This is a genomic window from Litorilinea aerophila, from assembly GCF_006569185.2.
In the GTDB taxonomy this organism is placed as follows: Bacteria; Chloroflexota; Anaerolineae; order Caldilineales; family Caldilineaceae; genus Litorilinea; species Litorilinea aerophila.
Genome location: NZ_VIGC02000008.1, coordinates 110,381 through 217,833, shown reverse-complemented (window position 1 = coordinate 217,833; position 107,453 = coordinate 110,381). Strand labels below are relative to the sequence as shown.

Genomic DNA, 107,453 nt, shown 5'->3' with positions numbered 1-107,453 from the left:
CTGACGGTGATTCAGGAGCCTCATCGAACCCATCGTCATCTGACCCCTCTGTCTGAGGTGCAACAGCGCATCCTCGCCTTGTTGGACTTCTCGACAGAGATCTACGCCAGGCTCTGCGCCGATTCCGTCAAACCATCCTAAGAATGAGCGAACCATAGGTAATTTGATTCGAAGTCATTCAAAATATATATAAGGAAATTTGCACAGGCCGTCCTATGACGGCCCATGCAAGTAAAGGTTGTAAATCATTGTACGTTACAGGCAAGGGGTAATGCAGTCAATAAAGAAGGTGACCTTCAGGCTAGTACTCGACTACAGTGAATCTTAATGGAATGATGTCCGCTCCATGGGGCCGCGAACTGACTACCGAAAACCAGTGTGGTCGAGTACTAGGGGCTATGGTATGAGATTAATATCACCCTGCAGGCCCGAGTAAAGAATATAGAACCAGAAACGGGGCTTCCCTACCCTTTGATTGCACCCGACATAATGCCACTGACTAACTGCTTCTGAAAGGCGAAGAATACCACCAGAAGGGGAATGGTAGCCAGAGTGCTCCCGGCGAACATTAGGGAGTAGCGGGGTGCAATCACGGTGGTGCCTTTGAAGTTGGCTAGGGCTAAGGGGGCAGTGATCTTATCAGGATCGGTCAGGATCAGCAACGGTCCCAGGAACTGATTGAAACCGTCCACAAAATTCAAAATGCCTAACACCGCCATACCCGGCATGATTAGAGGCAATACAATACGAGCAAAGGTGCCAAAGACCGACGCACCGTCAATAGCAGCAGCCTCTAACATTTCGTCCGGGATGGTTGCCGCGATATACTGGCGCATCCAAAAGATGCCAAACGCGTTAGCCCACTCCGGTAACCAAAAGGGCCAGTAGGTATCAGCCCATTTAAAGGTCTTGACCATCAGTAGGTACCAGGGGATTAACGTGATCTGAGTTGGCAGCATCATAGTGATCAGCATTAAAAAGAATAATTTATCACGCCCTGGGAAACGCCTTTTTGCAAAGGTAAAACCGGCCAATGATGAGAAGAAGAGCACGCCCAGAGTACGAACTACAGCCAGATAGAAGCTGTTAAACAAAGGGCGGCCAAAGCCTATTTCGGCAAAAAGTTGCCGATATGAAGTAAGATCAAACCCATTTTTGGGCCAGAAGTGAGGATCCCGGCTGAAAAGGGCAGCATCATCCATGAAGGAACCTACAAACATACTGTAGAAAGGGAAAATAAAAATCAAAGTCCATAAAACGAGAAAAAGATACAACAGCAAACGCGTCAGAAGACGCATAACCCGCCTGGACCAACGAGCAGCAGGTCGCACGGTTGAAGGTGCAGCCACCATCTTTCCTTTTCCTCCCCTCAACTACGGCCTACGCAGAATACGAATCTGAATGATGGAAATCACAATGACAAGAAAGCCAATTAGAAAACCAAAGGCAGAGGCATCGCCATAACGCTGCCCCCCGATGCCCACCTCGTACAACCGCAACATGAGCGTTTCCGTAGCGCCTCGTGGTCCGCCTTGAGTCAGCATATAAGGCTGGTTAAACATATTCATCAAGCCAATCGTAGCGATGACTGTCAGGAAAAAGATAATTGGGTAAAGCAAGGGCAAGGTAATTCGCCAAAAAATCTGCCACTCATTGGCCCCATCGATTCGCGCAGCTTCGTAGAGCTCGCTATCGATAGACTGGAGGCCTCCCAGAAAGAGGAGCACGTTGTAGCCAATGCCTCCCCAATGGGTTAGCATAATAACCACCCACTTGGCTGCCCAAGGGTTACCCCGCAGCCAAGCTACTGGCGAAAGACCAAGCATTTCCAAAAAACGATTCACCCACCCCATGTGATCGTCGAAGAGTTGGGTGAAGACGATAGCAACTATCACAGAGGAAGTGACATACGGCAAAAAATAGAGGGTTCGAAAAAGACCCCGCCCCTTCAAGTTTTTGATGTTTAAGAGGACGGCCAGCACAATGGCAATAAAAATACCTGTTGGCAGAAGAATGTAGGCAAATTGGAGTGTGTTAACCAATGATTGAAGGATATAGGGATCTTTGAGAATAGCACGATAATTCTCCAATCCCACATAGGTCATGGGCCCAAATCCGCGCCAACGACTAAAAGAAAGCTGAAACGCCCATCCTAGTGGATAGAGACGGAATACTGCAAATGTTATAAAAAATGGAGCAATAAAAAGATAATCTACCCAATGGCGGCGAACTTCTTGCCAAAATGTCCGGTGAGGTTTGGGGGCTGCTCTGGCCTGTGCAGTCGTAATACCCATTTAATCTACTCCGCAGTACAGACACTTTATATTTGCCGGCGGAATCAGGCCCGGATGCAGGCATCCTCAGAAGTTATGCTAAACACGAAATCACATTCCATCTGAGGATGCCTGCTCTTCATTGACCGCTCGTCGCCGTTAGACCCTTGTTACACACATCGCGTCCGTTCAAAGTCCGGCGTTGCTAACTCGACAATGCGAGCCATGCCTTCTTCAATTGAATATTCTCCAGTCAGGATAGGAACCATTTCTCGCTGAACTACAGTGTTGACTGCACCCCATCCGGCGGGACGGTAAAATTCGGTGGAGAGCTCTTTTTCCTGGCTGGCCCAAAATTCGTTGAACGCCCAATCACCGAAAATGGGGGAACGCATGCTCAAAAACTCTTCAGATTCCAGATAGGGACGGTAGGCCGGAATGATGCCCCACTGGCCACAACGGGATGCACCATCCACGCTCCCTAAAGCATACTTCATAAACAGAATAGCTTCTTCCGTGTGCTCTCCACATTTAGGCGACACTAGCTGGGCGCCGCCCCATACACCTGTCCGGTATTTGATACCCTCTCCCCCGGGGAACTTTGCAATACGCCACTGACCAGCAGTTTCTGACTCACCAGACTCGGCCGCCAACTGAGCTTCCCAAAAACCCCGGGCCCAAGCAGCTGCAAAGTCGCCGATCAGCTCACCATCTTTAAGAGCAGCCCAATAAGGCGGGCTCCACCAAGCCACATCCAGACCGCCTCCCGAATCCCATAACTGTTTAACGATCTGCATGGCCCGGATGCCCTTCTCATCGCCCACTGTGATAGTCTGGCCATCCTTGCTCACAGCCGTACCGCCGAGCTGATGCAATGCATACATAAACAACGCACTCCAGCCATCAGCCGGGAACACGAAAGAGTACATCCCTTGTTCCCGCAAGGCGCTGGCCATCTCGACAAAATCTGTCCAGGTCAAGGCGTTGACATCAATATCACCGAAACCAGCCTCCTCCAACTTATCCTGCCGGTAATACCAGCCGCTTACACTGATATCACCAGGCCAGCCCACATAACGGCCGGTCTTGGCAATGAAGGTTTCATTCAGTTTAAGGGGATGGTACTCATCAAAATGGCCTTCCAGCTCCGAGGTCAAATCTACCAGCAGATCGTTGCAGCCCCAATCCTGGGCATCGGTGGCTTCCGCCCAGAAGAGGTCAGGACAGCCACTATCGGCAGCCATGGCAGCCTTGATCTTTTCTACACGGTCGGCCGGATGGGGAGAAACCCATTCAATATCAGGGTAAACTTCCACGAAACCTTCGGCTGCTAGATCAATGGGGTGCTGGTCATGCCCCCAGAAGATAAGCTGCCGTTTCTCGGTCGTCGGTGCGCTCCCTTCGGCCGGCTGCTGACTGGCCGGAGCAGTACAGGCTGCAAGAGTAAGTGCTCCAGCCGTTGTGCCGACCCAGGCAAGAAACTGTCGCCTACTGAGTCGCCCAGCCCAGAGATTGCTGTCCGCGCGTTTGCCAGTCATGATTGATTCCTCCTTGACATTGGCATAATCAAACCAATAACCATGTTTGTAAGAGCGAAAAAACGCACCAGCAGGGAGGTGCCAACAGGACTCAGGACTAATTACAGCACCAGATTTTTTTCATAAAGTTTGGGCGAGAAGAGCAAGTGAAGGGAGAAGTCAACCGGCAAAATGGTCAGACCATTTATGATGCCGATTTTAACATGTCTCATGTAAGGCTGTCAATCTACTATTATCTCTCGGATAGTTCAGAATCATCAGTGCAGAATGTAGGGGTGGAGGCCCAGAGGCGCGTACCCAGGCGGCGCCCGATGGATGAATCCCGACAATCTTGAACTATAGTCTTATCTCTCTGCTGTTCGCCCCTGCCTCCCGGTTGTCAATAATCGGGATCCTATAGTATCCTACTATCCAAACCATATTCTTCCACAAAGGAAAGGGAACCGGAAGCCGCCCCACTTCAGGCGAGCGGTCCTTCGCTCCATCTGCCAACTGAAGAATCCGGCCGTGTCGGGTTGTCCGTATGGCCGTCCCCCCAGGTTCCAGGCTGCCCACGCCGTGCCGGATCTGCCCATTCCGTGTTTGGCCCATCCTTGTCACTTCCAAAGGAGGTATATCCATGGCCGATGAAACCCACGCCAAACTCGATCAGATGAATGAAAGCGTCGAGACAGAACTGCGGGAAGCCCAGATCACCGAAGCCGAAGTGGCCGTCCACTGGAGCGAAGAGGAATATTACAACCCCTCGCTCCAGTTTATCGCCCAGGCAAACTTTACCGATCCCACCATCTACGACCGCTTCAGCGAGGAGCATTTCCCCGAATGCTTCAAGGAGTACGCGGATCTGCTGGACTGGTACCAGTACTGGCACACCACCCTGGACACCAGCAACCCGCCCTTCTGGAAGTGGTTCGTGGGCGGTAAGATCAACGCCTGCTACAACTGCGTCGACCGCCATCTGGCCCAATACCGCAGCAAAGCCGCCTTCATCTTCGTCCCCGAGCCGGAGGACGAGCCCAATATCGCCATGACCTACCAGGAGCTCTACGTCCGGGTCAACGAAGTGGCCGCCGTGCTCCAGAGCCTGGGCCTGAAGACCGGCGACCGGGTGACCATTCACATGCCCATGGTGCTGGAGCTGCCCATCACCATGCTGGCCTGCGCCCGCCTGGGCATCATCCACTCGGTGGTCTTCGCCGGCTTCAGCGGCCAGGCCTGCGCCGATCGCATCGTGGACTCGGGTAGCCGGATCCTGGTCACCATGGATGGCTACTACCGCAGCGGCACCATGCTGGACCACAAGGTGAAGGCCGACGAAGCGGTGGAGGCTTCGGCCCGAGCCGGCCACACCGTGGAAAAGGTGCTGGTCTGGCGACGTTACCCCCGCCAGTACCAGTCCCAGGCACCCATGGTGGAAGGCCGGGATCTCTTCATGGACGATCTGCTCCAGGAACATCGGGGAGCCCGGGTGGAGCCGGTGAAGATGCCGGCCGAGGCGCCCTTGTTCCTCATGTACACCAGCGGGACCACGGGCAAGCCCAAGGGCCACCAGCACGGCACCGGCGGCTACCTGGCCTACACCGCCTGGACATCCAAGATGATCCAGGACATCCACCCCGAGGATGTCTACTGGTGCATGGCCGACATCGGCTGGATCACCGGCCACTCCTACATTGTCTACGGGCCCCTGGCCGTGGCCGCCACCAGTGTCATCTACGAGGGTGTGCCCACCTACCCGGACGCCGGTCGGCCTTTCCGCATTGCCGAAGAGCTGGGCGTCAACATCTTCCACACCTCGCCCACGGCCATCCGCATGTTGCGCAAGGCCGGCCCGGAGACGCCCCTGCGCTACAATCACCAGTTCAAGCACATGACCACCGTGGGCGAACCCATCGAGCCTGAAGTGTGGCGCTGGTACTACCACGTGGTGGGCAAGGAAAAAGCCGTCATTGTGGACACCTGGTGGCAGACAGAGACCGGCGGCTTCCTCTGCACCACCATTCCGGCCATCCACCCCATGAAGCCCGGCAGCGCGGGCCCGGCCCTGCCCGGTATCTACGCCACCATCCTGGACGACGACGGCAACGTGATTCCGCCCGGCGCGGGGAAGGCGGGCAACATGGTCATCCGCAACCCCTGGCCCGGTATCACCCAGGGCATCTGGGGCGACCCGGATCGCTTCGTCCAGACCTACTACGCCCGCTACAACAAGGATCGCAACAGCAAGGACTGGCGGGACTGGCCCTACTTCGCCGGCGACGCAGCCACCCAGGCGGGGGACGGCTACTTCCGCATCCTGGGTCGGGTGGATGACGTGATCAACGTGGCTGGCCATCGCCTGGGCACCAAGGAGCTGGAGAGCGCGGTGCTCACGGTGGAAGAAGTGGCCGAGGCAGCCGTGGTACCCCGGGTGGACGAGCTCAAAGGCCGGGTGCCGGATGTCTACGTCTCCCTCAAGCCCGGCTACACGCCCACCCCGGAGATCCAGCAGAAGATCGTCAAAGCCGTGGAAGAGCTCATCGGCAAGATCGCGCGGCCGAAGAACGTCTACATCATGCCGGATCTGCCCAAGACCCGTTCGGGCAAGCTCATGCGCCGGGTGCTGGCCTCCATCTCCAACGGCCAGGACGTGGGCGACGTCACCACCCTGGCCAACCCGGATGTGGTGGACCTCATCCGCAAGTCCGTCCGGGGGGACGACACCGCCGATTCGTTCTAAAGGTAGGGGCGGGCCTCCGTGCCCGCCCACATCCCCACATCCCCCCATGCCGCCCAACGGACAGGCACGGGGGCCTGTCCCTACATCCCCAACAAATGCAGATTGCGGCGCAAACGGGGGAAGTTGTAGCGTAGCCCCGGGAAGCGTTGCAACCCCTCTTCTTTGACCTCGGTGTTGAAAAACGCGGTGACCGTTTCGTAATCCTCCGGGCTCAGGTCCCAGGCGAAGGCGTCGATGGTGGCCTGGAGCTGGGACAGGGAGCTGACGCCCACGATGGGCGAGGTGACAGCCGGCGAATAGCGGACCCAGGCGATGGCCAGCTGCACCGGCGTGATGCCCCGGGCTTCGGCGAAACGGATGAAGCGCTCCACCCCCTCCCCATACTGGGACAGCCAGGTGATGAGCTGCGCGCTGGTCTGCCCCCGGGAATTCTCCGGCAGGGGCTGGCCCCAACGATATTTGCCCGTGAGCAGGCCCTGGACCAGGGGCCGGTAGGCGGTGATGGCGATGCCCTCGGCCATGGCCTGGGGCAGGATCTCGACCTCTACCCCCCGCTCGATGATGTTGTAGGCCACCTGGTTGCAGACCAGGGGCGCCCATCCGTTGCGGGCAGCGATGGCGTTGGAGTGGGCCAGTAGCCAGGCCGGATAGTTGCAGCAGCCCACGAAGCGAGCCTTGCCCTGGGTCACCACCTGGTTCAGCGCCTCCATGATCTCCAGGGGGCGCATCCCCTCCACCGGCCAGTGGATCAGATAGAGGTCCACGTAGTCGGTCTGGAGGCGGGCCAGGCTCTCGTCGATGCTCTCCAGGATGCTGCGGCGGTCCACGCCCTTGTGAACCTTGGTGGCCAGGAAGAGCTTCTCCCGCCGGCCCTTCATAATCTGGCCCAGGATGCGCTCCGTCTCCCCGTTGCCGTACATGGCCGCGGTGTCGATGAAATTGACGCCCTGGTCCAGGCAGGCGCCCAGGATGCGGTCTGCCTCCGCGACGTCGCAGCGGCTGCCGAACATCATGGTGCCCAGACACATTTCCGAGACATGGACGCCCGTGTTGGCAAATTCAACAGTGTTCATGGTGCTTCTTTCTCGCTCGATCTAGAGGCGGTTGGTGGACGATTGTCTTCGCCATTGTGCCACTTCCGGTGGGGAAATGGCAACTTGCGGCGCCGTGGCGCCTGCAGACAGGGCAAGCCCAACGGGCAGGCACGGGGGCCTGTCCCTACACAAGGGGACGAACCCCGGCCAAACCGTCCCTTGCCCCCATGTCGTATAATAATAATAGACGATACACATCGTCCCTGTCTGGGCTGCTGGCCGCGGGCCGGCCCACACGGCTGCATCTTCCACCCGCCCACCCACCCATCCCAGGTTGCCATCCTCCCGCCACCGTCACCGCCCAGGCCGACCCCGCCAGCCCGCGCCAGAGACATCAGGCGTAACTATTTCCGGGCACCCACGTCTTCAATCAGTGATGAAAGGACGGCCACAGACGGTTTTTGGCTGCCACCGCCAGCCCCTGCACGGTGGGTGCTCCGGTGGCATCCACGGCTATCCATCCTCGGCAATTCTCATGCAGACGGCAGACGGACCGGCAAAGGCGGTGCACATGGCAGCAAGCGATGGAGCGGACAAGATCCTCGTCATCATCCCAGCCTACAACGAACAGGGCGCCATCCGCCAGGTGGTCACGGGCGTTCGTCAGGCAGTGCCCCAGGCGGACATTCTGGTCATTAACGACGGTTCGGTGGACAACACAGCCCAGGAGGCCCTGGCCGCCGGCGCGCTGGTGGTGCAGCACCCCTTCAACCTGGGCATCGGCGGCGCGGTGCAGACGGGGCTCAAGTTTGCCGAGCTCAAGGGCTACGACTACGTGATCCGGCTGGACGGCGACGGCCAGCACAACGCGGCGGAGATCGCCCAGGTGCTGGCAGCCCTGCGCGCCCAGGAGGCGGACCTGATCGTGGGCTCCCGCTTCCTCCGCTCCCGGGTGGACTGGCACATCCCCCTGCTGCGGCGGGTGGGCATCGCCTTCTTCGGCTGGGCCGTCTCCTGCCTGATCCGCCGCCGCACCACCGACACCACCTCCGGCTTTTGCGGCATGAACCGGGCCGCTACCCGGGTGCTGGCCCGCTACCTGCCCCAGGACTACCCGGACGTGGAGAGCCGGGTGATCGTCCACAAGGCGGGGCTGCGCCAGCTGGAGCTGCCGGTGCACATGCGGGCCCGCATGGCCGGCGTCAGCTCCATCAACGCCTGGCGCTCCTTCTACTACGCCTGCAAGGTGACCGTGGCCGTTGTGACGTCCGCGCTGAAAGACATCGCCCGCTACGACTCCGGCCCTTGGGCGGCCAGGGAGGATTCCCATGCGCATACCCATCGAACAGCAGATCATCGCCGTCTCCTTCAGCCTTATTCTGTTGTTGGTGACCATCCAACTGATCCGTAAGCACAAGCTGCGGGAAGAGTATGCCCTGGTCTGGCTGGCGGCCAGCGGAACCATCTTTGTCCTGACCGTCTTCGACCGGCTGGTGGGCGTCCTGGCCGCGCTCTTTGCCGTCAGCTACGCGCCCACCCTGATCCTGGTCTTCGGCGTGCTGTTCTGTCTGGTCATCCTCCTCTCCCAGAGCGTGGCCATCTCCCAACAGGCTGACCGCATCCGGGATCTGGCCCAGAGCCACAGCCTGCTGGAGTGGCGCCTGCGCCAGCTGGAAGCCCAGGGGCGGGCCGACCCGGCCGCTTCGACCCGGCCCCAGCCCAACACGCCACCGGACCCTGCCCAAGGAGAGCCCATGCCCCACCCTGCAGACATCGCAAACACACCACCGCCGGCCCCCGCGCCAGCACCCCTGGCTCCCCACCGCCCCACCCCCGCCCGCCGGGTGGTGGTGATCGGGCTGGACGGCGCCACCTTCGACTTGATCAAGCCCTGGGCCGAGGCGGGAGACCTGCCCACCCTGGCCCGGCTGATGCGGGAGGGCGCCCACGGAACCCTCCACAGCACCATCCCGCCCATGACCGGGCCGGCCTGGACCACCTTTGCCACGGGCGTGAACCCGGGCAAGCATCGGCTCTACGACTGGATCGCCCGGGAGGCGGACAGCTACCGCTTCCTGCCGGTCACCGCGTTGGACTGCACCGCGCCCACCCTCTACACCCTGCTCAGCCAGGCGGGCCGCCGGGTCTGCGCCCTCAACATCCCCATGACCTACCCTCCCACGCCGGTGAATGGGGTCATGGTCTCCGGCATGCCTGCCCCCAGCACCCGGGTGCGCTTCACCTACCCCGAGGGGCTCTATCAGGAGATCCTGGAGGCGGTGGGCGACTACATCCTCTACCCGGACCCCGGGCAGGCCTACTCGGACAGCGGCGTGGACGCGTTTCTGGAGCGTCTCTACCGGACGACCGACCTGCGGGTACGCACCTTCAACTACCTGCGCAGCCGGGAGGCGTGGGACTTTGCCATGGTGGTCTTCAACGGCACCGACACGGCCAGCCATGCCCTCTGGAAGTTCATGGATCCCACCCACCCCCTCCACGACCCGGCCAGAGCCCGGAAGTACGGCAGCGCCATCCACGACTACTACCAGTACCTGGACGCCCACCTGGCCACCCTGGTGGATACCCTGGACGACGACACCACCCTCATCGTCATGTCCGACCACGGTTTCGGCCCCTTCCACAAGTTCATCCACGTCAACAACTGGCTGCTCCAGGAGGGCTTCATGCAGGTGCGCCGGGGCCTGCGCACCCGGGCCAAGTATGCCCTCTTCCGCCAGGGATTGACGCCCATGAACGTCTACGACACCCTGATGCGGCTGGGCCTGGGCGCGCTGAAACGGGAAGTGGTACGGGGCCAGGGCCAGGGCCTGCTCAAGACCCTCTTCCTCTCCTTCGAGGATGTGGACTGGCGCCGCACCCAGGCCTACTCCCTGGGCAACGTGGGGCAGATCTACCTGAACGTGGTGGGCCGGGAGCCCCAGGGCTGTGTCCGGCCCGGGGCAGAATATGAACAGGTGCGCCAGCAGATCATGGAGCGGCTGCTGACCCTGCAGGACCCGGCCACCGGCGAGACGGTGGTGGAGGCCGTTTACCGCCGGGAGGATCTCTACCACGGCGAGCAGCTGAAGCACGCGCCGGACATCGTCTTCCTGCCCCGACGGCTGGAGTACTTCGGCTTCGGCGAGTACGAGTTCGGCAGCCACCGCATCATCGAGCCCATGCGGCGGGGCATCTCCGGCACCCATCGCCTCAACGGCATCTTCCTGGCCTACGGCGCGGCCGTCCGCCCTGGCGTCACGGTGGAAGGCGCGCACCTGGTGGACCTGGCGCCCACCATTCTGCACCTGATGGGCGAACCCATCCCTGACCACATGGACGGCCGGGTACTGGCGGAGGCGCTGCAGGATCCGGCCCAGGCCCGGACCGACGCCCCCCGGCCACAGCAGCCCCACTGGCAGCCCACCGACGGGGGAGAGGGCGACGGCCTCAGCGACGAGGATCGACAGATCCTGGCCGAGCGGCTGCGCAGCCTGGGCTATGTGGGGTAAGCCATGGACGCACCCATGAACTGCCAGGATCCGCCGGGCCAGCCGCCCCCCGTGGTCAACGGGTTTACCGTAGATCTGGAAGAGTGGTTTCAGGGCCTGACCAGCACCAATCGCCAGGTGGAACGCTGGCCCCACCTGGAGAGCCGGGTGGTGGGCGCCACCCGGCAGTTGCTACGCCTGTTGCGCAGCCATGGAGTGCGGGCCACCTTCTTCGTGCTGGGCCACGTGGCAGATCACCACCCCGGGTTGATCGAGGAGATCTGCGCCGACGGCCACGAAATTGGCGTGCACGGCTATTTCCACCGCTTCGTCTACCGGCTGACCCCGGCCCAGTTCCAGGAGGAGCTGGAGCGGGGCATCCAGGCGGTGATGTCCATCACCGGGGAGCAGCCCCTGGGCCACCGGGCGCCCTATTTTTCCATCGACCACCGCACCCCGTGGGCTTTTGCCTGCCTGGAAGCCTGTGGCTTTCGCTATGACAGCAGCATCTTTCCCATCCGCAGCCTGCTCTACGGCTCCCCGGGTGCGCCCCGCTTTCCCTACCGGGTTCCCGGCCACCGCCTGGTGGAGTTCCCGGTCTCCACGGTGCGGGTGGCCGGCATCAACTGGCCCATGGCAGGCGGCTTTTACGTGCGTGCCCTGCCCTACCCGCTAGTCCGCTGGGCCATCGCCCGGCTCAACCGGGCCGGCCAGCCCGCCATCCTGTACCTCCACCCCTGGGAGCTGGACACAGGCCAGGTCTACCGGCAGGTGACCTGGCGGGAGCGCATCACCCACTATCACGGCCGCCGAGGCCTGGCAGGCAAGCTGGAGCGCCTGTTCACCGACTTTCGTTTTACGAACCTGGGCACCCTGTGGCGGGCGCAGCGGGCCCAAACCGCCGGAGGGGACACGGTGATAGCAGGAGCGATTGCCCGCCCCTCCAGCCACGGATTGCACCCATGAACATGGATGTATTCAGCGCCATCTGGGCTCAAGATTCATCTGGGCTCAAGATTCATTTGGGCTCAAGATAAAGTGCAACAATAGTGCGTGTATGTAGAGGGGGAAGCTGTCCCATGGAGATCGTTGAGTTGCGCGACGAAAACCGGGCGCACTGGGATGCCTACGTGCGCGCCTCCCCCCATGGCCTGCCCCAACATCTGGCCGCCTGGCGGGAGGTATTGACCCGCACCTACGGCTACAGGACCTGCTACCTGATGGCGGTGGAAGGCCGACAGGTGGCCGGGGTGCTCCCCCTCTTCGTGGTGCCCAGCCGGCTGACCGGCCACACGGTGACCACCCTGCCGGGAGGCCTCTGCGCGGAGAGTCCAGAGGTCGCCGGGGCGCTGCTGGCCGCGGGGCAGGGCCTGGCCGAGCGCCTGGGTGCCAGGCGGCTGGTCCTCCACGACACCCGCCAGCCCTGGCCCGGCCCGTTTCAGACCAGCTGTGAACACGAGGCGTGGATCGTGGAGCTGGGGGATGGGGAGGAAGCCCTCTGGCGCCGGCTGGATCGCAACATCCGCCGGCAGATCCGCATGGGGCGCAACAACGACCTGCAGGTGGAGGTCGATCGCACGGGCCGGCGGCTGGACGATTTTTACCGGGTGCTGAGCCGGTTCACCCACCAGGTGGGCACACCCGTTTTCGGCCGCTCGTTCCTGGAAAACATCATCCGCTGCTTTCCCGGCAGCTTCAATATCGTCATGGTCTACCACCAGGGGACGCCCATCGGCGGCTATTTTCAGATGGAGATGGGCGACACGGTCTACGGCCTGTGGGGGGCGACCCTCCACGACTACCTGGCCTTGCGGCCCGTCTACCTGGCCTACTGGACCATCCTGAGCGATGCCATCGCCCAGGGCTTCCGGTTTCTGGATATGGGGCGGAGCCCGGCCGACACCAACACCTCCCGCTTCAAGGGGCAGTGGGGTGGGAGCCCGGTGCCGGTCTATCAGCAGGTGGCCCCCCTGGCCTCCGGCGAGGCGGCCGCATCCGCCAACGGACGCCCCGCGGGCGCGGTGGCCATCCAGGTTCGTCAGAGCGGCCTGTTCCAGGCGTTCCAGCAGCTCTGGCCCCGGCTGCCCTTTCCCCTGGCCCAGTTTTTGGGACCCAGGCTCCGCCGCCACGTGCCCTTTGCGTAACGGATATTAGAAGGACGGACCCTTTGTTGATCGGACGCAAAACGCCCCTCGTCAATGAAAAGCCGGAGCCCGTGGCCATGCCCCGGGTGGCCGTTTCCGTCTGGCGTCCATACGCGGTGCCCCTGGCATTGCTGGTCATCTGGGCAGCGGTGGTGGCCGGCGTTCCCCACTTCCTGCCCGTCCAGATGGCCAGCTGGCTGACCTTTCTGGCCCTTTTCATCACACCCGGCTACCTGCTGGCCGAGATGCTCCTGGACCGGCTGGAGCTGGATGGGTTGGAGCGCTGGGCCCTGGCTTTTCCCCTGGGCGTGGCGGTCCTCTCCATCCCTGGCATGTGGGCCTTGCTAAACCATCACACCGTCCGGGATCTGGCCCTGGGCTGGATGGGCGCCAGCACGCTGGTGGTCATCGCCTGGCTCCTCCACAGCCTCTGGCGCCGGCAGCACCTGTCGCCAGCCCAGCCGCCCCGATGGACCCTGGACGAGTGGCTCTGGGTGGGGCTGTTGGCCCTGGCATTCCTGCTCCTCTACCCCACCTTCACCCTATTCAAAATCGATGGCGACGCCTATGCGGTGAGCTCCTTCACGGCCGATGCCCTGGCCGGCATGCCCCTCAACCAGGCCGAGCCCCTCTTCGGCACCGGGCTGGGGCCGGGCGTGCGCATGGTCTTCAACCAGTCGCTGCCCATGACCTACCTGTGGGTCTACTTCTCGGGCATCGATCCCATCACCCTGACGGCCACCGCCTCCCGGGCCATGGTAGCCCTCTGGGCCATCCTGGCCGCCTACATGCTGGGCAAAGCAGCCGGCGTGGAGCTGCCAGCCAGCCACCGGGGACGACGCTTCGGCCTGCTGGTGGCCGGACTCCAGCTCTTGATCTACACGGCCGCCCCCTTCTTCCGGGGCGACAACGTGAGCCTCTTCTTCTTCGAGCGCACCACGGCGGACAAATTCATGGTGCCGGTGACCCTGTTGCCCGTGGCCTTTGCCCTGTCGCTCCACTACCTGCGCCAGGGCCGCCGGGCCGCGTGGCTGGGTGCCGCCCTGGTGGCCTTCGCCGTCTCCGCCATTCACCCCCTCATCGCGGCCATGCTGGCTCTGGCCTTGGGCGCCCTGGGTGCCAGCCACTGGCTGCTGCGCCCCCGATGGGTGACCTTCTGGCGGAGCGCTGCCCTGGCCCTGGTGGTGGCCGTGACCATGGCCCTGCCCCTGGTGCAACTGGTGTTGTCCCGGGGCGAGGAGCCCCTGGCTCCCTCCTACCCCGCCAGCCTGGAAGGTTGGCCCGTGGGCCAGCGGCTGGTGCCGGCCCTGCCCTTCGTCTACCTGCCCACCCTGGACGTGTACGGCCCCCTGCCGGATCTCTCCCAGCTGGATGCGGACGAGGCCAACACGCCCACCGATCCCTTCCTGATCTGGCGCTTCGCCGTCAACATGAACCGCCGGCGCCTGATCCTGTTTGACCTGGACCACTACATCTCGGACCCCAACATCGTGTTGGAGCCGCCCTACCTGCTGGCCCTGCTCCTGCTCCCCCTGCTGCTGCGGCGGGTCCGCTCCCACCTGGGCGCCCAGTTTGCCGTGGGCGTCAGCCTGGCCGTGCTCTTCGTCATGTTCAACCCCCTGGTGACACCCCGCATCGGCCAACTGGTGATGCCCTGGATCCTGTGGCGCTTCGTCTGGCTATTGCCCTACACCCTGGTGCTGGGATGGGCAGCCTACCGCCTGGCCCATGCCCTGGCCCCCACCCTGGCCGGCCTGCTGCCGATCCGGCTCCGGGGGAGCAGTCCGCTGGCCGCGCCTCTGGTGCTCTTCCTGGTCCTGGCCCTGCTCCTGAGCCCGGCCGCGGCAGGCAACCTCCAGGAGCTCCACCATCGGGCGGCCTTTCCCTACTACTACCCCACCCCGGCGGAACTCTTCCGCCGGCTGGATGAGCTGACCACCCTCCACGGCCCGGCTGCCGTCATGGCCGACCCGGACCTGAGCGTGACCATCCCCGCCTATGTGGCGGGCGCCCATATCATCGCCCACCGGGCGCCCACCACCAGCGAGATCTTTCCGGCCAATCGACAGGCAGAAGCCCTCCAGCGCCTCATCGACCAGGACCGCTTCTACCGCCAGCGCTACCTCTCCCCCGAGGGGCTGGAGATCCTGCGCCGCTACCAGGTGGGCTACGTGGTGGCCATCAGCGGCAGCAGCCTGGACCTGCAACTGCGGCTGGCGCCCCAGTGGTTCCAGTGGATCACCGACGATCAGTCCTACAGCCTGTATGCCGTCCGCGCGGTGCCCGATGCCACCTATGCCATCCAGGGCAACCAGGCCCTGGCTGAACGCCAGTGGGCCACCGCAGCACGCCTATACGAAGCCGAGCTGGCAGCCCAGCCGGAAAGCCTCCTGGCCCTCTACGGCCTGGCCGAAGTGGCCCACGCCCGAGGCCAGTTCCGAGACGCCCTGGCCCTGCTCCAGCAGGCGGAATCGTCGCTGGAGCGACAGGCCGCGGCGCCGGGTCTCCGGGCCGTCTTCCACTATCGCCAGGGGCAGATCTACATGGAGCTGGGTCAACCCCAGGAGGCCATGGCCGCCTTCGACCAGGCCCAACGCCTGGCCCCCCGGGTAGCCCGCTTCCACCTGGCCGCAGGTGACGCCTGTCTGCGGGCGGGGGAGATGACCTGCACCGAAGAGCAGTACACCCTGGCTGTGACCCACCAACACCTGCCGGACGACACCTCCCGGCTGGTGGCCCTGGCCGACCTCTGGCGGCAACGGGGAGAAACGGACCGGGCCCTGGCCCTCTATGCCCAGGCAGCCAACCAGCGGCCCAGCCTGGCCAACCAGCTCACCCTGGCCAGCGCCTACCGGGAGGCCGGTCGCTTTGACGAAGCAGACGCCCTGGTGCGCCTCCTGCGCCAGCAACACCCCCTGTCGGTGGACGTGCTGGTGGTGGCGGCGGATGTGAAAGCCGCCCAGGCCGACTACCCCGCAGCCGTGGATCTCTACCGCCGGGCCATCTGGCTGCAGGAGCTCACCGGCCAGGAGTCCGTGGAGACCCGCCTGGCCCTGGCCCAGGTGCTGCTGGATGCCCAGCGCTACGACGAGGCCGGCGCCGAAATTGACACCATCCTGGCTCGCCAGCCCAACAATGCCCTGGCCCATGGCCTCCAGGGCGACCGCCTCACCCTGCTCCACCGGCCGGTGGAGGCCACCCTGGCCTACCAGCGGGCTTTCCGGCTGGATCCCACCCAGGTCCGCATCTACCTGGCCCTCAACGACCAGTTCCGTCGCCAGGGCGGCGCCCAGGAGGATATCCTGGCCCTGCTCCAGACGGCCATCCGCGCCAACCCCAACGAGCCGGCGCTGGCCCTGGCCCTGGGCGACCAGCTCCAGCGCCAGGGGGACATCCAGGCTGCGGTGGACGCCTACCAGGCCGCGCTGGACATGTTCGAAACGGACAGCCTGGCCAACACCTTCGGCTCGGGAGACGACGCCAGCCGCGCCTACGCCTACGTGCGTCTGGCTGCGGTGAGCGAAGACCTGGGCCAGATGGAGCCGGCCATGAACTACTACAAGGCCGCGGAGGCAGCCGCGCCGGACCTGGCCTGGCCGGCGGTGATGCTGGGCGATGCCCTGCGCCGCCGGGGAGACATGGACGGCGCCCGCCTGGCCTACCAGCGGGGCCTGCGCAACGATCCCACCTTCGTCAACGGCTACCTGCAACTGGCCGACCTGCTCTACGCCCAGGGCCAGATGGAGGAAGCCCAGCGCCTCCAGGAGGCGGGCCTGCAGGTTGCCCTGGACCAGACCCTGGAGGCATCCCTGGCAGCCGCGCCGGACCGGCTCCACCTGGGCCTGGGCAAGGTGGCCCCGGATACGGCCGCAAATCCCGCCGGTGGCTTCGATTCCGACGGAGGCCCAGGGAACCCCAGCCTGCTCTCGTTGGCGGACGTCTCCCCCCAGGCCATCACCCGCCTCTTCCAACAGGGCAATCAGCTCCTGGGCAGCGGGGCCGATACCACCCTGCCGGACCTCCTGAGCCGCCTCTACCAGGAGCACAGCCAGGCCGGCCAGGCCATCGCCCTCTACCGACAGCTCATCGAGGAAGGCGAACGGGAGCGCTGGTATCCGGTCACCCTGGCCCAATTCTACAAGGGCCTGGGCGACCTGCTCCTGGCCCAGGGCCAGGCCCTGGACGCGGCCCGAGCCTACCAGCAGGCGGTGGACCTGGACGCCTGGTGGCCCCAGGCGCGGCTGGGCCTGGCCCAGTCCCTCATGGCCATGGGCGACAGCGACCAGGCCCTGGACCAACTTCGCAGCGCTACGGAGATGGCCCCCGGCTATGTGGAGGCCCAGGTGGCTTTGGCCGACCTGCTCAGCCTGCGGGGAGAAGAGCAGACAGCCCTGGCCATCTACCAGGAGACCGCCGCCACGCACCCGGGCAATCCCCGGGCCACCCTGGCCCTGGCTCAGGCCTGGCAGACCCAGGGCCAGCTCCACCGGGCCGAACAGGTCTACCGGGAGACCCTGCGCCTCACGCCCGGGGAAGCCGATGCCTATGTGGGCCTGGCTACCCTGCTGCTGGAACAGGCCCGCTATGACGAGGCAGCCCCCCTGCTCCAGAAGGCCATCCAGATGGATCAGCGCAACATCCGGGCCTATCTCCAGTATGGCGTGTTGGAACAGCGACAGGGCAACCCGGAGCTGGCCATGGCGTGGTTCAGCCGGGCCCGGGACGTACAGGCCAGGGGCGCCCAGTCCGGCAGCCTGGTGTTGGTGGACCTGCTCCAGCGGTACGGCAACTATGAGCCCGCGCTGGCCTACGTCCAGGAGATGCTCCAGGGGCAGCCCGACGACCTGGAGCTGCTGTTGCGGGCAGCCCAACTCCAGCGGGCCCTGGGGCGCTACAGCGACGCCCTGGCCACCCTGCTCACCGCCGCCCGCTACCAGTTGAACGACAGCCGCCTCTCGGCCGAATTGGGCGAGCTCTACTGGCTCCAGGGGCGGCCCCAGGCAGCCCTGGCCGCCTATCGCCACACGCTGGTCCTGCAGCCCGATGAGTACAGTTACTATCTCCGCCTGAGCGAGATGTGGAACGCCCAGGCGGACTTCCAGCAGGCGACCCAGGTGCTGCGCGCGGGCCTGCAGCGGGCCGTCAGCAGCCCACTGGACGCGGCCCCCCTCTACGCGGCGCTGGCCAGCCTCTATCTCCAGCAGGGCAACGCTGCGGCCGCCAAAGAGACCCTGGATACTGCCTTTGCCCGCCTGGGGGAGAATGAAACCGAGCTCATCATCGCCATGGGTGGCTATCTGGCCTCCCGGCCGGCCCAGGCCAGCGACCAGGAAGATGCCGCCGAGAAGTGGTATAATGACGCCCTGGCACGCCAGCCCGGCAATGCAGCCCTGCACCGGGCCCTGGCGGCCCACCTCCTGCGGCAGGACCGCCAGGACGAGGCGCTGCACCACTACCGGCAAGCGGTGGCCCTGGAGCCGACCAACGCCAGCCACCGGTTGGCCCTGGCGGAGCTCTATGCCCAGGGCGGCCAGCCCGAAGAGGCGATCCAGCAGTACAGCGAGGCCATCCGCCTGGAGCCCACCCTGGCCGACGCCTACAGCGGCCTGGCTGCCGTGTACGAAAGCCAAAAGCGCTGGGATGAGGCCGAAGCCGTGCTGAAGCGGGGATTGGCCGCCGTTCCCACCGATGGCCCCCTGTACATCCGCTACGCGGGCCTGCTTTGGACCCGGGGGGATGCGGCCGGTGCCCAGGCGCTGCTGCGGCAGGCGGAGCAGGTTTCCGCCACGGCCACCACCCTGATGGCCCGTTCGGCCCTCTACGCCCGCATGGGGCAGAAGGAGCAGGCCCGGCGGGACCTGGAGGCGGCCCTCCAAAAGGAGCCGGGCAACCTGGACGTCCTGCTGGCCCTGGGCGACCTGTACCGGGATCAGGGAGATGTGAAAGCGGCTCAGGAGGTCTACCAGAAGGCCACCACCTTGAAGCCAGGCGTGGCCGCCGGCCGGTTGCGCCTTTCCCGCCTGCGCCGCTAGTACGGTAATTCTCTGATTCTCTCGTCATCACGCCGGGCTGCCGGGCCCGCCTGAGGAAACCATGTGGAAGATTAAGATCCTGCTGATCCTTTCCCTGCTGCTCTACGGCTGTGTGCCCACTACCCTGGCCCAGTCCCTGGAATCAGGCGCCCCTCTGGAGCGCCTCTGGGTCGATATGAGCATGACGCCCCAGCTCATCGACTGGTTCAACAACCACGCACGTCCAGACGACATCGCCCGGGTGGACCACGTGAGCATGATCGACCTGCTGGAACAGGTCCAGGTGGGCAGGCGGCTGGTGGTCTTCAAAAACGTGGCCGATGCCGAGGTGTTGCTGCCCCATCTGGCCGACCGCATGGACATCATCGGCTACAACCTGGAGCATGGCCCCGCCAACCGGCCGGACGAGCAGGCGGATCCCGTGGGCAGCGTCCGACGCATGCGTGCCCTGGCAGACCAGTACGGCCTGCGCCTGGCCCTGGGCCCCGACCATGCCTTCGCCCTCAGCGACGGGGTGGCCATGGCCCCCTACGTGGACATCTTCGTCCTCCAGATCCAGCGGGCCCAGACCGAGCCCGAGACGGTACGGGCGTTTGTCCTGCCGCTGGTCCGGCAGCTCCGCCAGGCCAATCCCGAGATCGCCATCAGCGTCCAGGTCCGCACTGAGGGGGATATGGACGCCCTGCAGGATCTGCTGGCTTCCCTGGAACCCCAACTGGACGGCCTCTCCATCCTGACCAGCCCCAACACGGTGGACATTGCCCGGCGCCTGCTGGCCGCCATCCGGCCGGACGTCCCTTCCCCATCCCCCACGCCAGAGCCCGAGCCCGAGCGGCCGCTGCCGGTGGACACCCAGACGCCCATGCCCTCGGTCACCCCTCGGCGCCCCACGCCCATCCCCACCCCACCGACCACCGGCATGCCCACCCGCTCCTGGTTTGTGCCCGTGGGCCTGCTGGTGATGGGCGTGCTGCTGGGAGGGCTGATCACCACCGCGGCGCTCTACGCCTACCAGAACGTACGTCGTCGCTGAGGTACATGATGGAACCCAGTGTGCAGGAGCCCCAAGGGGGCATCCCCCCCAGACCTGGCAGAGCCGGAGAGCTTTCTCTGGCCCCCGCCGTCCCCCTGGACGGCACCCAGGCCGCGCCCCGCCAGCGCCTCCAGACCTTCCTGGCCACGGTAGCCCCGGCCCTGGGCTCCCGGAATTTCCGCCTCTTCTGGCTGGGCCAGACAGTGTCGGTGGTGGGGACGTCGGTGCAGGTAGTGGCGGAGGGCTGGCTCATCTACCAGCTCACCCAGTCCACCTTCTGGCTGGGGCTGGTGGGCCTGCTGGCTCTGATCCCGGTGGTGCCCATCTCCTTCCTGGGCGGCCTCCTCATCGACCGGGTGCCCCGGCGCAAGCTGATCCTGGCCGGGCAGGTGGGGCTGCTGGCCCAGGCAGCCACCTTCGGCCTGCTGGCCACCTTCGGACAGATTCAGCTCTGGCACATCATCGCGCTCTATTTCGTCTTTGGCGGCATCCTGGCCATCGATCACCCGGCCCGGCGGGCCTTTCTGGTGGAGCTGGTGGAGGAAAAGGATTGGGCCAACGCAGTGGCCTTGAACGCCACCGTCTTCAACCTCTCCAGCCTGGTGGGCTATGCCCTGGCTGGCTTCCTCATCGCCACCCTGGGCGCAGGTGGCACCATGCTCTTCAACGCCGCCACTTACCTGGCCCCCATCGCCGCCCTGCTGATGATCCGGGTCGCCGACAGGCCGGCTGACCGCCCGGCCCCGGCCGGGGCCGGCAACCGCGGCTCCCTGCTGACGGCCCTGCTGGAGGGCTTCCGCACCCTGTGGCAGCAGCCGGCTGTGCTGGCTGCCATGAGCCTGATGGCCGTGGTGGGCGGCCTGGCCTACCCGGTCTTTGGGCTGATGCCGGCCTTTGCCGAGGAGGTGGTGCAGACCGACGCGGTGGGCCTGGGGCTTCTGCTGGCCGCGGGTGCGCTGGGGTCGGTGGTGGGGACCGCGGCGGTGGCCCGGCTGGGCGTCCACCACCGGGGCCGGACCCTGGTCTGGGCGGGGCTGTTGCTCCCCCTGCTGGTGGCCATGTTCGCCTGGACCCGCACCCTCGTCCTGGCCTGTCTGGTCCTGGTGCTGTTGGGGACGGCGCTCCTGATCCTCCAGAGCCTGGCCATCACCCTGGTACAGGTCAACATTCCAGACCGGGTGCGGGGGCGGGTCATGAGCCTGTACAGCCAGCTCCACGCCGGTTCTGATACCCTGGGCAATGTGGCCATCGGCGGGCTGGCCGTCTACCTGGGGCTACCTCTGGCCCTGGGCTTGGGCGCCATGTTGGCCCTGATCTACGCTGTGGGCCTCCGTCTGGCGCTGCCGGCCCTGGCCCGCCTGGACTAAGGAAACCATGCCCCGCCATCTACCGCCCACGGCCGCTCCCCTGCCCCCCTGGACTGAAGTGGTCCGGGCTGCGGCTGCCGGGCCAGAAACAGAGGCGCAGTTTGCCGATGCGCTGGCCCATTCCCTGGGCGTTCCCCACTGCTTTCTGGCTGCCTCGGGGCGGACAGCCCTCTTCCTGCTGCTGCACACCCTTCGGCGACAGGCAACCTCCCCGGCCCATGGTGATACAGGCCCACGCGATGAAGTGCTTCTGCCTGCCTACACCTGCCCCTCCCTGGTCAAGGTGATCCTGGACGCCGGGCTGAGCCCCCGCCTGGTGGACATTCGCCCGGACGACCTGCAGATGGACCGGTCCGCGCTGTATGCCTCTTTGGGCGAGCGAACCCTGGCGGTGATCTGGGTCCATCCCCTGGGCATTCCCCACCCTGTGGCGCCCGTCCTGGCGGAGATCCACCGGGCCGGCGCCCGCCTGATCGAAGACGCGGCCCAATCCCTGGGGGCCCGGCTGGACGGGCAGCCGGTGGGCACTTGGGGAGATTTCGGCCTGTTCAGCTTCGGGCCGGGCAAACCCCTTTCCCTGGGCGGCGGTGGGCTCCTCTGCACCCGGGATCCCGAGGCGGCCCAGGCCCTGGCGACCACCTGGCAGCGTCTTTCCTTCCCCCGGGGGTGGCGCTCCTGGATGGCCCTGGCCCGCCTTTGGGCTTTTGGCACGGCTTTCCACCCCACCGGCTGGTGGCTGGCGACCCGGCTGGGCGCCCAGCGGGTGGGGGAGCACGAGGCCAGTTGGGGCTATGCCCGGCAGGGACTGAGCCCGGCCCAGGCCCGGGTTGGGCTGGCGCTGCTGCCCCAGTTGGAAGCCATCAACCGGCGTCGACAGGCCCACGCCCGTCAGCTCCTGGCGGGATTGGCAGAACTGGCCAGCGTCCGGGTTCCCTTGCCGGTCCAGCCGGCTCTAGCCGGACCGGCGCCCCTGCCGCGGCCAGCGACGCAGGTGGAGCCCATCTACCTGCGCCTGCCGCTGTTGGCGGAGAGCGAAGCCCGGCGGGAGGCGCTGTACCGGCGACTCCAGGAGAATGGCATCGGCGCGGGCCGGCTCTACGGCAAGACCCTGGCCGAGTACTTCCCCCAGCTGGCAGGCAACGACCATCCCGGCGCCCGGTCGGTGGCGAAGCGTCTGCTCACCCTGCCCACCCACCACCATCTGCGACCCGCCGATCTGACGCGTATGGTCGACCTTATCCGTGACCTGGCGCGAGGGTGAAGCGAACGTAGGGAGAGCTGCGCATCCGTCGCCGTCCCTTCACCCGCCTGGATGTGGCGGCAACAGGCGGGGCGAGCCCCGCTCCTACGGGACATCCTCGCCGTCCCTTGCGTCGAAAACCCCGAAAAACGAAAAAGGCGAAAAATTCATGCTTGACAAGAAGCCCAAAACATGATATTCTGTTTTAGAACATTTGTGCTAATCGGGTGCACGCGCCCACTGTCATCACCTCTTGCATCGCCTGGCGCGGCTTCGGAACGGCACAGGTAAACACAGACTGCACGGCCCTCCTCTCTGGAATCTCGCTGCGCCCTCTGTGTCTCTGCGGTGATATCTTCTTTTTTGCGCTACAGGCATTCAGTGGAAAATCCATGCAGAAGGAGTGACAGAATGACCCCACCGGCGCAGGAGACAGCCCAGAAGATCGTTCCCCATCTCTGGTTTGACCAGGAAGCCCTGGAAGCGGTCCACTTTTACACCTCCCTCTTTCCCCAATCGGCCGTCACCCATGTGGTGACCCTGCGGGACACCCCCTCTGGCGACTGCGATGCGGTCTCGTTTCAGCTGTGGGGGCAGCGCTTTGAGGCCATCAACGCCGGGCCCCTGTTTCGGTTTAACCCGTCCATCTCCTTCATGGTGAATTTCGACCCTCTGTTCTTTGGACCTTCGTCGGCTCAGACCGCAAGCCATGGGGAAAGTCCGAAAGAGGCGGCAAAAGCCCGGCTCCTGGCGACGTGGGAGGAGCTGTCCGCGGGCGGCACGGTGCTCATTCCCCTGGACCGCTATCCCTTCAGCGAGTGCTATGGCTGGGTCCAGGACCGCTACGGCCTGTCGTGGCAGCTGATCCTGACCGACCCCGAAGGCAGCCCGCGCCCTCCTATCGTGCCCTTCCTGCTGTTCACCGGCGCCAACTACGGTCAGGCAGAAGAGGCCATGGACTTCTACCGCTCGATCTTTCCGGATTCCCGGCAGGGCAGCCTGGTCCGCTATGGCCCGGGGCAGGAGCCCAACCGGGAGGGCACGGTCATGTTCGCGGACTTCATGCTGGCAGGCAGCTGGTTCGCCGCCATGGACAGCGCCGAGGACCATGGGTTCACCTTCAACGAGGCCATCTCGTTCATGGTCTATTGCCAGGATCAGGCCGAGATCGACCACTATTGGGAGCGCCTGTCCGCCGTGCCGGAGGTCGAGCAGTGTGGATGGCTCAAGGACCGCTACGGCCTTTCCTGGCAGATCGTGCCCACGGCGATGGACAGGATGATGCAGGACCCGGATCCGGAGAAGCTGGCCCGGGTCACCCAGGCGTTTTTGGCCATGAAGAAGCTGGATATCGCGGCCCTGGAGAAAGCATACCGGGGAGCGTAGACGGGCTCATCGGGGCCAGGGGACGCCAGGCGGCAGCCCCCAAAACCCTCCCCCCATTCGTAGAAAGGACTATCCGATGGAACCCCAGATTGTCGAAAAAGAAGCCTTCACCGTGGTGGGCATGCAGATCCGCGCCCGGCCCATGGACCCCGCGATCCCCCAGCTTTGGGATCGCTTCGTGCTCCGCATGGACGAAATTCCAGGGGTGACCGAGCCCGGCGTCACCTATGGGCTGATGGATGCCATGGACCAGGAGACCGGCACCTTCCGCTACATGGCCGGCTGTGCCGCAGCGCCGGAAGGGGCGTTGCCTGCCGAAATGTCCCGCTGGGAGGTACCGGCCAGCACCTACGCAGTTTTCCAGGCCACCCTGCCCACCCTGGGGGATGTCTTCGCCGCTATCTACCAGCAATGGCTGCCGGCCTCGGGCTATCAGCCAGGCGGCGACTTCTGCTTTGAATGCTACGACGAAACCTTTCATCCGGACGATCCCGCAGCCACCCTCTCCATCTATATCCCTGTCACGTCCAGGGAATCTTCGTAACGCATCCGTGCCTGGCCGCCTCCACCGCAACCTGTGATCCCTGTCCACGGCGGCATTATTTATTCCATGACCCAAGGAGGTCAACCATGGCCATACAGACCCACAAACGTGCCCCCGGTACGCCCACGTGGATGCACCTGATGACGCCGGATCTGGAGGCGGCGAAACAGTTTTACCGGCAACTCTTCGGCTGGACCTATCTGGACACCGGCCCGGACTTCGGCCACTACCACTTCGCCCGGGCCCGGGACCACGACGCTGCCGGCCTGGCGGGCATGCAGCCCGACGACCAGATGCCGTCGGCGTGGACCATCTACCTGGCCAGCGACGATGTGGCAGCCGATGCAGCCCGGGTGGCTGACCTGGGCGGCCAGGTGATGGTGCCACCCATGGAGGTGGGCGACACCGGAAGCATGGCCATCTGCGTGGATCCCACCGGCGCGGTCTTCGGCCTCTGGCAGGCTGGCCGGCACATCGGCGCATCCATCGTGAACGAGCCCGGCGCCATGACCTGGTTCGAGGTCAACACACCCAACGCCGAGGCAGCCCGGGACTTCTACAGCCAGCTCTTCGGGCTGACGGCCCACAAGATGGAGGGCATGGACTACTACACCCTGCATCGGGGAGATGAAACCCTCTTCGGCGTGTTGCAGATGGACGAGAACTGGCAGGGCATCCCGCCCCACTGGATGGGCTATTTCGCGGTGGACGACACCGACGCCAGCCTGAAGCGGCTCCAGGAGGCGGACGGCTCCATCCGGGTTCCGCCCTTCGATACGCCCTACGGCCGCATGGCGGTCGTGGCCGACCCGTTCGGCGCTACCTTCAGCATCATCCAATTGACGGAAATGTGATCCCAGACCTGGCTCGTAGAGGAAGTTGGGCCTCGTCCACCCCCGTCGGAGTTGGCCCACGGGACGCTGCTGTAGGGGCGTGAAGTCAATCATGGCTTCCCTGCCCAAGGAGTTCTATCACCGCAGAGGGCGCAGAGGAAGCCCAGAGAGGGCTCAGAGAAGACTCAGCGTGCTCTGCGTCCCTGCGGTGTTCTTGCAGGAGAGTCAGTCCATCATGTTCCGATGAGAAAGTGAGAAGTGGAATGGCATCCAAGCAGGACAAAGGCTTCACCGCAGAAGAACGGGCCGCCATGCAGGAGCGCGCCCGGGAGCTGAAGGCGGAGAAGCGGGCGAAAAAGGGCAAGGCGGACGGAGAACAGGACGTGCTGGCCAAGATCGCGGAGATGGAGGAGCCGGACCGGACCATGGCCGGGCGGATCCACGCCATCATCAAAGACAGCGCGCCCGAGCTTGCGCCCAGGACCTGGTACGGGATGCCCGCCTACGCCAAAGATGGCAAGGTGGTCTGCTTTTTTCAGAGCGCGCAGAAGTTCAAAGCCCGCTACGCGACCCTGGGCTTCAACGATGCAGCCAACCTGGACGACGGTGCCATGTGGCCGGTCGCCTTTGCGCTGAAGGAATGGACCCCTGCGGTAGAGGAACAGATCCGCGCGCTGGTGAAAAAGGCGGTCCGCCAGTCGTAACCACATGAAAGGGGAATCAGGCCATGAGCAACGTTCGGGTATTGGTGGGCACCAAGAAGGGGGCATTCATCCTGACGGCCGACGGACAGCGCAGCCGGTGGCAGGTCAGCGGCCCCCACTTTTCCGGCTGGGAGATCTATCACCTCAAGGGATCCCCGGCCGATCCCAACCGCATCTACGCGTCCCAGTCCACCGGCTGGTTCGGGCAGTTGATCCAGCGCTCCGACGACGGCGGCCAGAGCTGGCAGCCCGTGGGCAACGAATTTCGCTACGAGGGAGATCCGGGCACCCACCAGTGGTACGACGGCACCCAGCACCCCTGGGAATTCCAGCGGGTCTGGCACCTGGAACCTTCCCTGACCGACCCCGACACCGTCTACGCCGGGGTGGCGGACGCGGCCCTGTTCCGCTCCACCGACGGCGGCCAGAGCTGGCAGGAGCTGCCCGGCCTGCGGGCGGTGAAGGGGCACCTCTGGCAGCCTGGGGCCGGCGGGCTGTGTCTGCACACCATCCTGCTGGATCCGACCGATCCCAACCGTCTCTTTGTGGCCATCTCTGCGGCCGGGGCCTTCCGCAGCGACGACGGCGGCCAGAGCTGGCGCCCCATCAATCGGGGCCTCCAGGCCGGCTCCGAACTGCCCGATCCCAATGCCGAAGTGGGCCACTGCGTCCACAGCATCGCCATGCACCCCGCCCGGCCCCAGGTGCTCTTCATGCAGAAGCACTGGGATGTCATGCGCAGCGACGACGCCGGCGATCTGTGGTATGAGATCAGCGGCAACTTGCCCAGCGACTTCGGCTTCCCCATCGCGGTCCACGCCCACGAGCCGGACACCGTCTTCGTGGTCCCCATCCAGAGCGATTCGGAGCACTACCCGCCCGAGGGGAAGCTGCGGGTCTATCGGGGGCAGCGAGACGGGGAAGGCTATCGCTGGCAGGCCCTCAGCCACGGGCTTCCCCAAAGCCACTGCTATGTGAACGTCCTGCGGGATGCCATGGCCGTGGATTCCCTGGAGCCGTGTGGCATCTACTTCGGCACCACGGGTGGCCAGGTTTACGCTTCGGCCGACGGCGGCGACCACTGGACGGCCCTCGTCAGCCACCTGCCGCCGGTGCTCTCGGTGGAGGTGCAGGTGCTGCCATGATTCGGGTGGTGCTTCCCCATCATCTGCGCAACCTGGCCGGCGTGGACAAGGAGGTCCAGCTCCAGGTGGATGGGCCGGTCACCCAGCGGGCGGTGCTGGATGCGTTGGAGGCGGCCTACCCCATGCTGCGGGGTACCATCCGGGATCATGCCACCCGGCGGCGCCGGCCCTTCGTGCGCTTCTTCGCCTGTGGTGAGGACCTTTCCCATGAGCCCCCGGACGCGCCCCTGCCCGAAGCCGTTGCCACCGGCGCCGAGCCCTTCCTGGTGGTGGGGGCCATGGCCGGCGGGAGAATGGCAATGGAAAAGTGAAACCAAACAGAAAGGGATGAGACTGATGTACGGCTTGATCGGGAAGATCCAGGTTGTCCCCGGCCAGCGGGACGCCCTGATCGCCATCCTGCTCGACGGCGCCCGGGAGATGCCAGGCTGCCTGAGTTACGTGGTCGCTCAAGACTCGACCGATCCCGACGCCATCTGGGTCACGGAGGTGTGGGACCGCCAGGAGAGCCACGCCGCGTCGTTGACCCTACCCTCGGTGCAGCAAGCCATGGCCCGCGGCAAGCCCCTGATCGCCGGCTTTAGCGAGCGTTGCGAAACCGTGCCCGTAGGCGGCCATGGTCTGGCGACGGTTCCCTGAACATCCCATGGAGTGACGGGGATATCCGCCACGGGTTCCAATGATTGTGGAAGGCGGGCTGACGTGCTTGGCATGATGCCCCATCCCAGTGACCCGCCGCTGAACGCCGGGGCGTCAGCCGCCCCTACCGAAACTGGAGGCATCTATGAGCGAACTGTTTGTCCCACGTATCGGCGCCGTCTTCAGCGCGGATATCGCGGTCCCCGAGCACGAGCGGGAGGTGCGCTTCTACTCACGAGTGCTCAGCACAGGTGAGCATCCCCTCTGGCGCGAGGAAGATCTGATGAACAACCTGGGCATGCCCATCATCGGCCTGGGCGCGCGCAGCGCGGAACTGGCTCACCTGCCGATCCAGTGGATGCCCCACATCCAGGTCGCTGATGTGCGGGGCAGTGTACAGCGTACCCTCGATCTGGGCGGGAAGGTGCTGATGCATGCCAGAGACAACGATGGAACGAGCCAGTGGGCCGTGCTGCTCGATCCGAATGGGGCGGCGTTCGGTATTATCCCGGTCATTCCGGCCGAGATGATCCCCCCAGCCCAGCCCGAGACGGCAGACCCGGTGGGTCGCATCTGTTGGCTCGATCTGACTGTCTCCGACGCCGCCGCAACGCGCGACTTCTATCGGCAGGTGATAGGGTGGTCGGTGCAGAACATAGCGCTCGAAGACGGGGATGGGCCCTACGCCGACTACAACATGCTCGACGATGATGACAAGCCGGCGGCGCGAATCTGCCATGCACGCGGTGTGAACGTTGAGCGCCCGCCGGTCTGGCTGATCTACCTGCCTGTGGGCGACCTCGCCGAAAGCCTCCGTCGGGTTCAGGAGGAAGGGGGCAGGTGCATCCAAGTGGCTCGAAAAGCAGGTGGGGAGTACGTGTATGCGGTGGTTCAGGATCCGGTGGGAGCATACCTGGCCTTGATGGCAGGGTCTGAGGTCGATAGCCTTGCAGATCGAGAAGGTCTCATCACCGAATCTTGAGGCGCGCTCCCCTGCCGGCAGACGCCGCTCGGTGTCCTCGGCTTGCCTGTGGGTGGTGCGCGGGTCATTCACCAGATCGAACATCATGGCCACGTAAACAGGAGAAACCATGAAGACGCTCATCACCGAATTCATCAGCCTCGACGGGGTCGTCCAGGCGCCGGGCGCCCCCAGTGAAGACACCGACGGCGGCTTTGCCCACGGCGGGTGGATGGGGAAGTACTTCGACCCGGAGGTCATGGGCGGGACGTTCGACACCCTGGCCAAGCAAAGCGACGCCCTCCTGCAGGGTCGGCGTACCTATCAGGTGTCGGCAATGGCCTGGCCCAGCCGGTCGGGTGACGACTTCTCCGACTGGATCAACCGCGTGCAAAAGTACGTGGTCTCCGACACGCTCACCGAGGCGGACATCACCTGGCACCCGACCACCATCATCCGCGGCAAGGACTTTCTGAAGACCGTGGCCGATCTGCGGGCGCAGCCGGGCGGCTACATCTATGTCTATGGTAGCCCCACGATGGTACAGTCACTCCTGGCTGCCGACCTGGTGGACGAGCTGGTGCTCACGGTCGTGCCCCTCATCATCGGCAGCGGCAAGAAGCTCTTCCCGGCGATGGACGAGCCGTTGCCGTTCGAGCTCGTTTCAGCGGCGAAGGCAAGCACCGGCGCCCAGGTCTGCCGCTATGTACGGGCACGGTGATGGTTGTTGCATGTTTCATCAAATGCCAAAGGGTTATGAGCCTTATGGACACCAATGCAGAAAAATCAGACATCGAACGCGTGATCCGCTCCTGGGAGCGGGCCATTCAGCGTGGTGACATGGAGGGCATCCTCGCCAACCATTCAGAGTCCGTGCTCATGTTCGACGTCCCCGAGCCCCTTCAATCCGAGGGGCTCGACGCGTATCGAAAGACCTGGGAGCTCTTCTTTCGCTATGGTGCACCGGATCGAGAAGTATTCGTCCTCGAAGACCTGCGCATCACGGCAGGTGACAACGTTGCCTTTGCAACCGCGCTGTTACGCATCGGCGGCTCTTCCGAACCGGTGTGTCGCCTGACGTTGGGCTTAACGAAGCGCAACGGCGCATGGCAGATTGTGCACGAGCACCACTCGGCTCCCCACAAGCTCAATAGCGAGGTCAGCCAATGAAAGCGATTACCGTGTGCCTGGGATTCAACAAGAACCTCGAGGAAGCCGTCGCCACGTACGTCGAACTCTTCAACAAAGTGTTCGGGAATTCGACGATTCTGGGACGAAGTTACTTCGGCGAGCAGGAGGTTGCAGCGCTGCGGCAGGTGCCGGAGATGTCCGAAGACATCATGCCCGGCGTGGCCGGTGACGTGAAAACCATTCGCTTCACGCTCAATGGGGAGGAAGTGGTGGCCTTCCGGGGTGGGGCTTACTTTGGAAAGTTCCACGAGAGCATGTCGCTCTATGTCTCATGCGAGACCCAGGAGCAGATTGACAGGCTCTGGGAGGTTCTTTCCGAAGATGGCGAGGAACAGCCTTGCGGGTGGGTTAAGGACCGCTTCGGTGTGTCCTGGCAAATCGTGCCATCTTTCGTCTGGGAAGTCGACCAGGGCCCGGACCGGCAGAAAGCGGAGCGCATGAACATCGCCCTGTTCGGGATGAAGAGAATAGACATTGCAGGGTTGAGAAATGCAATGGAAGGGCGATGAAATGAGATTCTCGGCTAACAACAGGACGGCGCTAGCCATATGCACGCTTTCTCTCTTCACGGTGGAGCAAATTATGAATAAGAACCTGATTGCCAGAGCTTCCATCACCATAAACGCACCTGTCGAAAGGGTCTGGGGTGCATTGGTGAATCCTGAGGCCATCAAACAATTCATGTTCGGTACCCATGTTGTCACGGACTGGCGCGAAGGGAGCCCGATTACCTGGAAGGGAGAGTGGCAAGGCAAATCGTATGAGGACAAAGGTGTGATTCTGCGGTTCGAGCCACCGCGAGTACTCCAGTATAGTCATTTCAGCCCCCTCTCCGGTCTGCCTGACAAGCCGGAAAACTATCACACGGTGACAATTGAGTTGTCGAACGAGGGAAACCAAACCCACGTCTTACTGTCCCAGGACAATAATGCGACTGAGGAAGCACGCGAGCATTCGGAGAGGAATTGGGAAATGATGCTGGCGGCCCTGAAGAAGTTCTTGAAACGATCTCCGCCCGGAGGCCCTGGCTGAATACATCGAAGAGTTGCAGCGCCGGATGGGCCTCCGGCGCGCGGGACAGAGCCCTTTGCAACCCCGTTTTTCCGCCATTGACACGGCGGGAAAACGGGGTCTTTTAAAACCCCACCCGCCAAGGATGTTGCATGAGCCCTGGCGGCATTTGGCGCCGACGTTGGCCGATGCGGCAGGTACCCAACCAGCCGGATGTCACATTTCGAGCGGCTGTTTCGTCTTATGTTTGCGAGATGCGAATTATGTCTGCGGGATGTGAAGAAAGGAGCTGTCTCCTATGCCACCACGCATCGACTACGCCCATGTCGCCCCCGAGGGGATCCGGACCCTACACGCGCTGGAGCGCTATCTGGCGACCTCGACGATCGAGCGCCCGTTGCGCGAGCTGGTCAACCTTCGCGCTTCGCTGATCAACGGCTGCGCCTATTGCATCGACATGCACACCAAAGACGCACGCGCCGCTGGCGAGAGCGAGCAACGCCTGTATGCCCTGGCTGCCTGGCACGAGGCGCCGTTCTACACAGAACGCGAGCGCGCTGCGCTGGCCTGGACTGACGCGGTCACACGGGTAAGCGAAACCCATGTGCCCGACACACTCTTCGCGGAGGTACGCCGACACTTCAGCGAGCAGGAGTTGGTCGATCTGACGCTCGCGGTGGTCGCGATCAACGGCTGGAACCGTCTCTCGATCAGCTTCCGTCCCGAGGTGGACAGCTACCAGCCGCGCGCGGTGGCTATCAGCAAGTAACGCGCACCCGCAGGAGATGGGGCGCTACCTGGCGACCTCGACGACCGTCTGGCCGCCCTTCGCCGAACGGTGATTACCACCCGCGCGGCCTGTGATTCGTCTTTATTCGGGGAATGGTAAAACGCAGGCTTACAACCGATGACCCATAACGCTGACACCGAAGCGCTGGTGCACGAATTCGACCGCTACCGGCCGGTGTTGTTCGGCCTGGCGTATCGTATGCTCGGCAGCGCCATGGATGCCGAGGACATCCTCCAGGAGGCTTTTCTGCGCTGGCAACAATCACCGCGCCACACGGTGCAGTCGCCGCGTGCCTTCCTGATGACGATCGTCACCCGGCTGTGCCTGGATGCGCTGCGCGCCGCGCGAACGCGCCGGGAGCACTACGTCGGCCCCTGGCTGCCCGAGCCACTCGTCTCGACCGGCACACCCGACCCGACGGCGCGCGCCGAGCAGGAGGAGACGCTGTCGTTTGCCTTTCTGCTGCTGCTCGAGCGGCTCACTCCGCTGGAGCGGGCGGTGTTCATCCTGCACGAGGTGTTCGGCTACAGCTACGACGAGATCGCCGGGTTGATCGGCAGCAACGGGCCGCACTGCCGCCAGCTCGGCCACCGGGCGCGCCAGCGCCTCAGCACCGAGCGCCCGCGCTTCCGGGCCGACCCGGCGCAGGCCGAGCAGGCAGCGCGCGCGTTTGCCCGCGCCTGCGCCGCCGGCGACCTGCAAGGGCTGCTGGCGATCTTCGCCCACGACATCGCGCTGTGGACGGATGGCGGCGGCAAGGCCCGCGCCGCGCGCAATATCATCTACGGCGCAGATCGGGTAGCGCGTTTCTTCGTGGGCATTATGCGCAAGGCCGGACGCATGATGACTTTCGAGCGCGCCTGCGTGAACGGACAGCCAGGCCTGCTGGTGTGGATCGATGGTCGGCTCGATCGCGTCTATGCGTTCGACTTTGACGCACGGGGCCGCATCCAGGCAGTCTACGGCGTGCTCAACCCCGATAAGCTGTGCGGTATCACACGCGGCTGAGAAGCGTAGCGCCAACATCCCTTAGTAGTAATAGGTCGTGGCGCACGGTGGCATGATTGGGGCTCGGAGGTGGCTGGCCGGCCCCACACCGGGGCGGACAAGGTGCCCCCGATCCCAGGTGCGTACCCATGCGCGCGGTCGCCACGACCAGTACATGCAGCCATTGGGAGGAAACACCATGCGTATATTTGTCGCCGGCAGCACCGGCGCACTTGGCAAAGCCCTGGTGCCGCTGCTCCTGGAGCATGGCTATGAAGTGATCGCGCTCACACGCAGCGCTGAGAAAGCCAGAGCGCTCGCGACGCTCGGCGCGCAACCCAGCATCGCCGATCCGCTCGACCGGGACGCCTTGACTGCCGCCGTCCGGCAAGCAGAGCCGGAGGTCATTGTCCATCAATTGACGGCGCTCGCCGACGCGACCGGCAATTTCAAGCGCTTCGACCAAGAGTTCGCGCTGACCAACCGCCTGCGCACCGAAGTCACCGACACGCTGCTGGCCGCGGCGCGGCTGGTGGGCGCACGGCGGTTCATCGTGCAAAGCTATTGTGGCTGGCCGTTTGCACGGGTGGGTGGCCCGGTCAAGACGGAGGAGGATCCGTTGGATCCGAATCCACCGGCCAGTTTCCGCCAGACACTGGCAGCGATCCGCTATCTCGAGGATGCCGTGTGCAACGCGACCGATGTGGAAGCACTGGCGTTGCGGTACGGCATGTTCTACGGGCCCGGCACGGGCATCGCACAGGACGGAAGACTGGTCGAGCTCGTCCGCAAGCGACGTTTCCCGATCGTCGGCAACGGCGCCGGGATCTGGTCATTCATCCATATCGAGGACGCGGCGCGCGCGACTGTCGCGGCCATCACTCACGGCTCACCCGGCATCTACAATATCGTCGACGACGAGCCGGCTCCGGTCGCCGTCTGGCTACCGTTCCTGGCCAACGCCGTCGGCGCCAAGCCACCGCGGAAGGTGCCGGTCTGGTTGGCCCGGCTGCTGATCGGCGCGGGTGGCGTGTCAATGATGACGAAGATCCGTGGTGGTTCCAACGCTAAGGCGAAACGTGAGCTCCGCTGGCAGCCGATCTACCCGAGCTGGCGGCGCGGCTTTGTGGAAGGGCTGGGCGAGAACACTGCCACGCGTCCGGCAGGAGGGGGCGCACCACCGAATGGCGCTAAGGCCAAGCCATCCACTGGCTCCGGAGACATTCGCTGGCGGAGCGCGTCTGACATGCCGAAGGGGTGTCTCACACGACGACCCTTGTCTCGGATTAGCCACAGAGTAGAACTGGGTCCGAGATTGACAAGTGAAAAGTCGCAAGGAGTTTGTATGAACGCCTGAGTCAAGCGGGTGTTTGGCAATTTTCGCCACCACATGTGGCCTATTTTGGGGCATACCACGCTAGACACCTCTTCTGCGCCGGAAGCAGCGCAAACAATGCGTACAGCAGCTCGATGCTTTGCTCGGCACGGGTTGCCCCGGCCTGCGCACGTACTTGCTACAGCACTGGAAAGCGAGCGATAAAGTGAAGGCGGGCGCGGTGCCAAGAGGTGGCCGCTCTGCAAGAACGTTTGTCAGCTGTTCGACGTAAAGCATGGCGGACGGGTCGGGTTTTGGTTTTGGAAGGTTTTGGGCCTACCGTCCTACAACCAAAACCTCGACCTGTTCATTTTTTTGTCGTGTAGTGCAGTATGGTCTCCCACTCTGCCAGCAACTCTTCACTCTTCACAGGGAACTATCTAATTTCAGCACCCGAGATGTAAACCTCTCTGTACACAATCAAGCCTTCTTCGCCGCCTCCCCGCGCAGCCGCGCAGTTTCGGACTCCATAATCTGGGTGGCTTGCTGAATGAAATCCACTATGGCCTGGAGTTGTTGAGGGCTGTAACGAGCCATTAGCGCCTCCATTTTCTCGGTCAATTCCCTGAAAACTTCTTCTATCTTCTGCTCTATCTCTGGGGTAGCGGTAGGGTAGACCAGAACCTTGCGCCGATCGTTGGGGTCACGCTCGCGGCGGGCAAACCCGGCTTGCTCAAGGCGGTCAATGACCAATGTCACCGCCGCAGTGCTCATGCCGGTGAGCGCCGCCAGTTGTGTGGGATTCATTGGCCCCATCCGGCTGAGTATTTCGCCGCACTTCCAATCGGTGGCGCTGAGACCAAAGCATTCAGCAACCGCACTGTGGTAAAGCACCACAGCTGTACTGAAGCGACGACCAATCTCCGTCGCCAAAACGGGTTGAACAGATCGGGTTTTCCTTGACATTGAGTGCCTCCTGTGCTATTCTACCACAAACCTAATTACTAATATAATTGGTAATCAATACTATATAATAATTTTGCGAAAGGAGCATATATGAAGCTACTGGTGTTCAGTTCAACAGGGCGTACCGGTCGACACGTGCTCGAGCAGGGGATCCGCCGAGGCCATCAGATCACGGCCTTTACCCGCCGCCCAGAGGCTTTGGCGGGCTTAGAGGGGCTAGCTGGGGTAATACAGGGAGATGCGCTCGACCTGGCCGACCTGCGCAAAGCAGTACCCGGCCATGACGCAGTGATCACGATCGTCTCCCCACCCAACCTGGGACCGACAACCGTTATCAGCCAACCGACACTCAACCTCGTTGCTTGGTACCCACGAACTGCCTGGGAATGATGGTGACGTCGCGCTGTGCGAACATCGCCGGCCAGTTCGATACTACCGACCTGTTGGACGAACTGTTCACCCACGATGAGGCATGCTTTCCTGCGAAGGCAGAGGAGAGAATACCGAGATGTCCGATTCGAAAAAATCGACCTGGTCCGCTTCCGGAGAGATGGACGCTCCCCCCAAGGAGGTGTGGAAGGCACTCGTGTCCTTTCTCGAGCAATCCGGCCTGGGCAAGGTCACGATAGACGAGGTGGAACGACGAGCCTCCCTCCAAGGCGAGTGGTGGTACCGAGGTGAGTACATCGTCAAGGACCACAACGGGAGAACCCTGATCCAGTACCGCGTCTACAACATCGCACCGGGCACGACCCGCTGGCTCGTGCCGCTGTTCGCCCCGTCCAATAGGAAGCTGGGCGAACAGTTTCAGGACATGCTGCGCACCCTGGGGAAGACCCTGCGCGCCAGTGGTCGCTACCACCCCAACAAAAGCACATCTGAATAACGCTCTATCAGACAGTTGATCATCATCGGCAATCGATAAACTCTTCAAGAGGGCATATGAAGCTACTAGTGATCGGTTCAACAGGGCGCACTGGTCGACACGTGCTCGAGCAGGGGATCCGCCGAGGCCATCAGATCACGGCCTTTACCCGCCGCCCAGAGGCTTTGGCGGGCTTAGAGGGGCTAGCTGGGGTAGTGCAGGGAGATGCGCTCGACCTGGCCGACCTACGCAAAGCAGTACCCGGCCATGACGCAGTGATCACGATCGTCTCCCCACCCAACCTGGGGCCGACAACCGTTATCAGCCAAACGACACTCAACCTCATCACCGTGATGAAGGAAAGCGGAGTACGTCGGATAGTCACGACGAGCAGCCGCAGCATCGTAGCCAGCCGTCCCTGGTTGGCAGTTACGCTCGCCTGGGTGATTTTTCGGGCTGCCTACGCCGACCTGGCGCGGGCCGAGGGCATACTCCAGGCGAGCGGACTAGACTGGAGCATTGTGCGGGCTACCATGCTCAACGATAAGCCCGGAAGCGGGGAGGTACATACAGACAGTGAACCCAATCCCACCGGCGGCCACTGGCAGCTTTCCCGCGCTGACTATGCCATGACCTTGTTAAACGTGGTAGAGGATCCGCACATGATCGGCAAAGCCATCGGGGTAAATGGAGCCCGTTCAACTCGTTAGAGGAGGCTGGTATGAACCTAACCTGGATCATAGTGGTACATTATCTGCACGTGCTGGCCGGAATGACTTGGTTTGGCGGATACGTGTTCATGGCGCTCGGCGTCTGGCCCACGCTGCTACGCCGTCCTCCTGCTGAAGCAAAGGCCACCCTCCAGGTCATGGACAGGTTTGTTGGCCGCTTGATGATGCTTTCAGGAACATTGGTGTTCTGGTTAGGAATCCTGCGCGGCACCTGGCTGGGACCGATCAGGAGCTGGGGATACTTGCTCACTACAGCTTATGGACTTACCTTCCTGGTAGCCCTACTCTTGGTACTTGTGCTCACGGTGCATGGAGCCGTCTCGAGTCGCACTGTGTACGCAAAAGTTTGGGACGGGGATCGCTTCCGCCCGGGAGCAGCCCGCTATATCCGTAATAGCAACCTCTTCAGCCTAGCTTTATTCGTTTTGGTATTGCTGTGTATGGTACTGATGAGATTCGGTATGTGAAGGGAACACGCGTGCACTCTGGGAATCTCCCCTAATCGGAACTAGCCTTCGTAGCTAAAATTAGACTTTGCGCAAAGCGCTGAAGGATTGGGGGGCTCTCAAAAGGTATGGAAATATTCTGAAAGGGGGTGTGCAATAGCTCTGCACAATCGCGCGGAGTCATGTGCATCCCCCTTTGGGTAGTGGATTTTTATGAACTAAGCTTACATTCGACAGTCAACGCTAGTTCAAGGGATTAAAGCCAATAGGAAACTTATCCCTAAACCGGCGACCTACCATGGAATACATATCTATATCTATTATGCGTTGCATTCATTATCAGGCAGTCTGCCGTTTGGACGGCTACATCGCCGGCCCATAAAGCAAGTCGGATTGGATCCCCACGGATGCGGACGCTGAAGTGCCAGCTTGCGAGAGTCGTCCGAACGGCTCCATTATAGCGGATAATGCACGGTATTACCATTCCAAAAAGATGGAGGACTTTTATGATTACTTGGGCACTTTCCCTGATGAGTAGAAATGTGTTATTAATCACTATCTTAGTACTTGTGCCGGCAATAGGAAGAGTTATACAAACAGATGAAGTGCGCATCGTCAACAAACAAACATATTGGCTAATTGAAATAATTGTTGAGGGGGCTCGGGTTATTCTCTTCATTTTCTTAATTGGCAGCGGTGTATTTTCCCTTGGTATTGAGCGGATTAAGTCCATATTTAAAACGCCCAAAATGCAGTGGTATGTCATTCCGTCAACAGTGTTTCATTCAATAAAGACCCATTACTTTGAACTCCTTGCCACAACAGTCGTTTTTACCTTGCTAGCCTTCTTATTGAATTCCCTTATACAGTACTTGGTATCCGACGAGAAGCTCCTGTTAAGTATACATAAAAACACAACACTAAAATTTTTGAACAAAACATCTTTAAGCTTGTTCCTAAAAAATCTCTCGGTAATACCACTGACATTATTTTATGAAGCATGGCTGATACTTACTCTGCTAAACCTGCTTTCGACAGTTCACTCCGGTTTAAAACAATAGGAGACCTCTCCCTGAACTAGTAACGGGTTGCACGTCCATAATCGAGCCACCAGCCGGGGCCCAAGACCAGGTATGAGAGATGGCCAATGTCAAGGGGCTCCAGCAGACCAACATCGATGCCCGGGACACAGTCTCAGGTGCCTCACCGACGTCGGACCTATGAGCCACCAGCATCCAGGTGGGTGGCACTGGTGGCAATGGGATAGTGCCCGTCCAGCTCCTGGGCTTTGACCAGCCCCTGGTGGTGGATGCAATAGGGCAGGCGCAGGGCACCGTCTTCACCGGCCAGCCCCACCTCCTATCGGACCAGCGATCACGTATGGAAACGTGACCTACGATGACTCTTGGTTAGGGAATCGATATAAAATGCAAAGACAGTGATGCTTTTTGCAGGGGAGTCATGTTACAATAGGATTAGGTGAACTCCGCCCAATTGCTCAAAAGAGCTCCCTACTTAAAGGTACATGGGGGACTTCGAGGAAGCGGGATTCATATGAACCGGCCATGAGTCTCCACCTGAAAGCTCCCTGAATCACGAATCAATCCCAGATAGCAGGACCAGACAGCAGGAAATGCCCGGCAGGAAACCTGACCCCGACCGCATCCACCAAATCGTCTGCTCCCTCCTTCCTGACGAAGACAAGAGAAAGCTATCTCTGGATGTATTTGTTGAAGCGATTCATTTCGCAGATTCCTGGGGTAACAACAAATGGGGCGTATACTGTGATACCGGCCATGTCCGTCTGGTGGTCGGCAGTATTATTGTGTGCTCGATTGAGGAAGAAGTTATCTGGATGGCATTAGACGAGGAAACGCTGGCCACAGCAGATGATGCGTTACAATTACTGGAAGCGATCGATGAATGGCAGTGGGACCATGATGACTACCCAACGTTTCAACGAGTCCCTTCAAGAAACGGATATTACACGCCTTCCTCAGCCCATGGGGAGGTTTGGCCCATCATCAAATCGCTCCATTTCCCGTTTATCGAGAAGGTCGCCCATAAATTTCGCCAGCTAAAGACAAACAGCCAGGCCAAGCACAATCCATCTCTGGTGCTCTACCTGCGGGAGAAAACAGAGCGCCCCGTTCTGGAACCGCACTACGGACCAGGCAGGCCCGAATGGATGTTACCTGAAGAAGTGCAGGATGATGCAACCTTCCCTGAAGGCGGCAAACAACGCATAACAGTCAACGCCTATGAGCGGAATCCCAAAGCACGGGCTGCATGTATCGCCCATTACGGCGCCTATTGCCAGATCTGTGGGTTCGACTTTCAGGAACAATATGGGGAAGCAGGGCGAGGCACAATTCATGTGCACCACATTAAGCCACTCTCAGAAGTGGGCGAAAAATATCAGGTGGACCCAATCCGAGACTTAATTCCTGTTTGCCCAAATTGCCATGCAATTATCCACAAACGAAACCCTCCCTATACCGTGGAAGAGGTTATCCAGTTTATAAAAAACCGAAAGAGCAAGATTCATCCCCACAGGTCATAACGTACCCATGGACTCCATCCCAACGCCCACCGTCTGCTTTGCCCATCCCGCCTATCAACTGGCCGACCGCTTCGCCCGGCGCCAGACCGGCATTCCCCACTTCCAGGTCTGGTCTCCATCGGCGCTGGCGGAGCGCATCGGCGAGGCCGATGTGCTGGTGATCTCGGGCTTCTGGCGCCACGAGCTCCTGGAGAAGGCGCCCCGCCTCCGCTTCATCCAGTCCATCGGCGCAGGCTACGACCAGTTCCCCCTGGACGAACTGCGCCGCCGGGGCATCCACCTGGCCAGTGCCCAGGGCGTCAACCGCAACGCGGTCAGTGAACATGCCATGGCCCTGATCCTGGCCCTCACCCGCCACCTCCCCACCGCCCGGGACAACCAGCGCCGCCACTTCTGGCGGGGCATGATCCCGGACGTGGACCGGCGAGAGGATGAGCTGGGCGGCAAGACCCTCCTGATCGTGGGGCTGGGCGGGATCGGCTCCCGGCTGGCCCGCCTCGCCCGGGCCTTCGACATGCGGGTCCTGGCCACCAAGCGCAACCCGGCCACCGCAGCGCCGGAGACTGCCCACGAAGTCCACCCACCGGACCGGCTGGCCGATCTGCTGCCCCAGGCCGACTTCGTGGCCCTCACCTGCCCGCTGACCCCAGAGACGGCCCGGCTGATGGACAGGGCCGCCCTGGCCGCCATGAAGCCCTCAGCCTACCTGATCAACGTGGCCCGGGGCGGCTGCGTGGACGAGCCCGCCCTGCTGGATGCGCTCCGCAACGGCACCATCGCCGGCGCGGCCATCGACCACTTCTGGGATGAGCCGTTGCCCGCGGACTCCCCCTTCTGGGACCTGGAGAACGTCCTGATCACGCCCCACACCGCAGGCGAGACCCGCCGCTATGAAGAAAATCTGCTGGACATCTTGCTGGAAAACCTGGAGCGGCTCCGTCGGGGGGAGAGGCCCCTGCGGAACCAGGTAGTCTAGCCAGGAACTCACGCCTCCCCGGCTGGGGTCAGCGCGGCCGGCAGGCGGAGCTGATGGGCCGGGGTGAAGAAGACCCGGGCCGTGAGAAAGGCCGCAGCCAGGGCCGTGAACGCGGTTGCGCCCACCAGCATGTACATGACAATAATTTGAAGCTGGACGGCCTCCAGGGGGGAAGCTCCAGCCAGGATCATGCCCGTCATGGCGCCCGGCAGCTTGATCAGGCCCACCGTCTTGGTGGTGTCGATCACCGGCAACATGGCCGCCCGGATGGAACGGCGCAGGATAGGCTGGACGGCCTGGCGGCTGGTCGCGCCCAGGGCCAGGGCCGTCTCGATCTGGAGACGCTGCTCCACCACGTCGTCCCGCAGCCGGGCCATGACCAGGGAACAGGTGGTCATGGTGTTGCCGATGACCATGCCGGCCACCGGAATGATGAGCTGGGGAACAAAACGAAAGATGCCCAACGCCACCAGCAGGCCGATGGTCAGGAGGGTGCCCACGCCGATGCTGGCCGAGGTGATGAAGAGGGTGTTGGGGATGCCACTGCCCCGCTGGGCCGAGGTGTACGCCGCCACGGCCAGCATGACCACGATCAGGAAAAGGGTCCAGCCCACGCTCTCCTGGGCGAAGATGAGGTCCAGGGCATAGCCAATGGCGATGAGCTGGACAAAGGAGCGCACCGTGGCCATGACCAGGTCCTGGCCGAGGCCAGCCCGCTGCCAGTAGCCCAGCAGGCCAGCCAGGGCCACCAGGGCAATGCTGGCCAACACCCGGGGAAAATCGATGGCCCAGAAAAAGTCCAACATGGTAGGGGACTCCAGGTTCTTCAAGAATGCCGGCCGGCCAGCTCCCCCGCGGCGAAGCGGGAGAGCAGATGCTCATGATCGCCCTGGGCATGGAGCACGTGGGCCGGTTCGCCCTGGTCCACTATCTGGCCATCCACCAGCAGGTAGAGGTAGTCGGCGATGTGCTCCGCCTGTTCCACGTCGTGGGTCACCCAGATGACCGCCAGCCCATCTTTCCGGCTGCTGCGCCGGACCTGTTCCTCGATGTGACGCCGGGAGGCCGGATCCAGCGCACTGGTGGGCTCGTCCATGAGCAGCACCTGGGGGCGGTTGGCCAGGGTGCGGGCCAGGGCGACCCGCTGGGCCTGGCCACCAGATAGCTCCGATGCCGGGCGATCTGCCAGGGCCGGGTCCAGGTCGGCCTGCTCCAACAGCGCCCGCAGCTCGGCGTCGCCCAGGGACTCCCCCCGCAGGGCCGGCCCGTAGCGCAGGTTGTCGGCCACCGTGCCGGGGAAGAGCACCGGCTGCTGGAAGACCATCCCCACCTGTCGCCGCAGTTGAATCACATCCACCCGGGTCACATCCCGCCCATCCACGAAGACCGTCTGGGGCGGCGGCTCCAGCAGGCGGTTGATGCAGCGCAACAGGGTCGACTTGCCGCTGCCGCTGGGCCCCAACAGCCCCACGATTTGCCCCCGGTCTGCCGTGAGGGAGACCTCCCGCAGCACGGGAACGCCGCCCCGTTCCAGGGAGAGGCGACGGACTTCGACCATCACGGAATCTGCCATGGCTCTGGCCTGGAACCGGCCCTACCCGATGCCGGCCACGTGATGATCGATGCCCTCATAGCGCTCGATGAAGGCCCGGATCCGTTCCGCGTCCACCTCGTCCATCTTGAGGACCTTCTGCCAGGCGACTACCGCAATGCGCGCGCCCATGTCCTGGTGCAGGGGCTGGCTGTTGCCGATGGTCCAGGACGGATCGTTGGGCACCATGATCACGTGGCGCCGGGCCTGGATGTACGGGTCCACGATCTCCCGCAGGGCATCCACCACCTCCGGACAGCCTTCGGGACACTGATAGTAGACGATCACGCCGCCGTCCTCCAGGTTGTGGACCAGGTGTTCGTAGCGTTGGGGCTCGGTGTAGACGCCCCAGCTCACCAGGGTCTCATAGTGGGGACCGGAGCTGGGCGGGGTGGAATTGTAGGCGATGGGCGAGACACTGCCGAAGGCGATGTGGAGGTTCCCCTGAGAGGCGAAGGTCTCCTCACCGGCTACCGGCCGGCTGTTGCGGATGTTCAGGGCGATGACCGCGCCGATGATCACGGCGAAGAGCGCCACGCTGCCCCACAGGAGCAGCATCTGGTTGCGGCGACGGCGGGCTCGCTCCGCCCGGGCCCGTTCTCGACGGCTCCGGGCGGTTGGGTGAGCTTTCGATTTGGCCATGGCAACTCCTATTTCACAAAAATCCCAACGGACAACATTTGTGCCCTTTATTTTGCACGGGGACGGCCCGCTTGCCAAACGCCAGTCAATCCCGGCAGACTGTACGAATTTCAGTAGACCCGGGCAAAGGTGCCCCCGGCCAGTTCCACTCCGGGCAGGGCCAGGCCGGGCGCATCCAGGTTGGGCAGCTCGTTGCGGAAGACCGCGCCATCCTTCATCACCAGGCGCACCTGGCGCAGATCCCGGATCTCCACGTCGGGCCGGCCGTCCACCACGATCAGGTCTGCCTGCTTGCCCGCCGCAATGGTGCCCGTCAGCCGCTCCACGCCACAGAGCCGGGCCGAGTTGAAAGTGGCCGCGCGCAGGGCATCCAGGGGCGAGAGGCCGGCCTCCACCAGCAGCTCCACCTCTCGGATGGTGGCCACGGTCCCGTCCACCGGGTCGCTGGGCAACAGGTCCGTCCCCACGCAGAGGGTCACCCCTGCGGCGACGGCCCGGCGGATGGAGTTGAGATGCTCCACGGCGGCGGCCCGGGCCTTGGTGAGCATCCACTCCTGGACGCCATGGCGGCGCATGTAGTCCAGCTCCTGGGTGACGCAGAGGGTGGGTACCAGAAAGGTACCGGCCTCGGCCATCATCTGGGCCGCCTCCTCGTCGAACTGGTAGCCGTGTTCGATGCAGTCCACCCCCAGGCGCACCGCGTCCTTGACCGGCTGGCTACCGCCGGTGTGGGAGGCCACCCGTTTGTTGGCGCCGTGGGCCACCTCCACCACCGCGGCCACCTCATCGTCGCTCATCTGCTTGTCGGCGGGCTGTTCGCCGGGGGTGCCGATGCCGCCGGTCAGGCAGATCTTGATCAGGTCCGCGCCGGCCCGCAACTGCTCCCGGGCGGCCCGGCGGAAGCCGTCCACCCCGTCGGCCTCGATGCAGCTCACGGAGTTGTGGCCGTGGCCGCCGGTGGCGATGAGGGCGCTGCCGGCCGACTGGATGCGGGGCCCCGGCAGCACGCCCTTGTTAATGGCGTTGCGTACCGCGATGTCCATGAAGTGGGCCTCGCCCACGGCCCGGAGGCTGGTGGTACCGCTGTAGATGGCCTCCAGGGCCCGGCGATAGATGAGCATGGCCCGGTAGCCGGGGGCAAAGGGGTCGATGCGCTGCTCCGGGAAGGGCAGGCGCAGGGCCAGGTGTACGTGCACGTTGAAAAGGCCGGGCAACAGGGTCCGCCCCGCCAGATCCACCTGGCGGTCACCGGCCACGGGCGTGGGCGCCTCGGCTGCATCCGCCGGGCCGCACCAGGTGATCTGGTCGTCGGTGACCACCACCAGGGCCGACTCCACCGCCCTGGCCCCGGTCCCGTCCACCAGGCGACAGTTGTTGAAAAAGGTACGCATGGTCGTTCTCTCCTGAACGGATCTGGCGCCGCGGCCCCATGGACACGGCCGCGCGGTTGACTCAAAACGATTCGCTTCTCCCTTCTCCCCCGGTTTTGCTGGGGGAGAAGGGCTGGGGATGAGGGGGGAATGGTTACCCTCCCGACGCTCACCGGCGCTGGCGCAGGCCCTCGCCCATGAGGTTGGCGCTGGTCACGAAGATGACGATGGCCAGGCCGGGAAAGACCGCGTTCCACCAGGCGATGCTCTGCACGGCCCTGGCCTCGCTGACCATGCTCCCCCATGCTGGCGTGGGCGGCTGCACCCCCAGCCCCAAAAAGCTCAGGGCCGCCTCCGCCAGGATCATGCTGGACATGTTGACTGTGGCGATGACGGCCAGGGGCGGCAGCACCGAGGGCAGCAGGTGGCGCAGGAGGATGCGCCCATGACCGGCGCCGATGGCCCGGGCCGCCTGTACAAACTCCGCCCCCCGCAGCGCCAGGGTGGAGCCGCGACAGACCCGGGCGTACTGGACCCAGGTGACCAGGGCCAGCACCAGGATCAGGTTGGTCAGGCTCTGGCCGACGGCAGCCATGATGGCGATGGCCAGGAAGACCGGTGGAAAGGAGAGCTGGATGTCGATCAGCCGGCTGATGGTGCGATCCACCCAGCCGCCGAAGTAGCCGGCGGCCAGGCCGGTTAAGGTGCCCAGGGTGCCGCCCAGCAACACGGAAAAGACGCCCACCGCCGTGGAGACTCGGGCGCCGACCATGAGCCGGGAGAGAAGATCCCGGCCCAGCCGGTCGGTCCCCAGGGGGTAGGCCGGGTCGCTGCCGGGCATCCAGAAGGGGGGCAGCAGGGCCTTGGTCAGGTTCTGGGCCGCGTAGTCGTGGGGGCTGAGCCAGTGGGATAACCCCGCCACCGCCACCACGGCGACAAAGACGATGGCCCCCACCCAGAATTGGGCGCTCCGTCCCAGGCGTCTGCGGTTACGTCTCATGGCGAATCCGTGGATCGATGAGGGTGTAGATCAGGTCGACGGTCAGGTTGATGAGGACAAAGGCCAGGCCCACCACCAGCACCACCGCCCGCACCAGGGGCAGGTCCCGGTTCTGGATCCCCTGGAGCATCAGCCAGCCCACGCCCGGCCAGGCGAAGACCGACTCCACCACCACGGAGCCGCCCAACAGGCCGCCCAACTGTAGCCCCAGCACGGTGACGGTGGGGATGAGGGTGTTGCGCAGGGCATGGCGATAGAGCACCAACCGTTCGCCCAGTCCTTTGGCCCGGGCCGTGCGGATGTAGTCGTGCTGGAGGACGTCGATCAGGGTGGAGCGAACCAGGCGGGAGACCAGGCCGATGCTGTACAGGGAAAGGGTGATGCCCGGCAGGAGCAGGTGGCGCCATGTGCCCGCGCCGGAGGAAGGCAGCCAGCGCAGCCGGTCGGCGAAGGCCAGGATCAGGAGGATGCCCAGCCAGAACGACGGGATGCTGATGCCCACGAAGGTGATCAGGGAGGCGATCCAGTCCACCAGGCTGTTGGGTCGAGTCCCGGCCAGCACCCCCAGGGGGATGCCGACCAGGACGGTCAGGCCCAGGGAAAAGAGGGCCAGCTGCACCGTGGCCGGGAGCTTCTGCAACACCAGGGTCAGGGCCGGCTGATGGTAGCGGAAGGATTCGCCCAGGTCGCCCTGGACAGCCTGGACGAGAAAACGCCAGTACTGGACCAGGATGGGCTGATCCAGCCCGTAGAGCTGCCGGATACGGGCCACGTCTTCGGGCTTGGCATCCAGGGGGGCCAGCAGGGTCGCGGGATCGCCGGACAGGTAAATCAGCAGGAAGACCAGCAGACTGACGGCAAAAAGCACCCAGGCCAGGTGTTGGAGCCGTTGAACCAGGTATCGGGACATGGATCTATATTGCGGTAGAGTCTGTGGATAGAACCCTCACGCCGCCAGATGAATGTCGCCCAGGCGGATGATGCCATCCTGGTGGGGTTCCCAGCCCTGGACCTCGTTGCGGATGCCAAAGAGCCCCTGCTGGTTCCAGAGAAAGACCCAGGGGCACTCCTCGTAGATGATGCGGCCCAGCCGCTTGTACATCTCGTTGCGCTTCTCCGCGTCCATCTCCTTGGGCGCTTCGTCGATGATCTGGTTGACCTCCGGATTGTCGTAGCCCTGCCAGGCCGCGCCCTTGCGCCCCGAGTGGAAGTTGATACTCACGGTGGCGTCCAACAACACGCCCACCTGGGAGAAGAAGAAGGCGTCGTGGGTCTTGCCCAGCACCCCCTCCACGAAAGGGCTCCAGTCCATGACCTGCACCGTGGTCTGCACGCCCACCTCCGACCACATGCCGGCGATGGCCTCGCTGGCCAGCCTGTCGTTGAGGTAGCGGCCGTTGGGCGAAACCAGGGTCAACTCAAAGCCGTCGCCGTAGCCGGCCTCCGCCAGGAGCTGCCGGGCCTTGTCCGGATCGTAGGGATAGGGCTCCAGCTCGGGGTCGTAGCCGGGGATGCCGGGGCCGAAGGGACCGGCCAGCTGGTAGGCCGCGCCCTGCATGACGGTGTTGATCAGGGTGGGCACGTCGGTGGCGTAGTTGAGGGCCTGGCGCACTCGCACGTCCTGGAAGGGCTCCACCTTGAGGCTGTTGAGCACCACGATGATGGAGTTGATCTGGCGGAAGGCAATGACGCCGGTGGCCGGGTCGGCCTCCAGCTCCTGCCGCTGCACCGGATCCACCGGGGTGATCAGGTGGGCCTGGCCGGTCTTGAGCTCCACCACCCGGGTCGTCCCCTCCGGCACTGGCCGCCAGAGGATGCGCTGCAGCCGGGGCTGGCCGCTGAAGTGGGGCTGCCCCCCTGCCAGGGTCGCGGCTTCCACCACCATGCGGTCGCCGGGGGTCCACTCCACGAACCGGTAAGGGCCCGTGCCAATGGCCTGGGTGGCGGCGTCCACCTCGCCCGAGGTGATGGCCTTGGGCAATATTTCACAGTAGGTGGAGAGGACTTCGGCCAGCAGGGCAAAGGGGCCGTCGGTCTTGATGCGCACGGTCAGGGGATCGACCACTTCCACCTCCACCACCGGCGCAAGCTGGGCGGCGTAGACGTTCTTCAGGTTCGGATCTTTGAAGCGGGTGATGGAATCCCGCACGTGCTCGGCGCTGAACTTCTCCCCGTTGTGGAAGTAGACCTCATCCCGCAGCTTGAATTCCCAGGTGGTGTCATCCACCACCTGCCACTCGGTGGCCAGCCACGGAATCAACTGCATATCCGGAGAGCGCTCCAGCAACTTGTCGTAGATGGACCACACCATGCCCTTGGAGGCCCCGGAGGTGGTCACGTACGGGTCCAGAGATTCCGCGTCCACCCCCTGGACGATGACCAGTTCGCCCTGGGGGCCGGACGGGCCCTGGCTCTCGGTCACCTCCACGCTGGGCTGACCGCCGGTTGTTGCGGCCTCAGGCGCGGTGCATCCCCAGAGCAGGCCGCTGGCGGTCCCCGCGCCAACCAGGCCGGCCAGGCGGATAAAGTCCCGACGATTTAAACTATTGAAAATGTGCTTGGTTCGACCCATACGTTTCTCTCCTTTGGGCGATAGGCGGTTGTTGCATCTGTTGCGGGCGGAGGCCCGGGGCGGTTGGTCGTTCAGGCCGGGGGATGGGTTCGAGGTGAATCTGATTATAGCGGTTAGGGCGGAATTCCGGCAAAGCGCCCGGGAGCGGAGAAGCCGGCGCTATCCGCGCAGGGCCGGGAGCACCCGCTCGCCCAGGAGTCGCAGACCGGTCTCGGCCTCCAGGCCGTGGGGCGTACCGAATTCTACCCGGGCGGCGCCGGCCTCCAGGATGGCCCGGGCCTGGGCGGCCACCTGCTCCGGCGTGCCGGCAAAGGCAAAGCGGGCCAACAGCCCGTCAGAAATGAGCCCGGCGGCCTGGTCGAAGTCATAGCGGTCCGCCGCCGCCCGGATCCGGGCCAGGAGCTCGGGATCCAGCTCCAGGGTGGGGTCCAGGTCGGCCACCACCGGCAGGTAGAGGGCCACCTCCCGGCGAGCCCGGGCCCGGGCCGCCTGGCCGTCCTCATCCACCACGGTGACGGAGCCGATGACCACGCCCACCTCTCCGGCGGCCCGGCCGGCGGCCACGGCAGCCTGGTCGATCACGGTCCGGAAGTGGGGAACCACGTCCGGGTTGGCCGTGCCCCCCACCTTGACCTCGTGGATCCAGGCGATGCAGGCGCGGATGGTCTGGGCGCCCCAACTGCCCAGGAGGAAGGGGAGATCCGGCCGGAGGATGGGCCAGCGCAGGGTGTCGCCTCCGGCCAGGGGAAAGAGGTGGCCGGCGTAGGGTTCGGTGGAGCGGGTGAGCAGGTGCCGGATGCAGCCAAAGGCCTCCCGCAGGGCGGTCACCGTCCGCCGGGGCTCCAGCCCCACAAAATCCAGCCAGCTCCCCCGGGCCAGTCCCAGGTAGGCCCGCCCCTGGGACGCCTCGTCGATCAGGGCGATGTGGCCGGCGATGTTGACCGGATGACAGGTGAAGGGGTTGACCGCGGCCGGGCCAATGCGCACCCGTCGAGTAGCCCGGGCCACCTCCAGCAGGGGCAGCCAGGCAGGCTGGTAGAGCATGTCGTTGTAGACGGAGATGCCGTCAAAGCCATAGGCTTCCACCTGGGCCGCCAGCGCGCCGTACGCGGCCAGGGGTTTGTCAGTCTGAAAGGCAACGCTGATGGTCTGCCGGGAAGGGTCCAGATGGGTCACAGGGCATCCTCTCTGTTTGACGGGCTGCTCATCTTTGCATACCCTGTATCCTACCATGGCTGGCCCGTCCTGGCCCACATGGCAGGGGCGCCGGGATGGGTTTCAGCCTCCCTATGTCAACCTGGAGCCAGTCGGCGGGCGGAGCTGCCCCGCGCCTGTTGCAGCAAGGAGGGGGAGGATGCAGGAATCGAGTGGACAGATGACTCCACAGGGGAGCGAGAAGGCGTTTTCAGAGCCGGACGACCAGTTCGAGTTGTATGACCTGGCCGTGGTGGTGGAGCGGATTGAAGGCCACTGTACGTGTGCCATGGCCGAGGGGGATCGCTTCTACCTGCGCAGCGGCAAGATCTCTTTGCCGGACGGCGCGGACTTTTGCCTCTACGCGCTCCAGGCGGCCATCCCCCTCCTGCCGGCCAAGCAACGGCGCAACCACCCCGCCGACTGGATGGAGACCGACAGCCGGGTGGTCTGCCCGGATCCTGCCTGCCGCCTCATCATGCGCATCGACCGGATCGGCACCCGCGCCCTGCGCCACGACGAAGTCAGCGCCATCCCCTGGGACCAGGCCCGGCATGGCGCAGGGTGAGGCGACAGGGGGAATGGGTGCCCTTCCGGGCACCACCGTGCGGCCGGAGACCTCACCTGCGCCAGGGGCCGCCATCCGCTCAGACTGGACGCCACGGATATGTAGGGCGAGTCTCCGGCCCGCCGTGGGTGACTGTAAAATCTGTGGATCGGATCTGCAAAGATAGTGTGTGGCTCTACTGCACAAAGATCAAATGAGGACGCTGACCCACGCAGATGAACGCTGATTCGAGTGATTCCCTCCTGCACTTCTTTGCGCCTTTGCACCTTTGCGCCTTTGCGTTCAAAAACGCCCTTTTTGCAGGGGAGTCAGCGTGTAGTAGTCAAAACTCCTGCAAAAACACCGTTTTCATGTACAATACATCCTATGAACATGACGAAGCATACCAAAGCGCCTGCCGATACCACCGTCGTCGTCGCCATGAGCGGCGGCGTGGACAGTTCCGTGGCGGCGGCGCTGCTGGTGGAGCAGGGCTACAACTGCATCGGCATCATGATGCGCCTCTGGGCGGAAGTGGGCGCGGGCGAAGCGTCCACCAATAAGTGCTGCAGCCTGGAGAGCGTCCACGACGCGCGCCGGGTGGCCGACGAGCTGGGCATCCCCTTTTATCTAATCAACGTGGAGCAGCCCTTCAAGCAGCACGTGGTGGACTTCTTCATCGACGGCTATCGCCAGGGACTGACCCCCAACCCTTGCCTGGCCTGCAACCGCCACATCCGCTTCGACTACCTCTTGAACTACGCCAGGCGCCTGGGCGCGGACTACCTGGCCACGGGCCACTATGCCCGCCTGCGCCGCCAGCCGGACGGCACCGTTCACCTGCTCAAGGCGGTGGACGAACAGAAGGACCAGAGCTACGTGTTGAGCGTGCTGGGCCAGGCGGAACTGCAGGACGTTCTCTTCCCCATCGGCGAGTACCCCAAGGCCGAGGTGCGGCGCATGGCCGCAGCCCGGGGCCTGCCCATTGCCAGCAAGCACGACTCCATGGACCTCTGCTTCGTCGCCGATGACGACTACCGCCGCTTCCTGCGGGATTGGGCGGCGGACACCATGCGCCCCGGCCCCATCCTGGATCGGGCTGGCCGGGTGTGGGGCGAGCACCAGGGCCTGGCCGGCTACACCATCGGCCAGCGCAAGGGGCTGGGCATCGCCGGCGCCCAGGAGCCCCTTTACGTCCTGGAGCTGGACCACAGCCACAATGCCCTGATCGTGGGCACGGCGGACGAACTGGGGCGGGACCGATTGGTAGCCAGGCAAGTCAACTGGACCCTGGACCGACCGGTGGCGCCCGGCTATCGCGCCCAGTGCAAGATCCGCTATCGCGCCCGGCCGGCGGAGTGCACCCTGTATCCACAGCCCAACGGCGATGTGGAAGTCCACTTCGACCACCCACTGCGGGACATCGCGCCCGGCCAGGGGGCGGTCTTCTACGACGGCGACCTCTGCCTGGGGGGAGGTATCATCGCGTCATGGGTCTGATGGTCCCCCCCGGACTGCTGCTGGCCGCGCTCATCGCCCTGGGCTATGCCAGCCTCTTTCATCTTTGGGGTGGACGGAGTGTCCGGGATTTGCTACTCTATGTGGTAGCTGCAGGGGTGGGCTTTGCCCTGGGGCAGCTCCTGGGCCTGGCGACCCAGGTTTCGTTCTTCCAGATCGGCCAGCTTCACCTGGTGGAAGCCTCCATCGGCGCCTGGCTGGCCCTGATAGGCGCCCGGGAGGTGGGGCGCAAGGAAAAGGAGTAAACCCTGGTGATCAGCGCCACCATTCGAGACATCGCCATCATCATCATCGCCGTGGAAAGCATCGTCATCGGCGCCCTGATTGCGGTCCTGGTCTGGCAGGTCTGGCGGCTGGTCAGGCTGCTCCAGACAGAGATCCGGCCCATCATCGACGACGCGCAGGAGACCATCCACACCGTCCGGGGGACGGCCAGCTTCGTCAGCGACAATGTGGTGGAACCGGTGATCCGCACCAGCGGCAACGTGGTGCGGGTGCGACGCACCGTCCAGGCCCTCTTCACGGACTTGCGTCCGCTCCGGCGGCGCGGTCAGGCTTCATCCACCGGCGCCCCTTCCTCCCCGCCGGCCTCTCACTCCTCCAACTCCTGAGGGCCTGCCGAAGCAGGCTCCACCGTTCCATTCCGCACCTGCAATAGCTGGGCCTGACGCCGAAACTCCGGCGTGAAGTCCTCCCAGTCGGTCGTGGTCACAATGGCCTGGGCCACCCCATCCAACACCTGGAGCAGGGTGCGCCGGCGCCGCGCGTCCAACTCACTCATGACGTCATCCAGGAGCAGCAGGGGGGCCACGCCGGTGGCCTCGGTCATGGCCTGGACCTCGGCCAGCTTGAGGGAGAGCGCGGCAGTCCGCTGCTGGCCCCGGCTGCCGTAGGTGCGCAGGTCCCGACCGTTGGCCAGGAAACGGAAATCGTCCCGGTGGGGGCCGTAGAGGGTGGCGCCGGCGGCCAGCTCCCGGCTGCGGCGGCTGGCCAGCTTGGCCAGGAAGTGGGTGGCCACCTCCTGAGGCGCCAGGGGCGTCCGGATGGCCTGCCACTCCTGGGGCGAGGGCTCGCCGCCGGCCCGCAGGAGCTCGTACTCCATGGCGCTGAGGTGGCCGGGATTGAAGCCCGGGACGTACTGGAGGGCCAGCTCCTCCAGGCCATTGGTCAGGTCGTGGTGACGGGTACGGGCGATCTGCTCCAGCGCCAGGATGAAGTTGTGGCGCCGGGCCACCACGTAGCTGCCGTGCTGGGCCAGCTTTTCATCCCAGAAGGAGAGCTGGGCCTCCACGGCCGGATCGTGGGGGCGCGCCCGGGAAGCTCCCGGGGCTTCCCGCAGCCGTTTCAGCAGGCTGTTGCGTTGGGTCAGGACCTTCTGGTAGGCCGAGAGGGCCCGGCAGTAGGTTGGGTCGATCTGGCAGAGGGCGATGTCCAGGTAACGGCGGCGCTCGCCGGGGCTGCCATCCACCAGCTTCACATCTTCGGGCAGGAAGAGCACCGCCCGCATGAGCCCCACCAGGTCCAGGCTGCGCCTGTTGACGCCGTTGATCTTCACCTGCTTGGCGAAATGGCCGTTCTCCCCCCGGGGGGCCAGGATGATCTCCAGCTCCAGGCTGCGGGGCCGTTCGCCCTCCTGGAGTTCCACCCGGGCGGCCACCCGGCAGAAGGGGATGGGTTCCTGCTGGGCCTGCCAGTCCACCACCTCCCGTTCGGCCAGGGCGTGGACCGGCTTGCTGGTGGCCAGGAAGTAGATGGCCTCCAACAGGTTGGTCTTGCCCTGGGCATTGTGGCCCTGGAGCAAAGTCAGACGCCGGGTGAAATCCAGCTCCAGGCGGTGGTAGTTGCGAAAGTGGGTTAAGGAGAGGTGGGCCAGAAACATGGTGGGATGGAAGCGGCCGGCGCAGACACCGGCGGCCAGATGAAGGCGCTCAGGGGCGGGCGCGCTGGGTCAACTCGGCGATCAGGATGTCGATGGCGGTGTCGGGGTCGGTGCCGGTCTTCATGGCGTGATCGGCTTCCAACAGCCGGCTCAAAATGGCCTCCAACTCCTCGAAGGAATAGCTCCGGGCCTGCTGCAACGCCTTCTTCACCGGATACGGGCTCTCCCCGACCTGTTTGGCGATGTCGTATTCATTGGCTGGCCGGCCGGCGGCCCGGGCGGCTGCCTCCTTGACCTTGAGGATGATCCGATACTGGCGGGCGATCATGGTCAGGAGGTAGAACGGATTGGCGTCGTGGCGGCGCAACATCTGCAGGGCGTGGGCAGCCTGGCGGGGATTCCGCTGGCTGAGGGCGTCGGTCAGGTCCCAGATCATGGCCTCGCTGGCGTCGCTGACCAACAGGGCCACGTCGTCCGGCGTGACCGGGCGCCCGGATGCGTAGGACGCCAGCTTGTCCAGCTCGTTGTCCAGCTGGCGCAGGTTGGGGCCCACGAAGGTAGCCAGCATCTGCACGGCCCGGGGCTCGATGGCAATCTGCTTGCTCCGGGCCCGCTGCTGGATCCAGCCGGGCAGGGCCCGGGGATCCGGCGTCCCCTGGGATTCCAGCTGGATCTGCCGGGCCTGAATCAGGGCCTGAAGCCCAGGCACAGGACGTGCCGGCCGGTCGTCCTGGGCGGGCAGGGTAAAGCCCCGCCACAGGTGGCGGCGCTTGTCCAGGCCGCCGTCGATCAGGACCAGGTCGCTCTGTTCGGGCAGGTCGGCCAGGCCCACCAGAAAGCGGGCGGCCTCCTGGTGGGCGGCGCTGTCCGTTCCCTGGCTGGCCGCCATGCGCTTGTCCAGGTGGCTCAGGTAGCCCTCTGCCACCACCAGCCGCCGCTCGGCCAGGAAGGGCATCATGCTGGCCTGCCCCAGGATTTCCGCCGCGCCGGCCTGGCCGCCGCTGAAGACGGTGGTGTTCAGGTCGGCCATTTCCGCGTCGCCCAGGGCCGCCTTGAGCTCGGCCAGCCGTTGGGCCGTCAGAAACTCGTCACAATCCAGCAGCAGGTAGATCATCTCGAATCGAAGAGCACCCGATGGGCCGGCATGGAGCCCAGGCGGAGCGGGCGCACCTCGGCCACCCAGCGGTCGGCGACATTGGCCAGGGTGGTGTATTCCTGAAGCCGGAAGCCCAGAGGACGGGAGATGGCCAGGGTCAGGAGGACCAGGCTCAGGGTCACGCTGAAACGTTCCAGGTGGCCCCGCCGGCTGTTCGCGGCCAGCAGGGCCACCAGGGTCACCAGCACGCCGCTGGCGGCCAGGTTGGTGCCACAGTTGGGGTGAATGGCCAGCTCCTGCTCGCCCGCCTGCAGCCGCAGAAGGGCGTCCCCCACCGCGCGCTGGACATCGAAGGTGGTCACGTCGCCGTAGATGGTAAAACCCGCCGGGTCGCTGAAGCCGCTGAACTGGCGCTGGGGAAAGCGGGCCGCCAACAGATGGATGGTGGCGTGCTCAATGGCATGGTGCTGGCGGGTCCGACGGACCAGGTCAGTAAGCAGAGTCAGCATGGATAGTGCTTAGGCCCGGCTGGGCTGGGACTGGGCCAGGAGCTGGCGCGCCCGCTCCGCCAGACGCTCCGGCGTGAGGCCGAACTCCTGGTAGATCCGCTGGTAGGGTGCGCTGGCGCCGAAGTGGTCAATGCCGATGATGTCGCCCCGGCTCTTGTCGTTGCCCACCCAGCGTTCCCAGCCAAAGGGTGTGGCGGCCTCGATGGCCAGCCGGGGCACGCCCGGCGGCAGCACCTGCTGGCGGTAGGCCTCCTCCTGCTTCTGGAAGAGCTCCCACGAAGGCAGGCTCACCACCCGGACGCCCACCCCCTCCGCGGCCAGGGCTTTGGCCGCCTGGTAGGCGATATCCACCTCGCTGCCGGTGCTGATGAGCACCAGGTCCAGGCCATCCTCCGCCTGTTCGAAGAAGACGTAGCCACCCCGCAGCAGGCCGGACGCCTCGCCCAGCCCCTCGGCGGCCCGGTCGTAGACGGGCAGGTTCTGCCGGGTGAGGGCCAGGACGGTGGGGCCCTGGGTGTTCTGCAGGGCTGCAATCCAGGCGTAGATGGTCTCGTTGGCGTCGGCCGGGCGGATCACCGTCATGTTGGGGATGGCCCGCAGCGCGGCCAGGTGTTCGATGGGCTGGTGGGTCGGGCCGTCCTCCCCCAGGCCGATGCTGTCGTGGGTCATGACGTAGATGACCCGGATGCCCATCAGCGCGGCCAGGCGCATGCTGGGCCGGGCGTAGTCGCTGAAGACCAGGAAGGTGCCGCCGTAGGGAATCACGCCGCCGTGGAGGGCCATGCCGTTGAGGATGCCGGCCATGCCATGTTCCCGCACGCCGAAGTGGATGTTACGGCCGCTGTAGTCGCCGGGCGCCAGGAAGGGCGAGCCATCGATGGTGGTCTTGTTGCTGCCGGCCAGGTCCGCACTGCCGCCGATCAGGTTGGGGATGGCCTTGGCCAGGGCGTTGATCACCGCGCCGCTGGCGTTGCGGGTGGCCACGGCTTTGCCCGCGGGGAAGGGCGGGATGCTCTCCTGCCAGCCTTCGGGCAACTCCCCGGCCATGAACTGCCGGTACTCGGCCGCCTCCGCCGGGTATTCCCGGCTGTAGGCCTCCAGCAGGGCCTGGTGTTCTGCCTCCAGCTCCTGGCCCCGGGGCACGGCCTGGCGGAAGAATTGGAGCACGTCGTCGGGGACGTAGAAGCGGGGCTCCAGGGGCCAGCCCAGATTCTCCTTGGTGCGCTTCAGCTCGTCCTCGCCCAGGGCCTCGCCATGGACCTTGGAGGTGCCGGCCTTGTTGGGGCTGCCGTAGCCGATCACCGTGCGGCAGCCGATGATGCTGGGCCGGGGATCGGCCTGCGCGGCTTCGATGGCCTGGGCCACCGCCTCGCCGTCCAGGCCATCCACCTTTTGAACATGCCAGCCGTAGGCTTCGAAGCGTTTGGCCCAATCTTCCGTGTAGGCCACTTCGGTGGAGCCGTCGATGGTGATGTGGTTGTCGTCGTAGAGGTAGATGAGGCGCCCCAACTTCAGGTGGCCGGCCAGGCTGGCCGCTTCGCTGGCGATACCCTCCATCAGGTCGCCATCGGAGACAATGGCGTAGATGTGGTGGTCCACGATGTTGTAACCCGGCCGGTTGAAGCGCTGGGCCAGCCAGTGGGTGGCCAGGGCCATGCCCACGCCGTTGGCGAAGCCCTGCCCCAGGGGACCTGTGGTGGTCTCCACCCCTGGCGTGTGGCCATACTCGGGGTGGCCGGGCGTCTTGCTCCCCCACTGGCGGAAATTCTTGAGCTCCTCCAGGGGCAGGTCGTAGCCCGTCAGGTAGAGGAGCGCGTAGAGGAGCATGGAGCCGTGGCCCGCGCTGAGCACGAAGCGATCCCGGTTGGGCCAGTGGGGGTTGGTGGGGTTGTAGCGCAGGTAGCGGGTCCAGAGCACGAAGGCTGCCTGGGCCATGCCCATGGGCATGCCCGGGTGGCCGGAATTGGCCTGCTGCACCGCGTCCGCAGCCAACATCCGGATGGTGTTGACGGCCTTGGTTTCAAAATCCCGATCCAGAGTCTTCCCTTGTAAAGCCGCTGCAAAAGTCATGATGGTTTATCCTCAGCTTGAATTCAGGTGAGAGCGTGACACGACAGCAACATCTATCCGAAGCGCGCGGTGGGCATCTACGAATCCGAAAAAACCAGATTGGCGGAGCAAGCCAGGATGCCACCTGGCGCCGATGGCCGTTCGTCCCGGGGCCGGGCAGGCCCAAACTGGCCTACATTTTCGCCCGTTCGCAGGGTATTGTCAACTTGACACCTGTCCATGGGCCTGCGCCCGGGGAGCCACCTCCGTTCCTGTCCCGAGCGGACATATTTGGCGCTGCCCGGCTTTTGCTGTACCATCTTCCCTTGGGTCGTGTCCAGGGTCTGGGCTGGTCCCAGAGTCTGATGACCTGAACTTTGAGCGACGGAGAAGACCATGACCTTGGGAACTTTGGCACGTCAGCTACCTGCCCTCTGGCAGGACGCGCGCTTTCGTCAGCAGCTTTGGAACGGCGTGGGGATCCTGGCCGGGCTAGGCGCGGGCGTGGCCAGCTACGCCCTCTTCCACGAGCCGCTCCATGTGCGGCTGGACCGGCTGACCATTCGCCTGCCGGGCACCCAAAACCGCCTGCCCAGGCAGGGCCTCCGCATCCTACACATCTCCGACACCCACTACCAGGGGCGCAACTGGCGGGAGCAGGCCAAAACCGAGAGCATCCAGCGCCTCTGCCGAGGCCTGGAATATGACCTCTTCGTGCATACCGGGGACTTCCTGCACCACGACAACGGCCTGCCCAACCTGATGGACCTGCTGGATCGGCTGCCGCCCCCGCGGCTGGGGGGATACGCCGTCTTCGGCAACCACGACTACAGCCGCTACAGCCACCGTACCCTGCTCAGCCAGAGCTGGCAGAACTACTGTGCGGCCATCCAGCGCAACGGCCACGAAGGTCGCCGCCGCCACCGGGCCCTGGCGTCGGTGGAAGAGCTGGTGCGCTTCGGGCGCTTCTTCCTGGACACGCCCCTGGACATGAAGCGGAGCGGGCGCAACGACGTCTCCCGGCTGGAACAGGTGCTGGCTTCCCGCAACATCCATGTCCTCCACAACCGCTTCGTCCACCTGACCCACCACGTGGGCCGGGCGGATGGCGTGGATCTCTACATCGCGGGCGTGGACGACGTGGTGGAAGGCAAGCCGGACCTGCGGCAGGCCCTTGGCGGCATCCCGGACGACGCGCCCGTCCTGTTGCTGAGTCATAACCCGGACATCCTGGTCGATCCCGAAAGCGCCCGGGCGGACGTGATCCTGGCCGGGCATACCCATGGCGGGCAGATTGTGCTGCCCTGGCTGGGCGCTGCCCACACCCAGTCCCTGCACCTCTCCCGCCACCAGGTATCCGGCTACCTGCAACGGGGCAAGACCCACGTCTACATCACTCGGGGCGTGGGCGAGGGCATCCCCGTACGGCTGGGGGCCCGCCCCCAGGTCACCCTCATCACCCTGCTGCCCGAGTGAAGCCGGGGCCACCGGCGTGGTCCGAGGCGGACGGACACAGGCATTGGGTGGTCAAGGCCCAGGCCTTTGACGGGAACCTTTCCAGTTTGTATACTGTTTTACGGCCTGGAGTCCGTTCAGGTGGTATAATTGATTCTGTTGATAAGCGAAAGGGCGCAGTGGGCATGCCCGCCAGCGTCCCCGGGGGCGCATCTGTACCCCCTCCGTCGTGAGGGCGCTGTCTACCTGGCCTGGACGGGCGACGGCGGGTTCCCCTGCCTTTTCTGCCATTACCACGTGTCCTGTGTCTTTAGGACCGCTTATCAGGCTCATTCGATCCATTCACCAGTAAGGAGGACTATCATGGCTTTTCAACTGCCCGATCTCCCATACCCCACCAACGCATTGGAACCCCACATCGACGCCCGCACCATGGAGATTCACCACGACAAGCACCATGGTGCCTACACGAACAACCTGAACAACGCCATCGCGGGGACGGAGTGGGAGAACAAGAGCATCGAGGAGATCCTGCGGAATATCAATCAGATCCCCGAGAACATCCGCACCACGGTCCGCAACAACGGGGGCGGCTACGCCAACCACAACCTCTTCTGGGAGATTATGAGCCCCAACGGGGGCGGCGAGCCCAGCGGGGAGCTGGCCGATGCCATCAACAAGGCCTTTGGCAGCTTCGCCGCCTTCAAGGAGCAGTTCAGCACCGCGGCGGCCACCCGCTTCGGCAGCGGCTGGGCCTGGCTGGTGGTCAAGCCCGATGGCAGCCTGGCCGTCTACAGCACCGCCAACCAGGACAGCCCCTACATGGATGGTGACACGCCCATCCTGGGGTTGGACGTGTGGGAGCACGCCTACTACCTGCACTACCAGAACCGCCGGCCGGACTACATCGCGGCCTGGTGGAACGTGGTCAACTGGGATGCGGTGGCCAAGAACTACGCAGCCGCCAAGAAGTAAGGGCGAACCATCCGCCCCGACGCAGGACGAAACCCAAGGAGGACCGGCCGACCTGGCCGGTCCTTTTTTTTGGGGCGCCAACACCCCCGGCCACTCGAGGTAGGGCCACATTCAACCGTGGCACATCCATCCGCCCGATGAGGAGGCATAGAAATGCCTCGCTGGAGCAGAAAATCCGTGGAAAGCGGATTTAAGCCGGGTACAATCCGCGCCGTGGAGTGCGTTTCAACGCACTTGGGATGTGTCGGCCGATGATTGAAATCATCGGCCCAAGGCCGGCCATGGTTTCATGCAGTGCTTCATCTACACAAACACAAGCTGGAATTGTGCACCATTTACGAGGATCCCTCACCGCCCCTGAAAGCGCTCCAGCGCCTGGACGACCCGCTCCGGCAGGGTGCGGCTGCGGCTGCGCAGGAATTGGAGGATCTGGCCGGTGTGGATGCCTTCGGCCGCTGCCCGTTTGAGGCTGCGCTGGGTGATCTGGTAGACGAACTGGGGGTAGCTGGCCTCCCAGTTGGCAAACCGCTCCACCCGAAAGCGGTCCAGCAGGGGCGTGCCCAGGGGCAGGGTGATGCGGAAGTCCTCCCCCACGGTCAGGGGATGGCGGGGCGGTTCGTGGGGCTGGGGGACGTCCAGGCCCAACCAGCGGGCGCCCCAGGGGTTCAGGGAGATCAACAGGTCGTCGCCGGCCGAAGGTTCGGCCAGGTCCAACACGTGGAGCCAGTGGAGCGGACCCCGGAAGAGAAACCGCAGCAGCGCCCCTTCCACCCGATCCCACTGCTCGAAACCTTTCAAGAACTCCTGCGTATCGGTACTGCGGATGTACCAGGTGTCGTAGTTGCCCGTGGGCCGCTGGAAGTCCGGCTCCACCTGGCGAATGGCCTCAATGACCGTGGCCTGGCTGTACCAGGCGCCCGGCTGCAGGAGGGCCAGCAGCCGCAGCACCGCCTCCCGGGTCTGGCAGGGGTCGTTGCGCCAGTTGCCCGTCTCGGTACACTCCAGCCCGGGCGTCCGGCAGAGGTCGTTCCACTCGGGGGAGGTGCGCCAGGCTTCCCACAGGGCCTGCCGCTGCTCGGCCCGGGTACCTTCCAAAAAGGCCCGCACCCGGTTGCCCGTGAGGTGGACGCGGCCATCTTCGCCCCGGCGTAGCCAGCCCAGCCGGTTGGCCAGGTGCAACAACAGGGCCAGCCGAATGTTCAGGTCCGGCACATCGGCGCTAAAGGGCACCAACAGGCGCCCCACAAACCGGTCGATGTCAGCGGGATCCGGGCCCTCGGCCGTCAGGCCCAGCCCCTCGGTGTGGAGGAAGCCCAGGAAAGAGCCCATGTCCTCCAGGAAGCTGTCGTCGGCCAGGAGGGTGCGGGACTGGGGAGGCGGCGGCACCGGCTGGACCGGGAGCCCGTCCTGTTGGGCGGGGTTCTGGGGATGGGGGAGCCAGGGCACCACGTCGGAAGGTACGTAGATGATGGTATGGGCGTTCTGGCCGGTGCCTTTGAAGCCCCGGCCGATGAGCCCGTAGTAGTAGAGGAGCTCGGCCACGTTCTGGGGGTAGAGCCAGGGCATCTCCCGCTCCAGCTTGGCCGGCCCCATCTGGCGGATGCTGCCATACTGGCGGCAGAACTGGGCCTCCACCATCTCGCCGCTCTCCTTCAGCAAGGTTTCGATGGCCTCCTTGCTTTCGGCGGCATACTCCACCACTTCCTCGTAGGCCATCTGGACCGAGGTGGGGTCGGTGACCTGGGCGGCCAGCAGCTCGATCTTCTGCTCCCGGGTCTCGGCCGCATCCAGCAGCGCCCCCCGCAGCTCCGCCAGGGCGTAGAGGAGGATGTCTGGATAGTTGGCCAACATCTGGGTGGTGGTAGGCATGGGCAGAAAGGGTCAGGCAAATTGTGAGATGAAGGGCGAATGGAACGCTCAGTTGTCAGCCGTTTGAATATTGGCTATACTGAATTCAGTCCAAAGATTTGATAAGGAGACAACCACCATGCGCAGCAATCCGAGTTTTCGTTCCGGCGGTTGGAATCTGACAGCCATTTTACGGGATCTGGGCGTGGCCTGGCGCTTACTGTGGGACCCGGCGGTGCCGACCATGTTGAAGCTGCTGTTGCCCGTGTTGGCCATGGTCTACTGGCTTTCCCCCATCGACCTGTTGCCGGGCATGCCCTTTGACGACCTGGCCCTCTTGATCCTGGCCGCCCGGCTGTTTGTGCAGATGGCCCCCGCCGATGCCCTCTATCGCGCCTATTACGGCAACCGCTCCAGACCGACCTACCCGGACGACGACTCCGATACGGTCGATACCACCTGGCGCGTGGTGGAAGACTGAGTCCGATCTGGCATACACACCGGGGCGGAAATCCGGCCGCTTTCACTTTTCGTTCCGGCGGGCGTTTCCGCCGGGTTTCCGCCCGGGTTGATCGGGCTCCGTTGCCCAGGGCCGGGCAGACGTGGGCCTGTCCGGCCGGCGCCGGTCCGGCAGCGTGGAGTCGTCCTGCACACGGGGTTTCAAGGCCATGGTTGAACAAAACCGATCTTCCCAGGAACCCATCCCCCAGGAGCCGATCCCGGAGCAGGTGTTTTTCACCTTCGCCGAGGTGGCCAGCCACCTGCACCTTTCGCCGGATACCCTCCAGCGCTTGAGCCGCCGCTTCGCCCGGTACCTGGGCGTGCGCGTGGACGAAGAGGAGGAGCCCCGCTTCACCAGCGCCGACGTGGCCGCGCTGGTGACCGTGCAGAAGTTGCTGGCCCAGGGCTACGACGATGAACAGATCAGCCGCTACCTGACGCCCCCCCTCCAGGTGGACGGGGCCAACCTGCCCGCCCGCTCCGTCGCCAGCCTGGCGGTGGACGCCCAGGAGCTTCCCGAAGCGGTCAACAACCTGCTCAACACCATCGCCCGAAGCCAGCAGGCCGTCCTCAACGGCCAGTCCGCCGTGCGGGACATGCTGGGCGTCGTCGTCCAGGACAATTTTAATCTGAAGGACGAGAATCGCAAACTGCGGGAACGGATGCTGGAGTTGGAGCGGGTTCTGGCCGAGTATCAGCGGCGGGAAGAGACGCGCAAAGAGCGGATGGAAAGCCGCCTGCGTGCCCTGGAGAGCACCGTGGCGGCCCTGCAACAGCAGGTGGCCCAACTGGTGCAGCTCCAGCGGCAGCAGCGCAGGCGGCGGGGCTGGTTCGGCTGAGGCCGTCAAAGCAACTGACCGTCAAAGCAGCTGAATGGTATCCCGGGTGCTGGAGAAGGTCTCCACCACCAGCGGTTCCCCCACCAGGTCGTACTCCATGGCGCCGTTGATGTAGACATCGATCATCTCCCCAGCCGGGACCCCCTTCACCCCCGGCACCAGCACCAACCCGTCCACCTCGGGCGCGTCCCGGTAGCTGCGGCCCAGCAGCAGCGGCTCGCCGCTGTCGGCAATCTCCCCTTCCCCTTCCACCAGAATGGTCAACTGCCGGCCCACCTGGGCCTGATTCTTGCGCAGGCTGATGGGCTGTTGCAGCTCCATCAGGCGGGCGTAGCGCTCCTCCTTCACCTCCTCCGGCACCGGGTCGGGCAGGGTGGCGGCCGGCGTCCCCGGCTCCGGGCTGAAGCGGAAGGCGCCCACCTTGTCAAACTGGATGGCCTCCACGAAGTCCAGCAGCCCCTGGAACTCTTCCTCGGTCTCGCCCGGATAGCCCACGATGAAGGTGGTGCGCAGGGCGATGTCGGGCATGGCTGCCCGCAGCTTCTCGATGTGGTCGTAGACCATCTCCAGGCGACTGGGGCGACGCATACGTCGCAGGGTACGGGGGTCGCCGTGCTGGAGGGGCATGTCCAGGTAGGGGACAATCTTGGGCTGGGTGGCCATGACCTCAATGAGCTCGTCGCTCACGTGGCCCGGGTAGGCGTACATGAGGCGAATCCAGCGCAGCTCCTGGCTGGTGCGCTGGCAGAGGGTCGTGAGCAGGCGGGGCAGGCTGTTGGGCTCGCCCCAGTCCCGGCCATAGTCGGTGGTGTCCTGGGCCACGATCACCAGCTCCCGGGCGCCGGCGGCCACCAGGGCGTTGGCCTCGTCCACCAGGGCTTCCAGGGGACGGCTGCGCAGCTTGCCCTTGAAGGAGGGGATGGTGCAGAAGGCACAGGGCGCGTTGCAGCCGTCGGAGATCTTCAGGTAGGCGCTGCCGCCGGCCACGGGGGGCCGGGGGACGGGCGCCTGGTAGGGGCTGTCGGGATCGTCCAGCAGGGCGGGCACCGGCCACTCCCCTTCCCCCAGCAGGTCATAGCGCTGGAGCTGGCGCCGGCCGTTGCTGCGGATGCGCTGGATGAGGGAGACCACCTCCATCCAGCGGCGGGTACCCAGCAGGCCGTCCACCCGGGGCACCCGGGCCAGCACTTCCTGGCCGTTGCGCTGGGCCAGGCAGCCGGCCGCGATCAGGATCTGGTTGCGCCGTTTGCGCCGGGCCAGCTGGCTCAGGACGGAGATGGATTCCTCCTTGGCCGCCTCCAGAAAGCCACAGGTGTTGACGATCAGGACGTCCGCATCCCGGGCAGAGTCGGTGGCGGCGAAGTCCGCCCCCCGCAACAGCATCTCCATGCCGTCGCTGTCGACTTTGTTCTTGGGACATCCCAGGGTGATCAGGTGATATTTCAAAGCGCCTTTCCTCCGCGTCTCCGCTGTTCTGGTTCCTTCACCGGTTTTGCTCCTTCACTGGCGCGCCACCGGCGCGGCTTCGGCCTCCTCTGCCGCCCAGGCGGCCAGCGCGGCCATCATGGCCTGGTAGCGACGCTCGGCCATCTGCCGGCCTGGTTCTGTGTTCATGTTGGCCACCGTGCGCTGGAGCACGGTCTGGGCAAAACGTTCCACGTCCAGGCGTCGTTCCACCAGGCTTTTGCCGGCGGCGTGATGGGTGCTCAACTGGAAGGCCAGGGCGTGGACCCCCAGCTTGGAGAGCTTGTCGGCATCCCACAGGATGGCAGCCTCCAGGGGCTGAAGGGGCGGCGCGCCCGCCGACCGAAAGAGCCCCTCGTGCTGCCGGATGGCCGCCACCACGGACGGGATCTTCTCTGCCGGGAAGTCGGTCTGCCGGAGGATGGCCTCCGCCTCCCGGGCGCCGGCAACGCTGTGCTCCGCTTCCAGTTTACAGATGTCATGCAGCCAGGCCGCGGCCTCCACCGTGTCCGCATCTGCGTGGGTGGCTGCAGCCAGCCGCAGGGCCAGCCCGACCACCTCCTGCACATGTTCCCAGCGGTGGTTGAAGGGCACGGGCTGTTCCCCATCCAGATGCCAGGCGCGACGTGCCTCCTGCAGGGCCCGCTGCCGGGCCACCTGGCGACAGACCGTGCGCCACTCCTGCCGAGAAGTGGGCCCATGGGCCTGGCGAACGGACGCGTGTTTACCTGTATCCATTATCCTGTACCCGGTTCCAGGTCCAAAATCCGAAAGGGATAGACGTTGATGACCTCGGTATCCAGATAGCGGGTTTGGGTGACCACGTTCTGGCGGTAGAGGTGGATGTGGCCATGGAGCAGATAGCGGGGCCGAAACCAGCGCATGAAGTGCAGGAAGACCTTGAAGCCCTGGTGGGCCCGGTCCGGCTGATCGTGGATACCGAAGGGCGGCGAATGGGCCACCAGGACGTCCAGATAGCGCCCATGTTGGAGCCGGTTGTAAAGCAGCCTGGGCGCCAGACGTCCGATGTTGGCCAGCATTTCCGACTCGGTGTACTGGTAGCGGGGCGCGTTGTTGTAGCGGATGGAGCCCTCCAGGCCGGCCAGGAGGAGTCCGTCGGCCCGGGCGACCCGCCGATGGAGATTTTCCGCTCCCAGGGGAGCCGTCTTCTGTTGCCAGTCCCCCCCCTGGTACTCGATCTCCCGGCCGTGGTTGCCGAAGACGTAGTAACAGGGTCGATTGAGCATGCTGACAATGTACTCGATGTAGTAGAAGGGCAGATCCCCACAGCTAAGGATCAGATCTACTTCGCCCACACGGGTACAGATGCCGGGGCTATACAGAATCGGCTCCACTTTATCGGAAATGGCCAGCACGCGCATAGACAATTATTGTAGCATCGCCCCATGGCCGCGTCAAAACAAAGCGCGTTTTCAAAACAGATTCCCAGATCCGCTGACGCCCCTGCAAAAAGGGCATTTTTCAACGCAAAGGCGCAGAGGGCGCAAAGCCGCAGAGCGACAACGGGCGGGCACGGGGGCCCGCCCCTGCGGGGCTGCAACCTTTACCCGCCGATTACGTAATGGGAACAGAACCGAGATGAAAGGCCCTTGGGGCCGCTGATGAGCAATCCGCCTGCCGACGAGGAGAAGACCATGCAATCTGAGGAGCAACAACCCATGGAACACGAACAACCGGGTGAAGCCGGAATGGGCGAGACCACGCCCGTGGAACGGGCAGCGAACAAGGCCCGGGAACAGGCCCAACAGGCGGCCCAGGCCCTGCGTCAGGGCGAGTTCATGCAGGGCGCGGCCGTGGACCCCATGGCCGACCGGGACGACCGGCTGATCGCCATGCTCTCGTACGCCACCCAAATCGTGATCCCGGTGATCATGCCGGCCATCGTCCTGCTGAGCGAGAGCAGCAAGAACCGGCCCTTTCAGCGCTACCACGCGGTGCAGAGCCTGGCGCTGGCGGTGGTCTTCATGGCCGCCAGTGCGGCTGTGGGCCTGGGCACCCTGGTCCTCCAGCTCATCCCCCTCATCGGCTGGGTGGTCGGCCTGCTGGTCCTGTGCCTGAGCCCCATCGCCTACCTGATGGCGGTGGTGGCCCTGCTCTACTACGGATACCAGGCCTACCAGGGCAAGCGCTTTGCCATCCCGGGCCTCACCAGCTTCCTGCGGGATCAGGGCTGGCTGAGCTAACATACCATCGGTAAACCGGAAAGGGGGGCGATGCGGACGGCATCGTCCCCCTTTTTGTTGTCCAGTTTTTGTTGTCCAGGCGTGGCGATTCAGCCCCCTTTGCCCAGTGGGAGAAAGGGCTGGGGATGACAGGAGTCCAACAATCACGTACAGAATCAAATAAATTCACCGAAAAATCAAAATAAACAAGTAAGATGCGGCAATTCTATTGACTTTCCCAAACAGCAATGTTATGATTTTGCAAATGCAGGGTCACTTCGGGGGATCGCTGAAGTGACCCTGGATGAAACCCGACTGGCCGGTCAACCTGGATTGTTGCTCAGGATTGTTGATGAGGATTGTTGATGAGGTGAACCATGATACCCTTACCCACCACAAGCCCGTTCGACGGCGGCGAGATCGTCGTCACCCGTTTTTACTGCCCCGGCAGTGACGTGACCGTGGAGGGGCGCTTCTCTGTCTCCATTCCCTTTGCCCAGCTCACCCCGGAACAGCTCCAGTTCGTGGAGACGTTCCTCCGCTGTGAAGGAAAGTTGAACCGGATGGAAGACGAGCTCAACCTCTCCTACCCCACCATCCGCAGCCGCCTGCACGAGATCATCCGAGCCCTGGGCTATGAGCCGGGGAAGGAAGAGCCGGCAGGCATCTCCGAGGTCGATCGGAAGGAGATCCTGCAGGCGCTGGAAGCCGGCGAGCTCTCCTTCGAAGAGGCCATGGCCCGGCTGAAAGGAGAAACGGCATGAGCACGCCACAGCGCTTTCCGGCAGCCGGGATCACCCGGCTGGCCATCGGCGACATCGGTGGGGACCTCCTCCTCCGGGGATGGGCTCAGGAGGAGATCCAGATCCGGACCTCCACCGATGCCCCCCTGGACGTGGAGCTGGTGGAAGGCGCCCTGCACGGGCTGAAACTTCCCGGGGATTGTGTGCTCCGGGCCCCCCACGCCCTGGCCTGTTCCATCGAAGGCGTCGGCGGGGACGGCCAGGTGGTGGAGCTCCACGGCCAGGTGCAGATCCGTTCGGTCCACGGCGACCTCTTGTTGCGGGACGTGGGTCCTGCCACGGTGCAACATGTGGGCGGCGACCTGGTGGCCCGCCAGGTCCATGGCCCGCTGGACGTGGACCACGTGGGAGGGGACGCCACCCTGGTGGAGATCCACGGGCCGTGCCGGGTCCAGGCTGGCGGGGATGTGGCCGTCTCCCAGGTGCGCGGGCCCCTGGAGATCACGGCCGGGGGCGATGTCAGCCTGCGCTGGCAGGGCGCGGATGGGCAGGCAACGGAAGAGGCCCCAAGCACTGTCCTGGCAGGCGGCGACATTGTGGTGCGGCTTCCCACGGATGCCAACGTCACCCTGTACCTGCAGGCCGGAGGCACCATCACCAGCCGACGGCTGCCCCAGGAGTTTTCCCGCTCCGATAATGTGGGCGAGCTGGTGTTGGGCGAAGGCACCGACCAGCTCAGGCTGACAGCCGGAGGCGACATCACCCTGGTGGGCCGCGACCGGGCCGAAGGCCGGGTGGAGGCCGACTTCGACTTCGAGCTGGGGCCGGAATTTGCCATCCGGGCCGGTGAGCTGGCCCAGCAGATCACCGAACAGGTGGAGAGCCAGGTGGAAATGTTGACCCGGCAGCTGGACGAACGGCTCAGCCAGCTGGGCACGGGCGAGGAGATCGCGGCGCGGGTGCAGCAGAAGGTGCAGCAGGCCATGCGCCGGGCCGAGGAGAAGATCGCGGAGGCCATGCGCAAGGCCGAAAAACGGGCCCAGGATGCGGAACGCTCCGCCAGACGCCACGGCGGCCGCCGTCGGCACGTCTACGCCTGGCCGCCGCCCCCACCGCCGCCGCCTCCCAAGGGACCCGCGGCGCCCCGCCGCAGCAAGGCCACCGAAGAGGAGCGGATGATGATCCTTCGGATGGTGGAAGCCGGCAAGATTTCGGTGGAGCAGGCTGAACAGTTGTTGGCCGCCCTGGAAAGCTGAACAGAAGTTGAAGAAATGCGGCGGTCCATCCCCGGCCACACCTGTCGATGTATGGCCGGGGATGGACCGCCGCCATGGATCCCATTGAGGTGAAGGTCATGGCAACAGCCGAAGAACGCCAGATGATTCTGCGCATGGTGGAGCAGGAGAAGATTTCCCCCGAAGAGGCCGCCCGGCTGCTGGCGGCACTGGGCCCGGCCGAAGACCAGGACACAGTCGACGACGAGGCTGCGCCCGGGGCCGGCCGCAGCCTCCACATCCGGGTGGCCGACACCATGACCGGGCGCCAAAAGGTCCAGGTGCGGATCCCCCTGCACCTGGTCAGTTGGGTGTTTCGCCTGCTGCCCGCCAGCGCCTCCGGAGAGCTGGAGCCCCTGCGGGCCGCCATTGGGGCGGGCCGGGTCGGCCGCATCGTGGATGTGGTGGACGAGGAAGAAGGGCGACGGATCGAGATTTTCATCGAATGAGTGGATGGTCAGCCAGCTGTCAGGTGAAATGGTCCATCCTGGCGTATAATGGGGCATCAACATCCGGCATACCATCCAGCGAGGGGGCGCAACTCGATGCAATGGATTCCGTGGGCATGGGCCGTGATGGCCCTCATCTTCCTCGTCGCCGAGATTTTCACCGCCGGCTTCTTCCTGATCTGCTTCGGCATTGGGGCCGCCGCGGCGGCCATCCTGGCCTTTCTGGGCGTGGGCCTGGTCGGCCAACTGGCCGGCTTCGTGGTGGTCTCCACCCTGGCGGTCATCCTCTCCCGTCCTTTCGCCCGCCGGGTCAGCGGCGAAGGGCACAGCAGCTTCGGCGTGGACCGGGTGCTGGGCAAGACGGCCGTGGTCACCGTGGCCATCGATCCCATCCAGGCCCGGGGCCGGGTACGAGTAGACCGGGAGGAATGGCTGGCCGATTCGGTGGACGGCACCCCGATTGAGGTGGGCGCCCGGGTGGAAGTGTTGGGCGTGGATGGCACCCGCCTGAAGGTGCGGCGCCTCGCCGACGGCTGAGTGACGGGTTGAGCCTGCATCGTCCCAGGTCCATAACCATCAAAGGAAGGAGCGTTCGGCCATGCAAGAGTTTGCTGCCATTTCATTCCTGGCCATCCTGGCGGTGGTCATCTTCATCGTGGCCCTCACCGGCCTCCGCATCGTGGCCCCCTACGAGAAGGGCGTCATCGAACGGCTGGGGCGCTACCAGCGCACGGCTGACCCCGGCCTGACCCTCATCGTCCCCTTCCTGGACACCATGCGCAAGGTGGACATGCGGGAGCAGGTGGTGGATGTGGCTCCCCAGGAGGTCATCACCCGGGACAACGTGGTGGTGACGGTGGACGCCATCGTCTACTACGAAGCCACCGACCCGGTCAAATTGACCTACAACGTGGCCGACTTTTACAACGCGGCCACCAAGCTGGCCCAAACCAACCTGCGCAATGTCATCGGCGAGACGGAGCTGGATGAAGCCCTCACCTCCCGGGACATGATCAACGCCCGGCTGCGGGAGGTGCTGGATGACGCCACCGACAAGTGGGGCGTGCGGGTGGTCCGGGTGGAGATCAAGCGCATCGACCCACCCGAGGATGTGACCCAGGCCATGCACCGACAGATGAAGGCCGAGCGGGAGAAGCGGGCCCAGATCCTGGAGGCAGAGGGCCTGCGCCAGGCCCGCATCCTGGAGGCGGAAGGGGAGGCCGAAGCGGTGCGGCGGGTGGCCGACGCGGCCCGCTACAAGCTGGAGGTGGAGGCAACCGGCCAGGCCAATGCCATCACCACCGTCTTCCGGGCCATCTCCGATGCCAACCCGGACGACAAGCTGATCGCCATCCAATACCTGGACGCGCTCAAGAGCATCGCCAACGGCACGGCCTCCAAGATCTTCCTGCCCTACGAGGCCACCGGCGTCCTGGGTGCCCTGGGCGGCATCCGGGAGCTCTTCCAGGACCAGGCCAGCGAGGGCCCATCGACCAACGGCGCAAACCAAAACCAGTAAACTCCAGGGATCTGTCCCCCTCAATCAACCAGATCCAGCCCCAGCTCCCGGGCCAGCTGGTAGGCCCGACGGACCTCCGCCGGCGCCAGGGGGCGGGCCAGTTCCCCCCGGGCGTGGGCCGGCGCCACATACTGGGTGAGGAGGCTGACCTGGAGGCCAGGCCGGCGGGCCAGCCAGCGGAGGACGGGCACGGTGCAACAGTCGAAGTGGCCCGGCATGAGCAGGTGGCGCACCATCAACCGCCGCCCCTCCCGGTAGAGCCGGTCGATGCAGCCGGTTACCACCGGCCAGTAGTCGGGCATACCGCCCAACCGCTCGCCACAGCCCTGGGGACCGGGAGTTGGACCGAACTTCAAATCGGGCAGGTAGAGGTCGATGGCATCGGCCAGCAGGGCCAGGGCCGTATCGGTCAGGTAGAAGTTGCTGTTGAAAACGGCCGGAATGGTGCGGCGGCTGCCCAGGGCCGCCAAAGTGGCCAGGATGAAAGGAATGTGGGGCGCCGGGTCGCCGCCGATGAAGCAGAGGGAACGGGCACCCTGGGCCTGGCGCTGGAGGACCCGTTCCGCCAGCTGCTCCGGCGTCACCACCACGCCGTAGGTGGGCCGGAAGGCAAAACGGGCCGCGGTGCAGAAGGTACAGGTGGCGGTACAGCCGCTGAAGAAGATGGCATGGGCCGGCCGAAGGGGCGCCTCTTCTCCCAGATGGAGCATTTCGCTGGCGATGTAGCTCTGCCGGCCCACTCGACAGACGCCCTGGGCCCTGGCGCGGGCCGGGCCACAGTGGTGCGGGCAGAGGTGACACTCCTCCAGTTGACCCTGGGCCAGGGCCGCCGCCCGGGCCAACCCCGCGCCGGCCAGCGCCCCATCCTGTTCCCGCTCGGCCATCATGATCTCCCTTTCGTTAGGGCTGCCTACGGCCCCTGGCCAAAGAAATGCCGCAGGAAGTCCACCCGCCTCGACTTCTCGGCCACCACCACCTGGGGCGGCTCTGCTCCCCGATCCACCACCACGATGGCCCCGTCTCCCAGCAGGCTCTGCCCCACGTAGATGACATACCGGTGGTTCGCGGCCCGCAGCCAGTGGTACCCGGGTGCCAGCGCCGCCACCCGGGGATCCTCCCCCCACGGCTCCCGGCTCAACTGGACGACTTCGCCGTCCCGGCCGATGGTGGCACAGGTGTCGCAGAAGCCGGAAAGGCGCACACATTCCTGACAGTACTCCTGGCCGCAGCGGCGACAGGTCTTCCGGTGCGCTGCGCAGGCATGCTGCTGGCAGATGCCACAGGCCGGCTCGCAGAGGGGACAGACCGGCTCCTGCCCCACGACACACTGGGTGACGTGGGCGGCGCACACGCCATGGCCACAGCCGGCCATGACGGCACCATGTTGGGCGCAGGAGAGCTGGTCACAAATGACGCACCGATGCCCGCAGGCGGGGCAGCAATCCGCGCCGCAGGTCACACAGGTGGCAATGGCCGGCTCCTGCCGGCCACAGGCCGGGCATTCGACCAGGCAGTTGAGGCAGTAGGCCTGTCCGTCTGCCTCGCTGCGGTGATAGAAGCCAGGGCCCACCTGGACGCCACACCCGGCACAGGTCACCAGGCAGTTCTGGCAGAAACGTTGGCCGCTGGCAGCGCAGAGGCCCGTCTGGGCGCTGTACTGGTGACAGCCGGGGCAACGCACAGCACAGTCGGCACAGATCTGCTGCGGCTCCCCGTGGGCCATGGCCACCGCATCCACCCGCAGATGGGTCCGGCACTGGCGAACGCCGCAGTGGTCACAGCAGGCCTGGCACTGGTGGCACACCCGGTCGCCGCAGACCGGGCAGGTGCTGATGTGTTCCTGGCAGGCCCGCTCGCCACAGGCCCAGCAGACCTCGCTACAGGCGTCACAGTTCTCCCGGCCACAGTGGGGGCACGCCGCGACGCCACAGGACGCACACACCACCGCCAGGCAGGAAGCACACTGGAGCAGGCAGGCATCACAGGTCACGTGCCCCCGGGCGTCCAGTGCGATGGCCTCCGTCTCCTGGCCACAGGCGTGGCAGGTGGGCCGGTGCAACTGGCCGGTGTACCGGTTGAGGCGCACCTGGACGGCGGCCTCCTGCCGGCCATCGCTCAGGGTCAGGTCCGCCACGGCCACCGGCACGTGGAGGATGGCGTAGCTGAAGAGGTGCACCTGGACCCGCAGGCGATGATTTTCCACCTCTTCGGCGATCTTGCGCGCCAGATCTTCTTCCAGCGCCCGGCGTTTCTCGCCGGTGGGATCGCTGGCATCGTAGACTTCTTCGATCTGCTGGCGGTAGTAGGTGGTCAGCCGGTTGAGCACCTTGTAGAGGCGGGGGTAGATCTCGGCCTCATGGCCTGCGCAGCGCAGGTCCGCATGGTAGATGGCGTACTTGCGGGCTGCCTCCGCCAGCCGGACCAGCCGGGTGAGGGGTGGGAGTTTGGGCTGACCATCCCCGTTCCCAGAGTCGGCCGGGGGGAAGGGCTGGGCATCGGCCAGCAGTTGCTCCAGGTCCAGGGCATGGGCCGGCGCCTGGGGCTCATCCGGCTGGGGGATCCGATGGCCTTCTTCGTCCAGGAGGACGGTGTAGAGCTCTTCCCGCTTGTCGTCGGCCCGATAGGTCAGCCGCCAGTTGAAGACGAAAATCGGCTGGAATTGCTCCTGCAGCCGGAGCCCGGTGATGCTGGCGTTGACCGGACGCACCGCCTGCATCAGCGCCTCGCTGGCGGTCACCCGCCTGGGCAACTGCTGGAGGGTGAAGGCGGCCCGGCGTTCCAGCCAGGCCAGCATGCGGTCGAAGAGGCGGCTGCCATGGGCCACCAGGTCATACGCCGTGGCGTCCTCCACATGGCGGAAAGCCAGCCGCAGCTCCGACCGGCCGAAATGTTCGGCCATCTCCGGCGGCAACTGCACCTGGAGGGGCCCCTGGCGGGAGCGATCCAGCCGGCGCACCTGGGCACCGAAGAAGGTAAAAAAGTCCACAGTAAACTGATAGAGATCCGCCTCGGGGCCGTCAACGGCAGAAGAGCGGATGAAGCGTTGGGCTATGGCCTTCATGCCCCCGATTATAGCATACATGTTATAGCATACATGTCCCTTCCCAGGCGTGGGCTCCCAATCCCAGGGGTGTCATCCCAAGGGCATCCACCTTGGGTGTTTGCCCCAAGCTATGGTAACATAGTTGACATAGTGTCCCAGGGTGGTGTCAGGAGAGAGAGGGATGCAGGCACAAATCGAGCAGTTTTTAGAGCACCTGGTCACCGTACGCCAGAGCACGGTCAACACCACGGTGGCCTACCAGAACGACCTGAACCAATTTCTGACCTTTCTGCAGGAAAACGACGAGCCGGGCGGTCCGCTGGAGGAATGGAGCCAGCTGGATGGCCCAACCCTTACCCGCTATCTGGAGCATCTGAAGAACCAGGATTATGCCTCCGCCACCGTCGCCCGTAAAGTGGCGTCGGTCAAGGGATTTTTGCAGTACCTCTTCAAAGAGCGGCTGATCCCGGCGGATCTGTCCAGACACCTGACCTCCCCCAAGGTCAAGAAGAACTTGCCCCGCCCCCTGGAGCCGGAGGACATTGAGAAACTGCTGGCCGCCCCCACCACCCAGCGCAGGTCCCCCAAAACCCTACGGGATAAAGCCCTGCTGGAGCTGCTCTATGCCACGGGGATGCGGGTCAGCGAACTGGTCAGCCTGGACGTGGACTCGGTGGATCTGGCCGAGGGCACGGTCACCTGTGGCGAGAACGGCCGCCGCATTCGCACGGTGCCCATCTATCCCGGCGCCGTCCAGGCCCTGGAGCAATATCTGGAAGAAGGCCGGATTCACCTGTTGATCAACAGCGATGAGCCGGCCCTGTTCCTGAACATGCGGGGCCAGCGGCTCACCCGGCAGGGTCTGTGGCTGATCATCAAACAGTATGTCAAAGCGGTCGGCATTGCTGACACGGTGACACCCCATTCCCTGCGCCACAGCTTTGCCGCCCACCTCCTCAACGCCGGCGTCGAGCTGAGTGAGGTGCAGGCCCGCCTGGGCCATGCCAGCCCGACCACCACCCAGGTCTATCGCCAGCTAGGCGGGGAAAATGGCCACCAGCTGATCGTGGATGGCCGGGTGGTGCCCGTCCCCACCCAGGCCGAGGCATCTGCCCCATCTGAGCCGAAAGTTTCCCACCAGTCCCCGGGGGACTGACCCGCCACTCCCCACAGGAGCATATCCCATGGAAACAGCGTTCACCCTGGCTGACTACGACCGCGCGGCGGACTTCATCCGCCAGCGGAGCCCGCACCGCCCGCGGCTAGGACTGATTCTGGGCAGCGGCTTGAGCGGTCTGGCCGAACAGGTGGAAGAAGCGGACATCTTGCCCTATGGGGAGATTCCCCACTTCCCCCAGAGTACGGTGGCCGGCCACGCCGGGCGCCTGGTACTGGGAAAGCTGGCCGGTATGTCGGTCTGTGTCATGCAGGGGCGTTTCCACTACTACGAGGGCTATTCCCTGCAGCAGGTCACCCTGCCCGTGCGGGTCATGGCCCGGCTGGGCGTCGAAACCCTGATCATCACCAACGCAGCCGGGGGGCTCAACCCGGCTTTCGCCGTGGGGGATCTGATGCTCATCGAGGATCACATCAACTTCCTGGGGATGGCCGGGCACAATCCCCTGCGGGGACCGAACCTGGAAGCCTTCGGCACCCGCTTTCCCGCCCTGAACAACGCCTACAGCCGCTCCCTGCGGGAGCTGGCCCAGGCCGTGGCTGCGGAGCGGGGATTGACCCTCCGCCGGGGGGTGTATGTGGCTGTGGCCGGCCCCAACTTTGAGACGCCGGCCGAGATTCGCTTCCTGCGCCAGGCGGGCGGCGACGCGGTGGGCATGAGCACCGTGCCGGAGGTCATCGTGGCCCACCACGCGGGGATGCGCGTCCTGGCCATCAGCACCATCACCAACCTGGCCATCGCGGAACCGGACAGCGACCACGCGCCCACCCACGAAGAAGTCATGGACGCCGGCACCATCATCGTGCCCCGGCTCACCCGCCTGCTACTGGGCATCCTGGAACGGCTTGCCGGCGAATCACCGTGAGAGGAAGGGGAACGTTTCCGTAGGGGCGGGCTACCAAGGGGAGCGGCCCCTACGGCACCATTTCACCAGGAGTTTCACCCGGGCCGAAAGCCCGCCCTCCTGTTGACCGCTTTTGACGGCAGTCGCCATCACCATCAATAGATGGTCAGGTAACGCTCCAGCTCCCATCGGGTCACGTAGACCCGGTATTCATCCCACTCCAGCCGTTTGGCCTCCATGTACCGCTCATAGACATGCTGGCCCAGCGCGTTCTGAATCACCTCATCCTTGCTCAGCTCATCCAGGGCCTCCCCCAGATCGCCGGGCAACGTCTCCAGGCCTGCCCGGGCGCCGTCCACGTGGAAGAGATCTTCCTCGGCCGGCGGCGGCGGCATGAGGCGCTTTTCGATGCCATCCAGCCCGGCGGCCAGCATGACGGCGAAGGCCAGGTACGGGTTGGCGCTGGGATCCGGGCAGCGGAGCTCGGTGCGTACGCTGCGGTAGCGGCCCCGGCTCACCCGAGGGATCCGGATCAGGGCGCTGCGGTTGGTCCGCCCCCAGGAGATGTAGATGGGGGCCTCGAAGCCGGGCACCAGGCGCTTGTAGCTGTTGACCAGGGGCGCCAGGATGGGCGACATGGCCCGGGCATGGAGGAGCTGACCGGCGATGAACTGCAGGGCCGTTTCGCTGAGGCCATATTCGTTGTCGGGGTCGTACATGGCCGTATCCTGCTTGTCGATCCACCACAGGCTCTGATGTACGTGCATGCCGGAGCCGGCGATGCCGGCAATGGGCTTGGGCATGAAGGTGCAGTGGAGGTTGTTCTTCTGGGCGATGGCCTTGAGGGTGGTCCGGAAGGTCATGGTGTGGTCGGCGGTGATGAGGGCCGGCCCGTAGCGGAAATCGATTTCGCTCTGGCCCACGGCCACCTCGTGGTGAGAGCTTTCCACGGTGATGCCCATGGACTGGAGCGCGTCCACCATCTGGCGCCGCACGCTGTGGGCCAGGTCGGTGCTGACGTCGAAGTAGCTGGCCCGGTCGTGGGGCTTGAGGGGCAAGATATCGCCGTTGGCGTGGCGTTCAAAGAGGAAGAACTCCAGCTCTGGCCCCACCTGGTAGTCCAGGCCCATCTCGGCGGCCCGCCGGAGCTGGCGCTTCAGCACAAAGCGGGGATCGCCGGGGAAGGGATCGCCGTCGGGCGTGTACACGTCGCAGATCACCCGGGCCGTGGAGAGATCCATCTCCCAGGGGATGACGGCAAAGGTGTCCAGGTCGGGCTTCAGGTACATGTCACTTTCCGCAATGCGGGCAAAGCCTTCCACCGAGCTCCCATCGAACCAGATGCCGTGGCTCACCGCCGTGTCCCAGTGGCCCACGGGGATGGTGACATGTTTGGCGATGCCGATGATATCCGAAAATTGGAGGCGAATGAAGCGGATGTCGTTGCGCTTGATGATATCATCGACCCGCTGGAGTTGCTCCGACGTATATTCAAGGTTCATGGCGAACATTTCTCCTGCGCTATCATGGTTGCTGGCCGTGCCGGCTGTGTATGGATTGTGCGGGTTCATGGCTCGGATTGCCTCCTATTGTAACACCCTTATGCAGGATAAGCGAAGCGATTTGCAGGCCTGGGCGCCTGGGCCTCCCAGGCCCAAAGAAGCGGCGGCCTGTATCTGAATGGCCGGAGTCCGGTTGCAGATACAGGCCGCCGCTTGCTTCAACGCTGGGTGTGGGGGACCAGGCTCGCCCCCCACACCCTCCATTCAACCCATGAGTTTCAACCACATTCCCAGGAGATCAGATGCCGTAGTACATCACGAATTCGTGGGGATGGGGCCGCAGGCGCACCGCATCCACATCCGCGACCCGCTTGTGGCTGATGTAGGTTTCGATCAGGTCCTCGGTGAAGACGCCGCCCTCCAGCAGGAACTCGTGGTCCTTCTCCAGCTCCGTCAGGACCTCGCCCAGGGAGCCCTTGACCATGGGCACCCGCTTCAGGGCATCCTCTTCGAAGAGGTCGATCTCCGCCGGATCGCCCGGGTCGATCTGGTTCTTGATGCCGTCCAGGCCGGCCATGAGCATGGCGGCGAAGGCCAGGTACGGGTTGGCAGCCGGGTCCGGGCAGCGGAACTCGATGCGCTTGGCCTTGGGCGACTGGGAGTAGACCGGGATGCGGCAGGCAGCCGAGCGGTTGCGGGCCGAGTAGGCGATGACCACCGGCGCCTCGTAGCCGGGCACCAGCCGCCGATAGGAGTTGGTCGTCGGCGCCGCGAAGGCCAGCAGGGAGTTGATGTGCTTCAGCAGGCCGCCGATGTACCAGAGGGCCAGCTGGCTCAGGCCGGCATAGCCGTCCCCGGCGAAAAGGGGCTCGCCGTTCTTCCAGAGGCTCTGGTGGGTGTGCATGCCAGAGCCGTTGTCCTGGAAAAGGGGCTTGGGCATGAAGGTGGCCGTCTTGCCGTGGCGTTTGGCCACATTCTTGACAATGTACTTGTACAGCTGGACCTGATCCGCCATCTGGACCAGGGGTGCGAAGCGCATGTCAATCTCACACTGGCCCGCAGTGGCCACCTCATGGTGGTGCACTTCCACCTCGATGCCCGCGTTCAGCATCTCCCGGACCATCTCCGTGCGCAGATCCTGCAGGGTGTCGTACGGCGCAACCGGGAAATAGCCGCCCTTGTAGCCGATCTGATGGCCCAGGCCCGGGGCGCCCGAATTCCAGATACCCTCGCCGGAGTCCACGCCATAGCCAGCCGAAAACTGGTTGGTGTGGTAGTAGACCTCGTCGAAAATGAAGAATTCGGCCTCGGGGCCCATGTACACTGTGTCGGCAATGCCGGTGGACTTCATGTACTCCACTGCCCGCTGGGCCACGTAGCGGGGATCCCGGCTGAAGGGCTCGTTGGTGATGGGCTCGTAGACATTGCAGACCAGGCTCAGCGTGGGCACGGCACACATGGTATCGATCAGGGCCGTGGTGGGATCGGCCAGCAGGTTCATGTCGCTGGACTCGATGGTCTTGAAGCCCCGGATGGAAGAGCCGTCAAACCCCAGGCCCTCTTCAAAGGCGCTTTCCGCGTCAAAATGTTCTACCGGGATGGAAAAGTGCTGCCACTGGCCAAACAGATCGGTGAACTTGATATCCACCATTTCAATGCCATGTTCGCTGATGGCCGCCATCACATCCTGTGGCGTCTTACAACCCAGATGCATTATTCCTGTCTCCTCTGAGATGATGTGGCAAAACAGCGGGACAGCGGCTGGAAGCGCCTCCTGGCTGTCATGCCGGAATTTATTTTGTTTGGCCCCCGTTTCCAGGCGTGGGCCGGACCGAAGTCCTGTTTGGATCTTCCTGTTCCTCGACTCTTCCTCTGTTGGTTCCGCCTTGGGTTGCGCAACCCCTGCCCGCCAGGATGTGCCTGCAGGCTGCATCCTGCGCGCAGCAACTGCCCCAAACTATAGCCGAAGCCCGGCCTGTCTACCAGCGCGAATCTGTCCAAAGTTCCTCCAGCGCGGCTTGTACAACCTGCACAACCTGGAACGCCCCCAAACAGGCCGCTTTTGCGACCGGACCGCTCTTTTGTTACACTACCCAAACGGCGTCTGGATCTTCTCATGCAAGGCAAACCACCATGTCCAAACAGAACTTGTACCAGCACGACCCCGCCATCGCCATCATCACCGGCGCCTGCCCCCACGACTGCCCCGACACCTGCAGCTGGCAGGTGGCCGTGGAGCGCCAGAGCGGCCGGGCCGTGGACCTCTGGGGACACCCCCACCACCCGGTCACCGCAGGCCGCCTCTGCGCCAAGGTAGACCGCTACCTGGAGCGCACCTATCACCCGGAACGGCTCACTACCCCCCTGCGTCGGGTAGGCCCCAAGGGCAGCGGCCAGTTTGTTCCCATCTCCTGGGACGAAGCCCTGGGGGCAATCGCCGCCCGCCTGCAGGAGATCATTGCCACCGTTGGGCCAGAGGCGGTCCTTCCCTACTTCTACGCGGGCACCATGGGCTACCTCCAGGGGGAGGGGATGGCCAAACGCTTCTTCCACCGCATGGGCGCCAGCCAGCTGGCCCGCACCATCTGCTCGGAAGCCGGCTTCGAAGGCTATGTGGCCACCATCGGCGCGACCGAAGGGCTGGAGCCCCAGGCCTTTGCCCATGCCCGCCTGATCCTGATCTGGGGCAGCAATACCCTCACCAGCAACGCACACCTCTGGCCCTTCATCCAGGCGGCACGGCACCAGGGCGCCCGGGTCATCGTCATCGACCCGGCCCGCACCCGCACCGCCCGGGCCGCCGATGAGTGGATCCCCATTCGCCCCGGCACCGATGGCGCCCTGGCCCTGGCCCTGATGCACGTCATCGTAGCGGAAGGCCTGTACGACGCCGACTACGTGGCCCGTCACACCCTGGGCTTCGACGCCCTGGCCCAACGGGTAGCCGAATGGACGCCGGAGCGGGCCGCCGAGTTGACCGGCGTGCCGGCCGAGCGCATCCGCACCCTGGCCCGGGAGTACGCCACCACCCGCCCGGCAGCCATCCGCATCAACTACGGCATGCAGCGCCACGCCGGGGGCGGCATGGCCGTGCGCACCATCGCCTGCCTGCCCGCCCTGGTGGGCGCCTGGCGGGAGGTGGGCGGCGGCATCCAGCTCAGCAGCAGCGGCGCCTTCCGCCACCTGGACACCACCTGCCTCTACCGCCCGGACCTGCTCCAGGGACGCACCCCGCGCACCATCAACATGAACCGCCTGGGCGACGCCCTGAGCCTCGACCCGGCCATCCGGGCCCGGGCCCACTACCACCCCCGCCCTGTGGACCCCGTCCCCACGCCGGCAGAGGCAGGCCCCCCGGTGATGGCCCTCATCGTCTACAACGCCAACCCGGCAGCCGTCTGCCCGGACCAGGAGGCCGTCCTGCGGGGGTTGCAGCGGGAAGATCTCTTCACCGTGGTGCTGGAGCACTTCCAGACCGACACGGCAGACTACGCCGACTACGTGTTGCCGGCCACCACCCAACTGGAGCACTGGGACCTGATCAAGCCCTACGGCCACCTCTACCTGGCCCTGAACCGGCCCGCCATCGAGCCGGTGGGCCAGAGCCTGCCCAACAGCGAAATCTTCCGCCGGCTGGCTGGGGCCATGGGCTACCGGGAGCCCTGCTTTGCCCAGGGCGACGAGGAGATCTTGCAGGAGCTCATCGCGGCCCAGCGCCACCCTCGCTTCGCCACCGTCACCTGGGAGGCCTTGCTGGAACGGGGTTTCGTGCGCCTGAATCTGCCCGAGCCATACCTGCCGTTCGCGGAGGGCAACTTCCCCACCCCCAGCGGCAAGTGCGAGTTCTACAGCCAGCGCCTGGCCGACGCCGGCTATGCCCCCCTGCCCACCTACACGCCGCCGGCCTGGCAACAGCAGGCTGCGGAGCAGGGCGATTCCACGGCCCATCCCCCCCTCACCTGCATCTCGCCGCCGGCCCACTCGTTCCTGAACAGCACCTTCGTCAACGTGGAGCGGTTGCGCCGCCGGGAAGGAGTACCGACGCTCCAGATCCATCCCGACGATGCCGCCCCCCGCCAGGTGGTGGACGGCGCGCCGGTCACGGTCTGGAACCAGCGGGGCCGTCTCACCCTGCGAGCCGTGGTGACGGCCGACATTGTGCCGGGCACCGTGCTGGTGCCGGGCATCTGGTGGGCCAAACTGAGCCCAGATGGCCGCAACGTCAACCAGCTCACCGCCCAGGACGAGGCGGATATGGGCGCCGGCGCCACGTTTTACGACGTGCTGGTGTGGGTGGCGCCCGCCGTGGACCTGAACCCTGCGGCCGCCGAGGCCCGTGGGGCCATGGCGGTAGCAGGGTAGACAATCCTGGCCGAAGTGCGCCAGGGGGTCCCCCAGAGAAGACCGGTGCATTTCGGCCGCGGTCTTTGCAACAGACGGGAGTAACCATGGGAACCCCGGAAACCAAACGGGTCGGCCTGGAGGCATTTGCGGAAGTCCAGCGGCTGATCGTGGTGGCGGCCCACCCCGACGATCTGGAGTGCATCTGCGGCGGCACAGTGGCCATGCTGGCCGAGCGGGGAGTGGAGATCTTCTCGGTCAACTGCACCCTGGGCGACATCGGCACCCGAGAGGCTGGCATCCTGCGGCCGGCCCTGGCCGCCACCCGCCTGGCCGAGGCCGAAGAGGCCGCCCGCCTGTTGGGCATCCGCCGGGTCTACAACCTGGGCCACCACGACGGCGAGCTGGTGGCCAGCCTGGAGCTGCGGGCCCAGATCGCGCGGCTCTATCGCCTCACCCAGGCCGACACCCTCTTGACCTTCGATCCCTACTGGCCCGGCCAGATCCACCCGGACCATCGGGCCGCGGGACAGGCTGCGCTGGACGCCTACATGCCCTCCAAGATGCCCCTCTATCGGCCCGAGCAACTGGCTGAAAATGGCGCCGACCTCTGCCGCCTGACCCGGGTCTTTCTCTTCTCCACCCAGCGGGAGCCGGACGTGTTTGTGGATGTGAGTGCCGTCTATGAGCGCAAGGTGGCCGCCTGCCTGGCCCACCGTAGCCAGTTTCCCGAGGGAGAGAAGAATCTGGATTGGATGAAGGAGATGGACGCCCGGGCGGGCGAGGAGATTCAGGTGCCCTACGCGGAGGTCTTCAAGACGATGCCGGTCTGGTGAGGGCCGGGCGGATGGCGGCGTGGGCCAGCAGGCCGTGGAGGCCGTCCACCTGAAAGATGCGGCGGGCCTGTTGGGCCGGGTTCAGCTGCCGTTGCAGCCGGTTGTGGATGGGCAGGAGCAGCCGTTCCTCGCCGAAGCCCCGCCGGCGCAGGGCTTCCTCGGCCATGGCCACGATGCGGTAGAGGAAGCGGGGGGCCGGCTGGGGCGCGGCCAGGCCCCGGGCGATGACCTGCCGGTGGTAGTTGCGCATGATCTCCCAATACTCTTCCCCCAGCGCCTCCTGCACGTAGGCCAGGATCTCCCTGGCCGCCTCGATGAGCCCCAGGCTCAGGGCCATGGCGGCCATGTGCTCCCGCCACGGCTGCTGACAGGCCGGCCGAATCTCGATGGTGCCATAAGCGGCTCGAAGCCGCGCGCTATTCCAGATGTAGTGTTCGTGGAAGAGGAAGGCCTCGAAGTCGGGGCCGTGCTCCAGCAGATACTCGGTGAAAAGCCGGGAGCTGGGCACCACCTCGTTGTCGGCGCGCAGGATCAGGAAAGTGGTCTGGGAGACGGTATCCACGTAGTCGACGATGCTGGTGTAGGGGCGGGCCGGCATGCCGTGGCGGTGCTCGCTGGCGTGGATCTGGGCCATGCGCCCTTCCCGGCCGCTGCAGAAAGGGCTCAGCCGGCCCTCGTAGACGGGCGAGTTGGCACAGAGGGCGATGATGACCGGCGCCATCAGGTTGCCCAGGTTGAGCATCTCCACCATTTCATCCCGGCCGATGTCGATCTGGATCTGGTCGCTGGCGGTGACCGTGTACCAGAGCCACTCCGCGCCCATGGCCCGATAGAGGCTCTGGTAGCGCTGTTTGGGGGACATGAGGCGCAGGGTCGGCGGCGAAACCGGCTGGATGCCATAGCCCAGCACCATCCAGCTTCGCCGGGCCGCGGCCCGTACCAGCCGGGTCACCGCGGCCTCCAGGATCTCCTGCAGGGTGAACAGGTCCGGGCAGGGCCGGGTGTTGATCTCCACCGTGCCCACGCCCACCTCCAGGGCGTAGGAGTAGTCCTCGCCGGTCAGGGCCACGATCAGGTTGCGGGTGCCGTCGTCGTACTTGGGTTCCAGGTCGCCCCGGGCCAACAGATAGTCCCAAAGGCGGCGCACATCGGCGGCTTCGCCCGTGGCGGTGACCACCGGATACTCGGCCTCCCGGCCCACGGTGCGGGGGCGGGAGACGGTGGCCGGGAAACAGGCCATGAAACGCTCGGCCAGCACCGCAACCGCCTCGGCGACGGCAGGGTGATTGGATGAGGAAGGGTGCATGGCTGAGCTCCGTTAGCGCAGGCGGCGGATGATGTCGGGCAACTGGCGGAAGTCGCGACAGACGGCGTGGGCCCGGGTGCGGCTGCTGCCCCGGTCGACGATGCCGGTGAAGAGGATGGCCCGCATGCCGATGGAGCGGGGGCCGACCACGTCGTTCTCCTCCCGGTCGCCCACGTGGACGATGTTCCACGGGTTGAAGCCCAGGCTCACTGCGGCCCGCCGGAAGATCTCCGGCGACGGCTTGGACGCGCCCACCTCGTCGGAAAAGATAAAGCAGCTGAAGTACTGGAGCACTCCCTGCCGCTGCAGGAGGTAGCGCAGCCCCCGGCCGTGGGTGTGGATGGTGTCGGAAATGATGCCCAGCCGGTACTCCTGGGACAGGGCCTGCAGGGTCTGGTGCAGGCCGGGGACAAAGTCGGGCTGAATCCGGATCTCCATGGCCTCGATCTCCCGGGCCAGCTCGTCCACCTCCCGTACCAACCGGGCGTACTGGCCGGGCGCCGGCTCCAGGCCCAGGTACTCGTAGGCGTAGTAGAGGCGGGTGACCACGCTGGGGGTGCGGTGGTTGTTGTGCCAGTCCTCCCGGAAACGCTGGTTGGCCCGCTGGTAGGCTTCCGCTGCCCGCTCCCGGCTGATGTGGGGGTGGAGCGCGGTGACCCGGTTCACGAAGAGCTGGACCCTGGCTTCGGCTTTGCTGGGCAGGTTGAGAGCAGCCCGCTTGGGTTCATCGGAGTCATCAATGGCCAGGGTATCCCAAAAGTCGAAGGTGACAGCAGCGATCATGGACGTTTCAGCCGTCGATAGGTAGGTGGAGGGCCGGGCCCACGGGGGATGCTCACCCCGGGGCGGCCCCTTCAGTCGGCGGAGAGCACCGCGTCCCGGGCCAGGATGGGCCGGAGGAACTGGCCGGTGTAGCTCTGCTCCAGGGTAGCGATGTGTTCGGGCGTGCCCTCGGCCACCACGTAGCCCCCCTTGTTGCCCCCCTCCGGCCCCATGTCGATGATCCAGTCACAGCTCTTGATCACGTCCAGGTTGTGCTCGATGACCAGGACGGTGTTGCCCATGTTGACCAGCTCGTGGAGGACGTTGAGCAGCTTGCGCACATCCTCGAAGTGGAGGCCGGTGGTGGGCTCGTCCAGGATGTAGAGGGTGTTGCCCGTGGCCCGGCGGCTCAATTCCTTGCTGAGCTTGATGCGCTGGGCCTCGCCGCCCGAGAGGGTGGTGGCCGGCTGCCCCAGGCGGATGTAACTCAGCCCCACCGCGTTCAGGGTCTCCAGCTTGTTGCGGATGCGGGGGATGTTCTGGAAAAAGTCCAGGGCCTCTTCCACGGTCATGTCCAGGGTGTCGGCAATGGACTTGCCCCGGAACTTGATCTCCAGGGTCTCCCGGTTGTAGCGCCGGCCCTTGCACTCTTCGCAGGGGACGTAGACGTCGGGCAGGAACTGCATTTCGATGCGGATGATGCCGTCGCCCTGGCAGGTCTCACAGCGGCCGCCCTTGACGTTGAAGCTGAAGCGGCCGGGCTTGTAGCCCCGGGCCTTGGCTTCGGGCAGGCTGGCGTAGAGGTCCCGGATGTAGGTGAAGACGCCCACGTAGGTGGCCGGGTTGCTGCGGGGCGTGCGCCCGATGGGGCTCTGGTCGATGTCGATCACCTTGTCCAGGTGCTCCACACCCTCGATGCCGGCATGTTTGCCGGGCCGGTCCTTGGCCCGGTACATCATCTGGGCCAGCTTTTTGTAGAGAACCTCGATCACCAGGCTGGACTTGCCGCTGCCGCTGACGCCGGTGACGGCGATGAGCTTGCCCAGGGGGATGCGCACATCCACATTTTTCAGGTTATTCTCGCTGGCCCCCCGGATGTAGAGGTACTTGCCGTTGCCTTCCCGCCGCTCCCGGGGGACGGGGATACGCTTTTCCCCCCGCAGGTACTGCGCGGTGAGGCTGTCTGGCGACTGGAGAAATTCGTCCCGGGGTGCGGAGCAGACCACATGCCCGCCGTGCTCGCCGGCGCCGGGTCCCATATCCACCACCCAGTCCGCGGCGCGGATGGTATCCTCGTCGTGTTCCACCACCAGCACCGTGTTGCCCAGGTCCCGCATGCCCTGCAGGGTGGCGATGAGGCGGGCGTTGTCCCGCTGGTGCAGGCCGATGCTGGGCTCATCCAGGATGTAGAGCACGCCCATGAGCTGGCTGCCGATCTGGGTAGCCAGGCGGATGCGCTGGGCCTCGCCGCCGGAGAGGGTCACCGCGGTGCGGTCCAGGGTCAGGTATTCCAGGCCCACGTTGACCATGAACTGGAGCCGGGCAGCGATCTCCTTGAGGACCTGGTAGGCGATGGCCTGCTCCCGGGGCGTCAGGGGGGAGCGGTCGTTGGGGATGCGTCCATTCTGGCTTGGGTTGGCTGGCGCTCCCTCGCCCGGCGTCGGGGTTTCCCCTTGCAGCCAGCGGATCCAGCGCAGGGAGTCTTCCACGGGCATGCGGGAGATCTCCCAGATATTTTTGCCGGCGATGGTGACGGCCAGGGCTTCCGGGCGCAGGCGCTTCCCCTGGCAGGCCGGGCAGGGGCGCACGCTCATGTACTCTTCCAGCTTGCTGCGGATGTAATCGCTGTTGGTCTCCTGGTAGCGGCGCTGGAGGTTGGCAATCACCCCGTGGAAGGTGGTCTCATACTGGCGAGCCTGGCCGCTGCTGTTGCGGTACTCAATGCGCACCTTCTCTTGCTTGCGGGGCGGGCCGTAGAGGATGATGTCCCGCTGCTTGCGACTCAGTTCCCGCACGGGAACCTGGTAGGGAATGGCGAACTGGCGGCAGACAGCCTGGAGCAACTGCTGGTAGTAGCCGTCGCCGTCGTCCCCGTTCTGGCGGCGCCAGGGGCGCACCGCGCCCTCGGCCAGGCTCAGGTCCTCTTCCAGGATCAGGTCGGGGTCAAACTCCTGGAGGGTGCCCAGCCCGGTGCAGGTAGGGCAGGCGCCATGGGGGCTGTTGAAGGAAAAGGTGCGGGGCTCGATCTCCGGCAAGCTGGTACCGCACTTGATGCAGGCAAAGTGCTCGCTGTAGGTACGGTCCTTGGGGTTATCGGCGTCGGTGACGTCCGCCACGATCATGACCCCTTCACCCAGGCGCAGGGCCGTCTCCACCGAATCGCTGAGGCGGGTAACATCGGTGCCGGGCAGCTCCTCGCCCGGGTTGTCCGGGTCGGGTCGGGGGTGGCGCACGATGATGCGGTCGATGACAGCCTCAATGGTGTGCATCTTGTAGCGGTCCAGCTCGGGCACCTCGGTGACCTCGTAGAGCTGGCCGTTGACCCGCACGCGGACGTAGCCCTGCTTCTGCAGCTCCTCGAAGACGCCTTTGTGATGGCCCTTGCGGTCCTTGATCAGGGGGGCCAGGATCAGGAGGCGACTCCCCTCGGGCATCTCCAGGATGCTGTCCACGATCTGGGTGGGGCTCTGCTGGGTGATGGGCTCGCCGCATGTGGGGCAATGGGGTTGGCCGATGCGGGCGTAGAGGAGGCGCAGGTAGTCGTAGACCTCCGTGACGGTCCCCACGGTGGAGCGCGGGTTGCGGCCGGCGCCTTTCTGGTCGATGGAGATGGCTGGGCTGAGGCCCTCGATCTGGTCTACATTGGGCTTTTCCATCAGCCCCAGAAACTGGCGGGCGTAGGCCGAGAGGGACTCCACGTAGCGGCGCTGGCCTTCGGCATAGATGGTGTCGAAGGCCAGACTGCTCTTGCCGCTGCCACTCAGCCCTGTGATCACCACCAGCTTGTCCCGGGGGATCTCCAGGTTGATGTTCTTCAGATTGTGCTCGCGGGCACCCCGTACGATCAGCTTATCTAAAGCCATGGAAAGCGTGTCCTTACCCCCTACTCACGGCACTGGTACAATCTGGCGTCAACACCACGGCAGAAATTCCGGATGCCCTCTGGGCGCACGACCTCTGGTGAATGAATGACTCCGCTGCAAAAAGGGCATTTTTGAACGCAAAGGCGCAAAGGCGCAAAGGCGCAAAGAAACGCAGGAGAGAATCGCCCGAATCAGCGTTCATCTGCGTGGGTCAGCGTCCTCATTTGACCTTTGTGCAGTAGAGCCATGAATACGACGGCGACTTTCTGCCAAGATTTACCAGTGCGACCTCACAACGACCAGCCAGAACCCTGGCGCGTCCAGGCGAACGGGTGTTCGTGCGCCGTGTTATTGTACGCCATCCCGAGGGAGAACGCAATAAAATAGAGGGGTATGGGCTTTCATGGTGCCCTACACGAAACGCAGGAGAGTGACGAAAAAACAGCGCTCTGCGCGTTGTTCGCCGCGGCTTCTCGTGTATTTCTACACCACAGCTTCTAGAATTTGGCTCATCTACCACAAATGTGCGCTACCCATCCCGGTTTCGCAGGGAACCGAACAGGTTCGCACACATTTGGGAGATGAGCCCTGGAATTTTCGCAGTCGGTCGGGATCGGTTGAGCCCCACTGGGCTAACAGAGGGGGAGCCAAACGGTCATCTGGGTCTCACCCCGATTATTCCAGGCGTAGTAGGGAATCAACCTCACCTGCACAGGCTGACGGGACTCGCCGCCGAGGATACGATAGAGTTGACCGTCCCAGGGAGGGCCATGGATGACCCAGGCATCTAGCTCCAGGGTGGCGAGCCCGCCTAACAGTTCTTCATCATAACGGACCACAGGGCGGACATCGCGGGGGATGTAGATTTCATCCATGGAGACCGCCGGGGGTAAGTCCACGGACTCCAGACAATATACCACGGGGCCGCGCATGATGGCCACATGATTAGCGGCCTCCTCGACTTTGGGATGCGCCTTCACGAGACGAGGCTCCATGGGCAGGTCCAGCTCAATCACATCTCCGGGCGACCAGGAGCGTTTCAACACCGCATAGGTACCTGGCTGGGGTTGCTCGGCCCAATGCTCGCCATTCACCCGGAGGGTTGCCCCCGTCGCCCAACCGGGTATCCGTAGCATGAGGGCCATGGGGTGGGTAGGGACTGCTGTCAGGGTGATTTTGATGTAACCGTCCCATGGATAGTTAGTCTCCTGCTTCAGTCGGATGGAAGAGGTGCCATCCAGGGACGTTTCCAGGGTGTTCCCGCCATACAGGTGGATCCAGAGACCTTCCGGCGACAGGCTATACGCCCATTCATGCAGTTGTGCGATGGTGCGTGCCACCTGGGGCGGGCAGCAGTAGCAATGAAAAGTATGCCAGCGAGTGGGAGCATCTTGACTGAGCAGGAGGTGTTCGGCGCCATACCAGCGCAAAGGATTGGTATAGCAGAAATGGGTCCCATCCATGCTGACGCCAGAGAGCAAGGTGTTGTAGGCGACCAATTCCATGATGTCGCTGAAGCGTGCCTCCCCCGTGATACGCAACATCCGCCAATTCCACATGGCATTGCCGATATTCGCACAGGTTTCATTATAAGCAGTGGCATTTGGCAGCTGATAATCCAGGCCAAAGGCTTCCCAGATGCGGTCTCCCCGCTTGGAAACCGCGTGGTGATGGGTCCCCACACCGCCGGTGATGTACATTTTGCGAGTGGTCATATCCAACCAGATGCGCTGTAATGCCTCCAGGAGCGCCTGCTCCCCAGTTTCCATATAGACATCTGCAGCGCCGGAATATAGATAGGTAGCCGTTACGGCGTGCCCCACAGCCTCGGTTTCCTGTCGTAGAGGGATACGATCTTGGATCTGATCGGTACCGCCACCCCCCCGATCATCCTGCTGGCGGCCAGGCGTTTTGGGTGCGGATCCTCGCATATCCACAAACGTCTGGGCCAGTTCCAGGTAGCGAGTTTCACCCGTGATGCGGTAAAGGTCTACCAGGGCCATAATGTTGGAAGGATTCCAGCCAAAGTTAGCCAGCTCAGGCGGACGAGGTTGAAATACCTGGTACAGGTAATCAGCGAGCTTACGGGCGACCTGCAGGAAGTTCTCTTTGCCGGTTACCCGATGGTGGGCACAGGCCGCCGTGATCAAATGGCCCATATTATAGAGCTCATGAAATTGGGGCGCCTGCCAGCGCCCTTTGTCGGTCAATTGCACCTGAGTGCAGATGTATCCATCGGGTTCCTGGGCTCGGGCAATGACGTCGATCAGTTCGTCGAGGAGGCGATCTAGCTCCGGATCATCCACCACACCCAAGACGTGGATGATGGCCTCCATCCATTTATAGCAGTCACCGTCGCTCCAGAAAGTACCCTGATGTCCCCCCTCCTGTAGACCGGCGGCCACGTAGAAGTTGCTCAGCACTGCGCCGTTGTCTGGGTCGTTCAAAGCGCGGTGGATGGCGGGGATCATCTGGCTGCGAACTCGTGCGAAATGGTCAGCCCAAAACCCTTCAGTCCAGCGGACAGTTCCGGGCCCCATGGGTGACATCCTGGCGTGGGGGCTTTGGGGCAAAACCGGCTGAAGGCGTTGGCTCGTGCTGTGTGAACTTGCCATCATTTTCTCCATAGGGTGGATTTTAGAATGGTAAATTTTAGAGCAGATGCAGAGGGACTGATACCAGGTCTGGTACCAGGGCAAGGGCACCTCGCGGCCAATGGACGGGGCTGGCAGCCTCAGGGGGAATCGGACTCTCCGTTGCCACCGTTCCAGTCTTCGTATGCGCGGCGGAACGCGTTTTCCAGGTGAGTGCGTAAACGTTGCCGGGCGGCTTCCACATCTCGAGCCCGAAGCGCCTCCATGATTTCCAGGTGTTCGGGAAGTGCCTGCTCATACGAATCCGGGTGGCGTGCCACCAGGGTCGCGCGGGCCCAGACATTCAAGTCATGGAGATCCCGCATAATTTCCTGGAGTTTGGGATTATCACAGTATTCGATGATCAGGTCGTGCAGGGTATGGTCCCGTTCAATCAGAAGCGTTCGATCGCCGGTTTCCCGCAGCTGGCGCTCCGCTTCCCGGTAGTAGTGGTATGCCTCCTCGATCTTTTCATCCGGGATCAAGAGGGCGGCCGTTTCGATGGCCAGACATTCCAGCGCAATGCGCAAATCGAAGATATTCTTGAACGATTTCTTGTCAATCGTGGCGACGTAGACACCCCGCCGGGGCAACACTTTGACCAGGCCGATCGATTCCAGGCGCCTGATGGCATCCCGAACTGGGGTGATGCTGACCCCCCATCTATCGCGGAGTTCGTCGGGAGAGATTCGCTGCCCAGGTCGATACCGGCCGGCAAGGATTTCAGCTTTCAGTGCGTCTTCAATTTGTTCGCTTAACGATGTTGTTTCAACGATAGTTGTCATTTTTGCTTTTATCCCCACTCCAAGGTCAACAAGTAAGCCCAAGCAACCAAATCTCGCGGCAAGGGACTGGGCGCCGCTGACACGCAGCAAACCAATCAGCCTCTCTCCATAAGGACTGGAACGTTTAGCCTCGCCATGGGCGAATGGTCGAGGCTATCCCGACCGTCATGAAGGGCAGTAACGCGCCAGATGCGTTTCATCCACCTCAACGCCCAGGCCGGGTTGGTCGGGCACTTGAATGAAGCCATCTTTGACGTAGCCCGGCAGGTAGGTCAACTGCCGCAAGGGGTGTTCCGTCTGATCCAGTTCCACCATAAGGGGCTGAGGGTTCAGGGATGGCGGGATATTGGGCAACGCAGCCAGGAAGTGTAGAGCAGCAGCCAGGCCAACGGCTGTCCCCCAGACATGGGGCAGACAACGCACATGCCATGCGCTGGCCAGCGTGGCTATTTTTCGCCCCTCTGAAATGCCCCCCGTCAAACAGAGATCAGGTTGAACGATATCAACAGCCCCTTGGACAATTAAGTCTCGAAAGCCGTAGCGGGTAAACTCTGCCTCGCCCCCAGCTATGGGGATGTCCAAAGCCTGCCGAACCCGACAATAGCCGGCGACGTCCTCTGGAGATACAGGTTCTTCGAACCAGGCGATATCGTATGTTTCTAAGATCCGGCCCAGTCGGATAGCTGAAGCCACGTCATAGGCATGGTTGGCATCTACCATTAACTCGACATCCTCGCCGATGGCGCTCCGCACACTCTGGATATAGCGTGTGTCGGCTTGAATGCCAAAGCCAACTTTCATCTTCATGGCGCGGAACCCTTGCTCCACGTAGCGGCAAGCCTCCTCTGCCAGAGCGATGGCCGGATCAGCACATTCGGTGATGTACATCCCGGTAGCGTAAGCCTGGATCTGCTGGCGAAAGGCGCCCCCCAGCAATTGGTAGATCGGCAGGCCGGTCGCTTTGCCGTAGATGTCCCACAGCGCGATATCGACGCCGCTGAGGGCAGCTGTCGTGATCCCCTTTTGACCGTAGTCTTTGGTCCAGTTATACAAATGTTCCCAGATAATTTCAATATCCAGGGGATTCCGTCCGATGAGCAGGGGCTTGTATGTCTGCTCAATCATACCGGTGACAGCCGCCCAGGCGTCGTGGCAGAAGACTTCACCCCAGCCGGTGATGCCCTCATCGGTCATTACCTTGACCAGGACCGTGGTGCGATGTGTGACCCATTTTTGCGAATAGCTGAAGGGGCGTTCCAGCCTGCATCGAAGCGGATAGGCGACAAGATTTTCAATCTTCAAATTCAACACTCCCGGGCAGTTCTCATTGGTTTTCGACCTCAGCAAGAATCATCACGCTAGCTTGAGGCACGCCTAAATGGGCGGAGTATCTGGATGCCAGATCACATGCATGTTGTGTCCCAGCTGGATGAGCTTATCCAGCAACCGGGTCATCAAACGGTGTTTGATCTCCTGAAATTGTCCATCAAACCAGAGGTTCACCCTTTCCTCTGGATCGCTGGCCAAATCGTAGAGTTCGCCATATTCCCGTTCCGCGTAATAGGCCAGTTTGTACTGTCCGACGCGAATCCCTCGAATGTCCCGGGCTTCCATATAAATTTCGTCCCACCGAACTGGCGCTTCGGTCTGATTGAAAAATTGAGTCAAACTACGTCGAGAGATGTCGGGCGGAACTTCACAGCCGGCTGTGGCCAGACAGGTGGCGGCAACCTCGACGGAGCTGACAAACGAATTCTCCTGATACCCTCGAAACCCTTGTATCGGCGGCTTGATGAGGAAAGGAATACGCATTAAAACTTCTGACAGGCACTGCATCTTCTGGGCCATTCCAAAGTCGCCCAGGAAATCTCCATGGTCGGACAGGAACAGGATCAAGGTATTCTCATAGTCCCCACATTCTTTCAAAGCTTCGATGACAGCCCCTATTTTCCGATCGATGAGTGAGACGTTGGCATAATATGACTTGCGCATCAGCCGGATTTCCGCATCGCTCATGCGCGAGCGGATAGCCTGCGCAGTTTCATCAAGCTCGCAATACCGCTTTAACAAGTGTCGAAAATGTGGTGGCTTCTGAAAGATATCCTCCGGCGCGGTTGAAGGCAATGAGATTTCGACCTGCTCGTAGAGAGCCTCGTCTGGCAAGCCAATGCCGTCAAACGGCGTATGAGGACCCGGGAAAGAGAGGGTGAGGAACCACGGTTTGCCGACAGGCCTTTGGTTGCGAATCCACGCTACTCCCCGGTCGCCCACGAAGGCATCCACGTGGTATCGCTCGTCGGCTTTCCAGCGGTACACTTCTTTGGTCGAAGGTACTTTTTCAAATAACTGGCTCCCCTCCGTAAAACCGCTGTCAGCCAGAAAGCATATATAGCTGGAAGCTGAGTCCAACACGGTGGAATTGGAAGGCAGGCCAAACCGACTGGGGTCTACTTCCTTGTGAATACGCCTGGGCGGGAAATGTTCGTCAATGATCTCCAGATAGTCATATCCCTTGTCAATTTCTGACTTCCAGAAATGTTGTTTGCCGATTACAGCCGTGTAATAGCCCGCTTCCTGGAGCCTTTTCATGAAAGTGACTTCATGTTTGGGCAAATAGGTCATATAAGTGGGCACGCCACACTGGGATGGATATTTACCCGTAAAAATGGCCGCCCGGGCAGGAATACAGGAAGGGTTGGTGGTGTAGGCATTCGTAAAGAGCACAGACTCCTGCGCCAGTTGGTTCAGATGGGGGGTCTGCACCTCCGGATTGACATAACCCACAGCGTCATGTCGCTGCTGGTCGGTCATGATCAGGAGGATATTCGGCCGCGGATTCATGGATTCATTCCTCTGGTCCAGGCTGGCATGGATACGATGAGGGTCAGATGATGGTCAAATCAGCGAACCGGCACGAAGGCGGTCTACCAGGGTGCCCGCCGGCGGCAACTCTTGCCACTGCTCAAGCAGCGGATCGCCTTCCTGCATCATCCAGGCAAAGAGTCGTTGCCGCAGTTCCGTCACCTTGCTCGCGTGGGCAGGGTCGGATGCCAGGTTGACCAACTCGCCGGGATCAGCCTGCAGATCATACAATTCATCCACGGCCTGGGGAGCGAAGACATATTTGTATGCCGGTGTCCGGATGGAGCGCATCACGAAGGAGTGGCCGTTATAGTAGTTGTACCAACCAAAGGCCTCCTGGGGCCAGGGCCCTGTCCATTCGCCATGCACCAGGGGCATGAGATCTCGGCCGGGGATCTGCGGAGTTTCACCTGCCAGGCTAAAGAGGGTAGCGCCCAGATCCAGGATGCTGACATATTCATCTCGCCAACGAGGCTGCTGCCCAGAGCCCTCCCGGGCCGGTAGCCCCACCTCGCCGGGCCGGATCAAAAGGGGGATACGCATCACCTCGTCGTAAAAGTAGGGACCCTTGTCAAAACGGCCATGGGCACCCAACATTTCCCCATGATCGGAGGCAAAGAGGATGGTGGTGGGGCGCCCCCCATCTGCCGCGGCCACAGCATTCAAAACACGCCCGATGGCTTCATCTAACATGGCAATCATGCCATAGTATGCAGCGGACGTCTTGCGCCATGCTTCCTCGTCCAGGTGAGCGGTGTCGTGACACGGCCACCAAATTCGATTTTGGAACCAGGGCTTCTGACGGAAGTCATCGTACAAATTCTCGGGCAGAGGCACCTTCGCGGAATCGATCAAGCTGGCGTATGGCTCGGGCACGGCGTGGGGAAAGTGGGGCCCCCGAAAAGAAACCGTGAGGAACCAGGGCCGCGAATCCGAAGCGGCTTCCTGCAGGAAGCGGACCGCCGCCGCAGATACCTGACCTGTTTGGGTCTCCTCCATGGTGCCCGGCAATGTTTCATAAAATGGGGGGAAGGAATCTGGACGTCTGCGGGCCACGTCGGCCAGCCACTGTTCTCGAAAGGGCGACCGTAGCTCCCCAGATTCTGTGGCGCGAGCGGCCTCCTTGCCGCCCTCCGCGCCCTGCAGATCGGCTGGTTCGGCAATATACTGGGCACCGCGCTCGCTGGGGCCGGGATGACCCAAATGCCATTTACCGAAGTAACCCACCCGGTAGCCATGATCACGGGCTGCTTCCAGCCAAGTCCGGACCTCGGCGGATAGTCCGGCCTGCTGGGAAGCCCCTACGCCAACATTGTCCTCCATACCACTCTGGTGGGGCCAACGTCCGGTTAAGAGGCACCCCCGGGCGGGCGAGCAAAGGGGGACTGACGTGAAGGCATGGCGGAAAAAAGAGGCGCCCGCAGCCAAACGGTCCAGATTGGGTGTATGGGCCAGGGGATCGCCACAAAAACCCAGGGCATTATGACGCCACTGATCCGTCAGGATAAACAAGACATTGTGCTGATTCACGACTTCAGAACCCTTCCATCCATGTAGACATCCAACCGAGTAGACATCAAAGGCTGTTAAAGACTCTCAAGCTATGTACCCAATGCTATGTACCCAATAAGGATGCGATAATGTCACCCCTTCAATCCTGTAAAGACAACTCCCTGGATAAAATAGCGTTGCGCAAAGAAGAAGACCAGGACCAGAGGCAAGATGCTGGCCACCGAGGCTGCCATGAGGAGATTCCAGGTGGTGCCAAAGGTATTGCGGTAGGCAGCCAGCCCCAGGGCCACCGTCCAGTTTTCCCGGCTGCTGAGGAAAACAAGGGCGTGGAAAAAGTCATTCCAGCTCCACTGGAACGTGAAGATGGCCACAGCCGCCAGCGCCGGTTTGGAAAGTGGCAGAATAATCCGCCAGTAAATGCCCAGGTGGGAGCAGCCATCGATCAGGGCAGCATCGTCCAATTCGCCGGGAATCGTCATGAAAAACTGGCGCAGCAAGAAGACGAAGAAAGCACCCGCCCCCCAGTAAGGGACGATCAGAGGTAACAGAGTATCCAGCCAGCCCAGCGAACGGAAAATCAAGAATTGGGGAATGATGGTCACCTGACCGGGCAACATCATGGTGGCCAACACCAACAAAAACATCCAATCTCGCCCCTGCCAACGAAGGCGTGCGAAGGAAAAGGCCACCAACGATGAGGACAACACCGCCCCCACAATGGCGGACAGGCTCACAATGGCGCTGTTTTGAAAATAAATTTTGAAGGGCAAAACAGTCAGCGCCTCCGGATAGTTACGCCAGACCACCGGATCCGGGATCAATCGAGGTGGGAACAGAAAAACCTGTCCCTCTTCCTTGAGCGATGTAGAAATCATCCAGGCCAACGGCGTCAGCACCACAACGGCGCCCAACACCAACAGAAAGTAGATCAGACTTGTCACAAGCCGTCGGTTCAAACTCTGGCTTCCCGTCATGTTAGCGCCCCTTCAACTCCGTCTCATAATAAACCCAGGCGGGCGAACTCCGCAGCACCAACAGCGAAAGTATCAACACGATGAAGAAAAGCAGCCAGGCCAGGGCAGAGGCGTAGCCCATATTGAAATACTGGAAGGCCTGTCGATAGAGGTAAAGCATGAAGAAGAGCGATGCGTTGGCAGGGCCCCCGTCTGTCATGATGTATGCCGCTTCGAAGAAGCGGAAGGCCTGAATGATGCCGATGATGAGCTGAAAGAGAATCACGGGACTCATCATCGGCAGGGTAATGTGCCGGGTCTGGGCCCACCAACCGGCCCCATCGATTGTGGCCGCCTCATAAAGGGAGGTGGGTATCCCCTGCAGGCTGGCCAGATAGATGACCATGCTGCCTCCGACCCCCCACAGGCTCATGAGAATGAAGGATGGAATAACCCACTGTCGGGACATGAGCCAATTGGGGCCCTCGATCCCCACCATAGCCAATCCAGCATTGAGCAGGCCAAAGTCCGGCGAAAAAATCCAGCGCCAGAGCATAGCGACTGCCACACCAGAAAGGATTGCCGGCAGATAGTAAATGGTCCGAAAGAACGAAAGGCCCTTCACCGAGGTGTTGAGCATCATCGCAATGGCCAGGCCCAGTATGATGTGTAAAGGGATGGAACCTAAGGCAAAGTAAAGGGTCACTTTCAGAGAATGGCCTACCAGCTTGTCGGCGAAGAGCATCTCCTGATAATTCGCCAGGCCGATAAATTGGGGTGAGCTGAGTAGATTCCAATCGGCAAACGAGAGAAAAAGCGAAACCAGCATCGGCCCGGCGGTGAAAACGGTAAAACCAATCAAAAATGGCGACGCCAATAGCCATCCTAACAGGTTTTCCCTGCGACGCATGGGGGAGGACTGCTGGTGAGCACGTGGCTTGCTTGAGGGCAAAGTCTGCCCGATTGCTGAATTGTTCATAGCATTCCTTTCGCGGGAGAATGGCCCGGATCAGGCCTTAAGGCCATTCTCCCGGTGGTCATTCTGCGCCAATGCGCCAGGATCTTCAGGCCTCTGAAGTCAACCGCCCCTCTTGAATGAGTGGATCAACCGCTGCCTTGGCAGCCATAGCGGCCTCTTCCGCACTCTTCTCACCCAGCCAGAGGTAATCCAGTTCAGCGGTGAAGGTGTTCACAATCTTCTGCCAGTTGGTGAGACGGGGATCCAGAATACCGAAATGCTCCACAGCATCCACCAGGACCTCTCGGCTTTCTGGTGGATTGGCACTCGTCGCGAAGATTTCACGCATATCGGAAATTTTCGTGCCCTGCAAGCCGCCTTCAGCAATGATCTCCTTAATGGCGACGTCCTCGTAATACTTCAACAGCTCCCAGGCCCCATCCGGGTGTTTCGTCGCGTTGGCAATGGAAATGGGATAGTAGAAGACATAATCATTCCGGCGAACGGGCCCCTTGGGGAAATGCCCAATGTCCCACTGATATGGCACATCCGCCCAGCGCTGGAATCCCCAACCGCCACCGTTAAACATGGCCAGCCGGCCGTTTGTCACCATCTCCATGGCATTCATATCCGCAGAGGCCTCTGGACGGGGGGCGTACTCATACTTCCAGGCCAGATCGGCCAGGAACTGCAACGCCTCAATAGCTTCCGGACGATCCAGGGTGCATTCTGTGGGATCCAGAGGGTCGTCTACGAAGCTGCCTCCAAAGAGAGACATCCAGATGGACTGCACAAGCCAGCCACCGGTAGAAATATCGTAAGCATACTGGGTGACTTTGCCGCTGGCATCTCGCTTCTGGAGTTTTTCGCAGGCCGCCAGGAAGTCATCGGTCGTCCAGGCCGGATCATCCCACTGGGCCGTGGGGTAATCCACACCTGCTTCGTCAAAGAGATCTTTCAGATAGTAGATGCACCAGGCCGTGATGTTGTCGGGCAACCCGTAGAAGCCGCCCTGATAGCTGTAGGCGTCGACGGCGATCTTGGGGAAATCATCCAACGAGTAGTTATCCCGGTCGATGTAAGGCTGGATGTCCAGGAGAACATGGTTACGCAAAAACTCCGGCAGCCAGGATGTTTGCAGGATGAAAAGATCGGGAGGCGAGCCGGAGGCCATCATGATCGTCAACTTCTCGTAAAAAGCGCTGGGCGGGTTGATCCATTGATAGTCCACCGAGTACGTATCCTGGGTTTCCTCCCATTTCTTCATAGGCAGCTCACGAACACCCGGTGTTTGTGGATCCCAAAACATGACAGTAATCGGGATACGCTCGCCCGATGATGGCACATTGCTGCCCGTCTGGTCCCCCGGCGCAGCAGGTGTACTGCAGGCGGCCATCACACCTACCGCGGCTGTACCAGCAGCCACTTTCAGAAAATCACGACGGCTGAGACTTTTGACTGGCATAGATATTCTCCTTTCGATGCTACCTGAAAATGGAGGTAAACCTTCTTACGCGCGCGGCAGGTCCAGGATCTCCTGACAGGCATCCTGCACCATCTGCATGCCCTCCTCATACTCCACATCGCCGTAGAACAGGTCCGGCGAGGTGTTGGCCCAGTTGTCCTGCAGCTCCTGGAAGCGCAGGTTGTAGGGCATGGGGAACGGACCAGGAATGTCCGGGTCATGGAACATTTCTAGAACCCGGGCAAAAATGGGATGGGCCTGGCGGAGGAACTCTTCGTTCTCCCACACAGAGCGACGGGCGTTGGGATGTCCTGTGCCCTGCTCCAGGGCGGACCAGAGGCCGGCCTCGGTGGAGGTAAGGTAGAGGAGCAGATCCACGGCCAGGTCCGGTGCCTTGGTCTGAGCCGAGCAGGAAAAGTTGGAGGTGAAGGCGGTATACCCCCGCTTGCCATCCGGCCCCTTGGGGAAGAGGACCCAATCGTGGCGGAACTTGTCGCCGATGGCGGTTGTCCACCCATTAATTTGGTGGGTGGCAGCGACAGCAGTGGCCAGCACGCCGGCCGTGAAGTCCAGCCCCTGGGCATCCTCCCGGGAGGGCGCCGCATGGAGCTTGGTGCGCAGGTCCACAATCCAACGGGCCGCCGCCCGGTTGAGCTCGTCGGTGTTGAACCAGAACTGCTTCCGCTCCGGGTCCATGATGTCGGTGCCGTAGGCCCGGGAGAGGGACTCGAAGTCGTAGTAGTTGCCCGGCAGATAGTTGGTGCCGTAGATCTTGTTGTCGGGATCGGTGGCCTGGGCGACCAGGTCGGCGTACTGGTTCACATCCCAGTCGTCTGTGGGCAGAGGCAGCCCCTTTTCCTCCAACATGTCCACGTTGAAGGCCACCAGCGCCGGGTTGCCCGGATGAATCTCGTAGGGCAGGCCATACAGCTTGCCGTCCAGGTAGCCGCCTGCTAAAGCTGTGGAGAAGAAGTCATCCAGGTTGGCATCCTCCCGGTTGGCCAGGAAGTCGTCCAGCACCAGGAACATGTTCTTGGAGGCGGAGAAGGGGAACCACTTGATGCCGCTGAAGACCACGTCCCACAGGGTGCCAGAGGCGGAGCGGGCCAGCTGTAGCTTGGGCATCTCGTCGTAGACCACCGCTTCGATCTGGAGGTCCACCTGGTCGGCGTGCTCCTCGGCCCAGCGGCGGGCGAACTCCCGTTGCCAATCATGAACTTCACTGTGATGGGTGGCGACACTCATCTGCACCTTGCCCTGGCTTGGGGCCGCGGCGGACTCGGCGCTCTGCTGCTGGCCGCTGCCGCTGTCCGCTGGGGCCGCGGCCGGGGCACAGGCGGCCAGGGCGGCCGTAGCCGAGCCGGCGGCCATCCATTTCAGCAGGCTGCGGCGACTTAACTTGCGATTCTCCATGGTTCCTCCTCCTCTTGGAATACAAATACCAACCAGTCAGGTCTTATACGGGGCCTATCGTTGGGCGATACACTTTTGGGGTGAGGAGCATGACTCACCAGGGCATTCAGAATGGTTCACTGCCAATCTCTGATGCCTGATGCATCAGGCATCAGAATACCACCTTTGTCTCGCTTTGTCAAGCACTTCAAGAAGAATTTTTTGGAGCCATTTCAACCCATCTGGGAGACACGTTCCGGATCAGATTCGGTATGAAAGGCAAATCCGAATGACCTTCCGAGGAATCGAAGACCCATCCAACCCCATTTGGTGCCCCAGCGCCGCCATGGTACACTGGGAGCATGCGGGAGAGGCCTGGGTGCCTTTCCCTGGGCGGGTACAATGGCGTTCCCGCCCCTTTTCCATCTCAGGGCCCCTCCACACCCGTGGCCACATCTGACATCGCTGCTCCCTATCCTCGTCCTCCCTGCCATCATTGACGGCCCGCCCCATTTCGACGTACAATGGACGCACATTTGTTCTGCAATTGTTCTGCACTGACCCTCCAACAACCGGCTAAAAGTCAGGGCAGGCAAAAGGTTAAGAACGGGCAAAAGGTCAGGAAAAGGCGCCATGGCCAAAGCAAAAGTCCAATACGTCTGCTCCCAGTGCGGCAGCACCCAAATGAAGTGGATGGGCAAATGCCCGGATTGCGGCGAATGGAACACCCTGGAAGCAGTCACCATCCGGCCGGCTGAACCCGGCCGGTCGACCCTGGCCGCGAACGGACTCACCACCGCCACGCCCGTCACCCTGGCCAGCGTCGGCGCCAGCCCCGTGGAGCGGTTGCCCCTGCGCATGGTCGAGCTGAACCGGGTCCTGGGCGGTGGCATAGTGCCGGGCGCAGGCATCCTGGTGGGCGGCGATCCCGGCATCGGCAAGAGCACCCTCCTGCTGCAGATGGCCGCAGACGTGGCCCGGCATGTGGGCACGGTCCTCTACGTCAGCGCCGAAGAGAGCGCCCACCAGATCGCCCGCCGGGCCCAACGCCTGGGCATCCAGGAGGAGCGACTCTACATCCTGGCGGAAATCGTGGTGGAACAGATCCTGGAGCAGATCCTGCACCTGCGCCCGGTGCTGGTGATCGTGGACTCCATCCAGGCCATCTACACCGAGGGAGGCGCCAGCGCGGCCGGCACCGTGAGCCAGGTGCGGGATTCGGCTGCCCTGCTCCTGCGGGTGGCCAAACAGCACAATATCCCCCTCTTCCTGGTGGGCCACGTCACCAAAGAAGGCACCCTGGCCGGCCCCCGGGTGCTGGAACACATGGTGGACACGGTACTCCAGCTAGAGGGAGAACGCTTCCACGCCTATCGCCTGTTGCGCTCGGTGAAGAATCGCTTCGGCAGCACCAACGAAGTGGGGATCTTTGAAATGGGCGACCGGGGCATGGAGGAGGTGCATAACCCCTCCGAGCTCTTTTTGGCCGAACGATTGCCCAACGCTGCAGGCAGCGCCATCGCCGTCTCCATGGAGGGAACCCGCCCCCTCCTGGTGGAGATCCAGGCCCTGAGCAGCCACACCCCCTTCAGCCAGCCCCGGCGCACGGGCAACGGCATCGACCTGAACCGACTGCTCCTGCTGGCCGCGGTGCTCAGCAAACGGGTCGGCCTCAATCTGGCCGACCAGGACATCTTCGTCAACGTGGTGGGGGGTATGCGCATCAACGAGCCCGCCGCGGACCTGGCCATCGCGGTGGCCATCGCCAGCAGCTACCGCAACTGTCCCGTCTGCGCCGACCTGGCCCTGGTGGGGGAAATCGGCCTGAGCGGCGAGCTGCGCAGCGTGGGCCAATTGCCCCGCCGGCTCCACGAAGCCGCCAAGCTGGGCTTCGCCCGGGTCCTCGTCCCCCGGAGCGCCTTGAACCGCAAGGGGGCCGACGGCCTGCCCGCTCAGATAGAGATCGTGGGGGTACGTACCCTGCGGGATGCCCTGGAGATTGCCCTGGTCCAGTGAGCCTGGAAAACCGGCCAGATGCAACATTCTGGCCGGCTTCTCCGTCCTAATATTGTCTGGCGTCAATACCACGGCAGAAATTTGGCGGCACTACCTCTGGTGGAACCCATCGGCGGATTTCTGCCGGGATTTACCAGGGGTGGAGTCATCTGTACGGACGTCCGCAGGCGGCATGTGATCCGAGGGAGGAAACCATGAGATGGTATCAGCGGCTGGGGCTTTCTGGCCTGTTGACCCTGGCGCTGGTGGTGGGATATGTCGCCCCGTCCGCCGCCCAGGGCATCGTGAGGGACGAGGGCACCGCCATTTATTTACCCCGCATCATGGGCACGGGCCAAGAGAGTGTGCAGCCGGCTCTGGCCGGCAGTGAGCCGGTCTACGGGCTGTTGGGCCGGCTGGAACCGGCCCCGGGGCGCCGCTACAGCACCTTCCTGATCACCCCAGAGGCCACCTACGGCGTGGTGGGCATCACGCCCGACGTGGAGCGGGAGCTGGTGGCCCTCAGCCGGCGAACGCCGCCGGTGGCCGTCAAGGTGTGGGGAACCCTCTACCCCTCGGTCAACCTGTCCAGACGAGCCACCATCGTGGTCACTGGCGTTCTGGAGGCAGGCGTGGCCACGGGGGTGGTGGGCGCTTCGGTGCCTGTGGCGGTGGTGCGCTTCGAGCTGGTGAACCTCTACGCAGGTCCCGGCAGCACCTATCCCCGGGTGGGACAGGTGAAGCTGAACCAGGCCTGTGATGTGACCGGCCGCAATCAGACCGGGACCTGGCTACAACTGACCTGTGCCGACAACCTCCAGGGCTGGATCGACGCCCGCCTGGTCCAGGTGGACGAGGGCCTGAACGGCGTGCCCGTGGTGGAAGCCACTGGCCCGGAGGCCACGCCGGTCCCATCTACTGGGAACCAGGGGCAACCTTCAACCGGCGGGGCTGGCCAGACGGGGTTCCAGGGCTGGCAGGCCTCCTTCTACGACAACCCCCGCCTGGACGGCACGCCGGTGGTGGTCTTGGATCTGCCCACCGTCCAGTTCGACTGGGGGACCGGTTCTCCCAACCCGGCTGTGCCGGCCGACAACTTTTCCGCTGTCTTCGAACGCCGGATCCAGTTTGCGCCCGGCTACTACCGCTTCACCGTGGACGCGGACGACGGGGTGCGGGTGTACCTGGATGGCCAGCTCCTGGTGGATGAGTGGCATGGGACCACAGGCCGGGTCTATGCGGTGGGGCGCACCCTGTCAGGCGATCATCTGCTGCGGATCGAGTATTACGAAGGCTATGGCCTGGCCCATCTGCGTTTTGACACCACCTTTTTGACCAGCACGCCGGAATGGACAGCCTCCTACTACGAGGGCATCGACCTGGCCGGCCCGCCCGTCCTGGTGCAACAGGAACCCCGCTCCAGCAATCCGCTGGATTTCAACTGGGGCTACCAGTCGCCGGTGGCAGGTGTCCTGCGGGAGGATTCCTGGTCGGCCCGCTGGACGGGCACCTTCCGTTTTGAGGCAGGCGATTACATCTTCCGGGCCAATGCCGATGATGGCGTGCGGGTCTATCTGGACGGGCTGCTGGTGATCGACCAGTGGCGGGATGGCTATAAGGAAGTCAGCAACCGCTTCGTGGGCGTGGGTGCCGGCGAGCATACGGTCACGGTGGAGTACTACGACCGCGCCGGCATTGGGCTGCTACAGGTCTGGTGGACCCGGGACACCAGCAGCAGCCCATGATCCCGACCCTCAGCACAGCCCAGGGCGCCGAACCGTTCCCCGGTTCGGCGCCTTTGTTTTCATGCGCCCCATCAACGCCGCGCAACTTTCGCCCCGCTACCGTGTTATGAATATACGGATTTTCCCAGGGTTTCTGGCCTGAACACACCCCGAACGGCCAGGCTTGATTTCTCGTACCAGGGCCTCCGATTCGACCGATCGGCAAAATACCTGGTATAGTTAAGGGCTGTGCCGCAACAAATGGAGCACTCCCTGGGGGCGGCCGTAGCGCCCGGACCTGGCACTGAGCTTATGCACGCCCAGGGTGCGCCATGGATTTTGACCCGGTGCGCCATGGATTTTGACCCATGGATTTCGACAAGGAAGTGATCAGAGAAGCCAAATGACTACCCATAATCGCTCCAACGGAGCTCATTCCGAACCCAAACGCGTGGTCATCACCGGCATGGGGGCCATCACGCCCCTGGGCCTCAGCCTGGCAGAGACATGGCGGGAACTGCTGGCCGGCCACTCCGGCATTGACCACATCAGCCGCTTCGACACCAGCGACCTGCGGACCACCTTCGCCGGCGAAGTACGCAACTTCGACCCGGCCAATTACATGGACCGCAAGGAAGCCCGACGTCTGGATCCGTACATCCAGTATGCGCTGGCCGCCACGAAGGAAGCGGTGGCCGACGCCGGGATCGACTTCAGCGTGGAAGATCCCAGCCGGGTGGGCGTCATCGTCGGCACCGGCATCGGCGGCCTCCAGTCCACCCTGGAAAATTACGACATTGCCCAGACCCGGGGCCTGCGCCGGGTGAGCCCCTTCATGATCCCCAACATGCTGGTGGACAGCGCCGCGGGCAAGATTGCCATCGAGTACAACCTCCACGGCCCCAACCACGCGGTGGTGAGCGCCTGTGCCAGCGGCACCTCGGCCAGCGGCGAGGCCTTCGAACTGTTGCGTCGGGGCGATGCGGACGTCATGATCGTGGGGGGGGCCGAGGCGGCCATCGTCCCCATTATCGTGGCCGGCTTCGACATCATGGGGGCCCTGAGCCAGCGCAATGACGACCCCGCCGGCGCCTGCCGTCCCTTCGACCAGGACCGGGACGGGTTCGTCATGAGCGAGGGCAGCGCCATCATGATCATGGAGACCGAGGAACATGCCCGGGCCCGGGGCGCCCGCATCTACGCCGAGGTCATCGGCTATGGCAGCAGCGCCGATGCCTACAGCATGGCCGCGCCCCACGAACAGGGTCGGGGAGCCATTGACGCCATGCGCATGGCCCTGCGCAAGGCCGCAGAATATGGCGTCCGGCCGGAAGATGTGGATTACATCAACGCCCACGGCACGGCCACCCGCCTCAACGATGTCACCGAGACCATGGCCATCAAGCAGGTGCTGGGGGAGCACGCCTACAACGTCCGCATCAGCAGCACCAAGAGCATGCTGGGGCATCTGTTGGGAGGCGCCGGCGCCATCGAGACGGTCATCTGCGCCAAGGTGATCCAGGAAGGGATCATCCCGCCCACCATCAACCTCCACAATCCGGATCCCGAGTGTGACCTCAACTATACGCCGCTGGTGGCCCAAAAGGCAGACGTGGCCGTTACCCTCAGCAACAGCTTTGGCTTTGGCGGCCACAACGCCTGCATCATGCTGCGGCGGTATGAATAGCCGGGGAGACAGGGCCGCGGGGCGCGGGCTGAATACGGCGCGCCCCTCTGGCAGGACAGGCCAGTTGGATGCAAGGCGATTGCAATGAACGGAGGGCGCCTTATGGTGGATGGACAGCACTCATCGTCCGAGCTTGTGAGCGGACAGGGGCACGAGAACGGCGTACCCCAATCGGCACCCAGCCGCCGGGAGATGATCATCCCGGAAGTGGGCCGGCAATACGCCCAAATCATCGGCTGGGGCTATAAGGTCCCCGACAAGGTCATCACCAACCGGGATCTGGAACAGATTGTGGATACCAGCGATGAATGGATCCGCACCCGCACGGGCATTGAACAGCGCCATGTGGTGACCGATCCCAAGGAGACCACGGCCAGCCTGGCGGTGGCCGCCGCGCGCCAGGCCCTGGAAGTGGCCGATGTGGACCCCAGCAAGATCGACCTGATCATCTGCGCCACCAGTTCGCCAGAGCACATCTTCCCCGCCACGGCCAGCCTGGTCCAGGATGCCATCGGCGCGGTGAATGCGGGCGCCTTTGACCTGAGCGCCGCCTGCTCCGGCTTCGTCTATGCCCTGAGCATGGCCCGGGGCCACATCCTGGCCGGGGATGCCGAGTACGTGCTGGTCATCGGCGCCGAAACCCTGAGCCGCATCGTGGATTGGACCGACCGCAACACCTGTGTCCTTTTTGGCGATGGCGCCGGTGCGGTGCTGGTGGCCGCCAGCGACGTGCCCGGCGGCATCGTGGCGGCCGAACTGGGTAGCGACGGCTCGGGCGCGGATCTGCTGTCGGTGCCGGCAGGGGGCAGCGCCATGCCGGCCAGCCTGGAGACGGTGAGCAGCGGCAGCCATTACATCAAGATGGACGGCAAGGCCGTCTTCCGCTTTGCCACCCGGGTCATGGCCGATGCCACCCGCCGGGTGCTGGAGCGCACCGGCCTGACGCCAGACGACGTGGATCTGGTGATCCCCCACCAGGCCAACCTGCGCATCGTCCAGAACAGTGTGCTCAAACAGCTCAAGATCCCGGAAGAGAAGGTCTTCGTCAACCTGCAGAAGTACGGCAACACCAGCACCGCCAGCATCCCCATTGCCCTCTGCGAGGCCATCGAGGCGGGCAAGGTGAAGCCGGGAGACAACCTGGTCTTCGTGGGTTTCGGGGCAGGGTTGACGTGGGCGGCCTGTGCCGTCAAGTGGAGCGTGCCGGTGACCCGGCCCGAGGCAGGCTGGTGGAAGGCCACTCGCCGCCAGGCCAGCTACCAGGCCGCGGCAGCCCGCAGCATGTGGCGCCGGGCCGTGCGCTGGGTCTACCACGTCTGGCCCACCGATCCGGAAGGGGAGATCACCCCTTCCCGGGAGCATGGAGAAGCTGCTGTTCCCCTGCAGCGCCGGGAAGAATAGACCGGCCTCCGGCAGGGATCTCTGCACCTCTGTACCGTTGGCTTAGCGGAAGCGCTCTGCCACCTCGGCCCGCTGCAGGTACCAGATGGTCAACCCGCCCAGCACCGTGCCCACAGGCACGGCAAAGAGGCTGAGGATGGCCAGGGCCGTGGCCGCCACCCGGGCCCACTGGCGCAGGGTCCACAGTCCGTAGCCGATGGCCAGGTAGAGGAGGCAGAAGACCAGGGAAACGGCCGCCAGCAGGCCTGTGACCAACATGCCGATGGCGGCCTCTGGATCCTGGGTGAACGCCACCAGCCCCAGCAACACCGTGGGCAGGGATAGCCCCACGCTGGCCAGCAGGAACAGGCCGGCCACCAGGAAATGATAGGCCGCCAGCAGCACGATACCGGCTTCCCGAGGCCCTGTCCCCGGTTTTTGCCCCGGTCCTGCCTGGACCTTCTGCGAACCCATCCCCATACTCGCCTTCCTTCCGCCTGGCATCCCGCCGGGCCGGACTCCCCCAGCTTCCATCCACGCCTCAGCATCCCTCCCCCAGCCCCGAAGCCCCCGATTTCGAAACCCCAGGAACGGGGTCGATGCACTCACTATCTTTGCACTTTATTTTCAGCCACAGATTGCACAGATAACACGGATTACACAGACAACGCCGCATGGGGCGAGTGCGCATCCTCAGATGCGCACTCCTCGAAAGGATCACCACCGCCACGCGGAGTCGGTATCCTCAGATGCCGACCCAGTCGCTGCGCAGCCGTTGCCGTCCCTGCTCCTGTCCGGATTGGGTGCAACACGTGCGTAGGGCGGGTCTCTGGCCCGCCGTGGGTGGCTGGTTCGACCGCGACAGCGGGCGGGCACGGCGGCCCGCCCCGACGGGAACGGGCGCCCTTCCGGGCACCACCGTGCGGCCGGAGACCGCACCTACGACAGGAGCCGCCATCCGCGCAGATCGGACGTCACGGATAGGTGGGGCGGCTGTGAAATCGATGGGGCGCATCTGCAAAGATAGTGATGCACTGTCAATACGTCCCAGAGGGGATAAAGTTGCAGGGTG

92 protein-coding genes are annotated in these 107,453 nt (G+C 63.7%); 53 read left to right on the top strand and 39 right to left on the bottom strand.

What is annotated here, in order from left to right; all coding sequences use genetic code 11:
- Positions 1 to 464: 464 nt before the first annotated feature.
- The 3 genes from FKZ61_RS08345 to FKZ61_RS08335 all read right to left on the bottom strand — a co-directional run bounded on the left by FKZ61_RS08345 (position 465) and on the right by FKZ61_RS08335 (position 3,811).
- On the bottom strand, positions 465 to 1,352 hold the full coding sequence (locus tag FKZ61_RS08345; RefSeq protein ID WP_141609620.1) for a carbohydrate ABC transporter permease: 888 nt from the start codon (positions 1,350 to 1,352) through the stop codon (positions 465 to 467).
- A 21-nt stretch (positions 1,353 to 1,373) separates the two neighbouring features.
- Complete coding sequence (locus FKZ61_RS08340) at positions 1,374 to 2,294, bottom strand: carbohydrate ABC transporter permease (RefSeq protein WP_141609619.1); 921 nt, start codon at positions 2,292 to 2,294, stop codon at positions 1,374 to 1,376.
- 149 nt (positions 2,295 to 2,443) lie between these two features.
- On the bottom strand, positions 2,444 to 3,811 hold the full coding sequence (locus FKZ61_RS08335) for an ABC transporter substrate-binding protein (protein WP_141609618.1): 1,368 nt from the start codon (positions 3,809 to 3,811) through the stop codon (positions 2,444 to 2,446).
- A gap of 652 nt (positions 3,812 to 4,463) precedes the next feature.
- Between FKZ61_RS08335 and acs the strand changes: the two genes are divergently transcribed.
- Complete coding sequence (gene acs / locus FKZ61_RS08330; protein ID WP_141609636.1) at positions 4,464 to 6,530, top strand: acetate--CoA ligase; 2,067 nt, start codon at positions 4,464 to 4,466, stop codon at positions 6,528 to 6,530.
- Between the two features lie 80 nt (positions 6,531 to 6,610).
- On the opposite strand, the gene FKZ61_RS08325 is transcribed toward acs, so the two are convergent.
- Complete coding sequence (locus tag FKZ61_RS08325) at positions 6,611 to 7,603, bottom strand: aldo/keto reductase (RefSeq protein ID WP_141609617.1); 993 nt, start codon at positions 7,601 to 7,603, stop codon at positions 6,611 to 6,613.
- A 532-nt stretch (positions 7,604 to 8,135) separates the two neighbouring features.
- On the opposite strand from FKZ61_RS08325, the gene FKZ61_RS08320 reads away from it, so the two are divergent.
- The 23 genes from FKZ61_RS08320 to FKZ61_RS08200 all read left to right on the top strand — a co-directional run bounded on the left by FKZ61_RS08320 (position 8,136) and on the right by FKZ61_RS08200 (position 34,419).
- A complete protein-coding gene (locus tag FKZ61_RS08320; RefSeq protein ID WP_141609616.1) occupies positions 8,136 to 8,975 on the top strand; it encodes a glycosyltransferase family 2 protein in 840 nt (279 codons plus the stop codon).
- Positions 8,893 to 11,076 (top strand): DUF2304 family protein, encoded by a 2,184-nt coding sequence (locus tag FKZ61_RS08315; RefSeq protein ID WP_141609615.1) that lies wholly within the window; start codon positions 8,893 to 8,895, stop codon positions 11,074 to 11,076. Before FKZ61_RS08320 ends, FKZ61_RS08315 begins: the two co-directional genes overlap by 83 nt.
- 3 nt (positions 11,077 to 11,079) lie before the next feature.
- Positions 11,080 to 12,021: a DUF3473 domain-containing protein gene (locus FKZ61_RS08310; RefSeq protein ID WP_141609614.1), complete on the top strand. Its 942-nt coding sequence runs from the start codon at positions 11,080 to 11,082 to the stop codon at positions 12,019 to 12,021.
- A gap of 113 nt (positions 12,022 to 12,134) precedes the next feature.
- Positions 12,135 to 13,199 (top strand): GNAT family N-acetyltransferase, encoded by a 1,065-nt coding sequence (locus tag FKZ61_RS08305; protein ID WP_141609613.1) that lies wholly within the window; start codon positions 12,135 to 12,137, stop codon positions 13,197 to 13,199.
- Between the two features lie 23 nt (positions 13,200 to 13,222).
- Positions 13,223 to 19,231, top strand: coding sequence for a tetratricopeptide repeat protein (locus tag FKZ61_RS23895; RefSeq protein ID WP_141609612.1), 6,009 nt, complete (start codon positions 13,223 to 13,225; stop codon positions 19,229 to 19,231).
- Between the two features lie 61 nt (positions 19,232 to 19,292).
- Positions 19,293 to 20,264, top strand: coding sequence for a hypothetical protein (locus FKZ61_RS08285; RefSeq protein ID WP_141609611.1), 972 nt, complete (start codon positions 19,293 to 19,295; stop codon positions 20,262 to 20,264).
- A gap of 5 nt (positions 20,265 to 20,269) precedes the next feature.
- The gene (locus tag FKZ61_RS08280) at positions 20,270 to 21,631 is read left to right on the top strand and encodes an MFS transporter (protein WP_141609610.1); all 1,362 of its coding nucleotides are present in this window, start codon (positions 20,270 to 20,272) and stop codon (positions 21,629 to 21,631) included.
- 7 nt (positions 21,632 to 21,638) lie between these two features.
- The gene (locus FKZ61_RS08275) at positions 21,639 to 22,892 is read left to right on the top strand and encodes a DegT/DnrJ/EryC1/StrS family aminotransferase (RefSeq protein WP_141609609.1); all 1,254 of its coding nucleotides are present in this window, start codon (positions 21,639 to 21,641) and stop codon (positions 22,890 to 22,892) included.
- A 390-nt stretch (positions 22,893 to 23,282) separates the two neighbouring features.
- Complete coding sequence (locus FKZ61_RS08270; protein WP_141609608.1) at positions 23,283 to 24,257, top strand: VOC family protein; 975 nt, start codon at positions 23,283 to 23,285, stop codon at positions 24,255 to 24,257.
- A 76-nt stretch (positions 24,258 to 24,333) separates the two neighbouring features.
- Positions 24,334 to 24,801: a GyrI-like domain-containing protein gene (locus FKZ61_RS08265; RefSeq protein WP_141609607.1), complete on the top strand. Its 468-nt coding sequence runs from the start codon at positions 24,334 to 24,336 to the stop codon at positions 24,799 to 24,801.
- Positions 24,802 to 24,887: 86 nt separating this feature from the next.
- A complete protein-coding gene (locus FKZ61_RS08260) occupies positions 24,888 to 25,655 on the top strand; it encodes a VOC family protein (RefSeq protein ID WP_141609606.1) in 768 nt (255 codons plus the stop codon).
- 242 nt (positions 25,656 to 25,897) lie between these two features.
- Positions 25,898 to 26,338, top strand: coding sequence for an iron chaperone (locus tag FKZ61_RS08255; protein ID WP_141609605.1), 441 nt, complete (start codon positions 25,898 to 25,900; stop codon positions 26,336 to 26,338).
- 23 nt (positions 26,339 to 26,361) lie between these two features.
- On the top strand, positions 26,362 to 27,483 hold the full coding sequence (locus tag FKZ61_RS08250; protein WP_141609604.1) for a beta propeller repeat protein: 1,122 nt from the start codon (positions 26,362 to 26,364) through the stop codon (positions 27,481 to 27,483).
- A complete protein-coding gene (locus tag FKZ61_RS08245) occupies positions 27,480 to 27,794 on the top strand; it encodes a MoaD/ThiS family protein (protein ID WP_141609603.1) in 315 nt (104 codons plus the stop codon). Before FKZ61_RS08250 ends, FKZ61_RS08245 begins: the two co-directional genes overlap by 4 nt.
- A 25-nt stretch (positions 27,795 to 27,819) precedes the next feature.
- On the top strand, positions 27,820 to 28,122 hold the full coding sequence (locus FKZ61_RS08240) for a putative quinol monooxygenase (protein WP_141609602.1): 303 nt from the start codon (positions 27,820 to 27,822) through the stop codon (positions 28,120 to 28,122).
- 145 nt (positions 28,123 to 28,267) lie between these two features.
- Positions 28,268 to 29,104 carry a VOC family protein gene (locus tag FKZ61_RS08235; protein WP_141609601.1) on the top strand — a complete coding sequence of 279 codons (837 nt, stop codon included), beginning with the start codon at positions 28,268 to 28,270 and terminating at the stop codon, positions 29,102 to 29,104.
- A gap of 109 nt (positions 29,105 to 29,213) precedes the next feature.
- Positions 29,214 to 29,804 carry a dihydrofolate reductase family protein gene (locus FKZ61_RS08230; RefSeq protein ID WP_141609600.1) on the top strand — a complete coding sequence of 197 codons (591 nt, stop codon included), beginning with the start codon at positions 29,214 to 29,216 and terminating at the stop codon, positions 29,802 to 29,804.
- A 44-nt stretch (positions 29,805 to 29,848) separates the two neighbouring features.
- Positions 29,849 to 30,253, top strand: a complete 405-nt coding sequence (locus FKZ61_RS08225) for a YybH family protein (protein ID WP_141609599.1) — start codon at positions 29,849 to 29,851, stop codon at positions 30,251 to 30,253.
- Positions 30,250 to 30,783, top strand: coding sequence for a VOC family protein (locus tag FKZ61_RS08220; RefSeq protein WP_141609598.1), 534 nt, complete (start codon positions 30,250 to 30,252; stop codon positions 30,781 to 30,783). Before FKZ61_RS08225 ends, FKZ61_RS08220 begins: the two co-directional genes overlap by 4 nt.
- 73 nt (positions 30,784 to 30,856) lie before the next feature.
- Positions 30,857 to 31,306 carry an SRPBCC family protein gene (locus FKZ61_RS08215; protein WP_141609597.1) on the top strand — a complete coding sequence of 150 codons (450 nt, stop codon included), beginning with the start codon at positions 30,857 to 30,859 and terminating at the stop codon, positions 31,304 to 31,306.
- Between the two features lie 277 nt (positions 31,307 to 31,583).
- On the top strand, positions 31,584 to 32,054 hold the full coding sequence (locus FKZ61_RS08210; RefSeq protein WP_141609596.1) for a carboxymuconolactone decarboxylase family protein: 471 nt from the start codon (positions 31,584 to 31,586) through the stop codon (positions 32,052 to 32,054).
- A gap of 138 nt (positions 32,055 to 32,192) precedes the next feature.
- Positions 32,193 to 33,083, top strand: a complete 891-nt coding sequence (locus tag FKZ61_RS08205; protein ID WP_141609595.1) for an RNA polymerase sigma-70 factor — start codon at positions 32,193 to 32,195, stop codon at positions 33,081 to 33,083.
- Between the two features lie 178 nt (positions 33,084 to 33,261).
- Complete coding sequence (locus tag FKZ61_RS08200; RefSeq protein ID WP_141609594.1) at positions 33,262 to 34,419, top strand: NAD-dependent epimerase/dehydratase family protein; 1,158 nt, start codon at positions 33,262 to 33,264, stop codon at positions 34,417 to 34,419.
- A 438-nt stretch (positions 34,420 to 34,857) separates the two neighbouring features.
- Here the strand turns inward: FKZ61_RS08200 and FKZ61_RS08195 are convergent, their stop codons facing one another.
- The gene (locus FKZ61_RS08195; protein ID WP_141609593.1) at positions 34,858 to 35,343 is read right to left on the bottom strand and encodes a MarR family transcriptional regulator; all 486 of its coding nucleotides are present in this window, start codon (positions 35,341 to 35,343) and stop codon (positions 34,858 to 34,860) included.
- A 90-nt stretch (positions 35,344 to 35,433) separates the two neighbouring features.
- Between FKZ61_RS08195 and FKZ61_RS08190 the strand changes: the two genes are divergently transcribed.
- From FKZ61_RS08190 to FKZ61_RS08170, 5 genes are all read left to right on the top strand, one after another.
- Positions 35,434 to 35,733: an NAD(P)-dependent oxidoreductase gene (locus FKZ61_RS08190; RefSeq protein ID WP_141609592.1), complete on the top strand. Its 300-nt coding sequence runs from the start codon at positions 35,434 to 35,436 to the stop codon at positions 35,731 to 35,733.
- Positions 35,734 to 35,851: 118 nt separating this feature from the next.
- Complete coding sequence (locus FKZ61_RS08185) at positions 35,852 to 36,229, top strand: hypothetical protein (protein ID WP_141609591.1); 378 nt, start codon at positions 35,852 to 35,854, stop codon at positions 36,227 to 36,229.
- Positions 36,230 to 36,285: 56 nt separating this feature from the next.
- A complete protein-coding gene (locus FKZ61_RS08180; protein WP_141609590.1) occupies positions 36,286 to 36,918 on the top strand; it encodes an NAD(P)-dependent oxidoreductase in 633 nt (210 codons plus the stop codon).
- Between the two features lie 11 nt (positions 36,919 to 36,929).
- Positions 36,930 to 37,406, top strand: coding sequence for a hypothetical protein (locus FKZ61_RS08175; protein WP_141609589.1), 477 nt, complete (start codon positions 36,930 to 36,932; stop codon positions 37,404 to 37,406).
- A gap of 485 nt (positions 37,407 to 37,891) precedes the next feature.
- Positions 37,892 to 38,446, top strand: coding sequence for a hypothetical protein (locus FKZ61_RS08170; protein ID WP_141609588.1), 555 nt, complete (start codon positions 37,892 to 37,894; stop codon positions 38,444 to 38,446).
- A gap of 157 nt (positions 38,447 to 38,603) precedes the next feature.
- Here FKZ61_RS08170 and FKZ61_RS08165 read toward each other — a convergent pair whose 3' ends face one another.
- Positions 38,604 to 38,741, bottom strand: a complete 138-nt coding sequence (locus FKZ61_RS08165; RefSeq protein ID WP_170199429.1) for a hypothetical protein — start codon at positions 38,739 to 38,741, stop codon at positions 38,604 to 38,606.
- Between the two features lie 277 nt (positions 38,742 to 39,018).
- Here FKZ61_RS08165 and FKZ61_RS08160 point away from each other — a divergent pair, with 277 nt between their 5' ends.
- A complete protein-coding gene (locus FKZ61_RS08160; RefSeq protein WP_211358464.1) occupies positions 39,019 to 39,948 on the top strand; it encodes an HNH endonuclease in 930 nt (309 codons plus the stop codon).
- Between the two features lie 7 nt (positions 39,949 to 39,955).
- Entirely contained in the window at positions 39,956 to 40,924 is a 969-nt protein-coding gene (locus tag FKZ61_RS08155; RefSeq protein WP_141609587.1) for a D-2-hydroxyacid dehydrogenase, read from the top strand.
- Positions 40,925 to 40,932: 8 nt separating this feature from the next.
- Here FKZ61_RS08155 and FKZ61_RS08150 read toward each other — a convergent pair whose 3' ends face one another.
- The 8 genes from FKZ61_RS08150 to FKZ61_RS08115 form a co-directional block, all read right to left on the bottom strand.
- Positions 40,933 to 41,730, bottom strand: coding sequence for an ABC transporter permease (locus FKZ61_RS08150; protein ID WP_141609586.1), 798 nt, complete (start codon positions 41,728 to 41,730; stop codon positions 40,933 to 40,935).
- A 20-nt stretch (positions 41,731 to 41,750) separates the two neighbouring features.
- Positions 41,751 to 42,482 (bottom strand): ABC transporter ATP-binding protein, encoded by a 732-nt coding sequence (locus FKZ61_RS08145; protein ID WP_229964185.1) that lies wholly within the window; start codon positions 42,480 to 42,482, stop codon positions 41,751 to 41,753.
- A gap of 36 nt (positions 42,483 to 42,518) precedes the next feature.
- Entirely contained in the window at positions 42,519 to 43,157 is a 639-nt protein-coding gene (locus FKZ61_RS08140) for a DUF3105 domain-containing protein (protein ID WP_141609584.1), read from the bottom strand.
- A gap of 110 nt (positions 43,158 to 43,267) precedes the next feature.
- Positions 43,268 to 44,548, bottom strand: coding sequence for a metal-dependent hydrolase family protein (locus FKZ61_RS08135; protein ID WP_141609583.1), 1,281 nt, complete (start codon positions 44,546 to 44,548; stop codon positions 43,268 to 43,270).
- A 148-nt stretch (positions 44,549 to 44,696) separates the two neighbouring features.
- Positions 44,697 to 45,527, bottom strand: coding sequence for an ABC transporter permease (locus tag FKZ61_RS08130; protein ID WP_141609582.1), 831 nt, complete (start codon positions 45,525 to 45,527; stop codon positions 44,697 to 44,699).
- Positions 45,517 to 46,437, bottom strand: a complete 921-nt coding sequence (locus tag FKZ61_RS08125) for an ABC transporter permease (RefSeq protein ID WP_141609581.1) — start codon at positions 46,435 to 46,437, stop codon at positions 45,517 to 45,519. The genes FKZ61_RS08130 and FKZ61_RS08125 overlap by 11 nt, the downstream gene beginning before the upstream one ends.
- 36 nt (positions 46,438 to 46,473) lie before the next feature.
- Positions 46,474 to 48,099, bottom strand: a complete 1,626-nt coding sequence (locus tag FKZ61_RS08120; protein ID WP_141609580.1) for an ABC transporter substrate-binding protein — start codon at positions 48,097 to 48,099, stop codon at positions 46,474 to 46,476.
- Between the two features lie 159 nt (positions 48,100 to 48,258).
- On the bottom strand, positions 48,259 to 49,275 hold the full coding sequence (locus FKZ61_RS08115) for an LLM class flavin-dependent oxidoreductase (RefSeq protein WP_211358463.1): 1,017 nt from the start codon (positions 49,273 to 49,275) through the stop codon (positions 48,259 to 48,261).
- A gap of 178 nt (positions 49,276 to 49,453) precedes the next feature.
- Between FKZ61_RS08115 and FKZ61_RS08110 the strand changes: the two genes are divergently transcribed.
- The 4 genes from FKZ61_RS08110 (at position 49,454) to FKZ61_RS08095 (ending at position 51,969) form a co-directional block, all read left to right on the top strand.
- Positions 49,454 to 49,861 (top strand): TIGR04076 family protein, encoded by a 408-nt coding sequence (locus FKZ61_RS08110; protein WP_211358462.1) that lies wholly within the window; start codon positions 49,454 to 49,456, stop codon positions 49,859 to 49,861.
- 366 nt (positions 49,862 to 50,227) lie between these two features.
- Entirely contained in the window at positions 50,228 to 51,340 is a 1,113-nt protein-coding gene (mnmA, locus tag FKZ61_RS08105; protein ID WP_141609578.1) for a tRNA 2-thiouridine(34) synthase MnmA, read from the top strand.
- Positions 51,331 to 51,603, top strand: coding sequence for a hypothetical protein (locus tag FKZ61_RS08100; RefSeq protein ID WP_141609577.1), 273 nt, complete (start codon positions 51,331 to 51,333; stop codon positions 51,601 to 51,603). The genes mnmA and FKZ61_RS08100 overlap by 10 nt, the downstream gene beginning before the upstream one ends.
- 6 nt (positions 51,604 to 51,609) lie before the next feature.
- Complete coding sequence (locus tag FKZ61_RS08095) at positions 51,610 to 51,969, top strand: hypothetical protein (protein WP_141609576.1); 360 nt, start codon at positions 51,610 to 51,612, stop codon at positions 51,967 to 51,969.
- Here FKZ61_RS08095 and recF read toward each other — a convergent pair.
- From recF to tkt, 4 genes are read right to left on the bottom strand one after another with little or no spacing between them, the layout of a single operon-like run.
- On the bottom strand, positions 51,951 to 53,237 hold the full coding sequence (gene recF, locus FKZ61_RS08090) for a DNA replication/repair protein RecF (protein ID WP_141609575.1): 1,287 nt from the start codon (positions 53,235 to 53,237) through the stop codon (positions 51,951 to 51,953). The two genes, FKZ61_RS08095 and recF, sit on opposite strands and share 19 nt — an antisense overlap.
- Before the next feature lie 49 nt (positions 53,238 to 53,286).
- On the bottom strand, positions 53,287 to 54,351 hold the full coding sequence (gene holA, locus FKZ61_RS08085; protein ID WP_141609574.1) for a DNA polymerase III subunit delta: 1,065 nt from the start codon (positions 54,349 to 54,351) through the stop codon (positions 53,287 to 53,289).
- Positions 54,348 to 54,842, bottom strand: a complete 495-nt coding sequence (locus FKZ61_RS08080) for a DUF6391 domain-containing protein (protein ID WP_141609573.1) — start codon at positions 54,840 to 54,842, stop codon at positions 54,348 to 54,350. Before FKZ61_RS08080 ends, holA begins: the two co-directional genes overlap by 4 nt.
- 9 nt (positions 54,843 to 54,851) lie before the next feature.
- Positions 54,852 to 56,912 (bottom strand): transketolase, encoded by a 2,061-nt coding sequence (tkt, locus tag FKZ61_RS08075; RefSeq protein WP_141609572.1) that lies wholly within the window; start codon positions 56,910 to 56,912, stop codon positions 54,852 to 54,854.
- 375 nt (positions 56,913 to 57,287) lie between these two features.
- Between tkt and FKZ61_RS08070 the strand changes: the two genes are divergently transcribed.
- On the top strand, positions 57,288 to 58,367 hold the full coding sequence (locus tag FKZ61_RS08070) for a metallophosphoesterase (protein ID WP_141609571.1): 1,080 nt from the start codon (positions 57,288 to 57,290) through the stop codon (positions 58,365 to 58,367).
- A 342-nt stretch (positions 58,368 to 58,709) separates the two neighbouring features.
- A complete protein-coding gene (locus FKZ61_RS08065; protein WP_141609570.1) occupies positions 58,710 to 59,321 on the top strand; it encodes a superoxide dismutase in 612 nt (203 codons plus the stop codon).
- A 348-nt stretch (positions 59,322 to 59,669) separates the two neighbouring features.
- On the opposite strand, the gene FKZ61_RS08060 is transcribed toward FKZ61_RS08065, so the two are convergent.
- Positions 59,670 to 61,190 carry a hypothetical protein gene (locus FKZ61_RS08060; protein WP_141609569.1) on the bottom strand — a complete coding sequence of 507 codons (1,521 nt, stop codon included), beginning with the start codon at positions 61,188 to 61,190 and terminating at the stop codon, positions 59,670 to 59,672.
- Between the two features lie 118 nt (positions 61,191 to 61,308).
- Between FKZ61_RS08060 and FKZ61_RS08055 the strand changes: the two genes are divergently transcribed.
- Positions 61,309 to 61,650 (top strand): YkvA family protein, encoded by a 342-nt coding sequence (locus tag FKZ61_RS08055; protein WP_141609568.1) that lies wholly within the window; start codon positions 61,309 to 61,311, stop codon positions 61,648 to 61,650.
- A gap of 187 nt (positions 61,651 to 61,837) precedes the next feature.
- Entirely contained in the window at positions 61,838 to 62,509 is a 672-nt protein-coding gene (locus tag FKZ61_RS08050) for a MerR family transcriptional regulator (protein ID WP_141609567.1), read from the top strand.
- A gap of 21 nt (positions 62,510 to 62,530) precedes the next feature.
- On the opposite strand, the gene rimO is transcribed toward FKZ61_RS08050, so the two are convergent.
- From rimO to FKZ61_RS08035, 3 genes are read right to left on the bottom strand one after another with little or no spacing between them, the layout of a single operon-like run.
- Complete coding sequence (rimO, locus tag FKZ61_RS08045) at positions 62,531 to 63,955, bottom strand: 30S ribosomal protein S12 methylthiotransferase RimO (protein ID WP_141609566.1); 1,425 nt, start codon at positions 63,953 to 63,955, stop codon at positions 62,531 to 62,533.
- Between the two features lie 54 nt (positions 63,956 to 64,009).
- Positions 64,010 to 64,711, bottom strand: a complete 702-nt coding sequence (locus tag FKZ61_RS08040; protein WP_141609565.1) for an HD domain-containing protein — start codon at positions 64,709 to 64,711, stop codon at positions 64,010 to 64,012.
- On the bottom strand, positions 64,711 to 65,289 hold the full coding sequence (locus FKZ61_RS08035) for a metallophosphoesterase family protein (RefSeq protein WP_211358461.1): 579 nt from the start codon (positions 65,287 to 65,289) through the stop codon (positions 64,711 to 64,713). Before FKZ61_RS08035 ends, FKZ61_RS08040 begins: the two co-directional genes overlap by 1 nt.
- Positions 65,290 to 65,628: 339 nt before the next feature.
- On the opposite strand from FKZ61_RS08035, the gene FKZ61_RS08030 reads away from it, so the two are divergent.
- The 6 genes from FKZ61_RS08030 (at position 65,629) to FKZ61_RS08005 (ending at position 70,141) form a co-directional block, all read left to right on the top strand.
- On the top strand, positions 65,629 to 66,177 hold the full coding sequence (locus FKZ61_RS08030) for a DUF4870 domain-containing protein (protein WP_229964183.1): 549 nt from the start codon (positions 65,629 to 65,631) through the stop codon (positions 66,175 to 66,177).
- Between the two features lie 356 nt (positions 66,178 to 66,533).
- Positions 66,534 to 66,920 (top strand): DUF2089 domain-containing protein, encoded by a 387-nt coding sequence (locus FKZ61_RS08025; protein WP_141609563.1) that lies wholly within the window; start codon positions 66,534 to 66,536, stop codon positions 66,918 to 66,920.
- Positions 66,917 to 68,155: an SHOCT-like domain-containing protein gene (locus FKZ61_RS08020; protein WP_141609562.1), complete on the top strand. Its 1,239-nt coding sequence runs from the start codon at positions 66,917 to 66,919 to the stop codon at positions 68,153 to 68,155. The genes FKZ61_RS08025 and FKZ61_RS08020 overlap by 4 nt, the downstream gene beginning before the upstream one ends.
- Before the next feature lie 98 nt (positions 68,156 to 68,253).
- Positions 68,254 to 68,622, top strand: coding sequence for an SHOCT-like domain-containing protein (locus FKZ61_RS08015; RefSeq protein ID WP_229964182.1), 369 nt, complete (start codon positions 68,254 to 68,256; stop codon positions 68,620 to 68,622).
- A gap of 96 nt (positions 68,623 to 68,718) precedes the next feature.
- On the top strand, positions 68,719 to 69,159 hold the full coding sequence (locus FKZ61_RS08010; protein WP_170199427.1) for an NfeD family protein: 441 nt from the start codon (positions 68,719 to 68,721) through the stop codon (positions 69,157 to 69,159).
- Positions 69,160 to 69,220: 61 nt separating this feature from the next.
- The gene (locus FKZ61_RS08005; RefSeq protein ID WP_141609559.1) at positions 69,221 to 70,141 is read left to right on the top strand and encodes an SPFH domain-containing protein; all 921 of its coding nucleotides are present in this window, start codon (positions 69,221 to 69,223) and stop codon (positions 70,139 to 70,141) included.
- Between the two features lie 20 nt (positions 70,142 to 70,161).
- Here the strand turns inward: FKZ61_RS08005 and FKZ61_RS08000 are convergent, their stop codons facing one another.
- A complete protein-coding gene (locus FKZ61_RS08000) occupies positions 70,162 to 71,025 on the bottom strand; it encodes a radical SAM protein (protein WP_170199426.1) in 864 nt (287 codons plus the stop codon).
- 26 nt (positions 71,026 to 71,051) lie between these two features.
- Entirely contained in the window at positions 71,052 to 73,223 is a 2,172-nt protein-coding gene (locus FKZ61_RS07995) for a hypothetical protein (protein ID WP_141609557.1), read from the bottom strand.
- Positions 73,224 to 73,365: 142 nt separating this feature from the next.
- Here FKZ61_RS07995 and FKZ61_RS07990 point away from each other — a divergent pair, with 142 nt between their 5' ends.
- A complete protein-coding gene (locus FKZ61_RS07990; protein WP_141609556.1) occupies positions 73,366 to 74,340 on the top strand; it encodes a tyrosine-type recombinase/integrase in 975 nt (324 codons plus the stop codon).
- Between the two features lie 28 nt (positions 74,341 to 74,368).
- Positions 74,369 to 75,226, top strand: a complete 858-nt coding sequence (locus FKZ61_RS07985) for a purine-nucleoside phosphorylase (protein ID WP_141609555.1) — start codon at positions 74,369 to 74,371, stop codon at positions 75,224 to 75,226.
- A 134-nt stretch (positions 75,227 to 75,360) separates the two neighbouring features.
- Here FKZ61_RS07985 and glnA (FKZ61_RS07980) read toward each other — a convergent pair whose 3' ends face one another.
- Positions 75,361 to 76,707, bottom strand: coding sequence for a type I glutamate--ammonia ligase (gene glnA, locus FKZ61_RS07980; protein ID WP_141609554.1), 1,347 nt, complete (start codon positions 76,705 to 76,707; stop codon positions 75,361 to 75,363).
- A 298-nt stretch (positions 76,708 to 77,005) separates the two neighbouring features.
- Positions 77,006 to 78,421 (bottom strand): type I glutamate--ammonia ligase, encoded by a 1,416-nt coding sequence (glnA, locus tag FKZ61_RS07975; RefSeq protein WP_141609553.1) that lies wholly within the window; start codon positions 78,419 to 78,421, stop codon positions 77,006 to 77,008.
- 419 nt (positions 78,422 to 78,840) lie between these two features.
- Here glnA (FKZ61_RS07975) and FKZ61_RS07970 point away from each other — a divergent pair, with 419 nt between their 5' ends.
- Both FKZ61_RS07970 and FKZ61_RS07965 read left to right on the top strand, forming a co-directional pair.
- On the top strand, positions 78,841 to 81,069 hold the full coding sequence (locus FKZ61_RS07970) for a molybdopterin-containing oxidoreductase family protein (RefSeq protein WP_141609552.1): 2,229 nt from the start codon (positions 78,841 to 78,843) through the stop codon (positions 81,067 to 81,069).
- Positions 81,070 to 81,155: 86 nt separating this feature from the next.
- Positions 81,156 to 81,884 (top strand): PIG-L deacetylase family protein, encoded by a 729-nt coding sequence (locus tag FKZ61_RS07965; protein ID WP_141609551.1) that lies wholly within the window; start codon positions 81,156 to 81,158, stop codon positions 81,882 to 81,884.
- Here FKZ61_RS07965 and FKZ61_RS07960 read toward each other — a convergent pair.
- The 12 genes from FKZ61_RS07960 to FKZ61_RS07905 form a co-directional block, all read right to left on the bottom strand.
- Positions 81,862 to 83,190, bottom strand: a complete 1,329-nt coding sequence (locus FKZ61_RS07960; protein ID WP_141609550.1) for a glutamate-cysteine ligase family protein — start codon at positions 83,188 to 83,190, stop codon at positions 81,862 to 81,864. The genes FKZ61_RS07965 and FKZ61_RS07960 overlap by 23 nt on opposite strands.
- A 12-nt stretch (positions 83,191 to 83,202) precedes the next feature.
- On the bottom strand, positions 83,203 to 83,973 hold the full coding sequence (locus tag FKZ61_RS07955) for an HAD family hydrolase (protein ID WP_141609549.1): 771 nt from the start codon (positions 83,971 to 83,973) through the stop codon (positions 83,203 to 83,205).
- 71 nt (positions 83,974 to 84,044) lie between these two features.
- Positions 84,045 to 87,035 (bottom strand): excinuclease ABC subunit UvrA, encoded by a 2,991-nt coding sequence (uvrA, locus tag FKZ61_RS07950; RefSeq protein WP_141609548.1) that lies wholly within the window; start codon positions 87,033 to 87,035, stop codon positions 84,045 to 84,047.
- 632 nt (positions 87,036 to 87,667) lie between these two features.
- Positions 87,668 to 89,575 carry a glycoside hydrolase family 127 protein gene (locus FKZ61_RS07945; protein ID WP_170199424.1) on the bottom strand — a complete coding sequence of 636 codons (1,908 nt, stop codon included), beginning with the start codon at positions 89,573 to 89,575 and terminating at the stop codon, positions 87,668 to 87,670.
- Between the two features lie 194 nt (positions 89,576 to 89,769).
- Positions 89,770 to 90,453, bottom strand: a complete 684-nt coding sequence (locus tag FKZ61_RS07940; RefSeq protein ID WP_141609546.1) for a GntR family transcriptional regulator — start codon at positions 90,451 to 90,453, stop codon at positions 89,770 to 89,772.
- A 165-nt stretch (positions 90,454 to 90,618) separates the two neighbouring features.
- The gene (locus tag FKZ61_RS07935; protein WP_141609545.1) at positions 90,619 to 91,755 is read right to left on the bottom strand and encodes a mandelate racemase/muconate lactonizing enzyme family protein; all 1,137 of its coding nucleotides are present in this window, start codon (positions 91,753 to 91,755) and stop codon (positions 90,619 to 90,621) included.
- A 72-nt stretch (positions 91,756 to 91,827) separates the two neighbouring features.
- A complete protein-coding gene (locus FKZ61_RS07930) occupies positions 91,828 to 93,294 on the bottom strand; it encodes a sulfatase family protein (RefSeq protein WP_141609544.1) in 1,467 nt (488 codons plus the stop codon).
- 54 nt (positions 93,295 to 93,348) lie between these two features.
- The gene (locus tag FKZ61_RS07925) at positions 93,349 to 94,845 is read right to left on the bottom strand and encodes a sulfatase-like hydrolase/transferase (RefSeq protein ID WP_141609543.1); all 1,497 of its coding nucleotides are present in this window, start codon (positions 94,843 to 94,845) and stop codon (positions 93,349 to 93,351) included.
- A 113-nt stretch (positions 94,846 to 94,958) separates the two neighbouring features.
- Entirely contained in the window at positions 94,959 to 95,783 is an 825-nt protein-coding gene (locus FKZ61_RS07920; protein WP_229964180.1) for a carbohydrate ABC transporter permease, read from the bottom strand.
- A 19-nt stretch (positions 95,784 to 95,802) separates the two neighbouring features.
- Entirely contained in the window at positions 95,803 to 96,759 is a 957-nt protein-coding gene (locus FKZ61_RS07915; protein WP_170199422.1) for a carbohydrate ABC transporter permease, read from the bottom strand.
- A gap of 85 nt (positions 96,760 to 96,844) precedes the next feature.
- The gene (locus tag FKZ61_RS07910) at positions 96,845 to 98,203 is read right to left on the bottom strand and encodes an extracellular solute-binding protein (protein WP_141609631.1); all 1,359 of its coding nucleotides are present in this window, start codon (positions 98,201 to 98,203) and stop codon (positions 96,845 to 96,847) included.
- A gap of 45 nt (positions 98,204 to 98,248) precedes the next feature.
- Positions 98,249 to 99,616, bottom strand: coding sequence for an ABC transporter substrate-binding protein (locus tag FKZ61_RS07905; protein WP_141609630.1), 1,368 nt, complete (start codon positions 99,614 to 99,616; stop codon positions 98,249 to 98,251).
- Positions 99,617 to 100,228: 612 nt separating this feature from the next.
- On the opposite strand from FKZ61_RS07905, the gene radA reads away from it, so the two are divergent.
- The 4 genes from radA (at position 100,229) to FKZ61_RS07885 (ending at position 106,402) form a co-directional block, all read left to right on the top strand.
- A complete protein-coding gene (radA, locus tag FKZ61_RS07900; RefSeq protein WP_141609541.1) occupies positions 100,229 to 101,611 on the top strand; it encodes a DNA repair protein RadA in 1,383 nt (460 codons plus the stop codon).
- Positions 101,612 to 101,805: 194 nt separating this feature from the next.
- Positions 101,806 to 103,335 (top strand): PA14 domain-containing protein, encoded by a 1,530-nt coding sequence (locus FKZ61_RS07895; RefSeq protein ID WP_141609540.1) that lies wholly within the window; start codon positions 101,806 to 101,808, stop codon positions 103,333 to 103,335.
- A 382-nt stretch (positions 103,336 to 103,717) separates the two neighbouring features.
- Complete coding sequence (gene fabF / locus FKZ61_RS07890; protein ID WP_141609539.1) at positions 103,718 to 105,001, top strand: beta-ketoacyl-ACP synthase II; 1,284 nt, start codon at positions 103,718 to 103,720, stop codon at positions 104,999 to 105,001.
- A 102-nt stretch (positions 105,002 to 105,103) separates the two neighbouring features.
- Complete coding sequence (locus tag FKZ61_RS07885) at positions 105,104 to 106,402, top strand: beta-ketoacyl-ACP synthase III (RefSeq protein ID WP_326838558.1); 1,299 nt, start codon at positions 105,104 to 105,106, stop codon at positions 106,400 to 106,402.
- A gap of 42 nt (positions 106,403 to 106,444) precedes the next feature.
- Here the strand turns inward: FKZ61_RS07885 and FKZ61_RS07880 are convergent, their stop codons facing one another.
- Positions 106,445 to 106,861 (bottom strand): hypothetical protein, encoded by a 417-nt coding sequence (locus FKZ61_RS07880; RefSeq protein WP_141609538.1) that lies wholly within the window; start codon positions 106,859 to 106,861, stop codon positions 106,445 to 106,447.
- Positions 106,862 to 107,453: the final 592 nt, after the last annotated feature.

What these genes read in the sequence shown, in the direction of transcription:
- FKZ61_RS08345 (WP_141609620.1), bottom strand. Translation starts at nt 1,352, where the DNA reads ATGGTGGCTGCACCTTCAACCGTGCGACCTGCTGCTCGTTGGTCCAGG.
- FKZ61_RS08340 (WP_141609619.1), bottom strand. Translation starts at nt 2,294, where the DNA reads ATGGGTATTACGACTGCACAGGCCAGAGCAGCCCCCAAACCTCACCGG.
- FKZ61_RS08335 (WP_141609618.1), bottom strand. Translation starts at nt 3,811, where the DNA reads ATGACTGGCAAACGCGCGGACAGCAATCTCTGGGCTGGGCGACTCAGT.
- acs (WP_141609636.1), top strand. Translation starts at nt 4,464, where the DNA reads ATGAATGAAAGCGTCGAGACAGAACTGCGGGAAGCCCAGATCACCGAA.
- FKZ61_RS08325 (WP_141609617.1), bottom strand. Translation starts at nt 7,603, where the DNA reads ATGAACACTGTTGAATTTGCCAACACGGGCGTCCATGTCTCGGAAATG.
- FKZ61_RS08320 (WP_141609616.1), top strand. Translation starts at nt 8,136, where the DNA reads ATGGCAGCAAGCGATGGAGCGGACAAGATCCTCGTCATCATCCCAGCC.
- FKZ61_RS08315 (WP_141609615.1), top strand. Translation starts at nt 8,893, where the DNA reads ATGCGCATACCCATCGAACAGCAGATCATCGCCGTCTCCTTCAGCCTT.
- FKZ61_RS08310 (WP_141609614.1), top strand. Translation starts at nt 11,080, where the DNA reads ATGGACGCACCCATGAACTGCCAGGATCCGCCGGGCCAGCCGCCCCCC.
- FKZ61_RS08305 (WP_141609613.1), top strand. Translation starts at nt 12,135, where the DNA reads ATGGAGATCGTTGAGTTGCGCGACGAAAACCGGGCGCACTGGGATGCC.
- FKZ61_RS08285 (WP_141609611.1), top strand. Translation starts at nt 19,293, where the DNA reads ATGTGGAAGATTAAGATCCTGCTGATCCTTTCCCTGCTGCTCTACGGC.
- FKZ61_RS08280 (WP_141609610.1), top strand. Translation starts at nt 20,270, where the DNA reads ATGATGGAACCCAGTGTGCAGGAGCCCCAAGGGGGCATCCCCCCCAGA.
- FKZ61_RS08275 (WP_141609609.1), top strand. Translation starts at nt 21,639, where the DNA reads ATGCCCCGCCATCTACCGCCCACGGCCGCTCCCCTGCCCCCCTGGACT.
- FKZ61_RS08270 (WP_141609608.1), top strand. Translation starts at nt 23,283, where the DNA reads ATGACCCCACCGGCGCAGGAGACAGCCCAGAAGATCGTTCCCCATCTC.
- FKZ61_RS08265 (WP_141609607.1), top strand. Translation starts at nt 24,334, where the DNA reads ATGGAACCCCAGATTGTCGAAAAAGAAGCCTTCACCGTGGTGGGCATG.
- FKZ61_RS08260 (WP_141609606.1), top strand. Translation starts at nt 24,888, where the DNA reads ATGGCCATACAGACCCACAAACGTGCCCCCGGTACGCCCACGTGGATG.
- FKZ61_RS08255 (WP_141609605.1), top strand. Translation starts at nt 25,898, where the DNA reads ATGGCATCCAAGCAGGACAAAGGCTTCACCGCAGAAGAACGGGCCGCC.
- FKZ61_RS08250 (WP_141609604.1), top strand. Translation starts at nt 26,362, where the DNA reads ATGAGCAACGTTCGGGTATTGGTGGGCACCAAGAAGGGGGCATTCATC.
- FKZ61_RS08245 (WP_141609603.1), top strand. Translation starts at nt 27,480, where the DNA reads ATGATTCGGGTGGTGCTTCCCCATCATCTGCGCAACCTGGCCGGCGTG.
- FKZ61_RS08240 (WP_141609602.1), top strand. Translation starts at nt 27,820, where the DNA reads ATGTACGGCTTGATCGGGAAGATCCAGGTTGTCCCCGGCCAGCGGGAC.
- FKZ61_RS08235 (WP_141609601.1), top strand. Translation starts at nt 28,268, where the DNA reads ATGAGCGAACTGTTTGTCCCACGTATCGGCGCCGTCTTCAGCGCGGAT.
- FKZ61_RS08230 (WP_141609600.1), top strand. Translation starts at nt 29,214, where the DNA reads ATGAAGACGCTCATCACCGAATTCATCAGCCTCGACGGGGTCGTCCAG.
- FKZ61_RS08225 (WP_141609599.1), top strand. Translation starts at nt 29,849, where the DNA reads ATGGACACCAATGCAGAAAAATCAGACATCGAACGCGTGATCCGCTCC.
- FKZ61_RS08220 (WP_141609598.1), top strand. Translation starts at nt 30,250, where the DNA reads ATGAAAGCGATTACCGTGTGCCTGGGATTCAACAAGAACCTCGAGGAA.
- FKZ61_RS08215 (WP_141609597.1), top strand. Translation starts at nt 30,857, where the DNA reads ATGAATAAGAACCTGATTGCCAGAGCTTCCATCACCATAAACGCACCT.
- FKZ61_RS08210 (WP_141609596.1), top strand. Translation starts at nt 31,584, where the DNA reads ATGCCACCACGCATCGACTACGCCCATGTCGCCCCCGAGGGGATCCGG.
- FKZ61_RS08205 (WP_141609595.1), top strand. Translation starts at nt 32,193, where the DNA reads ATGACCCATAACGCTGACACCGAAGCGCTGGTGCACGAATTCGACCGC.
- FKZ61_RS08200 (WP_141609594.1), top strand. Translation starts at nt 33,262, where the DNA reads ATGCGTATATTTGTCGCCGGCAGCACCGGCGCACTTGGCAAAGCCCTG.
- FKZ61_RS08195 (WP_141609593.1), bottom strand. Translation starts at nt 35,343, where the DNA reads ATGTCAAGGAAAACCCGATCTGTTCAACCCGTTTTGGCGACGGAGATT.
- FKZ61_RS08190 (WP_141609592.1), top strand. Translation starts at nt 35,434, where the DNA reads ATGAAGCTACTGGTGTTCAGTTCAACAGGGCGTACCGGTCGACACGTG.
- FKZ61_RS08185 (WP_141609591.1), top strand. Translation starts at nt 35,852, where the DNA reads ATGTCCGATTCGAAAAAATCGACCTGGTCCGCTTCCGGAGAGATGGAC.
- FKZ61_RS08180 (WP_141609590.1), top strand. Translation starts at nt 36,286, where the DNA reads ATGAAGCTACTAGTGATCGGTTCAACAGGGCGCACTGGTCGACACGTG.
- FKZ61_RS08175 (WP_141609589.1), top strand. Translation starts at nt 36,930, where the DNA reads ATGAACCTAACCTGGATCATAGTGGTACATTATCTGCACGTGCTGGCC.
- FKZ61_RS08170 (WP_141609588.1), top strand. Translation starts at nt 37,892, where the DNA reads ATGATTACTTGGGCACTTTCCCTGATGAGTAGAAATGTGTTATTAATC.
- FKZ61_RS08160 (WP_211358464.1), top strand. Translation starts at nt 39,019, where the DNA reads ATGCCCGGCAGGAAACCTGACCCCGACCGCATCCACCAAATCGTCTGC.
- FKZ61_RS08155 (WP_141609587.1), top strand. Translation starts at nt 39,956, where the DNA reads ATGGACTCCATCCCAACGCCCACCGTCTGCTTTGCCCATCCCGCCTAT.
- FKZ61_RS08150 (WP_141609586.1), bottom strand. Translation starts at nt 41,730, where the DNA reads ATGTTGGACTTTTTCTGGGCCATCGATTTTCCCCGGGTGTTGGCCAGC.
- FKZ61_RS08145 (WP_229964185.1), bottom strand. Translation starts at nt 42,482, where the DNA reads ATGGTCGAAGTCCGTCGCCTCTCCCTGGAACGGGGCGGCGTTCCCGTG.
- FKZ61_RS08140 (WP_141609584.1), bottom strand. Translation starts at nt 43,157, where the DNA reads ATGGCCAAATCGAAAGCTCACCCAACCGCCCGGAGCCGTCGAGAACGG.
- FKZ61_RS08135 (WP_141609583.1), bottom strand. Translation starts at nt 44,548, where the DNA reads ATGCGTACCTTTTTCAACAACTGTCGCCTGGTGGACGGGACCGGGGCC.
- FKZ61_RS08130 (WP_141609582.1), bottom strand. Translation starts at nt 45,527, where the DNA reads ATGAGACGTAACCGCAGACGCCTGGGACGGAGCGCCCAATTCTGGGTG.
- FKZ61_RS08125 (WP_141609581.1), bottom strand. Translation starts at nt 46,437, where the DNA reads ATGTCCCGATACCTGGTTCAACGGCTCCAACACCTGGCCTGGGTGCTT.
- FKZ61_RS08120 (WP_141609580.1), bottom strand. Translation starts at nt 48,099, where the DNA reads ATGGGTCGAACCAAGCACATTTTCAATAGTTTAAATCGTCGGGACTTT.
- FKZ61_RS08110 (WP_211358462.1), top strand. Translation starts at nt 49,454, where the DNA reads ATGCAGGAATCGAGTGGACAGATGACTCCACAGGGGAGCGAGAAGGCG.
- mnmA (WP_141609578.1), top strand. Translation starts at nt 50,228, where the DNA reads ATGAACATGACGAAGCATACCAAAGCGCCTGCCGATACCACCGTCGTC.
- FKZ61_RS08100 (WP_141609577.1), top strand. Translation starts at nt 51,331, where the DNA reads ATGGGTCTGATGGTCCCCCCCGGACTGCTGCTGGCCGCGCTCATCGCC.
- recF (WP_141609575.1), bottom strand. Translation starts at nt 53,237, where the DNA reads ATGTTTCTGGCCCACCTCTCCTTAACCCACTTTCGCAACTACCACCGC.
- holA (WP_141609574.1), bottom strand. Translation starts at nt 54,351, where the DNA reads ATGATCTACCTGCTGCTGGATTGTGACGAGTTTCTGACGGCCCAACGG.
- FKZ61_RS08080 (WP_141609573.1), bottom strand. Translation starts at nt 54,842, where the DNA reads ATGCTGACTCTGCTTACTGACCTGGTCCGTCGGACCCGCCAGCACCAT.
- tkt (WP_141609572.1), bottom strand. Translation starts at nt 56,912, where the DNA reads ATGACTTTTGCAGCGGCTTTACAAGGGAAGACTCTGGATCGGGATTTT.
- FKZ61_RS08070 (WP_141609571.1), top strand. Translation starts at nt 57,288, where the DNA reads ATGACCTTGGGAACTTTGGCACGTCAGCTACCTGCCCTCTGGCAGGAC.
- FKZ61_RS08065 (WP_141609570.1), top strand. Translation starts at nt 58,710, where the DNA reads ATGGCTTTTCAACTGCCCGATCTCCCATACCCCACCAACGCATTGGAA.
- FKZ61_RS08060 (WP_141609569.1), bottom strand. Translation starts at nt 61,190, where the DNA reads ATGCCTACCACCACCCAGATGTTGGCCAACTATCCAGACATCCTCCTC.
- FKZ61_RS08055 (WP_141609568.1), top strand. Translation starts at nt 61,309, where the DNA reads ATGCGCAGCAATCCGAGTTTTCGTTCCGGCGGTTGGAATCTGACAGCC.
- FKZ61_RS08050 (WP_141609567.1), top strand. Translation starts at nt 61,838, where the DNA reads ATGGTTGAACAAAACCGATCTTCCCAGGAACCCATCCCCCAGGAGCCG.
- FKZ61_RS08040 (WP_141609565.1), bottom strand. Translation starts at nt 64,711, where the DNA reads ATGGATACAGGTAAACACGCGTCCGTTCGCCAGGCCCATGGGCCCACT.
- FKZ61_RS08030 (WP_229964183.1), top strand. Translation starts at nt 65,629, where the DNA reads ATGCAATCTGAGGAGCAACAACCCATGGAACACGAACAACCGGGTGAA.
- FKZ61_RS08025 (WP_141609563.1), top strand. Translation starts at nt 66,534, where the DNA reads ATGATACCCTTACCCACCACAAGCCCGTTCGACGGCGGCGAGATCGTC.
- FKZ61_RS08020 (WP_141609562.1), top strand. Translation starts at nt 66,917, where the DNA reads ATGAGCACGCCACAGCGCTTTCCGGCAGCCGGGATCACCCGGCTGGCC.
- FKZ61_RS08015 (WP_229964182.1), top strand. Translation starts at nt 68,254, where the DNA reads ATGGCAACAGCCGAAGAACGCCAGATGATTCTGCGCATGGTGGAGCAG.
- FKZ61_RS08010 (WP_170199427.1), top strand. Translation starts at nt 68,719, where the DNA reads ATGCAATGGATTCCGTGGGCATGGGCCGTGATGGCCCTCATCTTCCTC.
- FKZ61_RS08005 (WP_141609559.1), top strand. Translation starts at nt 69,221, where the DNA reads ATGCAAGAGTTTGCTGCCATTTCATTCCTGGCCATCCTGGCGGTGGTC.
- FKZ61_RS08000 (WP_170199426.1), bottom strand. Translation starts at nt 71,025, where the DNA reads ATGGCCGAGCGGGAACAGGATGGGGCGCTGGCCGGCGCGGGGTTGGCC.
- FKZ61_RS07995 (WP_141609557.1), bottom strand. Translation starts at nt 73,223, where the DNA reads ATGTATGCTATAATCGGGGGCATGAAGGCCATAGCCCAACGCTTCATC.
- FKZ61_RS07990 (WP_141609556.1), top strand. Translation starts at nt 73,366, where the DNA reads ATGCAGGCACAAATCGAGCAGTTTTTAGAGCACCTGGTCACCGTACGC.
- FKZ61_RS07985 (WP_141609555.1), top strand. Translation starts at nt 74,369, where the DNA reads ATGGAAACAGCGTTCACCCTGGCTGACTACGACCGCGCGGCGGACTTC.
- glnA (WP_141609554.1), bottom strand. Translation starts at nt 76,707, where the DNA reads ATGAACCTTGAATATACGTCGGAGCAACTCCAGCGGGTCGATGATATC.
- glnA (WP_141609553.1), bottom strand. Translation starts at nt 78,421, where the DNA reads ATGCATCTGGGTTGTAAGACGCCACAGGATGTGATGGCGGCCATCAGC.
- FKZ61_RS07970 (WP_141609552.1), top strand. Translation starts at nt 78,841, where the DNA reads ATGTCCAAACAGAACTTGTACCAGCACGACCCCGCCATCGCCATCATC.
- FKZ61_RS07965 (WP_141609551.1), top strand. Translation starts at nt 81,156, where the DNA reads ATGGGAACCCCGGAAACCAAACGGGTCGGCCTGGAGGCATTTGCGGAA.
- FKZ61_RS07960 (WP_141609550.1), bottom strand. Translation starts at nt 83,190, where the DNA reads ATGCACCCTTCCTCATCCAATCACCCTGCCGTCGCCGAGGCGGTTGCG.
- FKZ61_RS07955 (WP_141609549.1), bottom strand. Translation starts at nt 83,973, where the DNA reads ATGATCGCTGCTGTCACCTTCGACTTTTGGGATACCCTGGCCATTGAT.
- uvrA (WP_141609548.1), bottom strand. Translation starts at nt 87,035, where the DNA reads ATGGCTTTAGATAAGCTGATCGTACGGGGTGCCCGCGAGCACAATCTG.
- FKZ61_RS07945 (WP_170199424.1), bottom strand. Translation starts at nt 89,575, where the DNA reads ATGGGGCCCGGAACTGTCCGCTGGACTGAAGGGTTTTGGGCTGACCAT.
- FKZ61_RS07940 (WP_141609546.1), bottom strand. Translation starts at nt 90,453, where the DNA reads ATGACAACTATCGTTGAAACAACATCGTTAAGCGAACAAATTGAAGAC.
- FKZ61_RS07930 (WP_141609544.1), bottom strand. Translation starts at nt 93,294, where the DNA reads ATGAATCCGCGGCCGAATATCCTCCTGATCATGACCGACCAGCAGCGA.
- FKZ61_RS07915 (WP_170199422.1), bottom strand. Translation starts at nt 96,759, where the DNA reads ATGAACAATTCAGCAATCGGGCAGACTTTGCCCTCAAGCAAGCCACGT.
- FKZ61_RS07910 (WP_141609631.1), bottom strand. Translation starts at nt 98,203, where the DNA reads ATGCCAGTCAAAAGTCTCAGCCGTCGTGATTTTCTGAAAGTGGCTGCT.
- FKZ61_RS07905 (WP_141609630.1), bottom strand. Translation starts at nt 99,616, where the DNA reads ATGGAGAATCGCAAGTTAAGTCGCCGCAGCCTGCTGAAATGGATGGCC.
- radA (WP_141609541.1), top strand. Translation starts at nt 100,229, where the DNA reads ATGGCCAAAGCAAAAGTCCAATACGTCTGCTCCCAGTGCGGCAGCACC.
- FKZ61_RS07895 (WP_141609540.1), top strand. Translation starts at nt 101,806, where the DNA reads ATGAGATGGTATCAGCGGCTGGGGCTTTCTGGCCTGTTGACCCTGGCG.
- fabF (WP_141609539.1), top strand. Translation starts at nt 103,718, where the DNA reads ATGACTACCCATAATCGCTCCAACGGAGCTCATTCCGAACCCAAACGC.
- FKZ61_RS07885 (WP_326838558.1), top strand. Translation starts at nt 105,104, where the DNA reads ATGGTGGATGGACAGCACTCATCGTCCGAGCTTGTGAGCGGACAGGGG.
- FKZ61_RS07880 (WP_141609538.1), bottom strand. Translation starts at nt 106,861, where the DNA reads ATGGGGATGGGTTCGCAGAAGGTCCAGGCAGGACCGGGGCAAAAACCG.